Raw genomic sequence first — 88685 nt, 5'->3', positions numbered from 1 at the left:
GAGTGGGGTCGGGCTGGGGGCATGCCGGGTGTCGGTACCAGTCCTCACCGTCGGCATCGCGCCAGGTTGAGATGGTGTTCTCGCCGCACCCGATGCACGGTCCGCCAGGCTGTTCCGGTGTCGCGGTCATCGGCCGGCCTCCTCACCCGCGAGCACGTGGCGGGCCACGGCCAGCCACCCGTTCTGGCGTGCAGGCGACATCGCGCCCCACGCGGACTCGATGCCCTCCTCGTTGCGGGCGACGGTGACCAGCTCCTCCGCCAGTCGCCGCACCCGCTCCTCCTCGGCGCGCTCCTGCTCCTTGGCGGCGGTGTCACGGGCCTCGATGTGGCGGGCGATGGCTTCGGAGGCGAGCATTCCGCTCCGACCGATCCGGCGCAGTAGGTCCGGGTCAGAGTCGTCCAGCCAGTAGCCGTGACCTCCGGTGCCGGGGTTGTCGACGGACAGGTTGCGACCTTCACCAACCTTCACGGCGGGCAGCTCGTCCTCGTAGACGATGGCGGCGATCTGTCGGCCATCTGGCGCCGGAAGATCGGAGTTGCCGAGGGCGTCGATGAGGTCGGAGATCGTAGCTCCGTTGCGATTGCTGTAGTTCGGCGCCAGCTCGTAGTTCATTACCCACCACATAGACCAGGCGTCTCGTTTGCTGCTCATGCTGTTACTCCATTCTCCTTGATGATCTTCTTGGCTTCGTTCAGTTGGGCGGCCAGGAGTCTGTTCGCCAGCTCCAGGCCATAGATGCGGTCCTCAAGCTCCGCAATACGCTTGTGCAGGTGTTCGTTGGCGGCCCGAATGTTCGGCTCCTGGTTCTTGAGTTCCCAGGGAAAGCCACCCTGCTCACGATCGAACTCGGCAATGGCCTCGATCTCTGTGACAGCCGCCTCCAGGCTCTTGTCATAGCCAGGCTCCGGGCGATTATCGCGCTCAGCCTCCACTGCCAGAATCTCGTCAATGGTCTCTTGGCGAATCAGCGGCTTGCTCATGCGGCGTCCTCGTGATTCAGGCCAGCGTTGAAGCCTTCGTCAAAGCCATCGTTGTAGCAGTTGTTGCAGCCCGCCACCTCGGCCGCTTCTACGCGAGCATCGATCTCGGCCTCAAGGTTTTCCTGGCCGGCCGAATAGCCGATCCGGAGCAACGCCAGGGCGTCTACGTCGTCCACGAGAGCGCCCCACAGGAGGCGCTCGTCGGGGTTTGGGTCTTCCTTGCTGTATGCGTGTCTGATGTTCATGGTGTCTCCTTGAGTAGGCCGGCGGCAGCCAGGGCGCGGGCGGCGTGATAGTCGTCCGTAACCGGGCCGCGCCCGTTGGGCTCATACGCCCCGGCCAGCACCTCGGCAACCTTGTTGATGAGTTCCTCGTTCACGTCAATGGCCCCTTCCCTAGGCGTATGTAGAACTCGCCAGAGCGGTTCATCCGCACTTCCATGCGGTGCTTGGTGCGACTGGCGATGCTGTGTGCGTGGTCCATCGCTTCCCGCTGGTCCGTGTAGGTGTTCAGCGGGATCTCGAACCAAGCGGACAGGCGCTGAGCTACGGCCTGCATCTTTGGGTTGATGAGGATTACCTCTGTGTCGATCACGACTCCTCTTCTCTTTGTCGAGATTGCACAAAGAAGGCCAGGACCGAAGTCCTGGCCAACTCAATGCCATCCGACGATTGGTCTAGGTTCAGGCGGCGAACACCTCAGTCAGTCGCGCCCGAAGGCGGTGCTTCTCGGCGCGCTCCTGATTCAGGGCAACGCGCGCCTCGCCCTCATCCGTGATGCCGTGATCCACGGCGTAGCGCCGAACCTCGGCGTCGAATCCTGCCTGGCGCTCTTGCGCCTCATTGCGCTTGCGCTCGCGGTGCGCACGCATAGCGCCCTTACCGCGCTTTCCACTGAAAGTGCTCATTGCTTTCCTCCTGTTGGTTGATTGTGGCCGTGGTATACAAATCGAGCCCACGCTCCCCAGGGGAGATGTACTCCGCTTGGCCAGGGGTAAGCCAGTCCCCTGAACTTGGGCACCCGAGGGGGGCTCGGGTGCGGCCTGGGGAGCGTGGGGCAAGACGGCAGGACGCGTAGTGGCCCGAGGGGGACTCCAACTGAATGGCTGACAAGGCTTTCGCCACGATGGCTACTTGCACCTGACTCCGCACCTTGGCGCGTACGCGTCCTGCCTGCTTGAGACGGAGCGAAGCTCCGTGTCGGGCTAAGCGCAGAGCGGACGCTCTGCGCTGTAGGTGCCCTAGTGCCGCTGTGACGCGGCTACCGCTACCTGCGCACGGAGCTGACGCTCCGCACACGTGGCCACGCACCTACGGTGCGCAGCACGGCTAGGGCTGGTGGTTCAGGGCTCTAGCTTGTAGAAGCCCACGGTGTTGCCATTGCTGTCGCGAGCGATACCCTCGGTCTCGCCGAAGCCGTCGATCCAGTTGCCGATGGTCTTGAGGATGTCCGTGATCTCCGTTGGGTTCTCCTCGAATGCGGCGTTGTCGGTGTTGATCTCGATGACGAGCTTGCCCATGGTCTGATCCTCTCAAGGGGTGTGGGTTGATGATCGGCTCAACGGCGAGAGAGGTAATCCTCCCGTGCTTCAGCGGCGTCGTCATCGAAGTAGCGACCGGCAGAAGCCCAGAACCCGGTCTCATCTGAGACGACCTCCCACGTAACCCACTCACCATCGGTCGATTGTGCCAGCACGGTTCCCCTCAGTGCTCCACTCTCGGAGCGCTCGACACTGGCAGCCCAGACCGTGGCCCCGTTGTGCATCTTGATCACGGCTCGATCCTCTCAGAACGTTGGGACTGATGATGCATGGCGAGCGCACGCCGTAGCGTGCGCCACCAAACAACTGTCAGTCGGCAGGCTTGATGAGTGTCAGCTCCGACGCGCCCACGGCGCTGCCGCCGCAGTCAGTGCAGGCGACGCGCACGAAGCCGCCTTCACGCTGATTGGCGACGACCTCGTGCGGGCCGTAGCGGTCATGCTGGACGAGGTCTCCCTCTCGATAGAGCCTCATTGGTTCACCTCCAAGGTGATTGTTTCGGCGAGGGTCACGAACGACGATCCCTGCCCGTTGCCCTGCTGCTTGGCATCCCAGTGACACCACGTGGAGTCTTCCTCCGGGCACGGCGGGAGGATGAGCATGAGGAGGGTGATCAGTAGCTCGGTCATGCTTCCTCCGGCTCCAGGTCGGCGGCCGGCTCCACTAGGTCGCGCATAGACCCGTCCCAGCGCACCTCCACCCAGGGGTGAAGCAACGGAGCGTTCGCGATCACCCACCCCGTCTCGCCTGTCCTGATGTGACGCACGCGGTCACCCATCTGATAAGCGCTCACGCCGACTCACCACCCTCACGCTTGGCCAGCTCTCTGGCCTCTCGGTCCTTCACGGCGTCCCGATAGCCACGGATGAAGGCCACGGTGTGAGAGCTGAGCTGGTGCTCGGTCTTCGTTCCCACGATGCCGTAGCCGTAGCCATCCATGTAGTCCTGGTCGCGGTGTTCTTGAGGTGTTGTGGGGGCGAACGAGCAGTGCTTGCCGTGTGTGTGGCAGTAGCCGTCGTTCATGTCCCACGAGTGCCGTGTCATTGCGTTGCTCCTGTCTCTCGTGCTCTAGAAACCAAGAAGGCCCGCGTTTCACACGCGGGCCAACCAAGTGCCTAGAGGATCCGCACGCCCCGGCTTGGGTCGATGACGGCGAAGCCGATCGGGCTGGCGAGCGTCGGGGTCTCGTCAACCTTGAGGCACCGCCTGCATGTCACCGGCTGGTCAGTCTCGATGTACGGCACGCCCGGACGGTTGAGTGCGCCGCAGGCGGGGAGTCCGCTCTGTGTCGCCTTGTGAACCACGCCGCCCCTAGCGCTGTAGACGTTGGTCATTGCTCTCACTCCCCAAAGAGAAAGCCACGTGCCGGATGCACGCGGCTCTTTCAATGGCTAGTGGTTGTGAACAGTGCCCCCTGGCAACACGGCCAGGGGGCACTTCGGAGATCCATGCATTGTCAGTGCGAGGTGCCCGAGTTCAGCCAGAGCTGGTCGGCCTCGCGGTAGAGCCTGGCGGCCCGGATGAAGTCGCCACGGTCGGCCAGGCGGTCGGCCTCGTTCATCAGTGCGTCGCGCTTGTTCATGGTCACTCCAATGAAAAGGCCACGAGCCTGAGTGCTCGTGGCGTCATCAAAGGGTGTGGTCGAAGGTGTTGCGGTTGGCTCCCGCGTATCGTCAGCCGGCTCTTCATCTACTGAGCTTCGCTCAGTGATGGAGGACACACACGGATGGAACGTCCGTGTGTACCTCGTCCTCGGGGTTCAGCCTGTCGGCCCGAGTGGTCATCGCCCTAGTGGCTCTTAGCGGGTGATCTCTGTTTAGCCTGGCCCCTTTGGTGCTGGGGTGGTGGGGTCTTGGTGACCTTGAGACCAACGTAGACTACGGCGGCCACAGTCGTCAATACCCATAGCCAAAGATCTTGGAAGTCGTGCGCGGGGCGGCGGCGACAGACCTAAAGCATGGCTGAGGTTAGGCATCTACGACAGGGCGCAGTAGGGGTGCTGGACACTGAGTATGGTGTACGCAGTGGGATGGGTAGGGGCGCATCGCGCCTCACTCACCCAAATACACGAGCACTTGCTCGCATTCCTAGCGCATCAGTTGGCATGGCCCACGATCATGCGCACGTGCGCACGTATGTGCGTGCACGTATAGCGTCCAGGCTGCGTATTCCGTCCCTACCATGCACACGGCTAGCGCCCTGCCGGCCTGGCTCTGTGTCCACAGGCTGAGGCACCACCGCACGCGCTGGAGCGCGTGGGTGAGGGGCGATTTCCTGCCACTTTGGCAGGATCTTGACCCCCCGATGCTTAATCCCGGGGCGCGCTCCTCATACTGTCCTCACTCCCAAATGCCCGTTAAACTCCAGCACCGTCAGACCCGTTGACTCCTGTACGTTCGAGTCCCAAACGGCCGACCGCCCACGGTCGGCCGTGGTTGACATACCATCCACATGCTGAGATTTTCCCGGTGAAACAGCCTCTTTTGGTAACGCTTAGATAACGATCACGCCATTTTCGCCGAAAATGGCGTTTGGAGAACCTGCCTTGGGGTGAGGGGTACTTAGTTCTTAGAGCTAAGCGCTTAGAGCCAAAGCTAGTAGCTCTAGCCGACCCCAAGGGAGGCTAGAGCGTTACCTAGACTCTTAGCTCTAGAGCTATAACACAAGCTGCCAAGGTCTTAGAACGCTTGGCTTAAGGGGGACCCCTTTCAGGGGGGTCCCCCTTCTCTTATCCACAGGGCAAAGAGCTTAGAGCCTAGCCCTAGCAGACCCAGCTCCCTGCGAACTGATCCGCTGGCGCGTCTCAGTTCTTCGGTCGCTGGGTCTTTGGTCCTCTCTCACTTTCCTTTCCGTCGCTGCCCACGAAGTGGGGTCTAACCCCCGAGTCGAAATCTGAGTAGGAACTGGGGGCTAGGTCTTGGTCACTGCCAACGACAAGCTCATCCAGTCCAATAGCGCCACCATGGACCGTGAGGCCAAGGGTCTTAGGCGCCGCCCCAAGGGCGGCCGGAAGACCACTGAGGCGGTCAAGGAGAAGGTCCTCGAACTCCTCGCCGACAACTACACCGTCGCCGATGCCCTCCATTACGTGGACCGGACCAAGGCCACGTGGAAGTACTGGAAGTCCAGCGACCCGGACTTCGCCAAGGAGGCCGACCGGATCATCGGTCGCCGCCGCGCCAAGCAGGCGCCCGAGGGCGAAGAGCACGTCGAGGTTCCCGACTTCCCGGTGTTCTGTGAGAAGTACCTGGGGTGGCGGATGTACCGCCACCAGCTCCAGTGGTTCGACATCCTGGAGGGACGCGAGCCCCGCGACCTCCACCCGTCGCAGACCTACGAGCCGGGCCGCGCGACCCACCTCATCATCAACACTCCGCCTAACCACGGTAAGTCCACGACCATCACGGTCGCCTATGTCCTGTGGCAGATCCTGAAGGATCGCAACGCCCTGGTCATCATCATCTCCAAGAAGCAGGAGCTGGCCGGCGACTTCATCAGCCAGATCAAGGACTTCCTGGCCAACCCTCACTACGAGGCGCTTCAGCGGGACTTCGCTCCGGACGACGGGTTCGAGAAGGCGTGCACGGAGTGGAGCAGCACGCGTATCCGCTTCGGCCCGACGCTTCGTGACCAGAGCGCCAAGGACCCGACCGTGCAGGCGGTCGGCCTCGGCTCCCAGATCTACGGTAAGCGCGCCACGCTCATCATCGCCGACGACTGCGTGGACACCACGAACGCGGGCGAGGTCGACAAGCAGTTCAACTGGCTGACCCGCATGGTGGCCACCCGCATCGGTGACGCCGGCCGCTTCCTCCTGGTCGGCACCCGCGTCGCCCCGGTGGACATCTACAAGGAGCTGCGCAACCCCGAGCGTTACGGTGGGGAGCCCTCCGGCTGGTCGTACTTCTCTCAGCCCGCCGTCGAGGACTTCGGCCCCACGCCCGAAGATCCCTCCACCTGGATCACCCTGTGGCCGCGCTCCAACAACCCGCAGGTAGGCGACAACCGCTCCGAGCCTGACACCGCTGGCGAGTACCCGATGTGGGACGGCGTCCGCCTCAAGCGGATGCGCCAGCTCGTGGGCGAGGACGCCTGGGTCCAGGGCTACCAGCAGATGGACCTGCAAGAGACGGCCATCTTCCCCAGGGACCAGATCAACGGCTGCATCAACCCGATGCGTATGGTGGGTCCGCTCAACCCCGAGGCGCCCGGTCACGACGGCGAGCACATGTCCGGCAAGCGGGTCATAGCCGGCCTGGACCCCGCCTCCAGCGGCCACACGGCCGCTGTGGTCATCGCCTACGACCCGTACACGCAGAAGCGCTGGCTGCTCGACGCGCACAACCAGGCGAACATGACCCCGGACCAGATCCGGAACCTGATGATCTCCTGGACCGAACGCTACGGCGTTCGGGAGTGGCGAGTGGAGAAGGTGCTCCTCTCCACCTGGATCACCCAGGACCTCACGATCACCCGCGAGCTGGCCACGCGGGGCTGCATCATCAGCGACCACATCACGACCCGCGAGTCCAAGTGGGACGTGGACGGCGGCATCCTCTCGCTCACGTCGCTGATCGTCGGTGGTGACCGAGACCCGAAGACCAACCTGCTCCAGCTCCCGTCGACGCGCACCGAGGCGGTGCGCGCCCTGACCGAGCAGATGGCTACGTACTTTCCGAAGACCAAGGGCAAGACCGACGTCCTGATGGCGCTGTGGTTCGCCGAGGCTCGCGTTCGCGAGCTGGCCGTCGCTCAGGACAACTTCATGTTCCGGGACTCGCCCTTCAGCACCGGATCCGACCGCCAGTACCAGCGAGTGATCGACCTGGGAAACCTCGACCCCGATGATCCAGTCCTCTGGTCCCCGTTCCATCAAAGGCGAATCGCATGACTGACATCATCCAGGCGTACAGCGAACTCAAGGCTGAGAACGCTGCCCGCGATGTTCGCCATGCCCAGGTCTCTGCCGTCAGGCGCGGTGACGTTCACGAGGTCATGCCCGGCCTGTTCCCCGACAACCTGCCCAAGCAGGTCACGGCGAACATGGTCAACATCGCCAGCCGGCAGCTCGGCGAGCAGCTTGGCGGCCTCCCGGACTTCTCGTGCAAGTCAGGTCGCCACAAGAGTGACCGCGCCAAGACGGCGGCCGAGAAGCGCACCCAGATCGTCAACGGCTTCGTCGAGCTGTCAAGGCTCCAGACGCAGATGCACGGCGGCGGGGACCGATACCTCTCGTTCGGCGCCCTGCCTGTCGTCGTTGAGCCCGACTTCGAGATGATGAGCCCGGTCTTCCGGGTGGACTCTCCGGTCGGCGCCTACTGGCACACCGACCTGTACGGCCGGGTGGTGCACTACTACAAGTGCTGGTACGACACGGCCGGATCGCTGGCCGCCAAGTTCCCTCAGCACGCCGACGAGATCCTGGGTCGCACCGCCTACAGCAACGGTGAGTCCAGCCAGACCCTCGAAGTAGTGCTCTGCAAGGACAAGTACGCAGACACCCTCTTCCTCCCCAGCAAGAACCTGGTGCTGGCCACCGCTGCCAACCCGATGAAGAAGACCCCGGTCTTCATCGCCGAGATGCCCAAGTGGGACGACGAGGTTCGCGGGCAGTTCGACGAGATGATCTGGGTCCAGTTGTTCCGGGCTCGCCTGTCCGCCCTCATCCTTGAGGGCGCCTGGGAGGCCGTCAACGCCCCGGTCGCAGTTCCCACGGACGTCAACCACCTGCCGACCGGCCCGCGCTCGATCATCCACACCAATAACCCCGAGGGCATCCGCCGCATCGGGATCGACCTCCCGCCGGCTGCGTTCGCCGAGAGTGCGAACCTGGCTAACGAAGAGCGCCTGGCGGCGCGCTTCCCGGAGGCGATGACTGGCAACCTGAACGCCTCGGTCATCACTGGCCAGGGCATCGGCGCCTTGCTGTCCACCGTGGACACGCAGATCCAGGTGGCTCAGTCGCTGTTCGCCCAGACCCTCCAGGACGCCGCTTCGTTCGCGCTGGAGATGGACGAGAAGCTCTTCGGCCAGGTAGAGAAGAGTGCCAAGGGTCGCGCCCAGGGCGCGCAGTATTCCATCAGATACACGCCCGAAAAGGACATCAAGGGCGACTACGAGGTCGAGTGCACCTACGGCTTCGCCTCTGGGATGGACGCCAACCGCGGCCTCATCTTCATGCTTCAGGCTCAGGGCGCGGGACTGCTGTCCCGCGAGACCATCATGGACCAGCTCGCCAGCCAGTTCGGGATCAACTCCTCTGAGGAGATGGCCCGGATGGACATCGAGTCCCTTCAGGCGGCGCTGCTGTCCGGTGTACAGGGACTGGGGGCTACCTTCCCCCAGTTGGCCCAGATGGGTCAGGACCCGCGCCAGGCGCTGCGTCAGGTCGCCACAGTGGCCGACCAGCGCCTGAAGGGCGTTCCGATCCACGAGGCGATCATCAAGGCGTTCGAGCCCACCCCTGAGGAGCAGGCCGCCGCAGAGCAGCAGGCCCAGGACCCGCTCGCCGCCCTGATGGGCGGCGGACCCGCAGGCGCCCCAGCCCCGGCTGGGGGCGGACCTCAGGACCTCCAGATGATGCTCGCCAACCTGTCGTCTTCTGGCGAGGCCAACATGCAGAACTCGATCTCCCGCATGATCCCCACCGCCGGTTAGGAACCCTCACATGGCACGTCGAGTCGCAACAGGCGGCGGACCCGTCAAGGTCACGCCGACGAACCTCCCGAAGAAGCGGCCGGCTCGTAAGCCGATCCCGGCGGACAAGCTGATCCGCGACCCCAACGCCCCGCGTCCTGCCACCTGGCGGCGTGGTGCCAAGAAGACCACGTCACCCGTGCGACGTCGGTCCCGCTGAACGCAGAGCCTCCCCGCACACGCGGGACTAAGGGGCTCTAGCTGTCTCCCTGCGTTCTGAGCGCGCCCCCTCCGCGCGCTCCGCAGGGCTGGCCGGGCCTCGCCCGTAAGGGGCTTGAGGCCCGGCCCTTCACGTCCGGTACCGCCAGCGAGGCTGGCCCAGGGCCGGGCTTCAGTCCGGTCGGACTAACCACCCGGCACAACGGATGCACCACCTGCATGGGACTAACACACTCCGGCTCGCCTCTGACTGTGGTGGTCATGCTGGCCGGGACCCCGTGCAGTGCCCGTGGGCTTTAACCGCGACGGGCTCTCAATCTTCGACGAAGGGTGCCGCATGAAGTGGGACTGGAAGCTGGTCGCCGGTCAGGCGCTCCACTGCGCCGCCTACATGACCAACAGCGTGGCCAATTTCTTCGAGTCGGTGCACGTGCTCATCGAGGCTGACGCCGACCGGCGCGCCGAAGAGGCCGCCTGGGTCAACGCCTTCGGCGAGCAGCTCAACTCCCTGCCCGAGACGGAGGCGTGATGCGCGGCGGAGACGACAACACCTGGATGGGTGACGGCGAGGACGACGACAAGGGCGGTGGCAAGTAGTGGCCAATGGCCAGCATGGCGGGTACCGCGAACCCGCGAACCCCGCCCCCGTGTCGGGGCCAGGCGCCCTCTCTCAGCGCACAGATTCTCAAGGAATCAGGAGATTACCGGATTCCAGGTACGGAGAATCTTCCGAGTTTGAGGAGATTCAGGCCGGCGCACCCATGGCTAAGGCCGCTGGCCCCGTCGATCCCTCCGGCGTCGTCCCGATGGACGCGCCCACCCAGTACCCCGAGCGTCCGGTCACAGACGGCGTGAATGCGGGCGCCGGGAACGGTGCCCCGGACCTCGACGAGGAAGACCTCCTCCGCCTTGGCAGCTACATGCCGGTCTTGAAGTTCGTCGCCTCGCTACCGAACGCAACCAACGCAACTCGTCAGTACGTGCGTCAACTGGCGGCGCGACAAGCAGTCTGAAAGGTGAGCAGTGGCCTCGAACTCCACATGGTGGGCTACACGCGTTGGTGAGGCCGCCGCTGCCACCACTTCCTCCGTTCGTCCTCAGCCGATCTACGGCGCCGCCTTCGACATCGCTCAAGCGGAGATGACCGAGTCGCAGCGTCAGGCTGCGCTCAACGCCATGCAGACCGTGGCCGAGGAAGAGGCCGAGGAGAAGTCCGCCTGGGACAAGATCACAGGCGGCGTTGGCTCCGTGCTCGGTGGCGTCGGCGATGCCCTCGGTGGCGTCAAGGGCGGCCTAGAGGCCGCCTCCGACTGGCAGGCCGACCTCCTGGGCTATGGCGATGCCCAGGACCAGGCCCGCGAGATCTCGGGTGACGCCGTTGGCCAGGCCGGCGAGTTCTACGAGGAGAAGATCGCCGAGCCCGTAGAGCGCGGCATGTCGACGTTCCTCCAGGCCGGCAACATCATCGACGAGCGTGGCTTCACCCGGAACTTCGGTGATTGGCTGGACGGCAACACCTGGGAAGAGGCGTGGGACCGCACGGAGGACGCTACGTTCGGCCAGTCGCTGGCCGACGTGTTCGTGGACCGCGACCTTCGCCGCGAGGGCTACGAGGCTGGCTTCGACCCTGAGACCGGGCTGCCGCTGGACCAGAACTACCGGGAGATGCGCGAGGACAACCTCGCGTACAACCTGTTCTCCGGCACCGCAGACTTCGTGCAGGAGTGGTTCGCCGACCCCCTCACGGTGGCTACTGCTGGGGTGGGTCGCGCACGCGCCTTCCTCAAGGGTGACATCGACCACCTGGGCGCCAGCACCCGCGACGACGTCCTGCGCATCACGACGGCGCCGGACTCCGCGCTGGCGGACATGAAGATCCGCAAGTGGTCTCCGGTTGAGCAGCGTGCCCTGGCCTTCCGTCACCAGATGACGGACCTTCGGGACCGCTCCAGGGCGGGCGAGCTGGACCCCCAGGGCCTCGTTGAAGAGGTCCAGGCGTTCCGGACCAACCCCGCCGCCGCCGCGTTCTTCTACCGCCTGAGCGTGGCCAAGAAGCCGCTGTCGGACGGACTCGGTTACAGCGACGAGTTCTACGACGACATCTTCTACCACGGTGTGGGCGCCATGATGGGCGTCCCGGGTGCCACCGACAAGCTCCGTGTCGCTTTCGGCGACGTCGGTACTGGACTCGCTGAGCGCATCGACAACCTCCAGACCACGCGCATCCCCAAGATCGACGAGGAGCTGGGCCTCGCCCAGGCGACCTATGACGCGGCCGTCTCCGAGGGCCGCTGGCTTCGAGGCCCCGGCGCCATGCGTGCGCAGGAGAAGGCGCTCAACGCCAAGGCCACGATCGACCAGAACCGGCACGCCGCCGAGGCTGCCAAGGAGCAGCTCGGCGAGTACGAGGACTATCAGCGCTTCCTGAACTCTGTCGACGACCGGATCGTCAACGCCGGCATCAGCATGGTGCCGCGCTCCAGCAAGTCGTTCGGTGACATCGTCAAGGAGACCGCCTCGCACACGTACCGGTCGCCGGGCACTGGCAAGGCGAGCACGTACATCAAGTACCCGCGAGCGGCGTTCCGCCAGCGCCCTGGGCGCTTCGACCTTCACCGTGACATCCACGGTCAGGTAGGCAACTACCTGGACCAGGTCGTGGCCTACGGCCGCGAGGGCGTCGAGGCCATGGGTGCGGACAAGTTCGAGGAGCTGCGCCGCGTCTACATGAACCGTGCTGCCGACGCCACCACCGACGTGGAGCGTCGGCGCATCGCGGCCGACCTAGAGACTCGCGGCGTCGAGATCGTCTCCCTCAAGCATGGCCTTGAGCCGGGCGAGGCCCGGCAGATCGCCCTGGCCTACTCGGGTCGGCGCGCCACCCTATTCCGGGACATCGAGCGACAGGCCGCTGAGAACCGCGCCTACAGCGCGGCTGACGCACCCCTCACCTACAAGTGGGAGGTCGACGGGGTTGTCCACGAGATGGAGCTGCCGCTGATCGAGGCGCAGCTTGGCCAGACGTTCCTGGCGATGGACCTGCGGTCGCTCGACCAGCTCCTGAGGCAGCACGGCCAGTCCATCAAGACCCTGCTCCGCACGAAGAACACCGTGAAGGACAGGGCTGAGGACTTCGCCTCTTACTTCGAGGCGTGGTGGAAGCCGGCCGTGCTCCTGCGTGGCGGCTACATCGTTCGTAACCTGAGCGACGAGGGCCTTCGCAGCCTCGCTGCGCTGGACTCCCTGGCGTCCCTGATGGATGCGCCGAAGGCGATGTCCATTGGTGCGGCCAACCTGCCGATCCGTGCCGCCAACCGCATCAAGGGCGCGGGCAACCGCGCCGCTCGGCGGCGCTGGTTGAAACGGCAGGACCAAGAAGGAACCCCGGTCCTCCGTGGCCCTGCCGACAGCCTCCGTGAAGATGCAGGGCGTTTGAAGGCTGTAGAGCGAAACCTTGCTCCGGTCGAGCGCTGGAGTCAAGACCTTCTGCGCAACCGGGCCAATGGGGTCAGGGACCCCAAGGTGCCGCCGATCGTCCAGAAGATCCGTGCCGCCGACGAGGCCGCCGCTGGCGCCTCGTTCGCCGTGGACATGGCCACTGGCCGACGCATGCGCAACGTCGAGGCGGTTGTCCCCATCGGGGACGAGGTCGTGCTCAACGACCTGGACGAGATGGCTATCGCCCGCTTCGCCGAGCTGCGGTCTGGGCTGCTGTCGAACCCTGATGGCGTGCTCCTTGTCCGGCGCACCGAGGACGGCGTCGTCGTCAACGTCGGGCGTCGTGGCGCCAAGTACCTGAAGAAGACCGAGCTGATCCCCCAGCTCGGCGCCAGGCCCGTCACCATCAAGGGTCGCAAGGGCGCCTCTTGGGAGGCGGCCGGTGCGTTCCAGCCAGGCGTCGGTGACGTACACCGGTCGCTGAACTCTTCGGGCATGGACCACCGAGCCATGACCTCCAGCTACGAGAACACCACGGCGAACCTTCGTGCCGCCGTCGACAGGGGCAAGCGCTCCGTCGTCGGGGACTCGAACCACGCTGAGGCGTGGCATCAGGCCATCGAGCAGATCCGCGTCTCACCTTCGGCGCGGGCGCGCCTCGGTGGTCAAGAGCTGGAGTCCTGGCTGAAGACCCCCGAGGGCCGCAAGCACCAGTCGGCGCAGCGCCTGTACTTCAGGTCGGCCGAGCCGTACGTGTGGCAGACGGAGATCGACAACCACCTCAACGCACTGCTCCCCACGGAACGACTGCGCGAGATGGTGCGCACCGACCAGACGCTCACCGTTGAGGACCTTCAGCAGATGGTCGACAACCGGCGCGAGGTCGTGCCGAAGGCGATCGACACCACGTCTGTTGACCTGGCTCTGGGCACTGGCGTTGGCCAGGCGCTCAACGCGGTGAAGGACAAGCTCTACAACGCCATCGCCACGGTCCCTTCGGACACGCTGGTGCGGAACCCGTTCTTCAACCGGATGTACAAGCACCGCCTCCAGGTGGCTGCCGACCAGGTTGAGGCCGGCCAGAAGATCTCTCGCGAGACCCAGGTGCTCATGGAGCGCCAGGCCCGCGAGTACGCACTGCGCCAGACCCGGCGCTACATGTTCAGCGCGATGGACCACACGGACCTACAGCACACGTTGAGGTTCGCGTCCTCCTTCATGAACGCTTGGCAGGACACGCTGGTCAAGTGGGGCACCATCATCATGGAGCGCCCCGAGCAGTTCATGCGCCTGTACGCCAACGGCTGGCAGAACCTCGACAAGCTCCCGTTCGTCGAGTTCGTGGACAGCAATGGCCTGGGCAAGGACGACCCGGACCACGGCGAGCTGACGAACCTTCGCATCGAGGGTCTCGGTCAGACGATGAAGCTCCTGGACAAGGTGCTGCCTGGCGATCAGTCGGCAGCCGGCGAGATCTTCCAAACCTGGAACGTCAACAAGAACGGGCTCAACAGCGTTATCCAGGGCAGCCCTTGGTGGCTGCCCGGTACGAGCCCGTTCATCCAGGTGCCCGCCGCCTACATGATGCGCAACTCTCCGCACCTTGCGGACGACAGCGCCTTCTCCAGCTTCATGTACAAGTACCTGTTCCCGGCTGGCGTGCCCGAGAGCCCCGTGCTCGACACGGTCTTCCCGGCCGCCTGGATGACGCAGGTGCGCCGTCAGATCGAAGGTGTTGAAGACCCCGTCTTCAACCGCATGATGGCGACCCGCACCTACCAGCAGGACTACCAGGACTGGATCGACAACGGACGCCAAGGCCCCGAGCCGACCCCCGAGGAGTCGGTCGAGAAGGCCGAGGCCGCCCAGGCGTTCATGATCGCCGCTCGGTTCATGTCGCCGGCAGGGTTCACGCCCGAGGTTAAGGGACAGTTCTTCATCGACGCCGCCAACCGCATCCAAGCGGAGTACGGCTACGGCGAAGAGGGCTACCAGAAGTTCCTCGATGAGTACGGCGAGGATGCCTGGCTCTGGTGGCAGTCCACGAGCCAGAGCAACACTGGCGTGCCCGCCACGTCGGCGGGCTTCATGGCCCAGCAGAAGTACCGGGATCAGATCGAGAAGAACCCGGAGCTGGGTCTGGCGCTAGTGGGGCTAGACACCGAGACGGACGAGTTCAACTACTCCGTCTACGCCTGGCAGACCCAGAACAAGGTCTCCAACGTGGACGCCCGCACACAGCGGGCGCCTCGCGGTCCCGAAGGGACCGTGCAGGCCGCCGAGGAGTCCGAGGGCTGGCGTCGCTGGAACTACTGGAACACGAAGATCCAAGCCGAGCTGTCCGCCCGGGGACTAAAGTCCCTGCGGCAGCGTGGCGCGGAAGACCTGATCCAGATCCAGCACACGATCCGCGATCAGCTCTGGAACGAGCTGCCCGGCTGGCGCGACGCCTACACGTCGATGGACACCGACAAGTCGTACACCCTCATCCAGCAGATGGAGGGGTTGGTCGACCGGGGCGAGTCGCCGGAGCGTCCCGACTGGCACGGGGTCGAGGAGTTCCTCGACATTCACCGTCGCATCGGCGCCGAGCTTGACGCTCGGGAGATGTACGGCGGTGGCTCCCGGAACATTGAGGCCGAGGCCAACGCGGACCTGGCCTACGCCTATGACGTGATGGTCGGCGAGCTGCGCCAGCGGAACCTGATGTTCGACGAGTTCTTCAACCGCTTCCTCACCAACCATTCGATGACACTGGGCTCTGGGGGTCTGTGATGGCAACCACACCTACCCCCGGACAGCAGGGCTACGGCATCCTGACGGGCGACCCCGAACTCGCGGCGGTAAGTGCGCAGTCCGGGGCCGCCCCCGCCGGTCCCAGCCAGGACGACCTGAGCCCCACCGCCCAGCGGTGGGCTCGGTACTGGGACCAGAAGCCCTGGACTCCCATGTCACCCAGGTTCAACTATCGCCGCCCCGGAGCCGCCGGCTTTGGTGTGCTGCGTGAGCAGGGCCTGGGCGGCAAAAGCACCAAGAGCCTGAAGCCCGAGCCCGAGTTCTTCGTGGACAAGAAGCAGGGCGGCAAGGCGGGCGGCACCCTCCGGGGTGCCGACACCCGCCAGGTCGATAGGGGGCGGCTCCAGGAGCTAGCCGACAAGTACTACGGCAGGCCGGCCACGCCGACCGAGGTAGCCGAGCTGTGGGGCATGGCACTTGGTGACATCGACGCTGCTGAGGTCATGGGCGCAGACCCAGAAGACCCCTGGCACTGGATCGAAATGCGGGTGGCGCAGGCGGCTGAGACTCGTGCGGAGAAGCAGGGTCCGACCACGCAGACCCAGCGCACGATCAACCTGACGGACCCGACAACGGCCGCCGCAGTCATCGACAACACACTGCGGAACCTACTGGGTCGCCGGGCCACGGACGACGAGCGCGAGCAGTTCATGTCGACGCTCCGAGCCACCGAGCAGGCCAACCCCACGTTGTCCACGACAACGACCACGTACGGGGAAGACGGCAACACGTCCGACAGCTCCACCACCACGACCGGCGGTGCACCCGACGCCGGCACCGCAGCTCAGGCATTCGCCGATGACGAGCTGCTCGGCGAGCAGAAGGCAGTGCTCGCCGCCTCCTACTACGAGGCACTGCGAGGTCTGTAGGTGTATTCCCCCGTCAAGGGGGCGCGCGTTTCTTCGAGGTATCTGGGTGGCTTCCGTTCGACCGGAGGTCACTCCGGTATCGACTTTGCCGCGCCCGCAGGTTCCAAGATCTATGCCGCTGTCGGCGGTCGCGTCATCAGCGTTGGCTGGGGCGGCGCCTACGGCAACCTGACCAAGGTCCAGCACGATGACGGGACGGTGGGCTACTACGCCCACCAGTCCCGCTTCGCCGTCAAGGCGGGCCAGCGCATCTCCGCCGGCTCCCTCCTGGGATTCGTCGGCAATACCGGCAACAGCACCGGCTCGCACCTGCACTTCGAGGTGCGCCGCAACGGTAAGCCGACAGACCCGATCCCGTTCCTGAACTTCGATGGCAAGCGCACCGGGTCGCTGTCCAAGGAACCCGCCAAGCAGGGCGGCTCTTTCGCGACGCCGCAGGGCGGCATGCTCCCGGACATCATCCAGATGACCGACCCGAACGACACGCTGGCGATGCTCGAAGCCCAAGGCATGGGCGCCTCGCCCGGCGGCAAGGCTGCCGGTGGGTTCTCCACTCCGGCCCTGGACGCCGCCGCAGGCAGGCCGTCCGAGCAGACAGACCTGGAGCAGTCGCTGGGCCGCGAAGCGGGCCTCATCCAGCAGAGCCAGATGATGAAGGCGATGCAGGCGCAACAGGCCGCCTATCAGACCTCCATGATGCAGGCCACCGCCCAGCAGGCCCCAGCCGCAATTTCGCAGGGCTCTCACAGCTCTGGGGGCGGCGCCTCAGGCGACCTGGGGAAGCTCATCAACGCCATCAGGGCCAAGGAGTCCGGAGGCAGCTACAGCGCCAGGAACCGCCACAGCGGCGCCCTGGGCGCTTACCAGATCATGCCGGGCAACATCGCCTCCTGGTCGAAAGCGGCTCTCGGGTACTCGGTCAGTCAGTCGCAGTTCCTCGCCAACCCCAAGCTCCAGGACGCCATCGCCCAGCACCGCCTCGGCCAGTACTTCCGCAAGTACGGCGCCTCCGGCGCCGCTCTCGCCTGGTACGCGGGTGAAGGCGCGCTCAAGTACAGCGAGGGCGCCAGGAACCGCAAACAGGGGTCGTACCCGTCGATGAACTCTTACGTCCAGGACATCCTCCGAAGGGCAGGTCTGTAGTGGCTGACGAGCCCACTCAGGAGGAGCTGGCAGCTCTCGCCGGTTACACCGTCGCGTACTTCAACGTCACGCCTGAGATGAAGAAGCTGCTCCAAGAGGCCATGGACGGGCAGTACGAGCCGGCACGGCTCCAGTCGATGATCCGCAACACCGCCTGGTACAAGAGCACCTCGCAGACGCAGCGTGAGGCATGGCTGCTCACGTCGTCTGACCCGGCGGAGTACCGCCGCCGCCTGGCCGAAACGCGCAGCCAGATGGGATCTCTGGCCGTCGAGCTGGGCGTCCCGCTGGCAGGCAAGGATGCCGACGCGCTTGCGCGTGAGGCTCTCGGCTCCGGCTGGGACCAGCTCCGCATGCGCCAGGAGATGGCCCGCTTCGGCGACGTCGGCCAGGCAGTCCTGAAGAACCAGGAGCTTGGCGGCACGGTTGGCCAGGCCCAGGATCGCATCCAGCAGGCGCTCGCCGCCTACGGCGTCAAGGTGTCCAACGGAACGCTCCGTCACTGGCTGAGCGGGGTTGCCTACGGCACCCTCACTGAGCAGCACGCGATGGGCGAGATTCAACGCCTTGCCAAGTCCACCTGGCCTGGTCTGGCTGAGCAGATCGACGCCGGCCTGACGGTGAAGGACGTTGCCTCTCCGTACATCGAGTCGATGGCGGAGATCCTCGAACTCAATCCCACGGATATCACCGTCCGGGACAACATGGTCCGCCGCGCCCTGTCTTTCAAGGGTGAGGACGGTAAGTGGACCACGCAGAGCGTCGGGGATTTCGAGGCCAGTCTTCGCAGTGACCCCCGCTGGATGGCCACCCAGAACGCCCAGGACTCGCACATGTCCACGGGCCGAGAGGTGCTGAGCCTGATGGGGGTGCTGAAGTAATGGCTTGGTGGGACAACCTCGAAGCAGGAGACCGCAACGCGGCCTCCGCCCTGGTCGGCATGTTCGAGCAATACGGCCTTGGCTCTCTCGGTCCCAAGATCGTCGAGTACCTCAAGCAGGGCTACAACTCGGACACGATCTACGTGATGCTCCAGCAGACCAAAGAATGGAAGCAGCGATTCAAGGCCAACGATGCCCGCCTGAAAGCGGGTCTCTCGGTCCTGGACCCGAACGAATACCTCCAGACCGAACGCGCCTATCGCCAGGCGATCCAGGCAGCCGGTCTGCCCAAGGGCTTCTACGACTCCACGGACGACTTCACGAACTTCCTCATCAAGGATGTCAGCCCCCAGGAGATCGCAGAGCGCGCCATGAAGGCGCGCACCCTTGCGGACACCGTGGACAACGAGCAGAAGAAGGCGCTGGCCCGCATGGGCATAAGCACCGGAGACCTGGCCTCGTACTACCTGGATCCGAAGAAGGCGCTGCCCACCCTGGAGAAGAACGTCGAGCTGGCGAAGCTCAATGCCGAGCGCAACCGTGCTGGCCTTGGCTACGACGACGCTTACGCCCAGGAACTGTTCGGTATGGGTGTCACCTCCGAACAGGCGCGCGAAGGCTACAACGTCATCGCCACACAGCTCCCGACATACGAGCGCCTGGGCGAGATCTCGGGCATCGAGTTCGGTGTCGAGGACATCCAGTCCGAGGTGTTCGGCGGAAACGCCGAGGCCACACGTACGAGGAACAAGCTCGCTTCTCAGGAGCGCGCTCGTGGGCGCGGTGCCGCTGGCACTGGTTCCGGCACGCTGACCAGAGATCGGCGCTTCAACTAGCAATTCGGGTGAATGGCATACACCGAGGTTCGAGTCCTCGGCACCCACTCCGGCGGAGATCTACCGGCCCTTCGCTGAGTGATACACGGTCCGGGAGTAGGAGCAAGTGACAGCCCATTCCCCTATGGGCGGCTTCGGCCTGCGCAAATCATTAGGGAGTAGTCGCATGAGCGACAACCAGTACGCCGACATTCTCGACGACAACGAAGACCTGGAGCCCCAGGCCCAGGAGCCGAGTGACGGGCCGAAGGCCCTTCGCGAGGCCCTGAAGAAGGAAGCCCAGAAGCGTAAGGAGCTTGAGGCGGAACTCAACGAGATCCGCAAGAGCCAGCGCGAGTCGGAGCTGAAGTCGAAGTTGGCTGCTGCCGGTCTTCCGGAGAACGCGGCGAAGTTCGTCGCGGGCGCGGAGGACGTCGATGCAGCTATTGAGGAGTTCCGTGGCCTCTTCGGAGGAGCCGGCGCAACTCAGCAGCAGGACATCGACAACGACTCGCCTAAGGGCGAGCCGAATCTCAGCGAAGAGCAGCGTTCAGACATTCAGGCGCTCCAGGGCGTGGCGCGCAACAACTACACGCCCGATGAGGCCTACAAGGCCCGCCTGGATGAGGCGGACGCATCTGCCACTTCGCTGGATGACCTCATCGGCAAAGTGAATACCGCCCTTCGACAGTAGGGCGGTTGACTCCCTAAAGAGGAGCAATGGCTCTTAATACTACCGTTCTGGCGTCGTCCATTGGTGACGGCCTCCAGATCGATGGGTATGACAAGGTCCTTAAGTGGGCTCTCCGGTCTATGCCCGTCTACCGCCAGTTCGTTTTCGGTGTCCCCCACGACCCGACGAACAACTCGCGGACCTACCACCTGAAGAAGAACAACTACATCCCGACCGGCTCGCGGGTCCTGGATGAGGTCAACGACCCCACACCGCTGACCTCGCCGCAGAGCACCGACCTCACCATCGGCTTCACCGAGGTTGGCGCCCTGATCGGCCGGACGTACCGGCTTCAGTCGGCTACGTACGTCGAGGTCGACCCGACCATTGCCAAGCAGCTCGCCACTGACGTGGCGGACACGCTGGACAACATGGTCCGGGACGTCATGATCGCCGGTACCAACCGGTCCACCTCGAACGCTGGTGCGCCCGAGGCTCCCGTGGCTGTCAACACCCTGACCGCTGCGGACATCTTCTCGGCGCGCCTCGCCCGGCGTGCGGTCCGGGATCTCCGGAAGCGCAACGTTGTGCCGCTCCGTGGTGAGAACTACGTCGCGGTCATCTCCCCGGAGACCAGCGTCGACCTTCGCGAGGAGACCGGCGCCAGCAACTGGACGGCTCCTCACCAGTACGTCGACACCAGCAACATCTACCGAGGCGAGATCGGCACCTTCGAGGGTGCGATCTACCTGGAGACGAACCGGGCCTACCGGGCGAATGACGGCGCTGCGAGCGCCGAGATTCACCGGACCCTGTTCATCGGTGACGAGTCCACGGCTGAGGCCGTGAAGGTCGAGCCGTTCGCGGATGTCTCCGACCCGCAGGACGCCATGAAGCGTCACCGCTACGTCTTCTGGCGCGGCGACCTCGGTCACGTGGTCTACCGCCAGGAGTCGCTCCAGCGTGTGGAGCACGGCGTTTCCGCCTGATCTGAAAGCTGATGCCTCGTGGCCACTTACACATTCAACCCTCCCTTCGTTCTTGAGGGGACTCCGGGTCTGAAGCCTGAATTCCTTCAGCGCTACAAGTGGCCACGAGGTGTCGGCCTTTACCTCAGTGGCGGAGTCTTCCTCGAAACCCGAGAGATCTCCGAAGAGATGTACTCCGGGAAAGTCGACGGAGTCGACTACTTCAAGGGCGGCTACGTGTACACGGGCGTTCCCCAGGAAGTCGCGGACGCTCTGATCGCCAGCGGCTATGAGGGTGGGTTGGTCGAGGAATGAAGCTTCCCATGTTCTCGCACAAGCCCACGCCTCAGGTCCGCGAGATGAGCGTGGCTGACTGCTACGAGGCATTCATGCACGCCTCTGAGACCTACCGCAATTCAGAAGCGGTTGACCGCTGGAAGATAGGCCCTTACCTCGATGCGATCCTCGACCAGTACCTCGAATTGCAGTAGCGGCTGCCCAACCCCTGGCGTTCACGCCACGTGGGGAAGTTGCGTCCGGGCGAAGAACGCTAAGACTCTCTGGGTTGCACCTGACAACAACCTGACTACTCAGAAGCAGTGGCAGGCGGATATCAACGCCTTCCGTGAGGCCAAGCGTCAAGGCATCAACCCCGAGGGCTCCAGCCGCGCCCAGGTGGAGCGCGCCATACGCGTGTCGAACGAGACCGGCAGGGCTTTCGGAGCCAACGAATGAAAGAGCTGCTCCAAGCCCTCAATGATGCCTCTGGCACTGACGGGCTTGAATTCAACGGCGCCTGCAATGCCTACGCCGGCACCACCGGAATGGATGGGCTCGGCGCCCTCAACGTGGCCAACGGCACCAGGGGGCTCGGCCTCAACCTCGTTCTGAATCAGCTCGCCGGAACCGTTGGCCTTGAGGCTCAGGCCGCCGCCAATTCCCTGCCGCCCGCTAGCTCCTTCACCTCCGTGCATGTGTCGGACATCTCGCTCACGCGCATACCTGCGTAACGATTGGAATTGACGTGGCTCTCACCCCACGCCGCCACCGTGTAGGTGGCACTTCTGCCGACGTTACCCAGTCCGTGGGCGAAGGCAACGTGGCGCTGTTCGCGCCCGCCGAGACGCTCTGGGTGTACGACTCTCAGACCGCCGGCACCCGGCTCACAAACCTTCAGACCATCGGTGGGTCGCCCATCACCGAGGTCACCTCGGACTCCAATGGGCAGATCCCGCCGTTCCTCACGCCTCCGGGCGTGACGGCGCTCTGGATCTCCAGCGCTGATGGCGCCTCGCCTGCGCTCAACCCTCGCGTGCTGCTCTCCGCCAGTGACCTCTTCACGGACATCGAGACGCTCGACGCAGCCATTGAGGACATCGAGGTCTCCGCTGGCGTCACCAGCGTCCAGGGCAAGACCGGCACGGTCACGCTCGCTCCCAGCGAGCTGACTCCGCCCGCAGCCACCGTCACCAGCGTCACGTCTGTGAGCGCCATCGTTGGCGCCCGCCTGGTGCAGGTCGGCTCTGGCTACCCGGTGCGCCCCTCGGGCGCCACCTGGGTCTGGTTCCTGGGCTCTGCCGATCCAGGCAGCGCGGCCCAGAACGGTGACCTCTGGTTCTTCCCGGAGTCCTGATGGCGGGCACCTACGCACGCGTGAATGGCGCCTGGGTCTCCATCGTCGGGCCACCTCCGGTGGACCCCGGCCCTGGACCGGGTCCCGGCGGACCGTTCCCCAAACCCACCGTCGACAACACCGGTCCCCGCGTCGCCATTACAGGCGCCACGCTCGACGGAAACGCCGCTATCAATGCGGCGATTGCCAATGGTGGCGTCCTGACGGGACGCCGCATTGCGAACGTGGCCTTGTCTCAGCCTTCGCACGCTGACCTGATCTTCCGCGACTGCGAAGTCACTGGCGCGTGGTTCGGCGTGGAGGCATGGAACGGATTTGGCACACCGCCCTCCGACCCGTCCAGGCGAACGACCTTCGAGTACTGCGCTATTCGTGACGTTCACGGAAACGCTGGAATTGCGGGTCGCAACTGGGTTGCCAAGTACTGCGAGTTCACCCACAACGGCGACGACATGAAGCCAAGCTCGAACGTCGAGGTGTTCGCCTCGCTGCTGCACGACCTTTGGTCAGAAGGCGACGACCCTCACGGAGACAACATTCAGTGTTTCGGTGGAGACGACATTCTCTTTCATTGGAACACGATGATCAGCCTTAACGCCCCGGATGCACCGACCTTCGCGGGCGGCGTTGGCAGTTCGGTCTTGCAGATGAGTGATGGCGGCGACGCCACCAACATCCGGTTCCTCGACAACTGGGTCAACGGTGGGGCATACACGTTGCGTGGCGCCGATAGCTGGGCGGGCAATGTTGCTGATCTCGTCTTCCGCCGCAACAAGCACGGCCGGGATTTCGGCTACGGCCCGATCACTGGCATGGGCAGTTACAACGGCGGTACGGCCGTTTCGGACTACGACTCTTCGAACGTCTGGGAAGACGACGGCACCCCCGTCGCCTGACAACAACTCTAAAGGTGCGTAATGGCTGTTGCATACCGGGCTGGCGCCCAGTTCTTCAACAATGGCGGAGCCCTCACTGCCACAGTCGACAAGCCCGCAGGGACCGCCTCTGGCGACGTCCTGGTCATGTGGGCCTACCAGCATGACGGCACGAACCCGAACATCACCTGGCCGGCGGGATTCACGGAGATCTCCGAGCTTGCCGCCACCGGCACCAACTTCACCATTGGTGCCGCGTGGAAGCTGGCGGGTGGGTCAGAGCCTTCGACCTACACCATCTCGAACGGCAACGGCGATTCGGGCACCGACCAGTACGTGGGCATTGCTGCCTTCACTGGTGCGCACACCACGGCCCCGTTCCCCGGTGGCAGCTTCAGCATCGGGAGCGCGGGCAGCCCTGACGTACTGACGCTGCCCGCCGGTCCGGTGACCGGCACGAACGGCGGCATGCTGTTCGGCGCCTGGGCCGTCAAGTGTGACAGCGCGACCACGCCCGCCTCCGCCACCGTGCCTGGGTCCATGACCTCCCGTGGTCAGGGCCAAACCTCCGTGGGTGCGGGGGGCTTCTCCTTCGGCACCTGGGGCACGGAAGCGCTCAGCGCCACCGGCTCGACTGGCACCCGCACGGCCACGGCGACCAGGAACCCCCACGGGTTCTACGGCTACGTGCTCATGGCGATCGAGCCGGCTGCCGCCGCGCCGAACGCCCCGATCGCCAACGCTGGGCCGGACCAGAACGTCCTGGCCAACGCCACGGTGAACCTGGACGGGTCGGCCACCGCCAACGGCGGGGCCGGCGCGCCGTACACCTGGGCCTGGACGCAGACCTCAGGCGCGGCCGTCACGCTGAACGACGCCACCGCTGAGAACCCGAGCTTCACCGCTCCGGCTGCGACTAGCACCCTGGTCTTCTCGCTGGTGGCCACCGACACTGCGGCTGTCGCCTCCGCTGCCGACACCGTGACGATCAACGTCTCCGGTGCATCCGACACGGCCAAGCCGATCTCGGACATCACCGTCACCGGGTGGACCACCTCGAACGGTGAGGATGTCTGGGAGGTCACTTCCGATGGAAGTGACACCACCTACGCCATCAGCCCGGACACTCCGACCAGCTCGCCGGTTCGCGTCGGACTCAACGAGCTGAACGATGCGATCAGCACTGACACCGTGACGGTGTCTATCCGTGCTCGCAAGGTGGACGCCGGCACGGCTACCGCAACCCTCCAGCTCATTGAGGGTGCCTCCACGGTGATCGCCACGTCCAGTGCGCAGGCCCTCACGGGAACCACGTGGAACCAGGTCAACCTGGTTCTCAGCGGCGCCGAGATCGACAGCGTCACGAACTGGGCGAACCTTCGCGCTGAGGTCACAGTGACGGCGGCGGCCTGATGGCCGCCCATGTCGAAATAGCCGACCTCTCGCTGTTCCGGCTGGACCCTGTCATTCCTCCGGCCAGGGTCCACGTCGGTGAGATCGCGCTCTTCCGTGTCCCCGCCGCTGGCCCGGCGCCCAAGGTCCACGTCTCTGACATCTGGATCACTCGCGGTTTCGAGCCGCCCGTCGTTCCCGCTGGCGGCGTCCGCGCTCGCGACGGGTCCACCTGGGACAGCTACGGCGCCCGGATACGCATGAACGGAGTGTGGGTGTAATGCCCGTCATCGTCCCAGGCGACGGCGGTGGGCCTGCGCCCACCCCGGACGAGCCCAGGTACGCCACCTCCGAGCTGATCGAGGAGACCCTCCAGGAGCTGTCGGGTCACACCACGGACGTGGGCCAGGTGACCTACCTGGGGGAGTCCATCAGCGAGAGCACCACGACCTTCCGGGTTGCAGAGCAGGGCCAGGTCTCCAGAGGCGTTGCCGAGATCGGCACCGAGCTGGTGTACGTGGCCACCGCTGTCGACGGCACCGTGACCCTCCTTCCGACAGGTAGGGGGTGGGGCTCTTCGCGTCCCTCGGCGTGGGCTGAGGGAACCCTGGTCACCTTCCAGCCTCGCTTCCCCAGGCACACCATCCTCCAACGGATCAACGACGTGATCGGGAACCTCTGGCCGTCGTTGTACGGCCTTGGGCAGACCGAGTTCGCGTTCCAGCCCGTGGTGCAGGCGTTCTCCATGCCGGCCGACACCGAGGACGTCACGAACGTCCTCTATGACGAGGTTGGCCCGCAGAAGGCGTGGGTGCCGATCACGCAGTGGCGGTTTAACCGCAACGCTGCGCCCTCGGAGTTCCCAACCGGCCGCTCGATCATCCTGCCGCCGCACCTCACGCCCGGGCGCACCGTTCGGGTGCGCTACATGAAGCGCCCCTCGCAGATCCAGTCCGAGGGCGAGTTCACGGACTCGGGTCTGGAGATCAGCGCCTGGCCCGCCGTCATGTACGGCGCGCTGCACCGCATGGTCGCCTCTCTGCCGCTGGGCACTGCCGGCGTCCAGAGTGCTGAGGCCCGCGAGTGGTCGCGGACCCGCCCCATCGATATCAACCAGCTCGCCGAGTACTTCCGTGGCCTGCATGAGCTGGAGGTCGAGAAGGAGCGCCGACGCCTTCAGGACGCCAACCCCATCACGATCAACTACACGAGGTAGCCGTGCGCTTCTACAGCTCGATCGCCTCCGAGGCGACGATTCAGGGCGGGGTCGACGGCGGCGCCACCACCATAACCGTGGCCGGCGCCACGGGCTACCCGGCCAGCACGCCGTTCACGGCGGTGCTGGACCCGGACACCTCGACTGAAGAGATCGTCACCGTCACCAACCGCGCTGGTGGTCTGTGGACCATCCAGCGTGCCCAGGACGGCACTGCGGCCCTCCCGCACGAGAACGGCGCCAAGGTCCGGCACATGGCCACGGCTCGTGACTTCCGCGAGCCCCAGGAGCACATCGACGCCAGCACGGGAGTGCATGGCGTCACCTCCGGCAACGTGGTGGGCACCAGCCAGGCTCAAACGCTGACCAACAAGACCATCTCGGGCACCAGCAACACGCTGACGAACATCGCCCAGTCCAGCGTGACGAACCTGACGACGGACCTCGCGGCCCTGGACTCCACGCTGGACGGCCACATCGCGGCCACTGCCGCGCACGGCGCGACCGGCGCCGTTGTTGGCACCACGAACGCCCAAACGCTGTCGAACAAGACGATCGCTGGAGCGTCGAACACGCTCCAGGTTCGCCAGCAGGACCTGACCGACGCTTACTACATCCTCTGCGCACAGACCGCTGACGCGAACATCGCCGCCTCGACAAAGACCAGGGTCTCCTACACCACGCAGGACAGTCGCGGCACCTGGGCTTCTGACGGCCACTCGTCCAGACGCATCGTCCCGGTCACGGGCCGCTATCGCATCCGCATGTGGGGCCAGTTCAAGGCAGGCGGCATCTCCGCCTCGAACCGGATCTACATCCACGACGCACCAGCCGATGGCACCAGCGAGGGCACGATGCTCCGCCAGGGCAACATCCAGACCAGTACCACTGGTGCCACGGGCGCGGACATCGGGATCACCGTCACGGTGAATGCCGGCAGGGCGATCTGCTTCTTCTTCGAGAACAACTTCGCCAGCTCCGTCTGGGGAACTGACGGTGGCCTCGCCTTCAGTGGCTACTCCGTCGAATATCTCGGGCCGGCGTAATGGTCGCCCCGGACATCACCGAAGGGTTGCCCACCCCCCTGGGTGGGCGAACCAATCCGCAGAGTGCCATCTACCGGGTCACTCGTGACGCCTTCGACGTGGCCATCGGTGACCTTCCGTTCAACCTCTACGCCAGCGTCGACCACCCGTACGAGCGGTCCTCTGCGCAGATGCGCAAGGACCAGTTCGACGCCAGTCGACTTGTCGGTGAGCAGAGCCTGGATGAGTGGTGGCTGCGGTCCCAGACGGACTTCTCCGGTGGAGATGGGATCACCTACTACGAGCCGCTCGAAGGCGAGGGCTCGGAGACCAGGTTCTACGACTCACGCGGCGTCAACGTCTTCGACTTCCCGGAGGTGCGTCTGCTCAACGAGCAGGCCACCGTGTTCGCTGGTGGCGCAGACCTTGAGTTCGTGGGCATCGGCGAACCGGGCGGGCTGTTCCGCACCGGCAACTCGTTCCGCATCATCGGTGAGAACGGCTCGGTCACGGCGGTCACTCCGTTTGGCACCACGCCTCGCGGTATTGCCCGAGTTCCCGGCCACAACTGGCTTGTGGGGCATTCCACCGGGATAGGCCGCCTGTCCTCAACTGGGGTCGCACAGAGCCTCTGGACGGGTGCTACAGGGGCGATGACCCCCTACTGGGCCAAGGACCGCATCTGGGCCGTGCAGGGCACGAAGATCTACCAGCTCACCCTGGCCGGTGGTGCCGTCGTGGACGGCACGCACCTGTTCTACACGCATCCCTCCACGTCCTGGGACTGGATCTCGATCGTGGAGACCGGCTCCGCCGCCTGGATGGCTGGGCGCCAGGGTGCCTACAGCACCGTCTATGTCACCACGGTCGAGGACACCGACGCCGGCCCTGAGTTCACTCAGCCCGCCGTGGCCCTCAGGATGCCCGCTGGTGAGTATGTGACCGCCATGCAGTCCTACCTGGACTTCCTGCTCATCTGTACGAATCTGGGCTTCAGGGTGGCGATCACGGACGGGGACCGAGCCCAGCTCGGTCCGCTCATCTGGGATGACCAGGGCAGCTTCTCGGCTTCCGCTCGTGGCGAGTACGCCTACGTGGGCCTGGCCAACGGCCTCACTCGCCGCGTGGCGCTGGGCATTGTCACCAGTCCTGACGAGCTTCAGTTCGCCTGGGCGAACGACGCCGAGGTTCCCGGTGGTGGAAACGTCACCGCCGTTGGCTTTGTCGGAAGCAAGCTGACGCTTGCGGTGAATGACATTGGCTGCTCTCTTCAAAGTGGCAATCTCGTCCAGTCTGGCTATCTTACTACAGGCTTCGTGCGTTTCGGAACAATGGAACCCAAGTACTTCGCCGCCGCCAAGATTGTTGGTGACGTGACCAATGGGTCCATTGGAATTGCCGGCGCCACGACCATTGATGCCTATTCGGAAATCACCGATGTAGCGAACTTCAATGGCTCCACTGAAGTGGCACTGAACCTTCCGGGTGCTCAGTCTCCGTGGGAGAAACTGTCACTGAGGTTCACATTCCAGCGTGACAGTTCTACTTTGTCGCTGGGACCAAAGCTTGATGGCTACCAACTGAGGGCGCTTCCGGCGCCCTCTCGTAGGCAAGAACTCATCTCCCTTCCGCTCATGTGTAAGGACCGCGAAACGGTCGCGAGTGGTGGCACAAGCCTTGGTGGAGACGGCTTTGCCTATGCCAGGTTCTCTGACCTCAAGGCGCTTGAGCGAACCGGAGTCCCGTTCGTCTATCAGGACTTCCGCACTGGAGAGGCCCGCAGCGTGACCATTGAACAGGTTCTCTTCGTGGGCCAGGATCCGCCGGACCGAAACCAGAAGAACTTCGGTGGCGTGCTCCAGGTGACTTTGCGAACGGCGGATTAGGCGATGCCAGAGTCCTTTGAGAAGACCACCATTGATCGCCTCGCCCGAATCGAAGAGGGCGTCAAGCAGTTGCTTGAAGGCAAGGGCGACCACGAGAGCAGGCTGCGAAGGCTTGAGAGGTTTGCCTGGCTTTTCGCCGGCTGCGTTCTCGCCCTAGGCGGTAGTGTCGGCCGAGTTGCAGGAGTTATCTGATGGCCTGGTATCCAGGCGCCATTCGCAAGGAAATCACCAAGTTCAGGACGCCGCTGCTTATCAGACGCGGCGTCTGTCTTCACGTAGCAGTCAGTGAGGGTTCCTCGCTGTACAGCTTCTTCTCTGGTGCCGCTGTCTGTTCGCACTTCTACGTCCGCAAGGACGGCACAGTCGAGCAGTACGTGGATACCAAGTACCAGGCGCCGGCAAACCTCTACGGCAACAAGAGCCTGATCTCCGTAGAGACTCAGGGCGGCGTCAGGAACGCCGACTCGGAGCCCTGGACTGCTGCTCAGGTCGAGTCGCTGGCAAAGATCTGTGCGTGGGCCAATCAGACCCACGGCATTCCGCTGGTTCAGATGCCGGACTCGAAGCCCACCACCAAGGGCGTTGGCTATCACCGCCTGGGCGTCGACCCCTACCGGGTCGACGGCGGAGAGAAGTGGTCCAACGCCTACGGCAAGGTGTGCCCCGGCGCCGCCAAGATCAAGCAGGTTCCCGCAGTCATTGCTCGTGCCAGAGCGCTGGCCGGCGAAACCCTTCCCGACACAGGAGAGCTGTTCACCGTGTCCCAGTACGAAGACATCCTGGAGGCCATCGCTGGCGTCCGCGAGCAGGTCGGCAATGTCGGAGACAACGTCACCAACTCCCGTGGCGTGATCTCCGACCGAGTGATCAACAACCTCGGGCCGAGGCTCGACAAGGTCACCGACCACGCCTACAACGCGGCCGTGAACAGTGCCGCCAACCGCCAAATCATCCCCGCCAACACCGCCGTCCTGGTGGAGCGACTGCTCCAGGTCCAAGCGTCCGGCGGAACCCTGTCCCGAGCTGACATCGAGGACGTCTTCAAGGACGTCCGCTTTACCGTTGGAGAGGCTGCCTGATGTTCGTCACTGCCCTGCGTTACCTGAAGGCCATCGCGTCGCTTGTCGGCGTGACCGCCACGGCCCTGGTGGCTGCTGCTGAGCTGCCCCTGTGGGTCACCCTGGTTGCGGTCGGTGCCACCGCCGTGGCCACCGCCGCCATCCCCAACATCGAGCTTGGTGAAGTGGAGTAACGTCCACATCCCAGGATGTGCATGATCTACCACAGCAAGAAACCCAGGCACGGGCCAAGAAACACTATGCAGGTTCCCCGTGCCCGGGTCCCGGCGTATGGCCCGGTGTTGATGTGCCTCCGCCGTGATCAAGCACCATACAGAGAAGCCCCGCCCCTGACAAGCCCCCAGCGAAGGATCTAAGCGCGTTGCCCCCTCATGTCCATCGCATGCTGGAGAAAGATCCAGAACGGCGAGTAGGCGTTTGTCGAAGCTGCGGACCCGTGCGGTTGACGCAGAAGCACGGGTCCTGGAGGTGCTCCAACGCGGTCCGGAAGCAACGAGGGTCCAAGGGGAACAAGAGGAGCCGGCATCACGGACTCACCGCAGACGAGCGCGCAGAGATGATCACTCAGGCCGGCGTCTGTGCCATTTGCTCGACTCCGGTAAACGAGAAGCGTGGTCGGATCGACCACTGCCACACAACGAACGAGCTTCGCGGCGTGCTCTGCAACGCCTGCAACGTTGGCCTAGGCTGCTTCAAGGACAGTGTTGCCTTGCTCCGCTCCGCAATCAGATATCTCGACTGACGAGCGCCCCGCCCCCACCTCGGCTTCCTGGCCTGGAGGGGGCGGGGCGCTCTTTGCATTTCTAGACCCGTTGGCGTGGCCTGGTGACGTAGGCGATCAAGCCCAGGATCCCCACCGTCAGGCCAGCGGTGACGAACCTCGTCTGTGTGTCGGCGTCCGTGGCCCAGAGTGCCAGAGCCACGATCACGCAGACCCCAGCTCCTGCGAACCTGATGAACTTCTCCATCTCGCCCCCCGGCGGTACAGGTCAAAGCTCGTGCTTGACGTCTGCGAAGCTGACGGTACCAGCGCTGCTCTTGCTCTGGAAGCGGTCCAGCAGGGTCTGAGCTGGCTCCCGGCACTTCTCGCAGAGGTCCTTGGCGCCCTTGTCGTCCCCGATCGTGATGACCACTCGGACCGCCGGCATCTCGCTACAGAGATCGCAGTACAACACCTTGCGCTCAACCACTGCCACGCTGCCTCAGCTCGATGACGTCGCCCCCACTGTCAACAGGAATGATACGCCGACCGAGCACCACCTTGTCCCGCATGGCCCGGCCCGTCTCCCAGCCGACATACTTCAACGTCATGTCCGGCCCCTCGTGGCCCAGCATGTTCTGCACCACGAGCACGGCACCGTCACCCATGCCCTCGGCCAGGAGTTGCTCCAGGAGGGCTCGCGCTCCGCTACGGCGGAGCGTGTGCATGCCAGTCCCTGGCTCCTCGATGCCAACCATGCGCAGAAGGTTCTTGACCCTGACCAGCGGCCGACGCAGCGGCTCGTCCGGGCGCAGGGTCCAGTTCGTGTTGCGCGTCCACTGGCCCTCGTCGTTGCGCTCCGTTGGGGCCAGCATCTGGCACACGATGTACCAACGGGGGCCTGGCGCTGTGACGCCCATGCGCACGCAGACTTCGCGTCGCCACCTTGCCAGCTCCTCAGCGAGGTCCGGGCCGATGGGTAGCTCGTCGGTGTAGTCGCCGGTCTTCGACCGGTCGACAAGGATGTGGTGATCGCCGACGTGGCCCCACTGGATGCGCACCATCTCGTTGGCCCGGACCATGAGGAACAACCCCAGGGCCAGCATGATGCGATCCCTTGGCACCCTGGCTCGGTCGAGGATCTCGGCGAACTCCTCCTTGGGAACCCTGGGCCGGCGCTTCCTGGGGACCTTGACCTTGCGACGTCCCTTCAGGACGTCCACGTTCCTGGGCATCAGGTTGCGGTCTCGGCACCATTCCTGGAACGCGCTCAGGCGATGGATGTTGACCTTGCGACTACTCGCCTGCCACTTCTCGGCGTTGGCTTCGAGCCACATGTCGATGTGGCGTGGAGTGATCGACTTCGGGTAGATGTTCCCGACGACCGTGAGGAAGTTGAGGAGCGTGGACCGGTCGTTGGCGAGGCCCGACCGGATGCCCTGCGCCTTGCGGCTTGCGAGCCACTGTTCGATGGCTTCGTCCAAACGGGTCGAGTTCGTGGTCACGCAGCCTCCCCGGTCTCCGTGCCCAGGGGGGTGCCCAGGGACGCCTCCACGAACTGACGCTGCACGTCCCAGCGGGCATCGGGGACATTGATGGACCAGACTTCGTGGCCCCAGGGGTTGATTCGAGTGCGATAGAAGGGCTCGCCCTTGCGAGACCCCTTCTCGATGGACTTCGCCAGCATCTCCTCGGTTGTGAGGCAGCGCCTGCGATCCGGACCCTCCGTGACGCCGTGCTCGCCCACGCGGTGGGCGTCGCCGGCTCGGGTGTTGGAGAACAGTTTCAAGCAGCCGAGGACCGAGCACAGCTCGGTCTTGTAGCCGCTCCAGGTGACTCCTCGGGAACTGAACACGGGCATTGGCGGGCTCCTCTCGTGGCCATAGTTTGCAAACGTACACACTGGTGATGAGCATTGCAAACTGTGGCGAGGCTCCCGGCTACCTGTTGTTCCAGTACCAGGCCGGGCCTCGGTCGTCGTAGCGGCTGATCTCGTGCAGCTGGAACGGGACCGTCTGGCCGAACGGCTCGGGCAGCTTGAGGATCGGCGTCCGCTCGCTCAGCGGCGCGGTCAGGTCGAGCACCTCGATCCGCCCACCGGCGACGGCGGCGAGCAGGTCGGCGAGAACGGTCATGTCGGCTCCTTCGCAAGCGTGGCACCGGGTCGCGATCATCCTGGCCGGGCCGGGCGCACTCCGTCCAGAGGGTGATCGTCGCCGCTCGTTCGTCTGCCGTTCGCCTTCGTCGGGTTGGGTCGGCGAGGTGAGCGATCTGGATCCGATGACGCTGGTCGACCGGGCCGACGGGCTGGCCGAGGCCGGCCGCGAGGACGAGGCCCGGGCGCTGTTCGCGCAGGCGATCGCGTCGGGCGTGCCGGCGGCCGTGTCGGAGTCGAAGGCGCTGCTCGGCGTCCTGGTGATGTCGTCGGGCGACGCCGACGGCGGGCGGGCGCTGATCGACGAGGGCGTCGCGGCCGCGTCGCCGCCGGACAACGGGCGGGCGCTGACGGTGCTCGGCCGCGTCCTGCAACACCTCGGCGACGACGACGGCGCGGAGGCCGCGTGGCGGGCGGCGGCGACGTCGGGGCATCCGGACCGCGCGCCCGAGGCCGGCCTGCTGCTGGCCGAGCTGCTGCTGTCTCGCTCGGACGTCGACGGCGCGCGAGCGGCGTTCCAGCAGGTCATCGACTCCAGGCACGTGCTGTACGCGCCGAAGGCCGCGCACGACCTCGGGCTGGAGCTGCTCTACACCGCTCGCGACCGGCAGGGCGCCTACACGGCGTGGAAGTCCGCCGTCGACTCCGGCCATCCCGAGTACGGCCCGCTCGCCGGCGTGCACCTGGGCAAGCTGCTGCACGAGGGCGGCGACACCGACAGCGCCCGCCGGGTCTGGCAGCGGGTGGCCGACTCGCGGCATCCGGTAGTCGCCTCCGAGGCGAAGCAGAACCTGCGGCTCACCGCGCCGCCGAAGAAAAGTTGGCTCCGCCGGCGGTCGTGATGTCGAAATGAGGTCCCCGCGTTCGTGGCAGGGGTGAGGGACGCCCGCGAGGGGCGCCACGACGAGAGGGAACCACATCATGAGGCTGACCATCACCACGCACGTGTCCGTCGACGGCGTGATGCAGGGGCTCGGCGGGGCCGACGAGGACCGCCGGGGCGGCTTCGAGCGCGGCGGCTGGGCGCTGCCGCTGTTCGGCGGCGAGGGCAAGGGGTACCTGGAGCAGATCTTCGCTCGCGCCGACGCCTTCCTGCTCGGCCGGCGGACGTACGAGATCTTCGCCGGCTCCTGGGGGACGTGGGCCGACCCGGGCGACAGCCCGATCTGGACGGCGCTGAACACCCGGCCCAAGTACGTCACGTCGGCCACGCTCACCGACCCCGCCTGGGCGAACACCACTGTGGTGCCCGGCGACGTCGCGTCGATCCGGGAGCTGAAGGCCCGGCCCGGCGGCGAGCTGGAGGTGCACGGCAGCGGCGAACTGGCCCGCTGGCTGCTCGAGCACCGGCTGGTCGACGAGATCACGCTGCTGACCTACCCCGTGGTCGTCGGCCAGGGGCAGCGGCTGTTCCCGGAGTCCGGCCCGGACGCGGCGCTGGAGCTGGCCGAGTCGCGCGCCTTCTCCAACGGCATCACCGCGCACGTCTACCGACCGGCCGGCCGGCCGCAGTACGCGGGGAGCTGATCATGAAGCTCACGGCTACGATCCAGGTCAGCGTCGACGGCGTGATGCAGGCCAACGGCGGCACACATCCCGACCTCGACCCCGGGTTCGAGCGCGGCGGCTGGGCTTTGCCGCTGTTCGACGACGAGGCGCACGGCTACGTCGACGAGGTGTACGAGCGCGCCGACGCGTTCCTGTTCGGCCGGCGGACCTACGAGTTCTTCGCCGGCACCTGGGGCGCGATCGAGCAGATGGCGGACAGCCGCATCGGACGGGCGCTGAACACGCGGCGCAAGTACGTCGCGTCCTCCACGCTCACCGACCCGGGATGGGCGCCCGCGACCGTCGTGTCCGGAGCGGCCGCCGTCCGTGAGCTGGCGGCCGCGCCGGGCGGGGAGCTGCAGGTGCACGGCAGTGGCGCCCTGACACGATGGCTGCTCGCGAACGACCTCGTCGACGAGCTGAACCTGCTCGTCGTCCCGGTGATCGTCGGCCGGGGCACGCGGCTGCTCCCGGCCGACGGCCCGCGGCTCGCGCTGGACCTGGTCGAGTCGCGCGCCTTCCCGAAGGGCATCACGCTCCAGATGTACCGGCCGGCTCGTGGTTGACTCGGTCCACGCGCATCCGGATCGAGACCCTTGGAGGTCGCAGTGGGACTGGCTGTCCTGGACATGTCGATGTCGGTCGACGGCTACGTCGCGGGACCGAACGACGACGACCCGAACAACCCCGGCGGCGACGGATTCACGTTGCACGATTGGGGCCTCACACCGGAGGGCGGGTTCCAGGAGACGGGGCCGGCGGGCGAGCTGATGGGCGAGATCCTCGCGGCCGGCGCGGTGGTGTCGGGCCGGCGCACCGCGGAGCACGCCGAGCACTGGGGCGGTGTCCACCACGGTGACGGCGTCCGCGTCTTCGTGCTCAGCCACCGGCCCGCACCCCCGGCCGTCGCGGACTACCCGCTGATCACCTACGTGACCGACGGCATCGAGAGCGCGATGGCGCAGGCGAAGGCCGCCGCCGGCGACCGGAACGTGCACGTGATCGGCGCCCGCACCGCGCAGGCAGCACTCGAGGCGGGAGTGCTGGACGTGATCCAGCTCCACCTCGTCCCGGTCCTGTTCGGCGGCGGCCGGCGGTTGATCGACCTGCTGCCGGCGCGCGTGCAGCTGGAGATCGAACGGGTCATCGACACGCCGGAGGCCACTCACCTGCGCTACCGCGTCCGCCACTGAGGACGAGCACGGTGGCCACCGATCAGGTTTCCGCGCCGTGGCCGTCTGTATGTGTGAGATCGACTCACGAGAGGCTGGCACGATGCGGAAACTGATCTTCGCCATGAATGTGACCCTGGACGGCTACACCGCCGCGCCCGGCGACGACCTCGGCTGGAGTGGGGGTGGTGATGGACCGGACTCGTCGTCGAGCGACGAGCTGTTCCAGTTCTGGTCCGACCGGGTGGCGACGACGGGCCTGGCGCTGTACGGGCGCAAGCTGTGGGAGGCGATGAGTTCCCACTGGCCGACCGCCGACCAGCGGCCCGGCGCCACACCGGCGGAGATCGAGTTCGCCGACCGCTGGCGGGACCTGCCGAAGGTGGTGTTCTCCTCGACGATCGACAAGGTCGACTGGAACACCCGCCTGGTCACCGGCGACGCGGTCGCCGAGATCGCCCGGCTCAAGGCCGAGGACGGCGGCTCGATGGACATCGTGGGCGCCACACTCGCCGCGGCGGCCATGCGAGCCGGGCTGATCGACGAGTACGTGCTGGTCACCTATCCGGTGCTGGTGGGCGGCGGCACGCCGTTCTTCACCGCGCTGGACAGCTGGGTGAACCTGAACCTGGTCCAGACACGAGCATTTCCCGGCGGTGTCCTGCTGACCCACTACGAGACGAAGCGCTGAGGGAACCTGCCCCCGGCGCCCGTGGCGCTGCGGTCACAGTGCCGGGGGCAGGTCCAGCCATGGTTGGCCGGTGGCGTCGAACCCGGTGAGCTCGGCGATCTTCCCGTCGACGATGTGCAGGACCGCGATGGCGAACAGCCGGTACTCCGGGTCGTCGGGGGTGCGCAGGTACAGCGCGGCGGCAGGCATGCGGTTGACCGTCGTGGTGATCCCGCGCCAGTCGTCGTGGCCACGCTGGAACAGCCCACCGGAGACCCAGCCGTCCACCGCCTCCTTGGCCGTCAGCCTCACGGTGCCCATCTCGGGCAGCATCGCGAAGCTCAGGTCGTCGCGCAGCAGCGACATGAGCGCGTCGAGGTCGTTGCGCTCGTGGGCGTCGATGTAGGACTTCACCACGCCGCGCTCGTCGCTCGACAGCTCGTGGGTGGCGGGGCTGCGCCAGTCCAGGCGGCGGCCGGGCAGTTGCTCGCGCATCGTCACGCGCGCCCGCTGCAGTGCGCTGGTCACCGACGCGACCGTCAGCTCCAGGACCTCGGCGGCCTTCGACGCCGGCCAGCCGAGGACATCGCGCAGGATGAACACCGCCCGCTGCCGCGGCGGCAGGTGCTGGACGGCGACGATGAACGCCAGCTCGATCGTCTCCCGCGCCACCACCGATTCCTGCGGGTCCTCGGGGAGCATCCGGTCCGGGTACGGCTGCAGGTACAGCACCTCGGAGGCGGAGTCCGGCAGCTCGGACGGCACGGGTGTGCGGTTGTTGCGCTTGTCCAGGAAGTCGAGGCAGACGTTAGTCGCGATCCGGTACAGCCAGGTCCGCAGCGCGGCATGGCCCTTGAACGACTCGCGCTTGTTCCACGCTCGCAGGAACGTCTCCTGCGTCATGTCCTGGGCGTCCTCGTAGTTCGCGAGCATCCGGTAGCAGTGCACCTGCAGCTCACGCCGGTGGCGCTCGGTGACGAGCGCGAACCGCGCCGGATCGCCGGAGCGGAGCGCCGCGATGAACCCGGCCTCGTCGGCGCCCAGCGCTCCAGCGTCGGTCATGGTCAGCAATCCTTCCACCGGTACGAGAGGGCCACCAGAACTGACGACGCGGCAGCGGATTTCTGATCGGTCAGCTTGCGTACTGCGGGCGCCCGGCCGGCCGGTAGACCTGGAGCGTGATGCCTTTCGGGAAGGCCCGCGACTCGACCAGGTCCAGCGCCAGGTCCGGCCCGTCGTCGGGGAACAATCGCGTCCCCTGGCCGACGACCACCGGGACGACGAGCAGGTTCAGCTCGTCGACGAGGCCGTTGGCGAGCAGCCACCGGATCAGGGCGCCGCTGCCGTGCACCTGCAGTTCCCCTCCGGGCCTGGCCCTCAGCTCCGCGACGGCGGCTGCGAGGTCACCGGACAGGACGGTCGATCCGGCCCACGCCGGGTCGGTGAGCGTGGTCGACGCCACGTACTTGGGCTTGGTGTTCAGCGCGCCCACGATGGGGTTCTCGAGATCCTTCCGCACGCCCCAGTAGCCGGCGAAGAGGTCGTAGGTCCGCCGGCCGAACAGGAACGCGTCGGCGCGCTGGTAGGCCTGGTCGACGAATGTCATGGCCTCGTCGTCGAACAGCGGCCGGGCCCAGCCGGCCCGCTCGAATCCGTCGCGGTTCTGGCTCTGCGCGCCGTTCCCCTCCATCACCCCGTCGACCGAGACCTGCGTGTTGGTGATCAACTTCATGATCGTGCTTCCCTTCTCGTTGCGACATAGCTGCGGAAGACGAGGCCCATGCGCACCGTCCCGTCGGGCCGTGTTCGTGCTGCGAAGAACGACTGCAGCGCCGCCTCCACGGCCGCGCGGCCGGAGTGCCGGATCGCCGCGGTGACCGGGCCGGCCGGCACCTGGGCGGCGATCGCGTCATCCACGTCGTCGAAGTGGACGTCGAACGCGATGTCGGCGGTCGTCACGGTGGTGAACCCGGCATCGAGCAGCGCGTCGCGAGTTGCGTCCGCGTCGGCGAGGTCGAGGGTGCTGCTGTCGGGCACGTCGCCGCGGCGCGCGAGCGGGTTGATCAGCGCGGCGCTCTCGGCCTGTTCGGGCCCGGCGCCGACCGTCAGCACCGCCCGGCCCGACGGAGCGGTGAGGCGTGCGATCTCGGCGATCGCGCGGCGCGGGTCGGCGGCGTAGACCACGGAGTTGAACGCGGTGACCACGTCGAAGGCGTCGTCGTCGAACGGCATGCGCTGGAGCTCGCCGACGACGTACGTGGCCTCCGGGCGCCGGCCGCGTGCGTATTCGATCAGTCCGGACGCCGCGTCCAGCCCGGTGACCTCGGCGCCGGCCCGAGCGGCCAGCTCGGCGAACAGGCCCGCGCCGCAGCCCGCGTCGAGGAGCCGCGTCGCCGGGGCGAGGCGCAGGCGGTCGAGGACATCGTCGTACAGCGGCCGTATCCGTCCCTCCGCGCTCTGCGCCCAGGCGAGCGGATCGGTGCTCCAGAGCTCGCTCTGCATGGTGGCGGAGGCGCTCATCGAGTCGGCCATGCCGGAACCGTATGGCCGGACCCTCGGCCCGCTCTTGAACAAACCGGGCGTCCTTCTCGCGGCAGCGCGCCGGGCGCGGCAGACTGGCCATATGACTGGCGAGGACTTTCCCGCGCCCGCCGCCGACGCGCAGAGCCACGTCGAACGCGCGCCCGCCCCGGCGCTGCGCGACCTCGCCTCCTCGATCTGGGTCCAGCAGATCGGCCGCGACGCCGAGCCGTATCCGCACCGTCGCATCCCCAACGGCGCCGTCGACCTCGTCTGCCGGGTGGGCTCGGCGCCGCAGGTCGTCGGGCCACTCACCGATCCGCTGGTCGAGACGCTCCAGCCCGGGACCACCGTGGTCGGCGTGCGCCTCGTGCCGGGAGCCTTCCCGGCGCTCGCCGGGCGGCCCGCGTCGGAGGTCGCCGGCCTCGTGGTGGACGCCGAAGACCTCTGGGGCCGCTCGGCGGCCGCGCTCGGTGAGGCGGTCGGCACCGCGGCCTCGCCTCGCGAGGCGCTCGCCGCCATGCAGCGCCACGTGCACGAGCGGGCCGGCGCCGGTCGGCCTCACGACCCGCTCGTGCACGAGGCGGTGCGCGGTCTCCTGCCCTGGCGCTCGGCCGGTGTGACGTCGCTGAGCACATCGCTGGGCATCTCCGAGACGCAGCTGCGGCGCCGCTTCCGCACCGCCGTCGGACTCGCGCCGAAAGCGCTGCACCGGATGCTGCGGTTCCAGCGCTTCCTCGCCCTCGCCCAGAAGGCGATCGGCCAGGGCCGGGCCCCGACCGGCGACAGCCTCGCGGCACTGGCCTTGCGCGTCGGCTACGCCGACCAGTCCCACCTCACCCGCGAGTGCGTCCGCCTCACCGGCGTCTCGCCGCGGGTGTTCCTCGCGGAGACGCAGCGGACCTGCGCCTGCGGCCACGATCACTCGGCATCGTTCATGCCCGTGCTGCGCGCCGAGACGGCGGTCTAGAACATTCGTTCGAATCAGGGTAGCGTGGTCGGCATGAGCGTTGCCTTCCAAGCCTCCTTGCTCGACGACGTCGGCGGCGCGGCGCTCGGCCCGCTCGGCGGCGTCGTCGAGCGGACCGAGCTGACCCGCGGCGCCTGGGTCGACGTCCGGCGCGGGTGGGTGAGCGGGTCGGACCAGCTGTTCACCCGGCTGGTCGACGTCGTGCCATGGCGGGCCGAGCGGCGCACCATGTACGAGCGGGTGGTCGACGTGCCGCGGCTGGTGCGTTTCTACGGCGACGGCGAGCCGCTGCCCGACTCGCTGCTCGTCGAGGCGCGGCAGTCGCTGACCCGGCACTACGCCGCCGAGCTGGGCGAGCCGTTCACCACCGCCGGCATGTGCTTCTATCGCGACGGCCGCGACAGCGTCGCCTGGCACGGCGACACGATCGGGCGCAGCCGTACCGAGGACACGATGGTCGCGATCATGTCGCTGGGCGCGCCGCGGTCGCTGCTGCTGCGCCAGCGCGGCGGCGGCAGCGCGACGCTGCGGTTCGCCGTCGGCCACGGCGACCTGCTCGTGATGGGCGGGTCGTGCCAGCGGACCTGGGAGCACGCGGTGCCGAAGACGGCGAAGCCGGTCGGGCCGCGCATCAGCGTCCAGTTCCGCCCCACCGGCGTCCGCTAGCTGGCCCATGATCATCAATGATCCAACCCCTTATGAGTGGTTGGATCATTGATGATCATGGGAGCGGGTCAGAGCCAGCCGCGGCGGGCGGCCTGGATGCCGGCCTGGAACCGGTTCGTCGCCTCCAGCTGGTCGAACAGGCGACGCGTCCGCCGCCGCATGGTGCGCGTGGACATGCCGAGCTGGCGGGCGATCGCGTTGTCCGTCAGCCCGGCCGCCAGCAGCCGGACCAGCTCGCGGTCGTGGTCGGGCGCCTCGTCGTCGGCGGGGGAGCCGAGCGGCGTCGCGCGGGCCCAGTAGACCTCGAACAGCTCGATCAGCGCGTCCAGCAGCGTCGACTCGCGGATCACCAGCCCCTGGGCGTGTCCGAGCTCCATCGACAACGGCAGCAGCGCGGTCCGCCGGTCGGCGATGGCCAGCTTCAGCGGCAGCCCGGGCAGCACCCGGCCCTGCTCGCCGCGGCGGGTGAGCTCGTCGATCTCGTCCATCGCGCCGGGGATCTCCAGCGCCTCGGGCGCGTAGATCGCCCGCCAGCGCACGCCGTTGTCCAGCCGCACCGGCTCGACCGGGTTGACGGCGGCCAGGACGTACGGCGGGCGGTCCAGCACCATCATCTCCTCGCGCACCTGGTGCTGCAGCCGCACGAACCAGCGGCCCTGCTCCTCCGGGCCGTTGAGCAGCTCGATCGTGCTGCCGGCGCCCTCCTGCCGGCGGGCGGCGTGGAACAGCGACGCGAGCGCGAGGGCCGAGCCGCGCACCCGCTCCAGCTCGCCGGCCCGTTCCCGGATCAGCGCCTCCAGCGCCGACTCGGGGTCGACGGCGGTGTAGCGGCGGCGCCGGCCGGACATCCGGACGACGAGGCCGAGGGCTCTGAGCCGGCCGCACGCACGGTCGACCCGGCTCTCCGGCTGGCCGAGCCGAGCCGCGAGCGCCGACGGGGTCGCGTCGGCGCAGGTCAGCAGCTCGCGGTAGACGTCCTCGTCGAACGGGCCGAGGCCGACGGAGGCGAGCTCGGTGGTCATGGCCGCATTGTGCCACCGGCCGCAACCGGCCAGCCACACCCATTGATACACAAAGTCACAACCACTACGAATGTCGGAAACCGTGGCGACCCCCTGGCCACGGTCTGACCTCGGGAGCATGATGATTGCTCGACGACTCCGCGCCGGATCCGGCGCCGCCCTGGCCGTCGCCCTCGCCGCCGCGGGCCTGACCCCGCTGATCGCCGAGGCGGCCGCCGAACCGGGCGAGCAGGCCCGCGTCATCGTGCTCATGGCCGCACCCGGCCCCGCCGAGCTGGCCGCGCAGCAGGACGACCCCACCGCGCGGCGCGCCGCAGTCCGCGCCCAGGACGCCATGCTCGCCGCCGCCGGCGACGCGGGCATCGAGGCCGAGGTCGAGCACGAGTTCACCGGGCTGGTCCACGCCGTCGCGCTCACCGTCGACACCGCAGACGTCGAGCAGCTGAAGGAGCTGCCCGGTGTCGCCGACGTGGTCCCGGACCAGCGGGTCCGCGCCGCCACCGACGTCAGCGTGCCGCTCATCGGCGCGCCCGAGGTGTGGGACCGGCCCGACCCCGGCGGCACGGACGCCGACGGCACCGGCACGATCGTCGCCGTCATCGACACCGGCGTCGACTACACGAACCCCTCGCTGGGCGGCGGGTTCGGCGACGGGCACAAGGTCGTCGCCGGGCACGACTTCGTCAACGGCGACGCGGACCCGATGGACGACAACGGCCACGGCACCCACGTCGCCGGCATCGTCGCCGGGACGGGCGAGGGCCGGGCCGCCGTCACCGGTGTCGCGCCGGGCGCGCTGATCACCGCGTACAAGGTGCTCGACGGCTGGGGCGCGGGCTACGAGTCCGACATCATCGCGGGGCTCGAGGCGGCGGTCGACCCGGCGAACCCGTACCGCGCCGACGTCGTCAACCTCAGCCTCGGCGGGCCCGGCGACGGCACCGACCCGCTCGGCCTGGCCGCGACCGCCGCGACCGAGGCCGGCGTCGTGGTCGTCGCGGCGGCCGGCAACTCCGGCCCCGGCGAGCAGACCATCGGCAGCCCCGCGCTGGCCGACGGGGTGCTGTCGGTCGGCGCGTCCGCCAGCGGCCTGGCGCTCCCGTCGGCCCGGGTGACGGCGCCGCGGGACGAGCCGCTGGACACGTTCCGTGCGCCGTTCTCCGCCCCGGCGCCGACGACGCCCGTCACCGGCGAGCTGGTCGACGTCGGCGAGGGCACGGAGGCCGACTACGACCGGGTCGGCGACGTCACCGGCAAGGTCGTCGCCTACCAGCAGAACCTGCCGGGCAACCTCGCCGACGTCGCGCCGTACCTGATCGAGCAGGCCCGGCTGGCCGAGGAGCGCGGCGCGCTGGCGATGCTCGCCTACCCGCTGGGCGGCGGCGGCCCGGTGGTGTTCTCCGATCCCGCAGCTGCGGAGAACGCCGCCGAGCCCGGCGTCGTCGACGTCCCGCTGACGCCGCTCGACACCAACCCCGGCGACAGCTTCCGAATGGAGCGGATCGTCGTCATGGGGCTGCTGGAGCTGGAGTGGGACCAGCTGCGTCGCGACCTCGCCGCCGGCCCCGTGCACGTCGAGATCTCCGGCGAGGACGTCACCGACCGGATCGCCTCGTTCAGCTCGCGCGGCCCGGCGCCGGACTTCGACCTGGAGCCCGACGTCGTCGCGCCCGGCGTGGAGATCCGCTCCACCTGGCCGCTGGAGTTCTGGGCGCCCGGCGTCTACCGGATCTCCGGCACCAGCATGGCCGCGCCGCACGTGGCGGGCGCGGCGGCGCTGCTGCGCCAGCTCCGTCCGGAGGAGTCCGCCGACGACGTCACCGGGCGGCTGACCGGCTCCGCGGTCGCGGTCGAGGGGACCGGCCCGACGACGTCAGGCGCCGGCCGGGTGGACGTCGCGGCCGCCGCGGACAGCCCCCTGATCGCCGCGCCGACGTCGGTGTCGCTCGGCCTGGCCGACCTCTCCGGACCGACGGTCGGCGGCACCGGCACGACGACGCTGCGCAACCCCGGCGCCGCCGACGTCACCGTCACCCTCGCGGCGCACAGCGCGCCGGGCAGCCCCGGCACCGCCACCGTCACGCCGCACCAGGCGACGATCCCGGCCGGCGGCGAGCTGACGGTGACGGTCGCCGTCGCCGCGGACACGCCCGACCAGGACGCCGACCTCGCCGGCTGGGTCGTCGCGACCACCGGCGACGGCGCGACCGTCCGCGTCCCGTACTTGCTCGCCGTCCGCCACCTGGTCGTCCAGACGTCGCCGGACCCCAGCGACGGGACGACGGCGGCCTACATCTGGAGCCCGGCGCCGCTGGCCGCAGCCCCGACGGTGACGGTCACGCCGCCGCGCGGCCGTCCGGTCACCGTCACCGCGGAGCACGAGTACGACTCCTGGTACCGGGCCGAGCTCACCGGGTCGCGGGTCGGCGCCTACGCGGTCGCCGTCACCGCGGGGACCGACCAGGGGACGCGGCTGGCCGGGACCGCGTCGTTCGAGGTCACCCCGGTTCCGAGCGACTCGGGCAACCCGGCGTCGTGGCAGCCGATCGGCCCGAACATGGCCGGCGGCCCGATCAGCACGACCCCCGCGGACCCGGACGCCGCCGCCGTCACCCAGTACGCGAAGGGCGGCCCCTGGACCACCGACGACGCCGGCGCGACCTGGCGGCAGCACAACCGGCTGCCGGTCCCGGCCGGCAGCGGGAACGACAACCTGATCATCTCCGCCGACGACCCGGACACCATGTGGTACGCCGTCAACTCGGCGACCGGCCTGGACTGGGGGATCATCCTCGACAACACCTACCTGGGCCGGATCCTGCGCACCGACGACGGCGGCGAGACCTGGCGGCAGCTCGACGTCCCCGACGCGCACACGATCGCGCTGCTCAGCGACCCGGGGACGAACGTCCTCGTCGCGGTGCGGCCGGACACGCTGCTGGTCAGCCGCGACGGCGGCGAGAGCTGGGACGGCTACCCGAACCAGGCCGGCGCGCAGCTCACCGGCGCCGCCGTCAGCGGCGACGACCTGTACCTGTCCGGCTACGACGCGATCTGGGCGGTCCGCGGCATCATGTCCGGCGACCCGACCGGCACCGCGACCGTCCACGAGGTGACCGAGGGCTACGTCGAGGGCCTCGCCGCCGACGACACCGTCGTCGCCGCGCTGATCGACGACGTCGTCGTCGGCTCGCGCGACGGCGGCGGCAGCTGGGCCGAGCTGTACCCGGTGCCCGACGGCGGCGCGCTCGACATCACCCTCAGCGGCGACGTCATGATGGTGACGACCTACCGCGACGTCCAGCACGTCAGCCGCGACGGCGGCGCGACCTGGGCCGTGCTGCCCGAGCCGATCGAGGGCGCCGTCGAGGACGACGCCGTGGCGTGGGCCGGCGGTCTGCTGTGGTCGTCGCCGGGCGCCGGGCTGTTCCAGGCCGACGACGACGGGTCGGACCCGCGGCGCATCGGCGTCCAGGGCGGCACCGTCTACGACCTGGAGATCGCCGACGGCGCCGACGGCCGGCCGCGGCTGCTGGCCGGCACCGACGCCGACGTCTACGCGACCGACCTGCCGACCCGGCCGAAGCTGCCCGAGGGCGGCGCCGAGTGGGGGCTGTCGGGCTGGGAGGCCTACGTCGGCACCCGGATCGGCCAGCTCGCCGCCGACCCGCGGGACCCGTCGACGGTGTGGAAGATCCGCAAGGACGCGCTGTCGGAGTTCTGGGTGTACCGCAGCACCGACGGCGGCCGGGAGTGGGAGCTGCGCGGCCGCACCAACGAGGTGCCGCTGGACCTCGTCGTCGGCGAGGACGACTCCGACCGGGTCGCGGTCGCGTTCTGGAGCCTCGGCGGCGCCGGCCTCTACGTCACCGAGGACGGCGGCGAGACCTGGCGTAAGCGCTTCCACGACCAGTTGATCACCGACGTCGCCACCGATCCGGAGCACCCGGACCGGCTCTGGCTGGCCGGCCCGGACGGCCTGTTCCGCAGCGACGACTTCGGCATCACCGCCGAGAAGGTCGCCGACGGCGAGGTCGTCACGGTCGAGGTCGGCGGCGGCCGGGTGATCGCGGCCGGCGGGACGATCCGGGTCAGCGAGGACGACGGCGCGACCTGGCGCGACGCGGACACCGGCGGGCTCGCGATGCGGGTCGGCGAGCTGCTGGTGTCGCCGTCGGACCCGGACACCTGGTACGCCGCGACCGGCTCGTTCACCGCGAACGGCCTGGTCAAGGGCGGTCGCGGGGTGCTGCGCAGCACCGACGGCGGGCGCACCTGGGTGAACGTGTCCGGCGGGCTGCAGAACCTGTCGGTCGTCTCGCTGGAGATCAGCCCGGACGGCCGCTGGCTCTACGCCGGCACCGAGAACGGTGGCGTGCACCGGGTCCGGATCCGGTAACCGCGAGCGCGGGTGGGACGACGGCGACGGCGCCGCGACGCCGTCAGCCGTCGTCCCACTCGTCGCGCAGCTCCTTGCGCAGCACGTCGGCCTGCACCATCAGCGCGCCGAGCAGCTCCTCGCGGTTGAGCCGGTTGGTCGTGCGGTACGACCACGCCGGTCGCCCGTCCGCGTCGAGCACCTTGATCAGCACGAACGCCTCGATGGCCGTCTCGCCCGGCGCGAGCGGGTGCAGCTCCAGCCCGCTGAGCACCTGGGCGACCGGGACGCGCTCGTCGCCGACGGAATCGGGATCGCTGTCCATGGAGGACATCCAAACATTCGCGGCCTCGGCTGGGATGCGTACCTCGGCCGGCATCCCCCTGAGCGGCCCGGTCAGGGGTGACCCCGAGATGTCCCTGAGTCGGCCCTGAAACCACCCTTGAACTGCTGTTTCTCCGTCCGTGACCCCCGTAGCGTGGCGCCCATGATCACAGCGGAACGGCTGACGAAACGCTACGGAGACACGACGGCGGTCGACGCGATCGACTTCACGGTCCGGCCCGGCTCCGTCACCGGGTTCCTCGGCCCGAACGGCGCCGGGAAGTCCACGACGATGCGCATGGTGATGGGCCTGGACCACCCGTCCGGTGGCCGGGTCACCGTCAACGGCCGTGCCTACCGCGACCTCCCCGCGCCGCTGCACGAGGTCGGCGCGCTGCTGGAGGCCAAGGCGATCCACGGCGGCCGCACCGCCTACAACCACCTGCTGTGGCTGGCCAAGACCAACGGCATCCCGCGCCGCCGCGTCAACGAGGTGATCGGCATGGTCGGGCTGGAGGCCGTCGCGCACAAGCGGTCCGGCGGGTTCTCCCTCGGCATGGGCCAGCGGCTCGGCATCGCCGCCGCGCTGCTCGGCGACCCCGGCGTGCTGCTGTTCGACGAGCCGGTCAACGGCCTCGACCCCGAGGGCATCCGGTGGATCCGGACCCTCATCCGGTCGCTGGCCGCCGAGGGCCGGACGGTGTTCGTGTCCAGCCACCTGATGTCGGAGATGGCGCTGACCGCGGACCACCTGCTGGTGATCGGGCGCGGCCAGATCATCGCCGACACCGACATGGCCGACTTCATCGCCCGCAACTCCGCCGCGCACGTCCGCGTCCGCTCGCCGCAGTCCGGCGTGCTGGCCGAGGCGCTGCGCGACCGCGGCTGGCGGCTGGGCCGGGCCGACGACGGCGCGCTCACCGTCGAGGGCGCGACGCCGGAGCAGATCGGCGACGTCGCCGGCTCCCGCGGCCTCTACCTGCACGAGCTGAGCGTCGTCAGCGCGTCGCTCGAGGACGCGTTCATGCGCCTCACCGCCGACAGCGTCGAGTACCACGCCCGTACCGAACAGCCCATCCCCGCCGGAGTGTGACCGCCATGAGCACTTCCTCCACCCTGACCGCCCCCGCCTCGCCGCCGGCCCACCGCGCCGACGTCGGCCGGCCCCGGCTCACCTTCGGCCGCATCCTCGACGCCGAGTGGACGAAGATCCGCACCGTCCGCTCCACCGTCTGGACGCTCACCTCACTGTTCGTCCTCAGCGTCGGCCTGACGGCGCTGATCTGCTTCGCCGCCGCCGGCGAGCTGTCCCAGGATGCCGCCGACGAACCGATCGGCGCGTTCGCCACCTGGGGCCTGATGTTCGGCCAGATCGCCGCGCTCGTGCTCGGCATCCTGGTCGCGAGCGCCGAGTACTCCAGCGGCATGATCCGCACGACGCTCGCCGCGGCGCCACGCCGCTGGTCGGTGCTGGCCGCCAAGGCGACGGTGCTCGCCGGCCTGCTGCTGGTCCTGGGCGCCATCACGTCGACGGCCGCGATCCTGGCCGGCAACTTCTTCCTCGACCGCGAGGGGATCGGGCTGTCGCTGTCCGACCCCGACGTGCTGCGGACGATGGCCGGCGGCGGCCTCTACCTCGCCGTGCTGGGCCTGTTCGGCCTGGGTCTGGGCCTGCTGATGCGGCACACCGCCGGCGCCGTCACCGTCGGCATCGCGCTGATCTTCGTCGTCGGCAACCTGGTCGGCCTCATCCCCGGCGCGGCCGGCGAGTGGCTGACGAAGCTGATGCCGGGCAACGCCGGCACGACGATGGCGACCGTCGAGTCGTTCAACCCCGACCTGCTCGGGCCGTGGACCGGGATCGGCGTGTTCGCCGGCGAGGCGGCGCTGCTGTTGCTGATCGCGGGCTGGCTGTTCTCCAAGCGGGACGCGTAGGCGCACCTGAAACCCGGGTGCGGGGCGGCGGTCGCGTCGGTTTCAATACCGGCGTGACCGCCTTCCGTCTGCCCGCGAAGCTCTCGGAGTTCGCCGCCGGCGGTCAGGAGCCACGGCTGACGGCGTGGGCGGCGACGCTGCCGTCGGTCGTGCCGGCGCTGGTGGCGCGGTGGGGATTGACCGTGGGCACGGCGTACGAGCCGGGCGGGCAGTGCTCGTGGGTCGCGCCGGCGACGACCGCCGCCGGTGACGCCGTCGTGCTGAAGGTCGGCTTCCGGCACTCCGAGGCCGAGCACGAGGCCGACGGGCTGCGGTTCTGGGCCGGCGACGGCGCCGTGCGGGTGTTCGACGACGCGACGTTCGACGACACGAGCGCGCTGCTGCTGGAGCGGGCCGAGCCGGGAACGTTGCTGGCCAGGGCGCTGCCGCCGCTCGAGCAGGACGTCGTGCTGGCCGGGCTGCTGCGCCGGCTCTGGCGCCGTCCACCCGACGGTCATCCGTTCCGGACGCTGGCCTCGATGTGCGACGCGTGGGCGGCCGAGTTCGACGCGAAGCTCTCGTCGGCGCCGGCGGGCTGGGACCGCGGGCTGCTGCGCGAGGGCATCGCGCTGTACCGCGAGCTGCCCCGCACCACCGCCGACGAGGTCGTGCTCTGCACCGACCTGCATCCGGAGAACGTCGTCGCGGCCCGGCGCGAGCCGTGGCTGGTCATCGACCCGAAGCCGTACGTCGGCGATCGCACCTACGACGCGACCCAGCACATGCTGAACATGGACCGTTTGCTGACCGACCCGGCCGGGCTGTCGGACCGGATGGCGTCGTTGCTGGACCTGGAGCCGGCCCGGCTGCGGCAGTGGATGTTCGCGCGCTGCGTGCAGGGGTGCCCGGACTGGACCGAGCTGTACGACGTGGCGGTCACGCTAGCGCGGTCGTGACGGCGTCGAGGACGGCCGGCCAGGCTCGAGACTTGGGGTCGATGAGCGCGAAGTGCTCGACCCTGCGCAGCTCGGTGAGCGGCGCGCCGGTCGCGGCGGCGTAGCGGCGGCTGAAGCTGGGCGGGACGTGCCGGTCGTCGGCGCCGTGCAGCAGGACGACTGGGCTGGCCGGCGGGATGAGTCGCATCGGATCGGTGACGGCGTAGCGGCGAGCCCGGATGTCCGGATCGCCGCCGAGGAGCTCCAGCGCCGCGCTGTGGTCGAGGTCCAGCCGGGCGGCCGCCGCGAGGTCGAGCACGCCGGCGAGCGAGACGACGCCGGTCGGCCTCGCCGTCCCGTCGGCGACGTGCCAGCGGGAGCCCGGCCGAAGCCGGTGCCGCGACGCCGCCCAGACGGCCAGGTGGGCGCCGGCGGAGTGCCCGACGTGGACGACGCGGGCGGTGTCGACGATCTGCCCGTACCGCTCGGCGACGGCACTCGCGACCAGCGCCGGCACGGTGTCCAGCGCCAGCGCGACGTCGTCGAACGTCGCCGGCCAGCCGCCGCCCGCGCCGATGCGCCGGTACTCGATCGCGGCGACGGCGTACCCGGCCGCCGCGAGCCCGGCGCACTGGGGCCGCGTGTGCCGCCGGTCGTACTCGGCCCGCCAGAAGCCGCCGTGGACGATGACGGCGAGCGGCACGCCCGGGCTGACGTCGGGAGCACCCCCGCGGAACTCGTGCCTCGCCCCGTCGAATCCGCGCCCGGGTCCCGCGGGCAGCCAGACGTCCGCGACCTGATCGGGCAGCGGGCCGTACGCGACCGTCAGCCGCGGCGGGGGAGCGGCCCGGGTCAGCACCTCGCGCGGATCACGCCTGCGCCGCATCGCCGCCCAGTTCCCGCCGCATGACGCAGCGCGGCCGCCGGCCGCTGGTCGCGTCGGTATCGGCGACCCGGGTGAACCCGGCCCGCTCGAACATCCCGGACGTCCCGACGTAGGCCAGCGACGTGCTGACGCGGGCGCCGCCGGTCTCGATCGGGTAGCCCTCCAGCGCCGGCGCGCCGTGCGCCGCCGCGAAGTCCGCCGCCGCGTGCAGCAGCTCCTCGGCCAGCCCGCGTCGCCGGTAGCCCGTCCGCACCACGAAGCAGACCACCGACCAGACCGGGAGGTCGTCCACCGGGTGGATCGTCGTCGAGCGCACCAGCCGCCCCATCGCCGACCGCGGCCCGACGTTGCACCAGCCGGCCGGTTCGCCGTCGACGTAGGCGATCAGGCCGGGCGGCGGGTCGGCGGCGACCAGCTCGTGCAGCCGGTCCTCGCGGTCCGCCCCCGGGAGCCGGCCGAACTCGCCCGACGGCAGCCGCCAGGCCAGGCACCAGCATGCCTCGCCGCCCTCGCTGCGCGGCGCGAGCAGGACCCGCAGGTCGTCCCAGCGCTGCGGCGTGGCCGGGTGGATCCGCACGTCCGCGGCGACATCGGCCCTCATACCGGCAGTCTGGCGCATGCCACCGGCAACGCCAGCGCGTTACCCTTGCGAAGGACCCGCATTTCGCCGACGATCCCGAGGACTCCAGCGACGTGTTCGCCACGCTCTCCGACCGCCTGACCGCGACCTTCAAGAACCTGCGCGGCAAGGGCAAGCTCTCCGACGCCGACATCGACGCCACCGCCCGCGAGATCCGCGTCGCGCTGCTGGAGGCCGACGTCGCGCTGCCGGTCGTCAAGGACTTCATCGCGGCGGTCCGCGAGCGCGCCAAGGGCGAGGAGGTCTCGCAGGCGCTCAACCCGGCCCAGCAGATGATCACGATCGTCAACGACGAGCTGGTCCGGATCCTGGGCGGCGAGACGCGCCGGTTGCGCTTCGCCAAGCAGCCGCCGACGGTCATCATGCTCGCGGGTCTGCAGGGTGCGGGTAAGACCACGCTGGCGGGCAAGCTCGCGCTCTGGCTGAAGGAGCAGGGCAAGCAGCCGCTGCTCGTCGCCGCCGACCTGCAGCGGCCCAACGCGGTCACCCAGCTGCAGGTGGTCGGCGAGCGGGCCGGGGTCGCGGTGTGGGCGCCGGAGCCGGGCAACGGCGTGGGCGACCCGGTCTCCGTCGCGCGGTCCAGCATCGAGCACGCCACCAGCAAGCTCTATGACGTCGTCGTCGTCGACACCGCCGGCCGGCTGGGCGTCGACGAGGAGCTGATGAAGCAGGCCGCGGACATCCGCGACGCCGTCAGCCCGGACGAGACGCTGTTCGTCGTCGACGCCATGATCGGCCAGGACGCCGTCACCACCGCGCTGGCCTTCCAGGACGGCGTCGGCTTCGACGGCGTCGTGCTCACCAAGCTCGACGGCGACGCCCGCGGTGGCGCCGCCCTCTCCGTCGCGTCGGTGACGGGCAAGCCGGTGATGTTCGCGTCGGCCGGCGAGAAGCTCACCGACTTCGACGTGTTCCACCCCGAGCGGATGGCCTCGCGCATCCTCGACCTCGGCGACATGCTCACGCTCATCGAGCAGGCGCAGCGGGCGTTCGACGCCGACCAGGCCGAGGAGATGGCCCGCAAGCTGCAGGCCAAGGGCGGCAAGGACTTCACCTTCGACGACTTCCTGCAGCAGATGCAGGCGATCAAGAAGATGGGCTCGTTCAAGAGCCTGCTCGGCATGTTGCCCGGCGCCGGCCAGATGCGCGAGGCGCTGGAGTCGTTCGACGAGCGCGAGCTGGATCGCGTCCAGGCCATCGTCCACTCGATGACCCCGGCCGAGCGCGACAACCCGAAGATCCTCAACGGCTCGCGCCGGGCCCGCATCGCGAAGGGCTCCGGGCGCCAGGTCAGCGAGGTCAACCAGCTCGTCGAGCGGTTCTTCATGGCCCGCGAGATGATGAGCCAGGCCGCGCGGGGCAAGCTCGGCGGCCTCGCCGGGATGCCGGGCATGCCCGGCATGGCCGGCGGCATCCCCGGGTTGCCCGGCATGGGGGGCAAGAAGAGCAAGGGCAAGCAGCCGAAGCAGGGCAAGAAGGGCAAGCGCGGCGCCCGCTCGGGCAACCCGGCCAAGCGCGCGGCACAGCTCGCGGCCGCCGACGAGAAGCGCACCGCCGAGCCGCAGCCCGGTCAGCTGCCGTCCGCGTTCGGCGGCGACGCGGCAGAGGGCGACGGCAACTTCGAGCTGCCCGACGACATCGCGCAGTTCCTCAAGCGGCGGTGACGCTCTCGTCCGCCTTGCACCTGCGCGGCGTCGTGCTGCCCGAGGCAGAGCACCGCGACGTGTGGGTGCGGGACGGCGTCGTCACCTACGACCCGGTCCCCGGCGCGGCCGATGTCGGGACCGGCTGGATCCTGCCCGGCCTGGTCGACCTGCACTGCCACGTCGGTCTCGACGCCGGCGGGGCCGTCCCCGACGACGTCGCCGAGCAGCAGGCGCTGACCGACCGCGACACCGGCGTCCTGCTCATCCGCGACGCCGGCTCGCCCGCCGACACCCGCTGGATCGACACACGTTCCGATCTTCCGAAGATCGTGCGCGCCGGTCGGCACCTGGCCCGCACCAAGCGCTACCTGCGCAACTTCGGCTGGGAGATCGAGCCCGAGGACCTCGTCGCCTACGTCGAGCAGGAGGCCCGCCGCGGCGACGGCTGGGTCAAGCTGGTCGGCGACTGGATCGACCGGGAGAAGGGCGACCTGTCGCCGTGCTGGCCGCGGTGGGCGCTGGACGCCGCGATCGCGCGGGCGCACGAGCTGGGGGCGCGGGTGACGGCGCACGTCTTCGGTGAGGACGCGCTGCCGGACCTGCTCGGCGCCGGGATCGACGGCATCGAGCACGGGACGGGGCTGTCGCCGGACCTCCTGTCGCTGATGGCGTCGCGCGGCGTGTCGCTGGTGCCGACGCTGGTGAACATCGCCAACTTCCCGAAGTTCGCCGATCAGGGGGCGGGGAGGTTCCCGGGGTACGCGTCGCACATGCGGTCGCTGCACGCGCGGCGCTACCAGAACGTGCGCGACGCGTTCGACGCCGGTGTGCCGGTGTTCGCCGGGACCGACGCGGGCGGGCAGCTGCCGCATGGGCTGATCGCCCGCGAGGTCCTGGAGTTCGTCGCCGCCGGGATCCCTGCTGCCGATGCCGTTGCGGCGGCGTCGTGGAAGGCGCGGTCGTACCTGCTGGGTGGCAGTGGGCGGCTGGACGAGGGCGCCGTCGCGGATCTGTGCGTGTACGCCGCCGACCCCCGAGTGGACCCGTCGACGCTCCTCGACCCCGTGCGCATCGTCCTGAACGGCCGCGTCGTCCGCTGACGCCCGGCCGGCCGGGCTCACCGCCGCCCGCCCCGCCTCGTCACTGCCGCTCCGCCGCCAGGCCTGCCGCTGCCCGGCGCAAAGTTGATCATGGAGAAATCCGGCTTCCTGAGCCAGGGAAGCCCGGTTTCGCCATGATCAACTCCTACTGCGCAAGAAGTCTTGCTAAAGGCTTCTTTAGCAAGGTAGCTTTAGGTTCATGGCCAGCGAGGAGCAGAAGATCACCGACCCGCAGTCGATGCGGGCGCTGGCGCACCCGTTGCGCCTGCAGCTCATGGACCTGCTCGGTCTCGAACCGGAGCTGACCGCCACCGAGTGCGCCGAGCGCACCGGTGAGAGCGTCGCCAGCTGCTCGTTCCATCTGCGCATGCTGGCCAAGTACGGCTACGTCGAGCCGGGGGAGCCGCGCGGGCGGGAGAAGCCGTGGCGGCTGGCCAGCCGCAGCCGCACCATCGGGCCCGACGTCGAGAACCCGGAGTCGGTGCGGGAGGCGTCGGCGTTCGCGCGGATCATCGTCGAGCGCGAGGCCGACCGGCTGCGGCGCACGCTCGCCCGGGTCGCGGAGCTCGGGCCCGACTGGCTCCAGTCCATGGTGATCAACACGTCCGCCTACTGGATGACGCGCGAGGAGCTGACCGAGTCGATCGAGCGGCTGGCCGAGTTCCAGACCGAGCTCTTCGAGCGGTTCGCCGAGCGCCGCGACAACCCCGAGGCGCGGCCCGACGGCGCCCGCGTCGTCCACTTCCTCGGCGCCCTGAGCCCCGACCCCGACATCGACGCCCATCACTGAGCAGCAGGGAGACCGCCATGTTCATCGACCCCAGCGTCCACGCCGACCCGCACGCCGAGCGCCGCACGTCCGCCGCCGAGTACCGCGCCCGCCGGGCGCTCGTCCGCTCCCGGCGGTTACGCCGCTGGGCGGACCGCTCCGCCCGGCTCGCGACCATGCTCGAGCGCCGTGCCAGGGACCGCCGGACCGTCGTCAACCCGCTGATCCGCGCCGCCTGAGCCGATGCCGTCGGCGCTGGCGCACCGGCAGTTCCGCCGGCTCACGGTCGCTTGGACGTTCAGCAACTTCGGCGACAGCGCGCTCTACCTCACCGTCGCGATCTGGACCAAGGACCTCACCGGCAGCAACGCCGCCGCCGGGCTGGTCTTCCTGATGCTCGGGCTGCCGGTGTTCCTCGCGCCGCTGGCCGGTCAGCTGGCCGACCGGGTCTCGCGCAAGCGGCTGGTCGCCGTCGTCAACCTGGTCGCGGCGGCCGGGGTGCTGGCGCTGCTCGCCGTCGACGACGCCGCCGACCTGTGGCTGATCTACCTGGTCACGTTCGGCTACGGCTGGGTCGGCTACGTGACCAGCGCGGCACAGTCCGGGCTGCTGCGCGACCTGCTCGACGACGACCAGCTGGCCGGCGCGAACGGGCTGCTCACGACGCTCGACCAGGGCCTGCGGCTGCTCACCCCGCTGGCCGGCGCCGGCCTCTACGCGCTCTACGGCGGCGGCGCGGTCGCGGTGCTGACGGCGTCCATGCTGGTCATCGCCGCGCTGGTGCTGCTGACCGTCCGCGTCGAGGAGAGCCCGCCGACGCCCGCCGACGAGCGCGAGGGGTTCAGGCGCGAGCTGACGGCGGGGTTCCGGCACCTGCGCGCCACGCCCGCGCTGGCCGACCTGACGCTGCTGCTCGGCATCGCCGTGGCGATCACCGGCTTCGCCAACTCGGCGACGTTCGCCATCGTCGAAGGGCTGAGCCTGCCCAGCGAGTTCTTCGGGGTCATCGCCAGCATCCAGGGCGGCGGCTCGATCGCCGGCGGGCTGACGGCGGCGGTGCTGATCCGGCGCCTGGGGGAGCGGGCCACCGTCGGCGTCGGACTGGTCCTCATCGCCGCCGGGCTGGGCGTCGCGCTGACCCCGTCGCCCCTCGTCGTGAGCGCCGGTGCGGCCGTCCTGGGACTGGGCGTCGTCTGGGCGGTCGTCGGCATGGTGACGCTGCGGCAGCGGCTCACCCCGGCGCGCCTGCAGGGACGCACGTCGGCCGCGACGAACATGGCGCTCAACGGGCCGCAGGTGGCCGGCACCGCGACCGGCGCCGCGCTGATCGCCGTCGTCGACTACCGTGTGCTCGTCGCCGTCATGGCCGTCACGATCCTGACCTGCGCGATCATCCTGCTGGCCCGCCGCATTGCCGCGCCGGACGCCGTCGCGACGGAGGAACCGGCCGGCCTGGTCGGGTAGGAGTTGGGTCCGCGCGCCCGGATCTGGCACAATGACCTGCTGAACCGGCGGTCGTGCGGCCCTCTCACCCTCGAACACCGGATCCATCGAATCGTCGTCATCGGTGCCCCACTCAGGTGACGACGGCTCACCCGTGCGTGAACATTCCAAGGAGACTCCACCCCAGTGGCTGTCAAGATCAAGCTGAAGCGGATGGGCAAGATCCGCGCGCCGCACTACCGCATCGTCGTGGCCGACTCGCGCACCAAGCGCGACGGCCGGGCCATCGAGGAGATCGGCCTGTACAACCCGAAGACCGAGCCGAGCCTGATCCGGGTCGACTCCGAGCGCGCGCAGTACTGGCTGGGCGTCGGCGCGCAGCCGACCGAGCCGGTGCTGGCGATCCTCAAGGTCACGGGTGACTGGCAGAAGCACAAGGGCCTTCCGGGCGCCGAGGGCACGCTGAGGGTCGCCGAGCCGAAGCCCGAGAAGCGCGCCGCGTTCGACGCCGCGCTGGCCGAGGTGCACGGCGAGCCGAAGTCCGACGCCACCACGCCGAAGAAGAGGCCGGCCAAGAAGTCCACCCCGAAGAAGGACGCCGAGGCCAAGGCCGACGCGAAGGCGGACGAGGCGAAGGCCGCGGCTCCCGCCGAGACCGTCGAGGCTCCGGCCAAGGCTCCGGCCGAGGAGACCAAGGCCGAGGAGACCAAGGCCGAGGAGACCAAGGCCGAGGCGCCGAAGGCCGAGAAGAAGGCTGAGAAGAAGGCCGAGGCCAAGGCCGACGAGGCCCCCGCCGAGGCGAAGGCCGACGACGCGCCGGCCGCCGAGGCGAGCACGGACGAGTCCTGATGCTGGCCGAGGCGCTGGAGCACCTGGTCGCCGGGGTGGTCGACCACCCCGACGACGTCAGCGTGCGCACGCGTCAGCTCCGCCGCGGCCGCCTGCTGGAGGTCCGGGTGCACCCCGACGACCTCGGCAAGGTCATCGGCCGCGGCGGCCGCACGGCCACGTCGTTCCGGACGGTCGTCTCGGCGCTGGCGGACGACGGCGGTGTACGCATCGACTTCGTCGACGTCGACGGGCGCTGACGACGGCGTGATCGTCACCGTCGGGCGCATCGGGCGCGCGCACGGGGTCCGCGGCGAGGTCAGCGTCGAGGTCCGCACCGACACGCCGGACGAGCGGTTCGCGGCCGGGACGGTGCTGGTCACCGACCCGGCCCGGCGCGGGCCGCTGACCGTGCGCGACGTCCGCTGGCACAGCGGCCGGCTTTTGGTCGCGTTCGAGGGCGTCGCAGACCGCACCGTCGCCGAGGGCCTGCGCGGCACGCTGCTGCTGGCCGAGATCGGCGACGACGAGACCACCGGCGACCCCGACGAGTTCTTCGACCACCAGCTGGTCGGGTTGACCGTCGTCGGGGTCGACGGCGCCGAGCTCGGCGTCGTCCGCGAGGTCATCCACGCGCCGGGCCAGGACCTGCTCACCGTCGGCCGCACGGGCGGCGGCGAGGCGCTGGTCCCGTTCGTCAGCGAGATCGTGCCGGAGGTCGACGTCGCCGGATCGCGGCTGGTCGTCGACCCACCACCCGGACTCTTCGAGGACTGATCGTTCTCATGCGGATCGATGTCGTCACGATCTTCCCGGACTACCTGACGCCGCTCGATCTTTCCCTGGTCGGGAAAGCCCGCGAGGCCGGCGTCCTGGACCTGCGCGTCCACGACCTGCGCGACTGGGCCACCGACCGCCACCGCACCGTAGACGACACGCCGTACGGCGGCGGCGCCGGCATGGTGATGAAGCCCGACGTGTGGGGCGCGGCGCTGGATGACGTCGTCGGGTCCGGCGCCGACGGCAGCCTCCCGCGGCTGCTGGTGCCGACGCCGTCGGGCCGGCCGTTCACCCAGGACGTCGCGCACGAGCTGGCCGGCGAGCCGTGGCTGGTGTTCGCCTGCGGCCGGTACGAGGGCATCGACGCGCGGCTGGTCGAGGACGCCGCGACCCGGATGCCCGTCACCGAGCTGTCGCTGGGCGACTACGTGCTCAACGGCGGCGAGGTCGCCGCGCTGGTCGTCGTCGAGGCGGTCGCCCGGCTGCTGCCCGGCGTCGTCGGGAACCCGGAGTCGCTGGTCGAGGAGTCGCACGGCGCCGACGGCCTGCTCGAATACCCCGTCTACACCAAGCCGCCGACGTGGCGCGGGCTGGACGTGCCCGAGGTGCTGCTGTCGGGCCACCACGGCAACGTCGCGCGGTGGCGGCGCGACCAGGCGCTGCGCCGTACGGCCGAGCGCCGGCCGGACCTCGTCGCCCGGCTGGATCCGTCCGCGCTGGACGCGCGCGACCGCGAGGTGCTCGACGAGGCCGGGTTTCCGGTTCCGCCGCCGTCTGTGGCAGACTGACCTGCTGGTGCCCGGCTCGCGACGCCCCTGCCACAGGGGGAGCGCCGACGCGAATATCCGGGCCCGCCGACCCTGACAGCACCTGAATCCGTTGGCGACCTGTGGCGCCCGCGAGAGAGCGAACCCGATCATGCACCTGCTCGACTCCGTCGACTCCGCGCAGCTGCGCGACGACATCCCCGCCTTCCGCGCCGGCGACAACCTCAAGGTTCACGTCCGCGTCGTCGAGGGCAACCGGTCCCGTATCCAGGTCTTCCAGGGCGTCGTCATCCGCCGCCAGGGTTCGGGCATCCGCGAGACGTTCACCGTCCGCAAGGTGAGCTTCGGCGTCGGCGTCGAGCGCACGTTCCCGGTGCACACCCCGGTCATCGAGAAGATCGAGCTGGTCACCCGCGGCGACGTCCGCCGGGCGAAGCTGTACTACCTGCGCAACCTGCGCGGCAAGGCCGCCAAGATCCGCGAGAAGCGCGAGACGGCCTGACGCTCCCTCGAGGGAAACCCGGTGGCACGGCACGGCACCGCCACCGGGTAGCGTGCCCGAGGCACGTATTGTTGCTCACGTGCCACCCGAAGCGTTCGACTCTTCGCCGGGCTCGCCCGGGAAACCCCAGGGAGATGCCGTGACCGAGGAGAGCGTGCCTCGGGAAGGCGACGGGAGCCCGCGTCGCGGTGGCGACGACACCGAGACGCCGGCCAAGGGCGGCTCGCGGAACGGGCTTGCCGCCTTCTTCAAGGAGACCGCCATCGTGGTGGCGCTCTCCCTGCTGATCGCAACGATCGTGCGGATCTTCCTCGTGCAGGCCTTCCTCATCCCGTCCGGGTCGATGGAGGACACCCTGCTCGTCGGCGACCGCGTGCTCGTGTCGAAGATCAGCTTGCAGTTCGGTGACATCCACCGCGGCGACGTCGTGGTCTTCGAGGACCCCGATCGCTGGCTCGGCGACCAGGCCCCGTCCGGCGGCTCCGGCGTCGGCGGCGCGATCAAGGACGTCTTCGAGTTCGTCGGCGTGCTGCCCGACGACGCGGAGGAGCACCTGATCAAGCGCGTCATCGGCGTCGGCGGCGACACGGTGGCCTGCTGCGACGACGCGGGCCGCATCACCGTCAACGGCGAGCCGATCGACGAGTCCGCGTATCTCTATCCGGGCGACTCGCCGTCGCTGAACGAGTTCGAGCGGACCGTCCCCGACGGCGAGCTGTTCGTCATGGGCGACCACCGCTCCAACTCCGGCGACTCGCGCATCCACGGGACGTTCTCCGAGGATCTCGTCGTGGGGCGGGCCTTCGCCGTCGCCTGGCCGTTGTCGCGCTGGGGCGGCATCAGCAGCGACGGCGCGTTCGACGACGTCCCCGAACCCTGATCGGCCATGTCCACACTCGCCCGGCGACACATCCTGGTCCGGCGTGACGCCGGACTCTATGCCTATGAGCGGACACTGGCCCGGTCCGGCTTCGCGCCTGTCGCGGGCGCCGACGAGGCCGGCCGGGGCGCCTGCGCCGGCCCGCTCGTCGTCGGAGCCGCCGTCCTGGCGCCGGGGAAGCGCGGCGAGGTGCCCGGCCTGGCCGACTCCAAGCTGCTGACGCCGGCCGCCCGCGAACGCGCCTACGACCAGGTCATCGCCCGCGCCGTCGCCTGGTCGGTCATCATCGTCCCGCCCGACGAGGTCGACCGCGTCGGGTTGCACCGCAGCAACATCATCGCCATGCGCCGCGCCCTCGCCCGCCTCGACCCGGCGCCGTCGTATGTGCTCACCGACGGCTTCCCGGTGACCGGGCTGGGGGTCCCGGGCCTGGCGATGTGGAAGGGTGATCAGGTAGCCGCCTGCATCGCCGCGGCGTCGGTCATCGCCAAGGTGACCCGCGACCGCATCATGTGTGAGCTGCACGAACAATGGCCCTACTACGGGTTCGACGCGCACAAGGGCTACGTGACCGACGAGCACCAGCAGGCGCTGACCGCCTACGGTCCGAGCCCTGTTCACCGACGTTCCTACGCCAACGTCGCGCGCGTGGTATCCCTTGGAGACGAAGGCTGGAAAGGGGAACCCGACCTATGAGTGCTGAGGATCTCGAGAAGTACGAGACCGAGATGGAGCTCTCGCTGTACCGCGAGTACCGCGACGTGGTCGGCCTGTTCTCGTACGTGGTGGAGACCGAGCGGCGCTTCTACCTCACGAACAACGTCGACTTCCAGGTCCGCGGCGAGGGCGGCGACGTCTACTTCGAGGTGACGATGAGCGACGCCTGGGTGTGGGACATGTACCGCCCGGCGCGCTTCGTCAAGAACGTCAAGGTCGTCACGTTCAAGGACGTGAACGTGGAGGAGCTCGCGAAGAGCGATCTGGAGATCCCCAAGAGCTGACGGAGCGCTCCGCCGCCGGGCCGGCGACCACGGCCGGCCAGCACGCACGCGCCGTGGTCGCGATCCCAGGCGTGTCCCGGGGCGAGTGTGGGCCGCCACGGCCGACGCCTGGTCCGGCCCGCGTCCGGGCGAGCGTGGGCCGCCACCGCCGGCGGCGGCCCACCCGTGAACCCGGGGCTTGCTCGCGCGCTCCGGCGGTCAGTCGTCCAGGACGAACGTGACCTCCATCGCCACCTGGTAGGCGACGATCTGCCCGTCGCTGATCTCCACCTTCTGGTCCTTGACCCAGGCTCCGGAGACGTTGCGCAGTGTCTGGTTGGCCCGCGCGATGCCCACGCGGACGGCGTCGTCGAAGCTCGTCTCGGACCGCGCGCTGATGTTCGTGATGCGTGCGACAGAGCCCATGATCGGATCCCCTTTCCCGGTCGGCGCCGCCGGATTGGCCTGCGCCCCATTGCGTTCATGCATACCCCTTTCGGCCAGGTCATGTACGGGTTTCCAGGGGACTGGCGGTCGATCCGAGCCGCCAGCCGCCGTCCTCGCGGCTGACCCAGCCGCCCGCCGCCAGCTCACGCAGCGCCGTCGCGACCGTCCGCGTGGGCAGGCCGGTGCGGATGGCCAGGCCGGTGACGGTCTCCACCGCGCCCGCGTACATCCACTCGCGCACCATCGCGTGCGCCGGCAGCAGGTCGTCGATCGGCCGCGACTCCGCCTCGGGGTCCGCCGGGGCGTGATCGCCGAGCCGGCCGACCGCCTCGAGGATGTCGTCGATGCTGGTGACCAGCGTGCCTGCGCCGTTGCGGACCAGCGTGTGGCAGCCGGCGGAGAGCTTCGACGTGATGGGACCCGGCACGACGAGCGTCTCGCGGCTGAGCTTCTGGGTCCATCCCGCCGTGCTGAGCGCCCCCGACCGCGGCGCCGCCTCGACGACGAGGGTGCCGGCGCTCAGCGCGGCGATGATGCGGTTGCGGGCGAGGAACCACGCGCGCATCGGCCGGCTGCCCGGCGGCACCTCGCTGACGATCAGCCCGCCGGACGCGATCCGCTCCAGCAGCTGGGCGTTCTGGCGCGGATACGGCACGTCGACGCCGCACGCCAGCACGGCGACCGTCAGCCCGCCGACGGTCAGCGCGCCGCGGTGAGCGGCCTGGTCGATGCCGAACGCGGCGCCGGACACCACCGTCCAGCCGGCCAGCGCGAGGTCGGTCGCGAGGTCGGCGGCGATCCGCAGGCCGTACCGGGTCGCGGCGCGCGACCCGACGACCGCGATCGCCGACTCGGTCAGCGCCGCGAGGTCGCCGTCGCCCGACAGCCACAGTCCCAGCGGCGGCGGCACCCGGTCACTGCCGAAGTCCAGCGTCGCCGCCATGTCGTCGAGCTGCGCAGGCCACTCCGGTTCGCCCGGGCAGAGGTAGCGGATCCCGTGCTCGTCCGCCCGCTCGATCAGCTCTCCGCCGTCGACGTGTTCCGCCCGGCGGCGCAACGTCCTGGAGCGGTCCAGCTTGTCGTCGCCGCCGCACACGGCGTGCCAGGTCGCCTCCGCGCCGGCGGCGCGGATCCGCAGCGCGACGCCCTCGTCGCCCGGTTCCGTGACGGCCGACAGCGCGGCCCGTGCCGCCCGCTCGGCGGAGGAGACCGTCGGCCCCAGTCTCTCGCTGTTCATGTCACCTCCCTCGGCAGCTGCGCAGCGCAACGGCCTCGTCGTGCGGCTCGGTCCTGCTGAGCGGCGCCATCTGGGTCCCGCGTCCGGCGGCGGTCCGGGTCGGGTTCGGATCCTCGGTGTTCGTCCGGCACCTGATGACCGAGACGGCGCGTGGTGAGCACGCCGGGGGTGACGGGCGGCGCCGCTGGTGCCTCGGGTGCCGTCGAGGGACCGGTGGAGCACGGTTGGTTGGTGGTCATGACGCCTCCCTGCGGCGTGGGCGGCGCGTGTCGACCAAGCCGGCGGTGGCGCCCAGCGTGGCCGGTGGCTCGGGCGCCGCCGAGAGAGCGGTCAGGCCAAGTTTCGTCGGACGTCATAGCGGCTCCCCTTGGCGCAGGCGAAGTGCGGTGAGCACGTCCCCGGCAGTGGGCCGGTCCCGGCCGGCGAGGTCGGCGACCGTCCAGGCGACCCGGAGCACCCGGTCGACGCCGCGGAGGGTGAGCTCGCCCCGGCGGACCTCGGCGAACACCGGCGCGGTGACGGCGGCCGGCAGCCGGAGCTCGCGCCGCAGGTAGGGGCCGGGCAGTTCGCCGTTGCACCGCCACGGTGTGCCGCGCAGCCGCCGCTCCTGCCGCTGACGGGCCTCGGCGACCCGGTCGGCGACGACCTTGCTGGGCTCGGCCCGTTCCGCCGCGAGGTCGAGGTCGGCCATCGTCGGGGCGTCGACGGTCACCTGGATGTCGACGCGGTCGCGGACCGGCCCGGACAGCCGCTGGTCGTAGCGGCGGACCGCGTCGGGCTTGCAGGTGCACTCCCGGACGGTGCTGCCGAAGTTGCCGCACGAGCACGGGTTCTGCGCCAGCACCAGCAGGAATCGCGCCGGGAACACCGACGTCGCCTCCGAGCGCGCCAGCGTCAGGGTTCCGCTCTCCAGCGGCTGGCGCAACGCGTCGAGCGCTCGCGGGTGGAACTCCGGCGCCTCGTCCAGGAACAGGACACCCCGATGAGCCAGGCTGGCCGCGCCGGGCCCGGGCACCCGCGACCCGCCGCCGACGATCGAGATGAGCGACGAGGTGTGGTGCGGGTCGGCGAACGGCGGCCGGACGATCAGCGGCGCGCCCGGCGGCAGCACGCCGGCGATCGAGTGGATAGAGGTGACCTCCAGCGACTCCTCCAGCGAGAGGTCGGGCAGCAGCGACGGCAGCCGGCGGGCCAGCATCGTCTTGCCCGAGCCCGGCGTGCCGGTGAGCAGCAGGTGGTGATGGCCCGCGGCGGCGATCTCGACCGCGCGCTTCGCACCCTCCTGACCCGCCACGTCCGCAAGGTCGAGGGCCTCGTCGGCGGCCGGTGCGAGCACGTCGCCGGAGCCGTCGAGCTCGTCGGGCGGCTCGTCCGGGATCTCCGTGCCGCGCAGGAACGCCAGCACCTGCCGCAACGACCGGGCGCCGAACACCCGCATGCCGGGGATCAGCCGGGCCTCCGTCGCGTTGGCCTCGGGGACGACCGCCTGGCGATGCCGCGCACGTTCGGCCGCCAGGACGGCCGGCAGCACGCCGCGGACCGGCCGCAGCCGTCCGTCCAGCGCCAGCTCGCCGAAGAACATGACGCCGTCCAGGGCCCCCGCCGGGACCTCCTCGGCCGCCGCCAGGATCGCCACCGCCACTCCGAGGTCGAAGTGGCTGCCACGCTTGGGCAACGACGCGGGCGACAGGCTCGCGGTGATCCGCTGCAGCGGCCACGGCTCGTGGCTGGACAGGATCGCGGCGCGCACCCGGGCGCGCGACTCGTTCAGCGACGCGTCCGGCAGCCCGACCAGCGAGAACCCCGGCATGCCGCCGATGTGCACCTCGATGTCGACGACCGTGGCCTTCACGCCGACGAGGGCCACGCCGTGGCAGCGTGCCAGCCGGGTCACTGCGCACCTCGCACGTGCACGATCTGTGGCTCGTGGCGGCCGCGCCGGTGCACAGCGATCACGTCGATCCGCAGCTGCGCGTCCGCCCGGCCGGCGGACTCGAGCCAGCGCCGCGCCAGGCGGTACTGCCGGGCGAGCTTCTCCGGGGTGACGGCGTCCAGCCCCGAACCGAAGCCGAGGCCGCTGCGCGTCTTCACCTCGCACACGACGACCGTCGCTCCGTCGAGCGCGACGATGTCGATCTCGCCGATGTCGCAGCGCCAGTTGCGCTCGATCACGACGAACCCGGCCCGCTCCAAGTGCTCGGCGGCGACCTGTTCGCCGTAGGCGCCGATGCCGTCCTTGACTCGCATCCGCCTCACCTCCCGGCCATCAGCGTCGCCGAATCGGGCGGCCGGTTTCGGCGAGAAATGGCCGAATGTGGATAACCGGAGAGATCCATTCGGGCTGTGGACGAGCGGCCGCCGCGCGGCGTGGCGGCACGGGCGCCGCGCCCGGCCGGGTGATCCTGGAGGCATGGACGCCGAGGAGCTGCCGGAGCCGCTGGCCGCCGTGGTCGCGGAGTTCGCGCGGCACCTGGCGGCCGAGCGCGACCGCTCCGAGCACACCGTCCGCGCCTACAGCGGCGACATCGCCTCGCTGATGGAGCACCTGGTGCGGCTCGGGCGCACCGACGTCGGCCAGCTCGACCTCGCGGCGCTGCGCAGCTGGCTGGCCGGCCAGAGCACCCGCGGCCGGTCGCGCGCCACGCTGGCCCGGCGTGCGTCGGCGGCGCGGGTGTTCACGGCGTGGGCACACCGCAAGGGCCTGCTGCCCGAGGACATCGGCGCGGTGCTTGCGACGCCGAAGGCCAGACGGGCGCTGCCTGAGGTGCTGCGCGCCGGCGAGGCCGCCACGTTGATGGACGCCGCTGCCGACGACGCCTCCGACGGCGAACCGGCGAAGCTGCGCGACCATGCGCTGCTGGAGCTGCTGTACGCCACTGGCATCCGGGTCGGCGAGCTGGTCGGCCTCGACGTCGACGACCTCGACGACGGGCGGCGGGTGGTCCGGGTGCTCGGCAAGGGCCGCAAGGAGCGGACCGTCCCCTACGGCGTTCCGGCCGCCGAGGCGCTGGCCGCCTGGCTGCGGTCGGGCCGCCCTCGGCTGGCCAAGCCCGCCGCCGGTCCCGCCCTGTTCGTCGGTGTCCGCGGGGGCCGACTCGACCAGCGCGCCGCCCGGACGATCGTCCACCAGCGGCTGCAAGCGGTACCGGGCGCACCCGACCTCGGCCCGCACGGACTCCGGCACACGGCGGCGACGCACCTGCTCGAAGGCGGCGCCGATCTACGCAGCGTCCAGGAGCTGCTCGGCCACGCCTCGCTCGGGACGACGCAGATCTACACGCACGTGTCGGTGGAGCGGCTGCGCCAGGCGTACCGGCAGGCGCATCCGCGGGCCTGACGAGGCCGGCGTCCGCTCGTGCTTGTCCGGAGGCTGCACCGCTCGCCGAGGCGGGGCTGGTCCACGTCGAGCAGGTCGGTACGTGCTCGCTCCCTGGACCGCGCGGCCCGGCCGCGGCCTATGCCCTGGGTTCCGTGGCCGACGCCCGGCCGCGGCGCGTGCAAGACGGCGCCGCGGGTCAGCCGGCCGGGCGCTGGTCGGCTGGTCCACGTCGAGCAGGGTGGGCACGTGCTCGGTCCCGGGTCCGCGCGGCTTCGGCGGCGGGCTCAGCCCTGGGTTCCGTGGCCGACGCCCGGCCACGGCGCCTGCGAGACGCCGCCGCGGGTCAGCCGGCCAGGCGCTGGTCGGCTGGTCCACGTCGAGCAGGGTGGGCACGTGCTCGGTCCCGGGTCCGCGCGGCTCGGCCGCGGCCTCAGCCCTGGGTTCCGTGGCCGACGCCCGGCCACGGCGCCTGCGAGACGCCGCCGCGGGTCAGCCGGCCAGGCGCTGGTCGGCTGGTCCACGTCGAGCGGGGTCGGCATCTGCTCGGCGCACCGGACCGCGCGGCTCGGCCGCGGCCTCAGCCCTGGGTTCCGTGGCCGACGCCCGACCGCGGCGCGTGCAAGACGCCGCCGCGAGTCAGCCGGCCAGGCGCTGGTCCTGGACGGCGTCGGCGTGCCGGGCGAGGTCGCCGAGGATCTCGTCCAGCCGATCGAGGTGCGCCCGGATCCACGGCAACCGGGTCGGGTCGTCGGCGGCCAGCGCGGCGTAGCGCTGCACGTCGGTGTCGCCGTAGAGCAGACTGGTCGACAGCCGCAGCCGCAAAGTGTCGTGACCGCCCTCGAAGTCGGCCGCGGGCAGCCCGCCGAGGCCGTAGGCGCCCAGCAGGTGCGCCGTCAGTTGCCGGCCGGTCGCGATGCCGTGATCGCGCTCCAGGAACTCGCCCCAGCCGCTGAAGTCCGGGTACAGGTAGAACCCGGCCCGCGGCGTCGGAAGGACGGCGCCGGCGCGCCGCAGCCGGTCGGCGACCGCCCGGACCACGGCGCCGTGCAGGCGGCGGCTGCGCTCGACCCGTTCGGTGAGCTCCTCCGGCTCGCCGAACGCGTACGCGGCCGCGTACTGCACCGGCGCCGCCGGGCTGGACCAGATCTCGCTGGCCACGCCGAGCACGTCGGCCAGCAGCGAACGTCCGAGCGGACTGTCCGGCAGCCGCATGACGCCGAGTCGCCAGCCGCACAGGGCGAGGCTCTTCGACAGCCCGGTGGTGACGATCGTCCGCTCCGGCGCGAACTCGGCCGGGCTGTGGACGAAAGTGCTCGGGTCGTGGACGAGGTCGCGGTAGATCTCGTTGGAGACGATCGCCAGGTCCAGGTCGCGGGCCACGTCGGCGAGACGCTGGACGGTGGCGCGCGACGGGACGTCGCCGGTCGGGTTGTCCGGCGTCGTGACGACGACGCTGCGCACGGTGCGGCCCGCCGCTCGCGCGGCGCGCACCGCCTCGGCGACGAGCTCCGGCTGCGGCACGCCGCCCTGGCCCGGCGCCGTCGGCACGTGGATCGGCCGGTGGCCGGTCAGTCGCGCCTGCGCCCGGTAGCTCACCCAGCCCGGCGACGGCGCGACGATGTCACCGCCAAGGGCGAGCAGCAGCCCGTACAGCAGCGGCTTGCTACCCGGCCCGGCGACGACGAGGTCCCAGTCCGTCGGCAGACCGCGGCGGCCCCAGTAGCCGGCGGCCGCCTCGCGCAGTTCGGGCGTCCCCGCGACGGGCCCGTAGGCGTTCCGGCTGCTCCCGATCGCCAGTGCTTCCCGCAGTGCCGGATGCACCGGCAGGCCGGCCTCACCGAATCCGAGCGGCAGCACGGGCAGCCCGTGCCGGCGCTTGTCGGCCAGCGCTTCGTCGAGGGCGAGGGTCGGGGACACAGGGACGGACATGGCGGACGTCAGCTCCGGGCGCGAGAGGTCGGGGCACGGGTGTGCCCGCGAAGATCAACGGATCACTCCAGGGTGCCCAGTGGTGATCCGCGGCACAACCGGATCCGGCCGATGCGATCGACTGTGACGCCTGTGACATCAGCGCGTCATCGATCAGGCGGCGATGAGTTTGCCGTACCGCTGCCGGGCCGCCTCACCGGAGGTGCCGAGGTAGGAGCCGATCAGCCACCACGGCAGTCCGACCCGCCGCGCTTCGGTCACGGCCTCCACGATGTCACGGTCGGCCTGGGCGCGCGCCTGAACCGCCCGGTAGATGGCGCTCAGCGGGCGGGCGTCCTTCCACTCGTCCGCATCGCGATCCCGCTCCTCGACACGGCGGGCGAGCTCGTCGGCGCGTTCCAGGGCCTCTTCGAGGGACATGGGCATGGGCATCACCGTAAGTGTTTGGGTCGGGCGGCCATCGCGTGAATGATCACTGGTCCGCTGGCGGTCCGGAGAGTGGCCAGCTCCAGCAGCCGCGCTGACCGATCGGGGCCGACCAGCAGGACGATCTGCTCGTCCTGCTCTTCGAACCTGATCGCGCAGCGGTAGGCGTGGAGCATGTCGTCGTCGGCGACCCCGTGCTTGCGGGCGCTGGGAGCGATACGGGGCTCTGTCAATGACGGTATCCCTTGCGGAGGGCCTTGGCAAGGTAACTTGTCGCCGTCGATGGCGCTGGCATCCATGGCACCGGGTCGCTCTACGCCGCCGGCGGCGTAGAGCATGAGGTGCAGGTGGCAGCCGGTCGAGAGGCCGGTGGTGCCGGCGCGGCCGATCACCTGGCCGGCCCGGACCGGCCGGCCGGCGGTCACCGAGAACGCGGACAGGTGGCTGTAGGACGTGGTGAGCGGCGTGCCGCGGATCCGGCCGTGGTCGACGGTGACCTGCAGGCCGTACGGGCCGCGATCGCCCGCGTCGGTCACCCGGCCTGCCGCGGCCGCCCGGATCGGCGCGCCGCAGGCAGCGGCCAGGTCGGCGCCGTCGTGCAGTTTGCGTTCGCCGGTGATCGGGTGCACCCGCATCCCGTACGGCGAGGTGATGCGCGGCACCGCGACCGGCCAGGTCAACCCGGCCGACGCTGGCGGCTGCTGCGGTGGCGGCGGTGGGTCACCGGTCAGCGTCCGTGCGCCGAGCGGGAGCAGCCGGACCGCCCCACCGCCCACGAGCGCGAGTGGGTCGGTGTACTGCTCGCCCTCGATCGCGCCCCAGTGCAGGCAGGCGACGGGCGCACAGTGGCTCCCGGCCGGCTCCAGCGTGCCGATCGGATGGCCCGTGCCGACCTCGTCGCCGACGGCTACGGACGCGGCGACCGGCTCGTAGGTGGTGCGCAGCATCCCGTGGCCGATCACGACGACGCCGCGGCCGGCGAGGCGGCCGGCGTAGGTGACGGTGCCCGGGCCGGGCGCACGGACCTCGGCGCCGGCGGCCGCGGCGAGGTCGACGCCGCGGTGACCGGCCTGCCAGGGCTGATCCGGGGGATCGAAACCGTGGACGATCTCGACGGGGCCGCCCGGCGGACCGACGGGGTAGACCCAGCCGGGGTTCGGTTGGGGCGGCGGCACGTCGGCGGGTGCTGCCGCAGCCAGGCCGCGGGTCGGCTGGGTCGAGATGCCGGCGAAGAGGCGGCCGCGGTTCGACGGCGGACGGGGCGGTTGGCCGGCAGAGGTGGCGTCCGGTGGATCGGGGCTGGACGCGGACGCGGCGGGCGCGAGGACGGTGAACGACGTGGTGCCGGGGGATGCGGCGACGAGGGCCAACTCGGTGAGAGGTGGCGCCGGGGCGACGGCTCGGGCGACGAGAGCGGCGGCGGTGCTGGCGGGCACCTCAGCGTCGTCGGCGGCGGGCGGCACATCGGCGCGAGCGGGTAGGGCGGTCGCAGGCCCGGCGGCCGCAGCGTCGGTGGGAGAGGGCGGCTCGGCGGGGACGCTGCCGAGGGCGAGAACGAGGACGAGGGCGAGGAATGGGCTCATGCCTGCGAGCCTCCGCGCCGGACCGGGCCGGATCAGGGGCCCGGAACGGATTTGTGGACAAGTCCGCGAATCGGCGGGGGCTGTGGATGGAGCGGCGCAGCCGACACGCCGGGCGATCTGCTCACAGGTGCATCACGAAGTCGCAACGAAGGGCGGCCCGCGGCGGGCTCGGCTGGACGACCCCACCCCCCGGCCCGGGAGGGTCGAAGGCGAGACGAGTGAGACGAAACCGGTGTGAAGCAGGGGTGCAGACGGGTATGGGTGCTGATATGAATCGTAGAAAGGTCCGTGGTCATGCGGCCGCTCTCGCGGTGATCGCGCTGGTCAGCGCCGGTTGCGGCGGCGGGGACGACGTCGATCTGGACGATCCGGCGGGCTCGGGCGGGGGCGACCAACCCGACGGCGACCAGCCCGACGGCGACCAAGGCGGCGGGACCCTCGTCGCCGCCATCAGTGCCCAGCCGGACCAGTTCGACCCGCACAAGACCCAGGCCTACGCCAGCTTCCAGGTCCTCGAGAACGTCTACGACACCCTCGTCGTGCCGGACGCGGAGGGGGAGTTCCAGCCCAGCCTGGCCACCGAGTGGACGACCAGCGAGGACGGACTGACGTGGACGTTCACCCTCCGCGAGGGGGTCACGTTCCACGACGGCAGCACGTTCGAGGCGGCCGACGTCGTGTACTCGTACAACCGGATCATCAACGAACAGCTGGCCAACGCCTACCGGTTCGCCAGCGTCGCGAGCGTCGAGGCGACCGACCCGCAGACGGTCACCATCGCGCTGAGCGCGCCGACGCCGGCGCTGCTGGACAACATCGGCGGCTTCAAGGGCATGGCGATCATCCCTGAGGGCGCCGCCGAAGCCACCGACCTCGCCACGACCGCCGTCGGCACCGGACCGTTCACCCTCGAGGAGGCCGGCGCCAACGGCGTCACGCTGGCCCGCTACGACGACTACTGGGGCGACCCCGCGCTCGTCGACGGCGTCGAGTTCCAGTACGTCAGCGAGCCGGCCGCGGCCCTGACGGCGCTGCGCTCCGGCGACGTCCACTGGACCGACAACGTCCCGCCGCAGGACATCGAGGGGCTGCAGGACGACGACGAGGTCGAGCTGGGCGTCACCCCGAGCGTCGACTACTGGTACCTCGCGATGAACGAGACGAGGCCGCCGTTCGACAACCGCGACTTCCGCCGCGGCGTCGCGTTCGGCATCGACCGCGACGAGGTCACCGAGGCGGCGCGATTCGGCGCGGCCACCACGAACCAGAGCGCCATCCCCGAACAGAGCCTCTGGTACCACGAGTACGCCCCGTTCGACCACGACCCCGAGCAGGCACAAGAGCTCATCGAACAGACAGCGGCCCAGAGCCCGCAGCCCATGGGCCTCATGGTCACCGACGAGTATCCCGAGACGATCCAGGCCGCCCAGGTCATCCAGGCCCAGCTCGCCGAGGTCGGCGTGGAGGTCGGCATCGAGCAGGAGGCGTTCGCCACCTGGCTGGACCGCCAGGCCGCCGGCGACTACGACGCGTTCCTGCTCGGCTGGCTCGGCAACCTGGACCCGTTCGGCTTCTACCACGCGCAGCACCTGTGCGAGGGCACGTCGAACTACCAGGGCTACTGCAACCCCGAGGTCGATGAGCTGCTCAACCAGGCGGCCGCGGAGACCGACCAGGACGCGCGCAAGACGCTCTACGACCAGGCCGCCGAGCTGATCGTCGACGACGTCAGCTACCTCTACCTCTACAACCCCGACGTCGTGCAGGCGTGGGCGCCCGGCCTCGAGGGCTACGAGATCCGGCCGGACAAGGCGATCAACTTCGAGACCGTGAGGCTGCCGGAGTGACGCGGTACGCGCTGCGCCGGCTGGCGCAGTCGGTCGCGGTGCTGCTCGGCGTCAGCGTGCTGGTCTTCGCGATCATGCAGCTGGTGCCGGGCGACCCGATCCGGGCCGCGCTCGGCCAGCAGGCCGACCCCGACACCTACCAGGCACTCAGGGAACGGGCCGGCCTCGACGACCCCGTCCCGCAACAGTTCGTGACCTGGATCGGCAACGCCGCGATCGGCGACTTCGGCGTCAGCTTCCGCACCGGCGAGACCGTGCTCTCGCTCATCGCCGAGCGGGTCCCGGCGACGCTGGCCCTGGCCGGCGGCGCGATCGTCGTCGCGCTGCTGATCGCGATCCCGCTCGGCACCCTCTCCGCGCTCAACCCCCGCAAGCCGGTCGACTGGTTCGCGAGCCTCTCCAGCCAGGCCGGGCTGAGCGTCCCGGATTTCTGGCTCGGCATCATGCTGATCCTGGTCTTCGCCGGGACGCTCGGCTGGCTGCCCTCGTCGGGCTACGTCGCGCTGACGGAGGACCCGGTGGAATGGGCCAGGCACCTGATCCTGCCGGCCATCACGGCGGGCGTGTCCAGCGGCGCGATCCTCACCCGGTTCGTCCGCTCGTCGGTCCTGGAGTCGCTGGGTCAGGACCACGTGCGGACGGCCCGGGCGAAGGGCATGCGCGCCCGGGACGTGCTGACGTGGCACGTGCTGCGCAACGCACTGGTCCCGCTGGTGACGGTCGCCGGCGTGCAGCTGGCGTACCTGCTGTCCGGCGTCGTCGTGGTCGAGTACGTGTTCGCCTGGCCGGGTCTCGGGCAGCTGGCCTTCCAGGCGGTCGAGTCGCGCGACTACCCGGTGCTGCAGGGCGCCGTCCTGCTGTTCGCCGTCATCTTCCTGCTGGTCAACCTGGTCGTGGACCTCGCGTACGCCCGCCTTGACCCGCGCATCACCTACCGGAGCGCGCGATGAGGGCCGCCGAAACGATCAAACTGCTGTTCCGCGGGCCGACGGCGATCGTCGCGGCCATCGTCCTGGCCGGGCTCGTCCTGACGGCGTTCCTCGGCGAGCAGCTCGCCCCGCACAGTGCCACGGAAACCGACGTGTCCAACCGGCTGCAGAGCCCCAGCGCTGACCACTGGTTCGGCACCGACGAGCTGGGCCGCGACGTGCTGTCCCGGGTGATCCTCGGCGCGGAGGTGTCGCTGCGGGTCGGCGCCGTCGCCGTCGGCATCTCGCTGGTCGCGGGCGTCCTGATCGGACTGTTCGCCGGCTACTACGGCCGCTGGGTCGACGACGTGCTGATGCGGCTGTCCGATGTGCTGTTCGCGTTCCCGGCGATGCTGATGGCGATCGCCGTGCTGGCGATCCTCGGCCCCGGCTCGGCCAACGCGATGATCGCGATCGGCATCGTCTACACCCCGATCTTCGCCCGCATCACCCGCGCCAGCGTGCTCAGCGTGCGCGAGGAGGTCTACGTGCGGGCGGCCCGCTCGGCCGGCGCCGGCGACCTGCGCATCATCGGCCGGCACGTGCTGCCGAACGTGACCGCGCCGATCATCGTCCAGACGTCGATCAGCCTGGCGTTCGCCATCCTCTCCGAGGCCGCGCTGAGCTTCGTCGGGCTCGGCACGCAGCCGCCGGACCCGTCGTGGGGACGGATGCTCGCCGAGGGCCGCGGCTTCGTCGAACAGGCCTGGTGGATGGCGGTCTTCCCGGGCCTGGCGATCTTCGTGACGGTGCTCGCGTTCAACGTGCTCGGCGACGCGCTGCGCGACGTGCTGGACCCGCGGCAACGACAGGCGATGGCCGGGACCGGGGTGAGCGCATGACGGCGCCGGCGCTCACCGTCGACGACCTGCACGTCACGTTCCGCACCCGCAAGGGGCCGGCCCGCGTCGTCAACGGCCTGTCGTTCGAGCTGCACCCGGGCCGCACGCTCGCCGTCGTCGGCGAGTCGGGCTCGGGCAAGAGCGTCAGCTCGCTGGCGCTGCTCGGCCTGCTGCCGGGCACCGCCGACGTCCGCGGGAGCGCGATCTTCGACGGCGACGAGCTGATCGGGCGGTCGGAGGAGGAGCTGCGCAAGGTCCGCGGCGCCGGCGTCGGCATGGTCTTCCAGGACCCGATGACCTCGCTGAACCCCGTGCTGACGATCGAGCGGCAGATCGGCGAGGCGCTGCGGGCGCACGAGAAGGTGTCCGACGACGGCGTCAGGGCACGCGCCGCGGAGCTGCTCACCGAGGTCGGCATCCCCGACGCGAAGGCGCGGCTGCGCGCGTACCCGCACCAGTTGTCTGGCGGCATGCGTCAGCGCGTGATGATCGCGATCGCGCTGGCCGGCAACCCGAAGGTGCTGATCGCCGACGAGGCGACCACCGCGCTCGACGTGACCGTGCAGGCGCAGATCCTGGAGCTGATCGAGCGGCTGCAGGACGAGCACGGCATGGGCGTCGTCTGGATCACGCACGACCTCGGCGTCGTCGCGGGCATTGCCGACCACGTCGTCGTCATGTATGCCGGTCGCTGTGTCGAGGAGGGCGCCGTCGACGAGCTGTTCGGCCGGCCGGCGCATCCCTACACACGTGGGCTGCTCGGCGCGCTGCCGGTCGTCGACGACCCGCGGCCGGCCCGCGAGCGGGACGAGCTGGTGACGATGCCGGGCCTGCCGCCGGACCCGGCCGCACTGCCGCCCGGCTGCGCGTTCTACCCGCGCTGCCCGGTTCGCGCGGACGCCCGCTGCGCGACCTCGCTGCCGCCGTTGAGTCCCGTGCCCGGCAGCGCCGCCGAACACCGGGCGGCGACGTTCTACGCGGGGGAGGTGACCGGCCGATGAGCGACGTGCTGGTGCGAGCGTCCGGCCTGCAGGTGCGCTTCGGCCCGGTGCGCGCCGTCGATGGCGTCGACCTGGAGGTCCGCCGCGGCGAGACGCTGGGCCTGGTCGGCGAGTCCGGGTGCGGCAAGTCGACGCTGGGCAACGCGCTGCTGCGGCTGGTCGAGCCGACGGGCGGGACGGTGGAGTTCGACGGCCTGGACGTGACGGCGGCCGGCCGGCGGGAGCTGCGGGCGCTGCGGCGGCGCACGGCGATGATCTTCCAGGACCCGTACGCGTCGCTGGACCCACGGCGCACCGTCGCGGAGTCGATCGGCGAGCCGCTGGCCATCCACCGTCTGCACCGGGGCCGGGCGGCGCGGCGGGCCCGCGTCGGCGAGCTGATGGAGGTCGTCGGGCTGAACCCGGACCACGGCGGCCGGTATCCGCACGAGTTCTCCGGCGGCCAGCGCCAGCGCGTCGGCATCGCGCGGGCGCTGGCCGGCGAACCGGACTTCGTCGTCTGCGACGAGCCGATCGCCTCGCTCGACGTGTCCGTGCAGGCGCAGGTGGTGAACCTGCTGGTCCGGCTGCAACGCGAGTTCGGCCTGACCTACCTGTTCGTGTCGCACGACCTCGCGGCCGTGCGGCAGGTGGCCGACCGGGTCGCCGTCATGTACCTGGGACGGGTCGTGGAGCTCGGCGCGGGAGCCTCGGTGTCGTCAGCGCCCGCGCACCCGTACACGGAGGCGCTCGTGTCGGCCGTGCCGGTGCCGGAGCCGGCGCGGGAGCGGACCCGGCAGCGGATCGTGCTGACCGGCGACGTGCCGAGCCCCGCCGATCCGCCGTCGGGCTGCCGGTTCCGGACGCGATGCCCGAAGGCGTTCGAGCCGTGCCCGGACCACGATCCGGTGCTGCAGCCGACCGGGCCGGAGCAGGCCGCGGCCTGCCACCTGCACGGCGTCACGGACCGGTGACGGCCTCCGCCGAGGGAGCATCCGCCGGGGCCGCCTTCGCCGCGGACCGTCGCCACCACAGGACCCCGGCGACGGCGCCGACCAGCAGCAACAGCCCGGCCGCGATCAGCAGCGGCAGCGTCGACGACGTCCCGTCGCCGGCGGTGAAGTCCCACGGCTGCGTCGGCTCGTCCGCGGTGAACAGCGTCTGCGCCGACGATCCCTCCATCGACACGACGGTCCGGTACGCCTCGTTGAGATCGGTTAGCGCCGACACAGTCAGCTCGACGTCGGTGACGGGTGCGGCGCACTCGTACACCAGGCGCGCGCCCTCGCCCAGCGGGTCGATCGCGTCGACGCGGCCCGCGCAGGCGGCGCCGTCCTGCGTCACCGTGAGGTGGTCGAGCAGGTAGTCGGTGACGCCGGGGGAGCGGGCCAGCAGCTCCGCGCCGGTCAGGGCGTCCGCGTCCGGCACGTCGAACGCGCCGACGTGTTCGCCCAGCGACACCCAGTCGTCGTCGGCCGCGACCCACTGCAGCGTGACCTGCTCGCCGTCGGCGCTGAGGGTGGCGACCAAAGGCGGGCCGAACGGGTGGGCGGGCAGCACGGGCACAGCCAAGCGTACGGTCGTGAACCAGCGGTGAACGCCGGGCGGTCAGCCGGGGGTCAGTTCGCCGGTCCGGCGCACGATCGTGTCGTGCAGGAGCTCGGTGGCGCGCGGCTCCAGACCGATCTCGCCGACGCGGTCGGCCCAGCTCGCCGCCCGAGCCGTGAGCCGGGCGAGCATTCGGGTCACCGCCCGGCCGGGGAGGCCGAGCCGCTCGCCGGCCTCGACGAACCGGTCATGGCCCAGCCGGTTGGCCCGTCCATAGAGGTCGAGCGCCATAGGGTCGCGCCAGCTCAGATACGGCTGCGTCGACACGAGGTCGTACGCCGGCGTGGGCTGCCAGTATCCGTCCAACGGCCGATGGATGGAGAAGTTCTTGCCGTGCAGGTCGCCGTTGCCGATCAGGTAGGAGAACGCGACGAGTTGGAGCAGCCGCAGCGCGGCCGCCGGGCGGGAACCGCCACCCTGCCCACATCGCTCGGCCAGGGTGGCGATGACGTCCTGGGCACGAAGCCGGTATTTGCTGGCCGGATACACACCCATCACCTGACAGGCATCCTCTTGCGCCAACCGCCGTTCCTCGTCGTCCAGCGTGACGCGGTCGAAGCGGAGGACGACCAGGCCCGCGCGACCGTTGCGATCGTGGATGAGCTGATGCTCGGGGGTGCGCAACTCGCAGGCGCGCGCCATCCGGAGGAAGAAGTCCTCGTTCTCCACCAATCGGGGATAGCCGCGGTCTGGGGTGAGCTTGAGAATCGCCGGGCCGCTGGTCGTCCAGAACGGTGACGAGATCATCGCCGCCGAGACCTTGGGCTGGACCCCAGGAATCGCTGCCTGATCGTAGGAGAGCGACTCCGCGCCGACGATGCGATCGAAGACCTCACGAAGGTCGACGCTGTCGGCTGAGGCCAGGTCGAGGGCAGGCGACGAATCAGCGAACGGCGTGGCCGCGGGCAGCACGCTCACGTCGCCGACCGTGTCCGCGCCAACGGCGAGGAGAAGGGTCAAGTGATCATCCTCGGAGGTTCGCGTTCCGGCGACGATCGCGCCGAGCCGCGCTCCTTCGGGAAGCAGTCCGGCGAAGAACGGAGGGACGCTCTCGCCGCTGGAGCGCACTTCGGCGGCGCGCTTCGGGATGGTCCACGCGAGTGGCGGCGTGGCTGCGTCGGCCAGATACTCGTCGTCATAGCGGAACACGATGTCCGTGCCCTCGCGGCTGAGCCGCCCCGCAGGCCGGCCGTCCTTGTAGACGTCGGCCGTGTCGATCGACCGCAGCTTGGCGAACGTCACGACGTGGCCTCACTCGTCGTGTCCGAGAGCGGGACCAGCGCGATGGCGCAGCCCAGTACATCCGCGACCGCCAGCAGCGACGCCAGCCGCGTCGATGCGCGGCCCGATTCCAGCGCCTGCAGGCTGGATCGGGCGAGTCCGGCGAGATCGGCGACCTCCTGCTGGGTGAGGCCGAGCGCGAGTCTGCGCTCGTAGACCTCCCTGGCCAGGGCGGGTGCGGCGGCCGCGCGATTGGATCCTCTACGGCGCGGGACAGGCATGGTATGCCTCGCTTTCCAGGCTTTGTATCGCTCGGAGGCGAGGCTAGCAGGCTGGAAGGGTGTTATGCATGGAAAATCGCGCATAGAGGCGCTAGAGAGATCGGCGCGATGTCGAAAGCACTCTTGTGCTCGGCAAGTCGAGTATAAGAAGTCGCGCGACCGGTTCGCTCGGTGGTTGGAGAGTGGGCGCGTGCGTCCCGTACACTGGGGGACGGCTCAGTCTCGACTGGGTCAAATTCGCGTGCCCTGAGCACGGTCATCGTCGTCGGTCCTGACGTCCGGAAAGTCGGACGGCGGGTGGCGGTAGGCCGGTGGGCACCAGGCGCGGCGGCCGACCACCGTCGCGATGAACCGGAACGACGCATCGGGAGCAACGCGACCGGTGCGAGAGGAGGGGACGAGGCCATGGCCGTCGTCACCATGCGTCAGCTGCTCGAGAGCGGCGTGCACTTCGGGCACCAGACCCGCCGCTGGAACCCGAAGATGAAGCGCTTCATCTTCACCGAGCGCAACGGCATCTACATCATCGACCTGCAGCAGTCGCTGTCCTACATCGACCGCGCCTACGAGTTCGTCAAGGAGACGGTCGCCCACGGCGGCACGGTCCTCTTCGTCGGCACGAAGAAGCAGGCCCAGGAGGCCGTGCGCGAGCAGGCCACCCGCGTCAACATGCCCTACGTCACCGAGCGGTGGCTGGGCGGCATGCTGACCAACTTCCAGACCGTCAACAAGCGGCTGCAGCGGCTCAAGGAGCTCGAGGAGCTCGACTTCGACGACGTCGCCGGTTCCGGCTTCACGAAGAAGGAACTGCTCATGCGCAAGCGTGAGAAGGACAAGCTCGAGCGCACCCTTGGCGGCGTGCGCAACATGGCCAAGGTGCCCAGCGCGGTGTGGATCGTCGACACCAAGAAGGAGCACCTGGCCGTCGACGAGGCCCGCAAGCTCGGCATCCCGATCGTGGCCATCCTCGACACCAACTGCGACCCCGACGAGGTCGACTACCCGATCCCGGGCAACGACGACGCGATCCGCGCGGTCAGCCTGCTGACCCGGGTCGTCGCCGACTCGGTCGCCGACGGCCTGCTGGGCCGGGCCGGCCAGCGTGGCGAGGTCGCCGACGGCGCGGAGCTGGCCTCCGACGAGCCGCTGGCCGAGTGGGAGAAGGAGCTGCTCCAGTCGCAGACGGTCGCCGAGCCGGCCGCCGAGGCTCCCGCCGCCGCCGAGGCGCCGGTCGAGGAGACCCCGGCTGAGGCTCCGGCCGACGAGGCCGTGGCCGCCGAGGCGCCGGCCGCTGAGGCTCCGGCTGAGGAGACCCCGGCTGAGGCTCCGGCCGACGAGGCCGCGACCGCCGAGGCTCCGGCTGAAGAGGCTCCGGCCGAAGAGGCTGTGACCGAAGAGCCGGCCACTCAGCAGGCCTGACGATCACCCCGGCCCGGGCGGAGGTCCGCCCGGGCCGTCACCAGACCACACCAGCAAACTGATTCAGAGAGAAGTGTGAGGATGCCGAACGTCACTGCGGCCGACGTCAAGCGGCTGCGCGATGCCACCGGTGCGGGCATGATGGACGCCAAGAAGGCGCTGGAGGAGACCGGCGGCGACTTCGACCAGGCCATCGAGGCGCTGCGGATCAAGGGCGCGGCCAAGGTCGCCAAGCGCAGCGCCGAGCGGACCACGGCCAACGGCCTGGTCGCGGCGTCGGGCCCGGCCATGATCGTGCTGGCCTGTGAGACCGACTTCGTCGCCAAGAACGAGGACTTCCAGAAGCTGGCCGGCGACATCGCCGCCGCCGCGGCCGAGGCCAAGCCGGCTGACGTCGACGCGCTGCTGAACGCGCAGCTGGCCGACGGCCGCAAGATCGGCGAGGCCGTCGACGCCATCGCGGCGGTCGTGGGCGAGAAGGTCGAGATCGGCGGCGTGGCCGTCGTCGACGGTGAGTACGCCTTCTACCTGCACAAGCGCGCCGCCGACCTGCCGCCGCAGGTGGGCTCGTTCGTCGTGTACACCTCCGACGGCTCCGACGCGGCCCAGGCGGCCGCCCGCGACGCCGCCATGCAGGTCGTCGCGCTGAAGGCCACCTACGCCACCCGCGACGAGGTCCCCGCCGACGTCGTCGAGAACGAGCGGCGCATCGCCGAGGCCACCGCCCGCGAGGAGGGCAAGCCCGAGCAGGCGCTGCCGAAGATCATCGAGGGCCGGGTCAACGGCTTCTTCAAGGAGACCGTGCTGGTCGACCAGCCGTCGGTGAAGGAGTCGAAGAAGTCGGTCGGCGCCGTGCTGGCCGAGGCCGGCGTGACGGTCCAGCGGATCGTCCGGCTCGAGGCCTGATCCGGCCGGATCGACGAGCCAGGACACGCCAATCCCGACGCACAGGAGGCCGGCACCGTGACGGAGACCGATGAGACCGCGACGGTGCCGGCCTCGGCCGTGCCCGGGACCGGCAAGCCGCCGCGCCGGGTGCTGCTGAAGCTGTCCGGCGAGGTGTTCGGCGGCGGCGCCGTCGGCGTCGACCCCGACGTCGTCAAGAGCATCGCCGCGCAGATCGCCGAGGTCGTCCTGAACAAGGAGGCCGAGGTCGCCGTCGTCGTCGGCGGCGGCAACTTCTTCCGCGGCGCGGAGCTGCAGCACCACGGCATGGACCGCGCCCGCGGCGACTACATGGGCATGCTCGGCACCGTCATGAACTGCCTGGCGCTGCAGGACTTCCTCGAGCACGTCGGCGTCGACACCCGGGTGCAGACCGCGATCACGATGGGCCAGGTCGCCGAGCCCTACATCCCGCGCCGCGCCGCCCGGCACCTCGACAAGGGCCGCGTCGTCATCTTCGGCGCCGGCGCCGGCATGCCGTACTTCACCACCGACACCGTCGCCGCCCAGCGCGCGCTCGAGATCGACTGCGACCGCCTGCTGATGGGCAAGAACGGCGTCGACGGCGTCTACGAGGCCGACCCGCGCAAGGACCCGTCGGCCCGCAAGTACCGCAGCATCACCTACACCGAGGTCCTGCGGCAGCGGCTCAACGTCGCCGACCCGGCCGCCTTCAGCCTGTGCATGGACAACCAGCTGCCGATCGTCGTCTTCGGGCTCAGCGAGCCCAACGGCATCGCCCGTGCCATCCGCGGCGAGCGGATCGGTACCTTGGTCGCCTCGAACATCGAGACGGTCGTCGAGGGCTGAACGGGCGGCAGCGCCCCGATGGTCCTCTAGGATCGTCGCCACACAGCAAGCGAAGGAGTAGTGGTGATCGACGAGACCCTCCTCGAGGCCGAGGAGAAGATGGAGAAGGCCGTATCCGTCGGCAAGGAGGACTTCGCGTCCATCCGCACCGGCCGGGCCCATCCGTCGCTGTTCAACAAGATCGTGGTCGACTACTACGGTGCGCCGACCCCGGTCAGCCAGCTCGCGTCGTTCCACGTGGCCGACGCCCGCATGATCACCGTGCAGCCCTACGACAAGGGCTCGCTCGGGGCCATCGAGCGGGCCATCCGCGACTCCGATCTCGGCGTCAACCCCACCAACGACGGCAACATCCTGCGTGTCGTGCTGCCGACGCTCACCGAGGAGCGTCGTCGCGAGTACATCAAGCTCGCCCGCGAGAAGGCCGAGGGCGCCCGGGTGTCCATCCGCAGCGTGCGCCGGCACGCCAAGGAGACGCTGGACAAGCTGGCCCGCGACGGCGAGGTCGGCGAGGACGACGTCGCGCGCGCGGAGAAGCAGCTGGAGACGGTGACCAAGACCTACGTGGAGCAGATCGACGATCTGCTCAAGCACAAGGAAGCCGAGCTGCTCGAAGTCTGAGTACACACGTGGTGATGACTGACGGGACGACCAGCGGCAGGTCCCGCCGGCACGGGCGAGCCGGCCGCGACCTGCGGGCGGCGACGCTCGTGGGCCTCGGCTTGGGCGCGGTCGTGCTCAGCACGCTGTTCCTGCTCGAGCCCGCCTTCGCCGGCCTGGTGGTCGTCGTCATGGTGGTCGCGGTGTGGGAGCTGGCGACGGCGCTGGGCGCGCGGTCGATCCAGGTACCCGTCGTGCCGGTCGTGCTGGGCACCGTGCTCATGCTGGCCGGCGCGTACCTCGGCGGCGGCTCGCCGCTGGTGGTGGGCCTGGGACTGACGGTGGCAGCGGTGGCGGCCTGGCGCCTCGGCGACCCCCGCCCGGGCTACCTGCGCGACGTCTCGGCGGGCATCTTCACCACCGTCTACGTGCCGTTCCTGGCCGGGTTCGCGCTGCTGATGGTGCGGCCCGACGACGGCGCCTGGCGGGTGTTCGCGCTGCTCGTCGTCGTGGTCGCGTCCGACACCGGCGGCCTGCTGGCCGGCGTGCTGGCCGGCCGGCACCCGATGGCGCCCAGCGTCAGCCCGAAGAAGTCGTGGGAGGGCTTCGCCGGCTCCGTGCTCCTCGGCGTCGGCGTCGCCGTCCCGGTGGCGATGTTCGCGTTCGACGCGCCCTGGTGGACCGGCGTCGTGCTCGGCGTCACCGGCGTCGTCGGCGCCACCCTGGGCGATCTGGGGGAGTCGCTGATCAAGCGCGACCTCGGCCTCAAGGACATGAGCCAGCTGCTGCCCGGCCACGGCGGCCTGATGGACCGGCTGGACTCGCTGCTGCCGACGGCGCCGCTGGTGTGGCTGGTGCTGGAGTACGTCGTGACGGTCTAGGACGTTCGGCTGCCGCGCCGCCCGGCCGATCGGCCCCCTCGACCTCGACATACGTCATCAGCCCGCCGATCGTGGGACAATGGTCGCCATCATGCCCAGACCCGGTGAGCTGACGCTCGTACCCGCCCGGCGTGGCAAACCGCCCCGCCATCTCGCCGACCTCGACGTCGATGCCCGCCGCCAGGCGGTGGCCGACCTCGGTGAGCAGCCCTTCCGGGCCGACCAGCTCTCCCGGCACTACTTCGCCCGGCACGTCAACGACCCGGCGCAGATGACCGACGTCCCGGCGGCGGTGCGCGAGACGCTGGCGGCGACCATGCTGCCGACGCTGACCACGGCCGTCCGGCACCTCGAGACCGACGGCGGCACCACCCGCAAGACGCTGTGGCGGCTGTTCGACGGCGCCCTGGTCGAGAGCGTGCTGATGCGCTACACCGGCGACCGGCCGCGGGTGACGCTGTGCGTGTCCAGCCAGGCCGGCTGCGGCATGAACTGCCCGTTCTGCGCGACCGGCCAGCAGGGGCTGACCCGGAACATGTCGGCGGCCGAGATCGTCGAACAGGTCGTGGCGGCGGAGCGGATGCTGGCGGACGGCGAGATCGCCGGGGGAACCGGGCGGGTCACCAACGTCGTCTTCATGGGCATGGGCGAGCCGCTGGCCAACTACAAGGCCGTCGTGACGGCGGTGCGGCGCATGACCGACCCGGCGCCGTCGGGCCTGGGCATCGGCCGGCGCGGCGTGACGGTGTCCACCGTCGGCCTGGTGCCGGCCATCGACAAGCTGGCCGCCGAGAACCTGGGCGTCCGGCTGGCGCTGTCGCTGCACGCGCCCGACGACGAGCTGCGCGACGAGCTGGTGCCCGTGAACACCCGCTGGAAGGTCGGCGAGGCGCTCGACGCGGCCCGCGCCTACTTCGAGAAGACCGGCCGCCGGGTGTCCATCGAGTACGCGTTGATCCGCGAGATCAACGATCACGCCTGGCGCGGTGACCTGCTCGGGAAGCTGCTCAACGAGCGCGGCCGCGGCTGGGTGCACGTCAACCCGATCCCGCTCAACCCGACGCCGGGCTCGAAGTGGACCGCGTCGAAGCCGGAGGACGAGGCCGCGTTCGTCGCCGCGCTGGAGGAACGGGGTGTTCCGGTCACCATCCGGGACACCCGAGGTAGCGATATCGACGGGGCATGTGGCCAGTTGGCTACCGTTGGTGATTAGTATGCATTGCGCTTTGCTCGGCCGGTCTCGGGGGATATCGGCTTCGCGGGCGGTGGGCTGGCTGGTCCCACCGCGCGTGGAATCGCCCGATGCCGGCCGTTCTGTGTTCGGGAGGAGAGTGACACCTGGTGGCCGTCAGTCGTGAGCCTGAGTTCCGCACCACACGTATGCGTGAGGGCTATGACCTGGACACCGTCGACGACTTCGTCGACCTCGTGATCGACGCCCTGGAGGGGCGCTCGGGCGGGCGCGGCATCACGCCCGAGCAGATCGAGGCCGAGGAGTTCAAGGTCGTCCGCATGCGTGAGGGCTACGTCATGGACGACGTCGACGACTGGCTCGACGCCGCCGCGACGGAGCTGCGCGCGCGCCGCAAGGCCGCGCAGCAGTCGCAGCAGCACCAGCAGGTGCCGGCGAACGCCTACGCGCCCGGCGCGGGGCTGCCGCCCGGCGGGGGGCTGCCGCCCGGCGGTCCCGGCCTGCCGGCCGGCGCACCGGCCATGGGCGCGCCGGTGTCGCCGCCCCCGGCCGCCCCGCCGGTCATGCCGCCGCCCGCCGCCGGCGGCTACGGCCCGCCGGCCGGTCCGCCGTCGAACCCGTCCTACCCCGCCGCGTACTACGACACCTCGCACGCGACGTCGCACGGCACTTCGCACGGCACCAGCCAGTACGACACGCAGGCCTACGACCCGCTCACCGACTCCGCCGTCAGCGAGCTCGACCCGGTGCTGCGCGCGCTGGACTCGTCCTACGGCCAGCCGCAGCCGCCGGCCGCGCCGCCGCAGCAGGAGCAGTACCAGCGGGCGCCGGAACCGGCCGGCGACGACTCCTCGCTGGCGCCGTCCAGCACCCCGTCGACGGGCCTGCACCACATCGAGATCTGGGTCCGCGACCTCGACGCCGCCACCCGCTCGTTCGGCTGGCTGTTCGAGCGGCTGGGCTGGACGCTGTTCCAGGCGTGGGAGAACGGCCGGTCCTGGCAGGCGCCCGGCGGCGGCCCGTATGTCGTCATCGAGTGCTCGCCGGACCTGAGCTGGGTCGCCTACGACCGCAAGGCCCCCGGCCTGAACCACCTGGCGCTGGCGGTGCCTGAGCAGTGGATGGTCGACCGCATCGTGTCCGAGGCCCCCGCCTACGGCTGGCACCTGATGTTCGCCGACCGGCACCCGCACGCGGGCGGGCCGCACCACTACGCGGCCTACATGGAGAACGACGACGGCTACGAGGTCGAGGTCGTCGCCCCCTGACGCGATGCGGCCCGCCGCGGCGCGGCTCAGCGGCCGAGGTAGGCCCCTCCGTTGACGTGCAGGATCTGGCCGGTGACGTGGCCGGCGGCGGGCGAGGCGAGGTAGTGCACGGCGGCCGCGACGTCCTGCGTCGTGCCCTCGCGCTTGGTCATGGTCTCGTTCACCAGCCGCTCGCGCCGCTCGTCGGTGAGCCGGCCGCGGAAGAACTCCGTCCCGACGGTGAGGCCGGGGGAGACGACGTTGGCGGTCAGCCCGCGCGGGCCGATGTCAGCCGCCACTGACGCCGTCCACGCCTCGATCGCCGCCTTGGCCGCGCCGTAGTCGCCGCCGCCGCGGCGGGCGCCGATCGAGCCGATCGTCACGATCCGCCCGCCCGACGGCATCCGCGGCAGCAGCGCCGTGGTCACGAGCACCGCCGTCAGCACGTTGGCGTCGAAGTTGGCCCGCCACGCCGCGGCCACGCCGGCGAGGTCGCCCGGCTCGGGCGCCGGCACGCCGACATTCGTGTTGCCGCCGGCCGCGTTGACCAGCACGTCCACCGTGCCAGGCAGCCGGTCCAGGGCCGCGGCGACGGCGGCCGGATCGGCGGCGTCGAAGTCGACGGCGGTCGCCTTCGGGCCGAGCTCGGCGACCGCCTCGTCCAGCTTCGAGCGTCGCCGTCCGGTCACGACGACGGTGTCGCCCTCGGCCGCGAACCTGGCGGCCACGGCGCGGCCGATGCCGGTCCCGCCGCCGGTGACGACGATCGTGCGTGCACTCATCCCAAACTCCTTTAGTGCTAAAGTACCTGTCGATGACAGCGTATCTCGACGGGTCCGACCGCATCCAGGCCGCGTGGCGGCGCGAGCTGCCCGGCGTCCCGGCGGACTCGATCGGCGTCATCACCCGGGTCTGGCGGCTGGGCCAGCTGCTCGCCGACGACCGCCGCCGTACGCTGGACCGGCTCGGCATCGACAACCCGACGCTGGACCTGCTCAGCACGCTGCGCCGCAGCGGCGCGCCGTACCGGCTGACGCCCAGCCAGATCGCAGCGCGCAGCTTCGTCACCGCCGGCGCGATCTCGCAGCGGATCGCCCGGGCCGAGGCGGCCGGGCTGGTGCGGCGCGAGCGGTCAGCGGCCGACGGGCGCTCCGTCGTCGTCGCGCTCACCGATGAGGGGCGGGCGCTGAACGAGCGCGTCGTCACCGAGTTGCTGCGGCACGAGGAAACGCTGCTCGACGGCCTCGACGAGGCGCAGCGGGCGACGCTCGCGGAGCTGCTGAAGACGTTGCTGGGCGAGCTCACCGAGCGGTTCGGTGCGCAGGACCGTCCACCGCCCGATGTAGCGTAGCGCCCTATGAAGGTGCTGATCTCCGCGGATATGGAAGGGGCCACCGGCACCACCTGGCCCGCCGACGTGGAGCCGGGGACCGAGCAGTGGCAGCGCTGCCGGGCGATGTTCACCTCCGACGTCAACGGCGCGATCGCCGGGCTGTTCGACGGCGGCGCCGACGAGGTGCTGGTCAACGAGGCGCACGCGACGATGCGCAACCTCCTGCTGGAGCGCCTGGACGAGCGGGCCACCATGATCACCGGGCGGCACAAGGCGCTCACGATGGTCGAGGGCCTGCAGAGCGGCGACGTCGACGGCGTCGTGTTCCTCGGGTACCACGCCGGGGCCGGCGCCGAGGGCGTGCTGGCGCACACGTACCTGCCGAACAGCATCACCGGCGTCTGGGTCGACGGCGACCCGGCCAGCGAGGGCCGGCTGAACGCGCTGGTCGCGGCCGAGTACGGCACGCCGGTCGTACTGGTCACCGGCGACGACCGCGCCTGCGCCGACGCCGCCACCTACGCGCCGCTGGCCCGCACCGCCGCCGTCAAGGAGTACGTGTCGCGCTACGCCGCCCGCTGCCTCCCGCCGGGGCGCTCGTTCGAGCTGATCCGGGCCGAGGCGAAGGCGGCCGCCGGGCTGGCCGTCCGGCACGAGCCGGTCACCGGCCGTGGGCCGTACACCGTCGAGATCGAGGTCGACGCGACGCAGCTGGCCGACTTCGCGGGTATGGTCCCGACCGTGGAGCGGGTCGCCGGGCGCCGGGTGCGCTACGCCGCGGCGACGGCGTACGACCTGATCCGCTGCTTCAAGGCCGTCACCACCCTGATCTCGAACGGCATCGAGAACCACTATGGCTGATCCTGACGTCCTGACCCTCGCCGCCGACCTCATCCGCATCGACACCACGAATCCCGGCGACGGCACCGGCCGGGAGCGGCCGGCCGCCGAGTACGTCGCGGAGAAGCTGGCCGAGGCGGGCATCGACGCGACGTTGATCGAGTCCGCGCCGAACCGCGCGAACGTCGTCGCCCGGATCACGGGTACCGACCCCGGGCGGGCGCCGATCCTCGTCCACGGTCACCTCGACGTCGTGCCGGCGCAGGCCGCCGACTGGTCGGTGCACCCGTTCTCCGGCGAGGTCCGCGACGGCATGCTGTGGGGCCGCGGCGCCATCGACATGAAGGGCATGGACGCGATGATGCTCGCCGTCGTGCGGGCCTGGGCGCGCGAGGGCCGCCGGCCGCCGCGCGACGTCGTCCTCGCCTTCACCGCCGACGAGGAGGCCAGCGCCGAGCACGGCTCGACCTGGCTGGTCACCAAGCACGCCGACCTGTTCGAGGGCGTCACCGAGGGGATCAGCGAGTCCGGCGGCTACACCTTCCACGTGGGCGGGCGTCGCCTCTACCCCGTCGGCGCGGGGGAGCGGGGCACGGCCTGGCTGAAGCTGACGGCGCGCGGGCGGGCCGGGCACGGGTCGCGGGTCAACCACGACAACGCGGTCGCCGCGCTGGCCGGTGCGGTGCATCGGCTGGCGACGTACGAGTGGCCGCTGCGGCTGACGCCGACGGTGCGGGCGTCGATCGAGGGGATCGGGGCGGCGCTGGGTGTGCCGGTGGACCTCGCCGACGTCGACGCGACGGTGGCCCGGTTCGGCCCGGCCCGGGTGCTGGTCGATGCCGTCCTGCGCAACAGCACCAACCCGACGATGCTGAGCGCCGGCTACAAGGTGAACGTGATCCCGGAGACCGCGACCGCCTACGTCGACGGCCGGGTCGTGCCGGACGCCCGCGACGAGTTCGAGGCGGTCGTGTCCTCGCTGGTGGGGCCGGATGTGAGCTGGGAGTACGAGCACGCCGAGGTCGCGCTGTCGGCCGACCCCACGGCGCCGGCGTTCGCCGCGATGGCGGCCGCGCTGCTGGCCGAGGACCCGGGCGCGCACGTCGTCCCGTACTGCATGGCCGGCGGCACGGACGCCAAACAGTTCTCCCGGCTCGGCATCACCGGCTACGGCTTCTCGCCGCTGCGCCTGCCACCGGACCTGGACTACTCTGCGCTGTTCCACGGCGTCGACGAACGGGTGCCCGTCGACGCCTTGGAGTTCGGCGTGCGGGTACTGGACCGGTTCCTGACCACCTGATCGCTGGAGCGAACGTGCCCGAGACCGCACCGTACGGAAGCTGGCCGTCGCCGGTGTCCGCCGAGATCGTCGCCGAGAACGACGGCCGGCCCGGCTGGCTGAGCCACGCCGCCGGAGCGCTGTGGTGGACGCGGCCGCAGCCGGCGGAGGGCGGGCGGGTGGCGCTGCTGCGGCTGCCCGACGGCGCCGTCACGCCGGAGGTGGTGTTGCCGGCGCGGTGGAACGTGCGCAGCCGCGTGCACGAGTACGGCGGGCTGGCCCACCTGGTGACGCCGGACGGCGCCGTCGTGTTCGCCGAGTTCACCGACCAGCGGCTGTACCGGTTCGAGCCCGGTTCGGACCCGGTCGCGCTGACGCCGTCGCCGGCGATCCCGTCGGGGCTGCGGTACGCCGAGCCGGTGCTGTCGCCGTCGGGGACCGAGGTGTGGTGCGTCCGCGAGGAGCACACCGGGCCGGCGCCCACCGACGTGCGCCGGGCGCTGGTGGCGGTGCCGCTGGACGGGTCCGGCGACGTGCGGGTGCTGGTCGAGGACACTCACTTCCTCGCCTGCCCGCGGCCGTCGCCGGACGGGACCCGGCTGTCGTGGATCGGCTGGGACCACCCGAACATGCCGTGGGACGCGACGGTGGTTCGGGTCGCGCCGGTGTCGTCCGACGGGGTCGTCGGCTCGCCGGTGACCGTGGCCGGCGGCCCGTCGGAGTCCGTGCCGCAGGCCGAGTGGGAGACGGCGGACGCGCTGCTCGTCGTCACCGACCGGACCGGCTGGTGGAACCTGCACCGCGTCCGGCTGACCTCGGACGGAGCGGCCGAGCCGGAGGTGCTGTGCGAGCGGGCCGAGGAGTTCGCCGGGCCGCTGTGGCAGCTGGGGATGCGCTGGTTCGCGCCGATCGGCGAGGGCGAGGTCGCGGTGATCCGTGGCCGTGCGTCGTCCCGGCTGAACCTGCTCGACACCGGGACCGGGCTGCTCTACGACCTGCTGGAGGACGTGCACACCGAGTGGTCGCCGACGCTCGCGGTGTCTGGCCGCACGATCTACGGCGTCGCCGCGTCCCGCGTCGAGCCGTTCGAGGTGGTCGCGGCCGGTGGTGGGTCGGTGGCGCCGGTGCTGCCGTCGGTGCTGTCCGTGCCGGTGACGTCGCTGCCGTCGCCGCAGCCGCGCACGTTCTG

The 88685-nt window shown here is 69.9% G+C and carries 97 protein-coding genes and 2 pseudogenes; 64 read left to right on the top strand and 35 right to left on the bottom strand.

Translation table 11 applies throughout. From position 1 onward, the window contains the following. Positions 1–126: 126 nt before the first annotated feature. From C1I92_RS10015 to C1I92_RS35255, 13 genes are all read right to left on the bottom strand, one after another. Positions 127–615: a hypothetical protein gene (locus tag C1I92_RS10015; RefSeq protein ID WP_111254519.1), complete on the bottom strand. Its 489-nt coding sequence runs from the start codon at positions 613–615 to the stop codon at positions 127–129. A 35-nt stretch (positions 616–650) separates the two neighbouring features. Next, positions 651–983, bottom strand: a complete 333-nt coding sequence (locus C1I92_RS10010; RefSeq protein ID WP_111254518.1) for a hypothetical protein — start codon at positions 981–983, stop codon at positions 651–653. Continuing rightward, positions 980–1228: a hypothetical protein gene (locus C1I92_RS10005; protein ID WP_111254517.1), complete on the bottom strand. Its 249-nt coding sequence runs from the start codon at positions 1226–1228 to the stop codon at positions 980–982. Before C1I92_RS10005 ends, C1I92_RS10010 begins: the two co-directional genes overlap by 4 nt. Next, positions 1225–1362 (bottom strand): hypothetical protein, encoded by a 138-nt coding sequence (locus C1I92_RS33755; RefSeq protein ID WP_158564075.1) that lies wholly within the window; start codon positions 1360–1362, stop codon positions 1225–1227. Before C1I92_RS33755 ends, C1I92_RS10005 begins: the two co-directional genes overlap by 4 nt. After that, positions 1359–1577 carry a hypothetical protein gene (locus C1I92_RS10000; RefSeq protein ID WP_111254516.1) on the bottom strand — a complete coding sequence of 73 codons (219 nt, stop codon included), beginning with the start codon at positions 1575–1577 and terminating at the stop codon, positions 1359–1361. Before C1I92_RS10000 ends, C1I92_RS33755 begins: the two co-directional genes overlap by 4 nt. Before the next feature lie 88 nt (positions 1578–1665). Beyond that, a complete protein-coding gene (locus C1I92_RS09995) occupies positions 1666–1890 on the bottom strand; it encodes a hypothetical protein (RefSeq protein ID WP_146605087.1) in 225 nt (74 codons plus the stop codon). Between the two features lie 435 nt (positions 1891–2325). Continuing rightward, entirely contained in the window at positions 2326–2502 is a 177-nt protein-coding gene (locus tag C1I92_RS33750) for a hypothetical protein (protein WP_158564074.1), read from the bottom strand. 38 nt (positions 2503–2540) lie between these two features. Then, positions 2541–2756, bottom strand: coding sequence for a hypothetical protein (locus tag C1I92_RS33340; protein ID WP_146605086.1), 216 nt, complete (start codon positions 2754–2756; stop codon positions 2541–2543). Between the two features lie 76 nt (positions 2757–2832). Continuing rightward, complete coding sequence (locus C1I92_RS33745; RefSeq protein WP_158564073.1) at positions 2833–2997, bottom strand: hypothetical protein; 165 nt, start codon at positions 2995–2997, stop codon at positions 2833–2835. Then, positions 2994–3152 carry a hypothetical protein gene (locus C1I92_RS33740; protein ID WP_158564072.1) on the bottom strand — a complete coding sequence of 53 codons (159 nt, stop codon included), beginning with the start codon at positions 3150–3152 and terminating at the stop codon, positions 2994–2996. Before C1I92_RS33740 ends, C1I92_RS33745 begins: the two co-directional genes overlap by 4 nt. A 160-nt stretch (positions 3153–3312) precedes the next feature. Next, complete coding sequence (locus C1I92_RS09990; RefSeq protein ID WP_111254514.1) at positions 3313–3546, bottom strand: hypothetical protein; 234 nt, start codon at positions 3544–3546, stop codon at positions 3313–3315. 92 nt (positions 3547–3638) lie between these two features. Further along, entirely contained in the window at positions 3639–3857 is a 219-nt protein-coding gene (locus C1I92_RS33335; RefSeq protein WP_146605085.1) for a hypothetical protein, read from the bottom strand. A 122-nt stretch (positions 3858–3979) separates the two neighbouring features. Beyond that, positions 3980–4105, bottom strand: a complete 126-nt coding sequence (locus tag C1I92_RS35255) for a hypothetical protein (protein ID WP_267896731.1) — start codon at positions 4103–4105, stop codon at positions 3980–3982. Between the two features lie 1335 nt (positions 4106–5440). Here C1I92_RS35255 and C1I92_RS09985 point away from each other — a divergent pair. The 23 genes from C1I92_RS09985 to C1I92_RS35570 all read left to right on the top strand — a co-directional run bounded on the left by C1I92_RS09985 (position 5441) and on the right by C1I92_RS35570 (position 30809). Next, positions 5441–7414 carry a hypothetical protein gene (locus C1I92_RS09985; protein WP_146605084.1) on the top strand — a complete coding sequence of 658 codons (1974 nt, stop codon included), beginning with the start codon at positions 5441–5443 and terminating at the stop codon, positions 7412–7414. Further along, positions 7411–9180: a hypothetical protein gene (locus tag C1I92_RS09980; RefSeq protein WP_111254512.1), complete on the top strand. Its 1770-nt coding sequence runs from the start codon at positions 7411–7413 to the stop codon at positions 9178–9180. Before C1I92_RS09985 ends, C1I92_RS09980 begins: the two co-directional genes overlap by 4 nt. 535 nt (positions 9181–9715) lie before the next feature. Beyond that, positions 9716–9907, top strand: a complete 192-nt coding sequence (locus C1I92_RS09975) for a hypothetical protein (RefSeq protein ID WP_111254511.1) — start codon at positions 9716–9718, stop codon at positions 9905–9907. Positions 9908–10184: 277 nt separating this feature from the next. Then, on the top strand, positions 10185–10391 hold the full coding sequence (locus C1I92_RS09970; protein WP_146605083.1) for a hypothetical protein: 207 nt from the start codon (positions 10185–10187) through the stop codon (positions 10389–10391). 10 nt (positions 10392–10401) lie between these two features. Next, positions 10402–15591, top strand: coding sequence for a hypothetical protein (locus C1I92_RS09965; protein ID WP_146605082.1), 5190 nt, complete (start codon positions 10402–10404; stop codon positions 15589–15591). Further along, positions 15591–16481 carry a hypothetical protein gene (locus C1I92_RS09960; RefSeq protein WP_146605081.1) on the top strand — a complete coding sequence of 297 codons (891 nt, stop codon included), beginning with the start codon at positions 15591–15593 and terminating at the stop codon, positions 16479–16481. The genes C1I92_RS09965 and C1I92_RS09960 overlap by 1 nt, the downstream gene beginning before the upstream one ends. After that, positions 16482–17624: a peptidoglycan DD-metalloendopeptidase family protein gene (locus tag C1I92_RS09955; RefSeq protein WP_111254507.1), complete on the top strand. Its 1143-nt coding sequence runs from the start codon at positions 16482–16484 to the stop codon at positions 17622–17624. It abuts the gene before it with no gap. Further along, positions 17624–18505, top strand: coding sequence for a hypothetical protein (locus C1I92_RS09950; RefSeq protein WP_111254506.1), 882 nt, complete (start codon positions 17624–17626; stop codon positions 18503–18505). The genes C1I92_RS09955 and C1I92_RS09950 overlap by 1 nt, the downstream gene beginning before the upstream one ends. Then, positions 18505–19341, top strand: a complete 837-nt coding sequence (locus C1I92_RS09945) for a hypothetical protein (protein ID WP_111254505.1) — start codon at positions 18505–18507, stop codon at positions 19339–19341. Before C1I92_RS09950 ends, C1I92_RS09945 begins: the two co-directional genes overlap by 1 nt. A gap of 166 nt (positions 19342–19507) precedes the next feature. Next, positions 19508–20014, top strand: a complete 507-nt coding sequence (locus tag C1I92_RS09940) for a hypothetical protein (protein ID WP_111254504.1) — start codon at positions 19508–19510, stop codon at positions 20012–20014. A gap of 119 nt (positions 20015–20133) precedes the next feature. Beyond that, positions 20134–20982: a N4-gp56 family major capsid protein gene (locus C1I92_RS09935; RefSeq protein ID WP_158564071.1), complete on the top strand. Its 849-nt coding sequence runs from the start codon at positions 20134–20136 to the stop codon at positions 20980–20982. 18 nt (positions 20983–21000) lie between these two features. Beyond that, the gene (locus tag C1I92_RS09930) at positions 21001–21276 is read left to right on the top strand and encodes a hypothetical protein (RefSeq protein ID WP_111254502.1); all 276 of its coding nucleotides are present in this window, start codon (positions 21001–21003) and stop codon (positions 21274–21276) included. A gap of 8 nt (positions 21277–21284) precedes the next feature. Next, positions 21285–21452, top strand: coding sequence for a hypothetical protein (locus C1I92_RS33735; RefSeq protein ID WP_158564070.1), 168 nt, complete (start codon positions 21285–21287; stop codon positions 21450–21452). 240 nt (positions 21453–21692) lie between these two features. Next, positions 21693–21971: a hypothetical protein gene (locus tag C1I92_RS09925; protein ID WP_111254501.1), complete on the top strand. Its 279-nt coding sequence runs from the start codon at positions 21693–21695 to the stop codon at positions 21969–21971. Positions 21972–22060: 89 nt separating this feature from the next. Further along, positions 22061–22594, top strand: a complete 534-nt coding sequence (locus tag C1I92_RS09920; RefSeq protein ID WP_146605080.1) for a hypothetical protein — start codon at positions 22061–22063, stop codon at positions 22592–22594. Next, positions 22594–23490 (top strand): hypothetical protein, encoded by an 897-nt coding sequence (locus tag C1I92_RS09915; RefSeq protein WP_111254499.1) that lies wholly within the window; start codon positions 22594–22596, stop codon positions 23488–23490. Before C1I92_RS09920 ends, C1I92_RS09915 begins: the two co-directional genes overlap by 1 nt. 21 nt (positions 23491–23511) lie before the next feature. Beyond that, positions 23512–24882, top strand: a complete 1371-nt coding sequence (locus tag C1I92_RS09910; protein WP_111254498.1) for a PKD domain-containing protein — start codon at positions 23512–23514, stop codon at positions 24880–24882. Between the two features lie 259 nt (positions 24883–25141). Beyond that, complete coding sequence (locus C1I92_RS09900; RefSeq protein WP_111254496.1) at positions 25142–26077, top strand: hypothetical protein; 936 nt, start codon at positions 25142–25144, stop codon at positions 26075–26077. Positions 26078–26079: 2 nt separating this feature from the next. Continuing rightward, complete coding sequence (locus C1I92_RS09895) at positions 26080–27123, top strand: hypothetical protein (RefSeq protein ID WP_111254495.1); 1044 nt, start codon at positions 26080–26082, stop codon at positions 27121–27123. Beyond that, the gene (locus C1I92_RS09890; RefSeq protein ID WP_111254494.1) at positions 27123–28988 is read left to right on the top strand and encodes a hypothetical protein; all 1866 of its coding nucleotides are present in this window, start codon (positions 27123–27125) and stop codon (positions 28986–28988) included. The genes C1I92_RS09895 and C1I92_RS09890 overlap by 1 nt, the downstream gene beginning before the upstream one ends. A 191-nt stretch (positions 28989–29179) precedes the next feature. Next, entirely contained in the window at positions 29180–30067 is an 888-nt protein-coding gene (locus tag C1I92_RS09885) for a peptidoglycan recognition protein family protein (protein WP_111254493.1), read from the top strand. Continuing rightward, positions 30067–30240, top strand: coding sequence for a hypothetical protein (locus tag C1I92_RS33730; protein WP_158564069.1), 174 nt, complete (start codon positions 30067–30069; stop codon positions 30238–30240). Before C1I92_RS09885 ends, C1I92_RS33730 begins: the two co-directional genes overlap by 1 nt. 209 nt (positions 30241–30449) lie before the next feature. Beyond that, the gene (locus tag C1I92_RS35570) at positions 30450–30809 is read left to right on the top strand and encodes an endonuclease domain-containing protein (protein WP_111254492.1); all 360 of its coding nucleotides are present in this window, start codon (positions 30450–30452) and stop codon (positions 30807–30809) included. A gap of 247 nt (positions 30810–31056) precedes the next feature. Here the strand turns inward: C1I92_RS35570 and C1I92_RS09875 are convergent, their stop codons facing one another. The 4 genes and pseudogenes from C1I92_RS09875 to C1I92_RS09865 all read right to left on the bottom strand — a co-directional run. Further along, a complete protein-coding gene (locus C1I92_RS09875; RefSeq protein WP_146605079.1) occupies positions 31057–31263 on the bottom strand; it encodes a hypothetical protein in 207 nt (68 codons plus the stop codon). Next, positions 31250–32272 carry a tyrosine-type recombinase/integrase gene (locus C1I92_RS09870; RefSeq protein WP_158564067.1) on the bottom strand — a complete coding sequence of 341 codons (1023 nt, stop codon included), beginning with the start codon at positions 32270–32272 and terminating at the stop codon, positions 31250–31252. The genes C1I92_RS09875 and C1I92_RS09870 overlap by 14 nt, the downstream gene beginning before the upstream one ends. Beyond that, on the bottom strand, positions 32269–32628 hold the full coding sequence (locus tag C1I92_RS33725) for a hypothetical protein (RefSeq protein ID WP_158564066.1): 360 nt from the start codon (positions 32626–32628) through the stop codon (positions 32269–32271). The genes C1I92_RS09870 and C1I92_RS33725 overlap by 4 nt, the downstream gene beginning before the upstream one ends. An 85-nt stretch (positions 32629–32713) precedes the next feature. Continuing rightward, a pseudogene (locus C1I92_RS09865) lies at positions 32714–32902 on the bottom strand (cyclase family protein); the annotation flags it as partial. 127 nt (positions 32903–33029) lie between these two features. Between C1I92_RS09865 and C1I92_RS09860 the strand changes: the two are divergent. The 5 genes from C1I92_RS09860 (at position 33030) to C1I92_RS09840 (ending at position 36333) form a co-directional block, all read left to right on the top strand. Continuing rightward, on the top strand, positions 33030–33764 hold the full coding sequence (locus tag C1I92_RS09860; RefSeq protein ID WP_158564065.1) for a tetratricopeptide repeat protein: 735 nt from the start codon (positions 33030–33032) through the stop codon (positions 33762–33764). A gap of 79 nt (positions 33765–33843) precedes the next feature. After that, on the top strand, positions 33844–34449 hold the full coding sequence (locus C1I92_RS09855; RefSeq protein WP_111254488.1) for a dihydrofolate reductase family protein: 606 nt from the start codon (positions 33844–33846) through the stop codon (positions 34447–34449). 2 nt (positions 34450–34451) lie between these two features. Then, positions 34452–35036 carry a dihydrofolate reductase family protein gene (locus C1I92_RS09850; protein ID WP_111254487.1) on the top strand — a complete coding sequence of 195 codons (585 nt, stop codon included), beginning with the start codon at positions 34452–34454 and terminating at the stop codon, positions 35034–35036. A 42-nt stretch (positions 35037–35078) separates the two neighbouring features. Then, the gene (locus C1I92_RS09845) at positions 35079–35663 is read left to right on the top strand and encodes a dihydrofolate reductase family protein (protein WP_111254486.1); all 585 of its coding nucleotides are present in this window, start codon (positions 35079–35081) and stop codon (positions 35661–35663) included. Positions 35664–35745: 82 nt separating this feature from the next. After that, entirely contained in the window at positions 35746–36333 is a 588-nt protein-coding gene (locus C1I92_RS09840; protein WP_111254485.1) for a dihydrofolate reductase family protein, read from the top strand. Between the two features lie 33 nt (positions 36334–36366). Here C1I92_RS09840 and C1I92_RS09835 read toward each other — a convergent pair whose 3' ends face one another. The 3 genes from C1I92_RS09835 to C1I92_RS09825 all read right to left on the bottom strand — a co-directional run bounded on the left by C1I92_RS09835 (position 36367) and on the right by C1I92_RS09825 (position 38844). After that, the gene (locus C1I92_RS09835; protein WP_111254484.1) at positions 36367–37374 is read right to left on the bottom strand and encodes an RNA polymerase subunit sigma-70; all 1008 of its coding nucleotides are present in this window, start codon (positions 37372–37374) and stop codon (positions 36367–36369) included. Positions 37375–37444: 70 nt separating this feature from the next. Further along, a complete protein-coding gene (locus C1I92_RS09830) occupies positions 37445–38044 on the bottom strand; it encodes a dihydrofolate reductase family protein (protein WP_111254483.1) in 600 nt (199 codons plus the stop codon). After that, positions 38041–38844, bottom strand: a complete 804-nt coding sequence (locus tag C1I92_RS09825; RefSeq protein ID WP_158564064.1) for a class I SAM-dependent methyltransferase — start codon at positions 38842–38844, stop codon at positions 38041–38043. The genes C1I92_RS09830 and C1I92_RS09825 overlap by 4 nt, the downstream gene beginning before the upstream one ends. Before the next feature lie 91 nt (positions 38845–38935). On the opposite strand from C1I92_RS09825, the gene C1I92_RS09820 reads away from it, so the two are divergent. Beyond that, positions 38936–39802 carry a helix-turn-helix domain-containing protein gene (locus tag C1I92_RS09820; protein WP_111254481.1) on the top strand — a complete coding sequence of 289 codons (867 nt, stop codon included), beginning with the start codon at positions 38936–38938 and terminating at the stop codon, positions 39800–39802. A 33-nt stretch (positions 39803–39835) separates the two neighbouring features. Continuing rightward, positions 39836–40468, top strand: a complete 633-nt coding sequence (locus tag C1I92_RS09815; RefSeq protein ID WP_111254526.1) for an alpha-ketoglutarate-dependent dioxygenase AlkB — start codon at positions 39836–39838, stop codon at positions 40466–40468. Between the two features lie 68 nt (positions 40469–40536). On the opposite strand, the gene C1I92_RS09810 is transcribed toward C1I92_RS09815, so the two are convergent. Next, positions 40537–41490 (bottom strand): helix-turn-helix domain-containing protein, encoded by a 954-nt coding sequence (locus C1I92_RS09810; protein WP_111254480.1) that lies wholly within the window; start codon positions 41488–41490, stop codon positions 40537–40539. A 121-nt stretch (positions 41491–41611) separates the two neighbouring features. Between C1I92_RS09810 and C1I92_RS35245 the strand changes: the two genes are divergently transcribed. After that, positions 41612–45889, top strand: coding sequence for a S8 family serine peptidase (locus C1I92_RS35245; RefSeq protein ID WP_158564063.1), 4278 nt, complete (start codon positions 41612–41614; stop codon positions 45887–45889). Between the two features lie 43 nt (positions 45890–45932). Here C1I92_RS35245 and C1I92_RS09800 read toward each other — a convergent pair whose 3' ends face one another. Continuing rightward, on the bottom strand, positions 45933–46193 hold the full coding sequence (locus C1I92_RS09800; protein WP_111254478.1) for a hypothetical protein: 261 nt from the start codon (positions 46191–46193) through the stop codon (positions 45933–45935). A 162-nt stretch (positions 46194–46355) separates the two neighbouring features. On the opposite strand from C1I92_RS09800, the gene C1I92_RS09795 reads away from it, so the two are divergent. Genes C1I92_RS09795 through C1I92_RS09785 form a run of 3 tightly spaced genes read left to right on the top strand, consistent with a single transcriptional unit; the run spans position 46356 to position 49062 of the window. Then, positions 46356–47285: an ABC transporter ATP-binding protein gene (locus C1I92_RS09795; RefSeq protein ID WP_111254477.1), complete on the top strand. Its 930-nt coding sequence runs from the start codon at positions 46356–46358 to the stop codon at positions 47283–47285. A 5-nt stretch (positions 47286–47290) separates the two neighbouring features. Beyond that, a complete protein-coding gene (locus tag C1I92_RS09790; RefSeq protein WP_111254525.1) occupies positions 47291–48127 on the top strand; it encodes an ABC transporter permease in 837 nt (278 codons plus the stop codon). Positions 48128–48180: 53 nt separating this feature from the next. After that, positions 48181–49062, top strand: coding sequence for an aminoglycoside phosphotransferase family protein (locus C1I92_RS09785; protein WP_158564062.1), 882 nt, complete (start codon positions 48181–48183; stop codon positions 49060–49062). Here the strand turns inward: C1I92_RS09785 and C1I92_RS09780 are convergent. Further along, positions 49043–49927 carry an alpha/beta hydrolase gene (locus C1I92_RS09780; protein ID WP_111254475.1) on the bottom strand — a complete coding sequence of 295 codons (885 nt, stop codon included), beginning with the start codon at positions 49925–49927 and terminating at the stop codon, positions 49043–49045. The two genes, C1I92_RS09785 and C1I92_RS09780, sit on opposite strands and share 20 nt — an antisense overlap. Further along, the gene (locus C1I92_RS09775) at positions 49911–50528 is read right to left on the bottom strand and encodes a GNAT family N-acetyltransferase (RefSeq protein WP_111254474.1); all 618 of its coding nucleotides are present in this window, start codon (positions 50526–50528) and stop codon (positions 49911–49913) included. Before C1I92_RS09775 ends, C1I92_RS09780 begins: the two co-directional genes overlap by 17 nt. A gap of 92 nt (positions 50529–50620) precedes the next feature. Between C1I92_RS09775 and ffh the strand changes: the two genes are divergently transcribed. The 13 genes and pseudogenes from ffh (at position 50621) to C1I92_RS09710 (ending at position 60283) form a co-directional block, all read left to right on the top strand. Further along, the gene (ffh, locus tag C1I92_RS09770) at positions 50621–52231 is read left to right on the top strand and encodes a signal recognition particle protein (RefSeq protein WP_111254473.1); all 1611 of its coding nucleotides are present in this window, start codon (positions 50621–50623) and stop codon (positions 52229–52231) included. Beyond that, positions 52228–53313: an amidohydrolase family protein gene (locus C1I92_RS09765; RefSeq protein ID WP_111254472.1), complete on the top strand. Its 1086-nt coding sequence runs from the start codon at positions 52228–52230 to the stop codon at positions 53311–53313. Before ffh ends, C1I92_RS09765 begins: the two co-directional genes overlap by 4 nt. A gap of 199 nt (positions 53314–53512) precedes the next feature. Continuing rightward, positions 53513–54103, top strand: coding sequence for a winged helix-turn-helix domain-containing protein (locus C1I92_RS34355; RefSeq protein ID WP_111254471.1), 591 nt, complete (start codon positions 53513–53515; stop codon positions 54101–54103). A 17-nt stretch (positions 54104–54120) separates the two neighbouring features. Next, complete coding sequence (locus tag C1I92_RS33720) at positions 54121–54321, top strand: hypothetical protein (protein ID WP_111254470.1); 201 nt, start codon at positions 54121–54123, stop codon at positions 54319–54321. A gap of 4 nt (positions 54322–54325) precedes the next feature. Beyond that, a complete protein-coding gene (locus C1I92_RS09750) occupies positions 54326–55546 on the top strand; it encodes an MFS transporter (protein ID WP_111254469.1) in 1221 nt (406 codons plus the stop codon). A 165-nt stretch (positions 55547–55711) separates the two neighbouring features. Next, a pseudogene (rpsP, locus tag C1I92_RS09745) lies at positions 55712–56257 on the top strand (30S ribosomal protein S16); the annotation flags it as partial. Between the two features lie 116 nt (positions 56258–56373). Beyond that, complete coding sequence (locus C1I92_RS09740) at positions 56374–56613, top strand: RNA-binding protein (protein ID WP_111254467.1); 240 nt, start codon at positions 56374–56376, stop codon at positions 56611–56613. 7 nt (positions 56614–56620) lie between these two features. Continuing rightward, positions 56621–57130: a ribosome maturation factor RimM gene (gene rimM, locus C1I92_RS09735; RefSeq protein ID WP_111254466.1), complete on the top strand. Its 510-nt coding sequence runs from the start codon at positions 56621–56623 to the stop codon at positions 57128–57130. Between the two features lie 8 nt (positions 57131–57138). Then, the gene (gene trmD, locus C1I92_RS09730) at positions 57139–57921 is read left to right on the top strand and encodes a tRNA (guanosine(37)-N1)-methyltransferase TrmD (protein WP_111254465.1); all 783 of its coding nucleotides are present in this window, start codon (positions 57139–57141) and stop codon (positions 57919–57921) included. Positions 57922–58048: 127 nt separating this feature from the next. Beyond that, on the top strand, positions 58049–58402 hold the full coding sequence (gene rplS, locus C1I92_RS09725) for a 50S ribosomal protein L19 (RefSeq protein WP_046772397.1): 354 nt from the start codon (positions 58049–58051) through the stop codon (positions 58400–58402). 139 nt (positions 58403–58541) lie between these two features. Further along, positions 58542–59282 carry a signal peptidase I gene (gene lepB / locus C1I92_RS09720; protein ID WP_158564061.1) on the top strand — a complete coding sequence of 247 codons (741 nt, stop codon included), beginning with the start codon at positions 58542–58544 and terminating at the stop codon, positions 59280–59282. 6 nt (positions 59283–59288) lie between these two features. Then, complete coding sequence (locus C1I92_RS09715; protein WP_111254463.1) at positions 59289–59978, top strand: ribonuclease HII; 690 nt, start codon at positions 59289–59291, stop codon at positions 59976–59978. Further along, positions 59975–60283: a DUF2469 domain-containing protein gene (locus C1I92_RS09710; RefSeq protein ID WP_069113938.1), complete on the top strand. Its 309-nt coding sequence runs from the start codon at positions 59975–59977 to the stop codon at positions 60281–60283. Before C1I92_RS09715 ends, C1I92_RS09710 begins: the two co-directional genes overlap by 4 nt. Before the next feature lie 198 nt (positions 60284–60481). On the opposite strand, the gene C1I92_RS09705 is transcribed toward C1I92_RS09710, so the two are convergent. From C1I92_RS09705 to C1I92_RS09690, 4 genes are all read right to left on the bottom strand, one after another. After that, positions 60482–60688, bottom strand: a complete 207-nt coding sequence (locus C1I92_RS09705; protein ID WP_111254462.1) for a dodecin family protein — start codon at positions 60686–60688, stop codon at positions 60482–60484. A 79-nt stretch (positions 60689–60767) separates the two neighbouring features. Beyond that, entirely contained in the window at positions 60768–61946 is a 1179-nt protein-coding gene (gene dprA, locus C1I92_RS09700) for a DNA-processing protein DprA (RefSeq protein WP_111254461.1), read from the bottom strand. A 352-nt stretch (positions 61947–62298) separates the two neighbouring features. Then, on the bottom strand, positions 62299–63840 hold the full coding sequence (locus C1I92_RS09695) for a YifB family Mg chelatase-like AAA ATPase (RefSeq protein WP_233506899.1): 1542 nt from the start codon (positions 63838–63840) through the stop codon (positions 62299–62301). Continuing rightward, positions 63837–64193: a YraN family protein gene (locus C1I92_RS09690; protein WP_111254460.1), complete on the bottom strand. Its 357-nt coding sequence runs from the start codon at positions 64191–64193 to the stop codon at positions 63837–63839. Before C1I92_RS09690 ends, C1I92_RS09695 begins: the two co-directional genes overlap by 4 nt. A 163-nt stretch (positions 64194–64356) precedes the next feature. Between C1I92_RS09690 and C1I92_RS09685 the strand changes: the two genes are divergently transcribed. Continuing rightward, positions 64357–65283: a tyrosine recombinase XerC gene (locus tag C1I92_RS09685; protein ID WP_111254459.1), complete on the top strand. Its 927-nt coding sequence runs from the start codon at positions 64357–64359 to the stop codon at positions 65281–65283. A 618-nt stretch (positions 65284–65901) separates the two neighbouring features. On the opposite strand, the gene C1I92_RS09680 is transcribed toward C1I92_RS09685, so the two are convergent. The 3 genes from C1I92_RS09680 to C1I92_RS09670 form a co-directional block, all read right to left on the bottom strand. Beyond that, entirely contained in the window at positions 65902–67194 is a 1293-nt protein-coding gene (locus tag C1I92_RS09680) for a pyridoxal phosphate-dependent aminotransferase (RefSeq protein WP_111254458.1), read from the bottom strand. Between the two features lie 153 nt (positions 67195–67347). Further along, positions 67348–67620, bottom strand: coding sequence for a hypothetical protein (locus tag C1I92_RS09675; protein WP_111254457.1), 273 nt, complete (start codon positions 67618–67620; stop codon positions 67348–67350). Between the two features lie 5 nt (positions 67621–67625). Continuing rightward, complete coding sequence (locus C1I92_RS09670; protein ID WP_111254456.1) at positions 67626–69203, bottom strand: M23 family metallopeptidase; 1578 nt, start codon at positions 69201–69203, stop codon at positions 67626–67628. Between the two features lie 269 nt (positions 69204–69472). Between C1I92_RS09670 and C1I92_RS09665 the strand changes: the two genes are divergently transcribed. Genes C1I92_RS09665 through C1I92_RS09645 form a run of 5 tightly spaced genes read left to right on the top strand, consistent with a single transcriptional unit; the run spans position 69473 to position 74814 of the window. Then, positions 69473–71050, top strand: a complete 1578-nt coding sequence (locus tag C1I92_RS09665; RefSeq protein WP_111254455.1) for an ABC transporter substrate-binding protein — start codon at positions 69473–69475, stop codon at positions 71048–71050. Then, positions 71047–72000 (top strand): ABC transporter permease, encoded by a 954-nt coding sequence (locus tag C1I92_RS09660; RefSeq protein ID WP_111254454.1) that lies wholly within the window; start codon positions 71047–71049, stop codon positions 71998–72000. Before C1I92_RS09665 ends, C1I92_RS09660 begins: the two co-directional genes overlap by 4 nt. Then, entirely contained in the window at positions 71997–72860 is an 864-nt protein-coding gene (locus C1I92_RS09655; RefSeq protein ID WP_111254453.1) for an ABC transporter permease, read from the top strand. The genes C1I92_RS09660 and C1I92_RS09655 overlap by 4 nt, the downstream gene beginning before the upstream one ends. Continuing rightward, positions 72857–73861: an ABC transporter ATP-binding protein gene (locus C1I92_RS09650; RefSeq protein ID WP_111254452.1), complete on the top strand. Its 1005-nt coding sequence runs from the start codon at positions 72857–72859 to the stop codon at positions 73859–73861. Before C1I92_RS09655 ends, C1I92_RS09650 begins: the two co-directional genes overlap by 4 nt. Next, positions 73858–74814: an ABC transporter ATP-binding protein gene (locus tag C1I92_RS09645; protein WP_111254451.1), complete on the top strand. Its 957-nt coding sequence runs from the start codon at positions 73858–73860 to the stop codon at positions 74812–74814. Before C1I92_RS09650 ends, C1I92_RS09645 begins: the two co-directional genes overlap by 4 nt. Here C1I92_RS09645 and C1I92_RS09640 read toward each other — a convergent pair. The 3 genes from C1I92_RS09640 to C1I92_RS09630 are packed head-to-tail and all read right to left on the bottom strand — an operon-like array spanning position 74801 to position 76950. Next, positions 74801–75406, bottom strand: a complete 606-nt coding sequence (locus tag C1I92_RS09640) for a hypothetical protein (protein WP_111254450.1) — start codon at positions 75404–75406, stop codon at positions 74801–74803. The genes C1I92_RS09645 and C1I92_RS09640 overlap by 14 nt on opposite strands. 42 nt (positions 75407–75448) lie before the next feature. After that, positions 75449–76690, bottom strand: a complete 1242-nt coding sequence (locus C1I92_RS09635) for a type II toxin-antitoxin system HipA family toxin (protein ID WP_111254449.1) — start codon at positions 76688–76690, stop codon at positions 75449–75451. Next, positions 76687–76950, bottom strand: coding sequence for a helix-turn-helix transcriptional regulator (locus C1I92_RS09630; protein ID WP_111254448.1), 264 nt, complete (start codon positions 76948–76950; stop codon positions 76687–76689). The genes C1I92_RS09635 and C1I92_RS09630 overlap by 4 nt, the downstream gene beginning before the upstream one ends. 405 nt (positions 76951–77355) lie before the next feature. Between C1I92_RS09630 and rpsB the strand changes: the two genes are divergently transcribed. The 7 genes from rpsB to C1I92_RS09595 all read left to right on the top strand — a co-directional run bounded on the left by rpsB (position 77356) and on the right by C1I92_RS09595 (position 84065). Further along, on the top strand, positions 77356–78369 hold the full coding sequence (gene rpsB / locus C1I92_RS09625; protein WP_111254447.1) for a 30S ribosomal protein S2: 1014 nt from the start codon (positions 77356–77358) through the stop codon (positions 78367–78369). Positions 78370–78450: 81 nt separating this feature from the next. Beyond that, positions 78451–79275: a translation elongation factor Ts gene (tsf, locus tag C1I92_RS09620; RefSeq protein WP_111254446.1), complete on the top strand. Its 825-nt coding sequence runs from the start codon at positions 78451–78453 to the stop codon at positions 79273–79275. Positions 79276–79359: 84 nt separating this feature from the next. Continuing rightward, positions 79360–80124, top strand: a complete 765-nt coding sequence (gene pyrH, locus C1I92_RS09615) for a UMP kinase (RefSeq protein WP_369124088.1) — start codon at positions 79360–79362, stop codon at positions 80122–80124. A 63-nt stretch (positions 80125–80187) separates the two neighbouring features. Beyond that, on the top strand, positions 80188–80745 hold the full coding sequence (gene frr, locus C1I92_RS09610) for a ribosome recycling factor (RefSeq protein ID WP_111254523.1): 558 nt from the start codon (positions 80188–80190) through the stop codon (positions 80743–80745). A gap of 14 nt (positions 80746–80759) precedes the next feature. Continuing rightward, positions 80760–81605 (top strand): phosphatidate cytidylyltransferase, encoded by an 846-nt coding sequence (locus tag C1I92_RS09605; RefSeq protein ID WP_111254522.1) that lies wholly within the window; start codon positions 80760–80762, stop codon positions 81603–81605. Between the two features lie 91 nt (positions 81606–81696). Further along, on the top strand, positions 81697–82818 hold the full coding sequence (gene rlmN / locus C1I92_RS09600) for a dual-specificity RNA methyltransferase RlmN (protein ID WP_111254521.1): 1122 nt from the start codon (positions 81697–81699) through the stop codon (positions 82816–82818). Positions 82819–82946: 128 nt separating this feature from the next. Beyond that, positions 82947–84065, top strand: a complete 1119-nt coding sequence (locus C1I92_RS09595) for a DivIVA domain-containing protein (protein ID WP_158564060.1) — start codon at positions 82947–82949, stop codon at positions 84063–84065. 26 nt (positions 84066–84091) lie between these two features. Here the strand turns inward: C1I92_RS09595 and C1I92_RS09590 are convergent, their stop codons facing one another. Continuing rightward, positions 84092–84826: an SDR family NAD(P)-dependent oxidoreductase gene (locus C1I92_RS09590; RefSeq protein WP_111254443.1), complete on the bottom strand. Its 735-nt coding sequence runs from the start codon at positions 84824–84826 to the stop codon at positions 84092–84094. A 32-nt stretch (positions 84827–84858) separates the two neighbouring features. Here C1I92_RS09590 and C1I92_RS09585 point away from each other — a divergent pair, with 32 nt between their 5' ends. From C1I92_RS09585 to C1I92_RS09570, 4 genes are all read left to right on the top strand, one after another. Then, positions 84859–85395: a MarR family winged helix-turn-helix transcriptional regulator gene (locus C1I92_RS09585; RefSeq protein WP_111254520.1), complete on the top strand. Its 537-nt coding sequence runs from the start codon at positions 84859–84861 to the stop codon at positions 85393–85395. A 6-nt stretch (positions 85396–85401) separates the two neighbouring features. Further along, the gene (locus C1I92_RS09580; RefSeq protein ID WP_111254442.1) at positions 85402–86238 is read left to right on the top strand and encodes a M55 family metallopeptidase; all 837 of its coding nucleotides are present in this window, start codon (positions 85402–85404) and stop codon (positions 86236–86238) included. Continuing rightward, positions 86231–87517 carry a M20/M25/M40 family metallo-hydrolase gene (locus C1I92_RS09575; protein WP_111254441.1) on the top strand — a complete coding sequence of 429 codons (1287 nt, stop codon included), beginning with the start codon at positions 86231–86233 and terminating at the stop codon, positions 87515–87517. The genes C1I92_RS09580 and C1I92_RS09575 overlap by 8 nt, the downstream gene beginning before the upstream one ends. Before the next feature lie 14 nt (positions 87518–87531). Continuing rightward, positions 87532–88685, top strand: a 1154-nt coding sequence (locus C1I92_RS09570; protein ID WP_267896729.1) for a TolB-like translocation protein, incomplete at its 3' end; no start/stop codon positions are given.

It is taken from the genome of Jiangella anatolica (assembly GCF_003236295.1).
Classification (GTDB): Bacteria; Actinomycetota; Actinomycetes; order Jiangellales; family Jiangellaceae; genus Jiangella; species Jiangella anatolica.
Note: the sequence above shows the minus strand (reverse complement) of the source record. Positions and strands in the feature narration are given on the sequence as shown.

Excerpts from the sequence above, each read along its gene's own strand:
- C1I92_RS09775 (WP_111254474.1), bottom strand. The coding sequence starts at position 50,528 with ATGAGGGCCGATGTCGCCGCGGACGTGCGGATCCACCCGGCCACGCCG.
- C1I92_RS34355 (WP_111254471.1), top strand. The coding sequence starts at position 53,513 with ATGGCCAGCGAGGAGCAGAAGATCACCGACCCGCAGTCGATGCGGGCG.
- C1I92_RS10005 (WP_111254517.1), bottom strand. The coding sequence starts at position 1,228 with ATGAACATCAGACACGCATACAGCAAGGAAGACCCAAACCCCGACGAG.
- trmD (WP_111254465.1), top strand. The coding sequence starts at position 57,139 with ATGCGGATCGATGTCGTCACGATCTTCCCGGACTACCTGACGCCGCTC.
- C1I92_RS09910 (WP_111254498.1), top strand. The coding sequence starts at position 23,512 with ATGGCTGTTGCATACCGGGCTGGCGCCCAGTTCTTCAACAATGGCGGA.
- C1I92_RS09650 (WP_111254452.1), top strand. The coding sequence starts at position 72,857 with ATGACGGCGCCGGCGCTCACCGTCGACGACCTGCACGTCACGTTCCGC.
- C1I92_RS09990 (WP_111254514.1), bottom strand. The coding sequence starts at position 3,546 with ATGAACGACGGCTACTGCCACACACACGGCAAGCACTGCTCGTTCGCC.
- C1I92_RS33335 (WP_146605085.1), bottom strand. The coding sequence starts at position 3,857 with ATGACCAACGTCTACAGCGCTAGGGGCGGCGTGGTTCACAAGGCGACA.
- C1I92_RS09710 (WP_069113938.1), top strand. The coding sequence starts at position 59,975 with ATGAGTGCTGAGGATCTCGAGAAGTACGAGACCGAGATGGAGCTCTCG.
- C1I92_RS09970 (WP_146605083.1), top strand. The coding sequence starts at position 10,185 with ATGGACGCGCCCACCCAGTACCCCGAGCGTCCGGTCACAGACGGCGTG.
- C1I92_RS10015 (WP_111254519.1), bottom strand. The coding sequence starts at position 615 with ATGAACTACGAGCTGGCGCCGAACTACAGCAATCGCAACGGAGCTACG.
- C1I92_RS09800 (WP_111254478.1), bottom strand. The coding sequence starts at position 46,193 with ATGGACAGCGATCCCGATTCCGTCGGCGACGAGCGCGTCCCGGTCGCC.
- C1I92_RS09585 (WP_111254520.1), top strand. The coding sequence starts at position 84,859 with ATGACAGCGTATCTCGACGGGTCCGACCGCATCCAGGCCGCGTGGCGG.
- C1I92_RS33730 (WP_158564069.1), top strand. The coding sequence starts at position 30,067 with ATGTTCGTCACTGCCCTGCGTTACCTGAAGGCCATCGCGTCGCTTGTC.
- C1I92_RS09825 (WP_158564064.1), bottom strand. The coding sequence starts at position 38,844 with ATGGCCGACTCGATGAGCGCCTCCGCCACCATGCAGAGCGAGCTCTGG.
- C1I92_RS09740 (WP_111254467.1), top strand. The coding sequence starts at position 56,374 with ATGCTGGCCGAGGCGCTGGAGCACCTGGTCGCCGGGGTGGTCGACCAC.
- C1I92_RS33740 (WP_158564072.1), bottom strand. The coding sequence starts at position 3,152 with ATGACCGAGCTACTGATCACCCTCCTCATGCTCATCCTCCCGCCGTGC.
- C1I92_RS33745 (WP_158564073.1), bottom strand. The coding sequence starts at position 2,997 with ATGAGGCTCTATCGAGAGGGAGACCTCGTCCAGCATGACCGCTACGGC.
- C1I92_RS09645 (WP_111254451.1), top strand. The coding sequence starts at position 73,858 with ATGAGCGACGTGCTGGTGCGAGCGTCCGGCCTGCAGGTGCGCTTCGGC.
- C1I92_RS09590 (WP_111254443.1), bottom strand. The coding sequence starts at position 84,826 with ATGAGTGCACGCACGATCGTCGTCACCGGCGGCGGGACCGGCATCGGC.
- C1I92_RS35245 (WP_158564063.1), top strand. The coding sequence starts at position 41,612 with ATGATTGCTCGACGACTCCGCGCCGGATCCGGCGCCGCCCTGGCCGTC.
- C1I92_RS09945 (WP_111254505.1), top strand. The coding sequence starts at position 18,505 with ATGGCTTGGTGGGACAACCTCGAAGCAGGAGACCGCAACGCGGCCTCC.
- C1I92_RS09850 (WP_111254487.1), top strand. The coding sequence starts at position 34,452 with ATGAAGCTCACGGCTACGATCCAGGTCAGCGTCGACGGCGTGATGCAG.
- C1I92_RS09960 (WP_146605081.1), top strand. The coding sequence starts at position 15,591 with ATGGCAACCACACCTACCCCCGGACAGCAGGGCTACGGCATCCTGACG.
- C1I92_RS09820 (WP_111254481.1), top strand. The coding sequence starts at position 38,936 with ATGACTGGCGAGGACTTTCCCGCGCCCGCCGCCGACGCGCAGAGCCAC.
- C1I92_RS09705 (WP_111254462.1), bottom strand. The coding sequence starts at position 60,688 with ATGGGCTCTGTCGCACGCATCACGAACATCAGCGCGCGGTCCGAGACG.
- C1I92_RS10010 (WP_111254518.1), bottom strand. The coding sequence starts at position 983 with ATGAGCAAGCCGCTGATTCGCCAAGAGACCATTGACGAGATTCTGGCA.
- C1I92_RS09680 (WP_111254458.1), bottom strand. The coding sequence starts at position 67,194 with ATGTCCGTCCCTGTGTCCCCGACCCTCGCCCTCGACGAAGCGCTGGCC.
- C1I92_RS09655 (WP_111254453.1), top strand. The coding sequence starts at position 71,997 with ATGAGGGCCGCCGAAACGATCAAACTGCTGTTCCGCGGGCCGACGGCG.
- C1I92_RS33720 (WP_111254470.1), top strand. The coding sequence starts at position 54,121 with ATGTTCATCGACCCCAGCGTCCACGCCGACCCGCACGCCGAGCGCCGC.
- C1I92_RS09935 (WP_158564071.1), top strand. The coding sequence starts at position 20,134 with ATGCCCGTCTACCGCCAGTTCGTTTTCGGTGTCCCCCACGACCCGACG.
- C1I92_RS09980 (WP_111254512.1), top strand. The coding sequence starts at position 7,411 with ATGACTGACATCATCCAGGCGTACAGCGAACTCAAGGCTGAGAACGCT.
- C1I92_RS33735 (WP_158564070.1), top strand. The coding sequence starts at position 21,285 with ATGTTCTCGCACAAGCCCACGCCTCAGGTCCGCGAGATGAGCGTGGCT.
- C1I92_RS09835 (WP_111254484.1), bottom strand. The coding sequence starts at position 37,374 with ATGACCGACGCTGGAGCGCTGGGCGCCGACGAGGCCGGGTTCATCGCG.
- C1I92_RS09665 (WP_111254455.1), top strand. The coding sequence starts at position 69,473 with ATGAATCGTAGAAAGGTCCGTGGTCATGCGGCCGCTCTCGCGGTGATC.
- C1I92_RS33750 (WP_158564074.1), bottom strand. The coding sequence starts at position 2,502 with ATGGGCAAGCTCGTCATCGAGATCAACACCGACAACGCCGCATTCGAG.
- C1I92_RS09810 (WP_111254480.1), bottom strand. The coding sequence starts at position 41,490 with ATGACCACCGAGCTCGCCTCCGTCGGCCTCGGCCCGTTCGACGAGGAC.
- C1I92_RS09605 (WP_111254522.1), top strand. The coding sequence starts at position 80,760 with ATGACTGACGGGACGACCAGCGGCAGGTCCCGCCGGCACGGGCGAGCC.
- C1I92_RS33725 (WP_158564066.1), bottom strand. The coding sequence starts at position 32,628 with ATGCCCGTGTTCAGTTCCCGAGGAGTCACCTGGAGCGGCTACAAGACC.
- C1I92_RS35570 (WP_111254492.1), top strand. The coding sequence starts at position 30,450 with ATGCTGGAGAAAGATCCAGAACGGCGAGTAGGCGTTTGTCGAAGCTGC.
- C1I92_RS09580 (WP_111254442.1), top strand. The coding sequence starts at position 85,402 with ATGAAGGTGCTGATCTCCGCGGATATGGAAGGGGCCACCGGCACCACC.
- C1I92_RS09670 (WP_111254456.1), bottom strand. The coding sequence starts at position 69,203 with ATGAGCCCATTCCTCGCCCTCGTCCTCGTTCTCGCCCTCGGCAGCGTC.
- C1I92_RS09685 (WP_111254459.1), top strand. The coding sequence starts at position 64,357 with ATGGACGCCGAGGAGCTGCCGGAGCCGCTGGCCGCCGTGGTCGCGGAG.
- C1I92_RS09750 (WP_111254469.1), top strand. The coding sequence starts at position 54,326 with ATGCCGTCGGCGCTGGCGCACCGGCAGTTCCGCCGGCTCACGGTCGCT.
- C1I92_RS09975 (WP_111254511.1), top strand. The coding sequence starts at position 9,716 with ATGAAGTGGGACTGGAAGCTGGTCGCCGGTCAGGCGCTCCACTGCGCC.
- C1I92_RS09840 (WP_111254485.1), top strand. The coding sequence starts at position 35,746 with ATGCGGAAACTGATCTTCGCCATGAATGTGACCCTGGACGGCTACACC.
- C1I92_RS09795 (WP_111254477.1), top strand. The coding sequence starts at position 46,356 with ATGATCACAGCGGAACGGCTGACGAAACGCTACGGAGACACGACGGCG.
- C1I92_RS09630 (WP_111254448.1), bottom strand. The coding sequence starts at position 76,950 with ATGCCTGTCCCGCGCCGTAGAGGATCCAATCGCGCGGCCGCCGCACCC.
- C1I92_RS09715 (WP_111254463.1), top strand. The coding sequence starts at position 59,289 with ATGTCCACACTCGCCCGGCGACACATCCTGGTCCGGCGTGACGCCGGA.
- C1I92_RS09940 (WP_111254504.1), top strand. The coding sequence starts at position 19,508 with ATGAGCGACAACCAGTACGCCGACATTCTCGACGACAACGAAGACCTG.
- C1I92_RS35255 (WP_267896731.1), bottom strand. The coding sequence starts at position 4,105 with ATGAACAAGCGCGACGCACTGATGAACGAGGCCGACCGCCTGGCCGAC.
- C1I92_RS09885 (WP_111254493.1), top strand. The coding sequence starts at position 29,180 with ATGGCCTGGTATCCAGGCGCCATTCGCAAGGAAATCACCAAGTTCAGG.
- C1I92_RS09575 (WP_111254441.1), top strand. The coding sequence starts at position 86,231 with ATGGCTGATCCTGACGTCCTGACCCTCGCCGCCGACCTCATCCGCATC.
- C1I92_RS09995 (WP_146605087.1), bottom strand. The coding sequence starts at position 1,890 with ATGAGCACTTTCAGTGGAAAGCGCGGTAAGGGCGCTATGCGTGCGCAC.
- tsf (WP_111254446.1), top strand. The coding sequence starts at position 78,451 with ATGCCGAACGTCACTGCGGCCGACGTCAAGCGGCTGCGCGATGCCACC.
- C1I92_RS09675 (WP_111254457.1), bottom strand. The coding sequence starts at position 67,620 with ATGCCCATGTCCCTCGAAGAGGCCCTGGAACGCGCCGACGAGCTCGCC.
- C1I92_RS09830 (WP_111254483.1), bottom strand. The coding sequence starts at position 38,044 with ATGAAGTTGATCACCAACACGCAGGTCTCGGTCGACGGGGTGATGGAG.
- C1I92_RS09815 (WP_111254526.1), top strand. The coding sequence starts at position 39,836 with ATGAGCGTTGCCTTCCAAGCCTCCTTGCTCGACGACGTCGGCGGCGCG.
- dprA (WP_111254461.1), bottom strand. The coding sequence starts at position 61,946 with ATGAACAGCGAGAGACTGGGGCCGACGGTCTCCTCCGCCGAGCGGGCG.
- C1I92_RS09780 (WP_111254475.1), bottom strand. The coding sequence starts at position 49,927 with ATGCGGCGCAGGCGTGATCCGCGCGAGGTGCTGACCCGGGCCGCTCCC.
- rpsB (WP_111254447.1), top strand. The coding sequence starts at position 77,356 with ATGGCCGTCGTCACCATGCGTCAGCTGCTCGAGAGCGGCGTGCACTTC.
- C1I92_RS09925 (WP_111254501.1), top strand. The coding sequence starts at position 21,693 with ATGAAAGAGCTGCTCCAAGCCCTCAATGATGCCTCTGGCACTGACGGG.
- C1I92_RS09790 (WP_111254525.1), top strand. The coding sequence starts at position 47,291 with ATGAGCACTTCCTCCACCCTGACCGCCCCCGCCTCGCCGCCGGCCCAC.
- C1I92_RS09890 (WP_111254494.1), top strand. The coding sequence starts at position 27,123 with ATGGTCGCCCCGGACATCACCGAAGGGTTGCCCACCCCCCTGGGTGGG.
- C1I92_RS09855 (WP_111254488.1), top strand. The coding sequence starts at position 33,844 with ATGAGGCTGACCATCACCACGCACGTGTCCGTCGACGGCGTGATGCAG.
- C1I92_RS09900 (WP_111254496.1), top strand. The coding sequence starts at position 25,142 with ATGCCCGTCATCGTCCCAGGCGACGGCGGTGGGCCTGCGCCCACCCCG.
- rlmN (WP_111254521.1), top strand. The coding sequence starts at position 81,697 with ATGCCCAGACCCGGTGAGCTGACGCTCGTACCCGCCCGGCGTGGCAAA.
- C1I92_RS09915 (WP_111254499.1), top strand. The coding sequence starts at position 22,594 with ATGGCGGGCACCTACGCACGCGTGAATGGCGCCTGGGTCTCCATCGTC.
- C1I92_RS09690 (WP_111254460.1), bottom strand. The coding sequence starts at position 64,193 with ATGCGAGTCAAGGACGGCATCGGCGCCTACGGCGAACAGGTCGCCGCC.